General features: G+C 68.8%; 104 protein-coding genes, 1 tRNA gene and 1 pseudogene (1 of these 106 only partly in view). 48 read left to right on the top strand and 58 right to left on the bottom strand.

Translation table 11 applies throughout. The annotated features are described in order from the left end of the window. The 3 genes from LG391_RS00780 to LG391_RS00770 all read right to left on the bottom strand — a co-directional run. Positions 1-561 carry the 5' end (the start) of an NAD(P)H-hydrate dehydratase gene (locus tag LG391_RS00780; RefSeq protein WP_225764684.1) on the bottom strand. 906 nt of this gene lie to the left of the window's left edge, so the window shows 561 of its 1,467 coding nt (coding positions 1-561); its start codon is at positions 559-561; the stop codon falls past the left edge of the window. Beyond that, a complete protein-coding gene (locus LG391_RS00775) occupies positions 558-1,343 on the bottom strand; it encodes an HpcH/HpaI aldolase/citrate lyase family protein (RefSeq protein WP_225764682.1) in 786 nt (261 codons plus the stop codon). The genes LG391_RS00780 and LG391_RS00775 overlap by 4 nt, the downstream gene beginning before the upstream one ends. 58 nt (positions 1,344-1,401) lie before the next feature. After that, positions 1,402-1,477 (bottom strand) — tRNA-His (locus LG391_RS00770). 420 nt (positions 1,478-1,897) lie between these two features. Here LG391_RS00770 and LG391_RS00765 point away from each other — a divergent pair. From LG391_RS00765 to LG391_RS00710, 12 genes are all read left to right on the top strand, one after another. Next, positions 1,898-3,079, top strand: coding sequence for a pyridoxal phosphate-dependent aminotransferase (locus LG391_RS00765; RefSeq protein ID WP_225764678.1), 1,182 nt, complete (start codon positions 1,898-1,900; stop codon positions 3,077-3,079). 157 nt (positions 3,080-3,236) lie between these two features. After that, positions 3,237-3,575, top strand: a complete 339-nt coding sequence (locus tag LG391_RS00760) for a P-II family nitrogen regulator (RefSeq protein WP_034832554.1) — start codon at positions 3,237-3,239, stop codon at positions 3,573-3,575. Positions 3,576-3,654: 79 nt separating this feature from the next. Further along, entirely contained in the window at positions 3,655-5,067 is a 1,413-nt protein-coding gene (gene glnA, locus LG391_RS00755) for a type I glutamate--ammonia ligase (protein ID WP_225764677.1), read from the top strand. 239 nt (positions 5,068-5,306) lie between these two features. Further along, the gene (locus LG391_RS00750; protein WP_225764667.1) at positions 5,307-6,335 is read left to right on the top strand and encodes an ABC transporter ATP-binding protein; all 1,029 of its coding nucleotides are present in this window, start codon (positions 5,307-5,309) and stop codon (positions 6,333-6,335) included. A gap of 7 nt (positions 6,336-6,342) precedes the next feature. Next, positions 6,343-7,233, top strand: coding sequence for an ABC transporter permease (locus LG391_RS00745; protein WP_225764666.1), 891 nt, complete (start codon positions 6,343-6,345; stop codon positions 7,231-7,233). 264 nt (positions 7,234-7,497) lie between these two features. Continuing rightward, positions 7,498-8,280 (top strand): ABC transporter permease, encoded by a 783-nt coding sequence (locus LG391_RS00740; protein ID WP_225764657.1) that lies wholly within the window; start codon positions 7,498-7,500, stop codon positions 8,278-8,280. A 15-nt stretch (positions 8,281-8,295) separates the two neighbouring features. Beyond that, on the top strand, positions 8,296-9,339 hold the full coding sequence (locus LG391_RS00735) for an extracellular solute-binding protein (protein ID WP_308013032.1): 1,044 nt from the start codon (positions 8,296-8,298) through the stop codon (positions 9,337-9,339). A 71-nt stretch (positions 9,340-9,410) separates the two neighbouring features. Then, entirely contained in the window at positions 9,411-10,463 is a 1,053-nt protein-coding gene (locus tag LG391_RS00730) for an extracellular solute-binding protein (RefSeq protein ID WP_225764655.1), read from the top strand. A 117-nt stretch (positions 10,464-10,580) separates the two neighbouring features. Next, positions 10,581-11,216 carry an ATP-dependent Clp protease proteolytic subunit gene (locus LG391_RS00725; protein WP_225764643.1) on the top strand — a complete coding sequence of 212 codons (636 nt, stop codon included), beginning with the start codon at positions 10,581-10,583 and terminating at the stop codon, positions 11,214-11,216. Continuing rightward, entirely contained in the window at positions 11,206-11,769 is a 564-nt protein-coding gene (locus LG391_RS00720; RefSeq protein WP_225764641.1) for a DUF882 domain-containing protein, read from the top strand. The genes LG391_RS00725 and LG391_RS00720 overlap by 11 nt, the downstream gene beginning before the upstream one ends. A 116-nt stretch (positions 11,770-11,885) precedes the next feature. Continuing rightward, positions 11,886-12,500 carry an NAD(P)-dependent oxidoreductase gene (locus LG391_RS00715; protein WP_225764629.1) on the top strand — a complete coding sequence of 205 codons (615 nt, stop codon included), beginning with the start codon at positions 11,886-11,888 and terminating at the stop codon, positions 12,498-12,500. A 179-nt stretch (positions 12,501-12,679) separates the two neighbouring features. Then, positions 12,680-13,099: a DoxX family protein gene (locus LG391_RS00710; protein ID WP_374200699.1), complete on the top strand. Its 420-nt coding sequence runs from the start codon at positions 12,680-12,682 to the stop codon at positions 13,097-13,099. 169 nt (positions 13,100-13,268) lie between these two features. Here LG391_RS00710 and aguA read toward each other — a convergent pair whose 3' ends face one another. The 7 genes from aguA to LG391_RS00675 form a co-directional block, all read right to left on the bottom strand. After that, the gene (aguA, locus tag LG391_RS00705; RefSeq protein WP_225764627.1) at positions 13,269-14,288 is read right to left on the bottom strand and encodes an agmatine deiminase; all 1,020 of its coding nucleotides are present in this window, start codon (positions 14,286-14,288) and stop codon (positions 13,269-13,271) included. Positions 14,289-14,712: 424 nt separating this feature from the next. Beyond that, positions 14,713-15,549 carry an ABC transporter permease subunit gene (locus LG391_RS00700; RefSeq protein WP_225764625.1) on the bottom strand — a complete coding sequence of 279 codons (837 nt, stop codon included), beginning with the start codon at positions 15,547-15,549 and terminating at the stop codon, positions 14,713-14,715. After that, positions 15,546-16,514, bottom strand: a complete 969-nt coding sequence (locus LG391_RS00695; protein WP_225764623.1) for an ABC transporter permease subunit — start codon at positions 16,512-16,514, stop codon at positions 15,546-15,548. The genes LG391_RS00700 and LG391_RS00695 overlap by 4 nt, the downstream gene beginning before the upstream one ends. Next, complete coding sequence (locus LG391_RS00690; protein WP_225764621.1) at positions 16,511-17,656, bottom strand: ABC transporter ATP-binding protein; 1,146 nt, start codon at positions 17,654-17,656, stop codon at positions 16,511-16,513. Before LG391_RS00690 ends, LG391_RS00695 begins: the two co-directional genes overlap by 4 nt. 73 nt (positions 17,657-17,729) lie before the next feature. Further along, positions 17,730-18,827: a polyamine ABC transporter substrate-binding protein gene (locus LG391_RS00685; RefSeq protein WP_225764619.1), complete on the bottom strand. Its 1,098-nt coding sequence runs from the start codon at positions 18,825-18,827 to the stop codon at positions 17,730-17,732. 212 nt (positions 18,828-19,039) lie between these two features. Further along, positions 19,040-20,425 (bottom strand): aspartate aminotransferase family protein, encoded by a 1,386-nt coding sequence (locus LG391_RS00680; protein ID WP_225764617.1) that lies wholly within the window; start codon positions 20,423-20,425, stop codon positions 19,040-19,042. A gap of 220 nt (positions 20,426-20,645) precedes the next feature. Beyond that, positions 20,646-21,491 (bottom strand): phosphodiester glycosidase family protein, encoded by an 846-nt coding sequence (locus tag LG391_RS00675; protein ID WP_225764607.1) that lies wholly within the window; start codon positions 21,489-21,491, stop codon positions 20,646-20,648. 114 nt (positions 21,492-21,605) lie between these two features. Between LG391_RS00675 and LG391_RS00670 the strand changes: the two genes are divergently transcribed. Next, the gene (locus tag LG391_RS00670) at positions 21,606-22,463 is read left to right on the top strand and encodes a hypothetical protein (protein ID WP_225764604.1); all 858 of its coding nucleotides are present in this window, start codon (positions 21,606-21,608) and stop codon (positions 22,461-22,463) included. A 70-nt stretch (positions 22,464-22,533) separates the two neighbouring features. Here the strand turns inward: LG391_RS00670 and LG391_RS00665 are convergent, their stop codons facing one another. Further along, on the bottom strand, positions 22,534-22,857 hold the full coding sequence (locus LG391_RS00665; RefSeq protein WP_225764593.1) for a hypothetical protein: 324 nt from the start codon (positions 22,855-22,857) through the stop codon (positions 22,534-22,536). 310 nt (positions 22,858-23,167) lie between these two features. On the opposite strand from LG391_RS00665, the gene LG391_RS00660 reads away from it, so the two are divergent. From LG391_RS00660 to LG391_RS00650, 3 genes are read left to right on the top strand one after another with little or no spacing between them, the layout of a single operon-like run. After that, positions 23,168-24,358: an efflux RND transporter periplasmic adaptor subunit gene (locus LG391_RS00660; protein ID WP_225764591.1), complete on the top strand. Its 1,191-nt coding sequence runs from the start codon at positions 23,168-23,170 to the stop codon at positions 24,356-24,358. A gap of 2 nt (positions 24,359-24,360) precedes the next feature. Continuing rightward, positions 24,361-27,537 (top strand): efflux RND transporter permease subunit, encoded by a 3,177-nt coding sequence (locus LG391_RS00655; RefSeq protein ID WP_225764589.1) that lies wholly within the window; start codon positions 24,361-24,363, stop codon positions 27,535-27,537. Beyond that, positions 27,534-28,106 (top strand): cytochrome b, encoded by a 573-nt coding sequence (locus LG391_RS00650; protein ID WP_225764588.1) that lies wholly within the window; start codon positions 27,534-27,536, stop codon positions 28,104-28,106. The genes LG391_RS00655 and LG391_RS00650 overlap by 4 nt, the downstream gene beginning before the upstream one ends. A 9-nt stretch (positions 28,107-28,115) precedes the next feature. On the opposite strand, the gene LG391_RS00645 is transcribed toward LG391_RS00650, so the two are convergent. The 5 genes from LG391_RS00645 to LG391_RS00625 all read right to left on the bottom strand — a co-directional run bounded on the left by LG391_RS00645 (position 28,116) and on the right by LG391_RS00625 (position 33,333). After that, complete coding sequence (locus LG391_RS00645) at positions 28,116-29,369, bottom strand: Hsp70 family protein (RefSeq protein ID WP_225764586.1); 1,254 nt, start codon at positions 29,367-29,369, stop codon at positions 28,116-28,118. A 111-nt stretch (positions 29,370-29,480) separates the two neighbouring features. Then, positions 29,481-30,503, bottom strand: coding sequence for an LLM class flavin-dependent oxidoreductase (locus tag LG391_RS00640; RefSeq protein ID WP_225764584.1), 1,023 nt, complete (start codon positions 30,501-30,503; stop codon positions 29,481-29,483). A gap of 92 nt (positions 30,504-30,595) precedes the next feature. Further along, positions 30,596-30,928 (bottom strand): divalent-cation tolerance protein CutA, encoded by a 333-nt coding sequence (gene cutA, locus LG391_RS00635; RefSeq protein ID WP_225764582.1) that lies wholly within the window; start codon positions 30,926-30,928, stop codon positions 30,596-30,598. Positions 30,929-30,966: 38 nt separating this feature from the next. Continuing rightward, a complete protein-coding gene (gene speB, locus LG391_RS00630) occupies positions 30,967-31,938 on the bottom strand; it encodes an agmatinase (protein WP_374200698.1) in 972 nt (323 codons plus the stop codon). Positions 31,939-31,992: 54 nt separating this feature from the next. Continuing rightward, entirely contained in the window at positions 31,993-33,333 is a 1,341-nt protein-coding gene (locus LG391_RS00625) for a glutamine synthetase family protein (protein WP_225764571.1), read from the bottom strand. A gap of 185 nt (positions 33,334-33,518) precedes the next feature. Here LG391_RS00625 and LG391_RS00620 point away from each other — a divergent pair, with 185 nt between their 5' ends. Beyond that, a complete protein-coding gene (locus LG391_RS00620) occupies positions 33,519-34,889 on the top strand; it encodes a glutamine synthetase family protein (RefSeq protein WP_225764569.1) in 1,371 nt (456 codons plus the stop codon). Between the two features lie 16 nt (positions 34,890-34,905). Here LG391_RS00620 and LG391_RS00615 read toward each other — a convergent pair whose 3' ends face one another. Then, the gene (locus LG391_RS00615) at positions 34,906-35,481 is read right to left on the bottom strand and encodes an AP2/ERF family transcription factor (RefSeq protein ID WP_225764567.1); all 576 of its coding nucleotides are present in this window, start codon (positions 35,479-35,481) and stop codon (positions 34,906-34,908) included. 144 nt (positions 35,482-35,625) lie between these two features. Between LG391_RS00615 and LG391_RS00610 the strand changes: the two genes are divergently transcribed. From LG391_RS00610 to zigA, 3 genes are all read left to right on the top strand, one after another. Further along, on the top strand, positions 35,626-35,877 hold the full coding sequence (locus LG391_RS00610) for a DUF1272 domain-containing protein (protein ID WP_225764565.1): 252 nt from the start codon (positions 35,626-35,628) through the stop codon (positions 35,875-35,877). A 93-nt stretch (positions 35,878-35,970) separates the two neighbouring features. Next, positions 35,971-36,255, top strand: coding sequence for a hypothetical protein (locus LG391_RS00605; RefSeq protein ID WP_225764555.1), 285 nt, complete (start codon positions 35,971-35,973; stop codon positions 36,253-36,255). Positions 36,256-36,257: 2 nt separating this feature from the next. Beyond that, positions 36,258-37,466 carry a zinc metallochaperone GTPase ZigA gene (zigA, locus tag LG391_RS00600; RefSeq protein ID WP_225764546.1) on the top strand — a complete coding sequence of 403 codons (1,209 nt, stop codon included), beginning with the start codon at positions 36,258-36,260 and terminating at the stop codon, positions 37,464-37,466. A gap of 9 nt (positions 37,467-37,475) precedes the next feature. Here the strand turns inward: zigA and LG391_RS00595 are convergent, their stop codons facing one another. Then, positions 37,476-39,296, bottom strand: a complete 1,821-nt coding sequence (locus tag LG391_RS00595) for a diguanylate cyclase domain-containing protein (protein ID WP_225764544.1) — start codon at positions 39,294-39,296, stop codon at positions 37,476-37,478. Positions 39,297-39,466: 170 nt separating this feature from the next. On the opposite strand from LG391_RS00595, the gene LG391_RS00590 reads away from it, so the two are divergent. Next, positions 39,467-40,765: an FAD-binding oxidoreductase gene (locus LG391_RS00590; protein WP_225764532.1), complete on the top strand. Its 1,299-nt coding sequence runs from the start codon at positions 39,467-39,469 to the stop codon at positions 40,763-40,765. Between the two features lie 9 nt (positions 40,766-40,774). On the opposite strand, the pseudogene dacB reads toward LG391_RS00590, so the two are convergent. Further along, a pseudogene (gene dacB / locus LG391_RS00585) lies at positions 40,775-42,169 on the bottom strand (D-alanyl-D-alanine carboxypeptidase/D-alanyl-D-alanine-endopeptidase). Positions 42,170-42,332: 163 nt separating this feature from the next. Beyond that, entirely contained in the window at positions 42,333-42,917 is a 585-nt protein-coding gene (locus LG391_RS00580; RefSeq protein ID WP_225764521.1) for a sugar transferase, read from the bottom strand. 66 nt (positions 42,918-42,983) lie between these two features. Between LG391_RS00580 and LG391_RS00575 the strand changes: the two genes are divergently transcribed. Beyond that, complete coding sequence (locus LG391_RS00575) at positions 42,984-43,802, top strand: IS5 family transposase (RefSeq protein WP_225764519.1); 819 nt, start codon at positions 42,984-42,986, stop codon at positions 43,800-43,802. A gap of 428 nt (positions 43,803-44,230) precedes the next feature. Here LG391_RS00575 and choV read toward each other — a convergent pair whose 3' ends face one another. The 3 genes from choV to LG391_RS00560 form a co-directional block, all read right to left on the bottom strand. Then, positions 44,231-45,415: a choline ABC transporter ATP-binding protein gene (gene choV, locus LG391_RS00570; protein WP_225764517.1), complete on the bottom strand. Its 1,185-nt coding sequence runs from the start codon at positions 45,413-45,415 to the stop codon at positions 44,231-44,233. Beyond that, positions 45,415-46,272: a choline ABC transporter permease subunit gene (gene choW, locus LG391_RS00565; protein ID WP_225764515.1), complete on the bottom strand. Its 858-nt coding sequence runs from the start codon at positions 46,270-46,272 to the stop codon at positions 45,415-45,417. Before choW ends, choV begins: the two co-directional genes overlap by 1 nt. Before the next feature lie 69 nt (positions 46,273-46,341). Continuing rightward, positions 46,342-47,283, bottom strand: a complete 942-nt coding sequence (locus LG391_RS00560) for a choline ABC transporter substrate-binding protein (RefSeq protein ID WP_225764512.1) — start codon at positions 47,281-47,283, stop codon at positions 46,342-46,344. A gap of 215 nt (positions 47,284-47,498) precedes the next feature. Between LG391_RS00560 and betA the strand changes: the two genes are divergently transcribed. Together betA and betB are read left to right on the top strand one after the other, a co-directional pair. Next, positions 47,499-49,151 carry a choline dehydrogenase gene (gene betA, locus LG391_RS00555; protein WP_225764510.1) on the top strand — a complete coding sequence of 551 codons (1,653 nt, stop codon included), beginning with the start codon at positions 47,499-47,501 and terminating at the stop codon, positions 49,149-49,151. Positions 49,152-49,165: 14 nt separating this feature from the next. Further along, the gene (betB, locus tag LG391_RS00550) at positions 49,166-50,614 is read left to right on the top strand and encodes a betaine-aldehyde dehydrogenase (protein WP_225764508.1); all 1,449 of its coding nucleotides are present in this window, start codon (positions 49,166-49,168) and stop codon (positions 50,612-50,614) included. A gap of 198 nt (positions 50,615-50,812) precedes the next feature. Here the strand turns inward: betB and LG391_RS00545 are convergent, their stop codons facing one another. Further along, a complete protein-coding gene (locus tag LG391_RS00545; protein ID WP_225764506.1) occupies positions 50,813-51,910 on the bottom strand; it encodes a P63C domain-containing protein in 1,098 nt (365 codons plus the stop codon). A gap of 274 nt (positions 51,911-52,184) precedes the next feature. Between LG391_RS00545 and rodA the strand changes: the two genes are divergently transcribed. Beyond that, entirely contained in the window at positions 52,185-53,336 is a 1,152-nt protein-coding gene (rodA, locus tag LG391_RS00540; RefSeq protein WP_225764504.1) for a rod shape-determining protein RodA, read from the top strand. Between the two features lie 171 nt (positions 53,337-53,507). Here rodA and LG391_RS00535 read toward each other — a convergent pair whose 3' ends face one another. The 7 genes from LG391_RS00535 to LG391_RS00505 form a co-directional block, all read right to left on the bottom strand. Then, positions 53,508-54,032 (bottom strand): MerR family transcriptional regulator, encoded by a 525-nt coding sequence (locus tag LG391_RS00535; RefSeq protein WP_225764502.1) that lies wholly within the window; start codon positions 54,030-54,032, stop codon positions 53,508-53,510. 3 nt (positions 54,033-54,035) lie between these two features. Further along, a complete protein-coding gene (locus LG391_RS00530) occupies positions 54,036-54,350 on the bottom strand; it encodes an integration host factor subunit alpha (RefSeq protein WP_225764500.1) in 315 nt (104 codons plus the stop codon). Positions 54,351-54,481: 131 nt separating this feature from the next. Then, positions 54,482-55,459: a beta-ketoacyl-ACP synthase III gene (locus tag LG391_RS00525; protein ID WP_225764498.1), complete on the bottom strand. Its 978-nt coding sequence runs from the start codon at positions 55,457-55,459 to the stop codon at positions 54,482-54,484. Continuing rightward, the gene (gene plsX, locus LG391_RS00520; RefSeq protein WP_225764496.1) at positions 55,456-56,556 is read right to left on the bottom strand and encodes a phosphate acyltransferase PlsX; all 1,101 of its coding nucleotides are present in this window, start codon (positions 56,554-56,556) and stop codon (positions 55,456-55,458) included. Before plsX ends, LG391_RS00525 begins: the two co-directional genes overlap by 4 nt. A 21-nt stretch (positions 56,557-56,577) precedes the next feature. Continuing rightward, a complete protein-coding gene (rpmF, locus tag LG391_RS00515; RefSeq protein WP_034833247.1) occupies positions 56,578-56,766 on the bottom strand; it encodes a 50S ribosomal protein L32 in 189 nt (62 codons plus the stop codon). A 96-nt stretch (positions 56,767-56,862) separates the two neighbouring features. Further along, the gene (locus tag LG391_RS00510; protein WP_225764493.1) at positions 56,863-57,390 is read right to left on the bottom strand and encodes a DUF177 domain-containing protein; all 528 of its coding nucleotides are present in this window, start codon (positions 57,388-57,390) and stop codon (positions 56,863-56,865) included. Further along, a complete protein-coding gene (locus tag LG391_RS00505) occupies positions 57,390-57,941 on the bottom strand; it encodes a ubiquinol-cytochrome C chaperone family protein (RefSeq protein WP_225764491.1) in 552 nt (183 codons plus the stop codon). The genes LG391_RS00510 and LG391_RS00505 overlap by 1 nt, the downstream gene beginning before the upstream one ends. A gap of 109 nt (positions 57,942-58,050) precedes the next feature. Between LG391_RS00505 and LG391_RS00500 the strand changes: the two genes are divergently transcribed. Beyond that, a complete protein-coding gene (locus tag LG391_RS00500; protein ID WP_225764489.1) occupies positions 58,051-58,575 on the top strand; it encodes an outer membrane protein assembly factor BamE in 525 nt (174 codons plus the stop codon). Between the two features lie 71 nt (positions 58,576-58,646). Here the strand turns inward: LG391_RS00500 and LG391_RS00495 are convergent, their stop codons facing one another. The 9 genes from LG391_RS00495 to rpiB form a co-directional block, all read right to left on the bottom strand. Continuing rightward, positions 58,647-60,755, bottom strand: a complete 2,109-nt coding sequence (locus LG391_RS00495; protein ID WP_225767618.1) for a sodium-translocating pyrophosphatase — start codon at positions 60,753-60,755, stop codon at positions 58,647-58,649. Between the two features lie 195 nt (positions 60,756-60,950). Then, positions 60,951-61,925 carry a thiamine-phosphate kinase gene (gene thiL, locus LG391_RS00490; RefSeq protein WP_225764487.1) on the bottom strand — a complete coding sequence of 325 codons (975 nt, stop codon included), beginning with the start codon at positions 61,923-61,925 and terminating at the stop codon, positions 60,951-60,953. Positions 61,926-61,934: 9 nt separating this feature from the next. Further along, positions 61,935-62,411, bottom strand: coding sequence for a transcription antitermination factor NusB (nusB, locus tag LG391_RS00485; protein WP_225764485.1), 477 nt, complete (start codon positions 62,409-62,411; stop codon positions 61,935-61,937). Positions 62,412-62,414: 3 nt separating this feature from the next. Continuing rightward, positions 62,415-62,897: a 6,7-dimethyl-8-ribityllumazine synthase gene (locus LG391_RS00480; protein ID WP_225764484.1), complete on the bottom strand. Its 483-nt coding sequence runs from the start codon at positions 62,895-62,897 to the stop codon at positions 62,415-62,417. Position 62,898: 1 nt separating this feature from the next. After that, positions 62,899-64,032: a 3,4-dihydroxy-2-butanone-4-phosphate synthase gene (ribB, locus tag LG391_RS00475; protein WP_374200728.1), complete on the bottom strand. Its 1,134-nt coding sequence runs from the start codon at positions 64,030-64,032 to the stop codon at positions 62,899-62,901. Beyond that, positions 64,029-64,643: a riboflavin synthase gene (locus LG391_RS00470; RefSeq protein ID WP_225764480.1), complete on the bottom strand. Its 615-nt coding sequence runs from the start codon at positions 64,641-64,643 to the stop codon at positions 64,029-64,031. Before LG391_RS00470 ends, ribB begins: the two co-directional genes overlap by 4 nt. Before the next feature lie 114 nt (positions 64,644-64,757). Then, positions 64,758-65,216, bottom strand: a complete 459-nt coding sequence (nrdR, locus tag LG391_RS00465) for a transcriptional regulator NrdR (protein WP_026870463.1) — start codon at positions 65,214-65,216, stop codon at positions 64,758-64,760. A gap of 107 nt (positions 65,217-65,323) precedes the next feature. After that, the gene (glyA, locus tag LG391_RS00460) at positions 65,324-66,607 is read right to left on the bottom strand and encodes a serine hydroxymethyltransferase (protein WP_225767617.1); all 1,284 of its coding nucleotides are present in this window, start codon (positions 66,605-66,607) and stop codon (positions 65,324-65,326) included. Positions 66,608-66,650: 43 nt separating this feature from the next. Then, a complete protein-coding gene (gene rpiB / locus LG391_RS00455; RefSeq protein ID WP_225764477.1) occupies positions 66,651-67,103 on the bottom strand; it encodes a ribose 5-phosphate isomerase B in 453 nt (150 codons plus the stop codon). 216 nt (positions 67,104-67,319) lie between these two features. On the opposite strand from rpiB, the gene LG391_RS00450 reads away from it, so the two are divergent. Together LG391_RS00450 and LG391_RS00445 are read left to right on the top strand one after the other, a co-directional pair. Then, on the top strand, positions 67,320-67,769 hold the full coding sequence (locus tag LG391_RS00450; protein ID WP_225764474.1) for a MucR family transcriptional regulator: 450 nt from the start codon (positions 67,320-67,322) through the stop codon (positions 67,767-67,769). 100 nt (positions 67,770-67,869) lie between these two features. Further along, complete coding sequence (locus LG391_RS00445) at positions 67,870-69,087, top strand: acyl-CoA dehydrogenase (protein WP_225764472.1); 1,218 nt, start codon at positions 67,870-67,872, stop codon at positions 69,085-69,087. A 122-nt stretch (positions 69,088-69,209) separates the two neighbouring features. On the opposite strand, the gene LG391_RS00440 is transcribed toward LG391_RS00445, so the two are convergent. Then, entirely contained in the window at positions 69,210-69,686 is a 477-nt protein-coding gene (locus LG391_RS00440; protein ID WP_225764470.1) for a MarR family winged helix-turn-helix transcriptional regulator, read from the bottom strand. 335 nt (positions 69,687-70,021) lie between these two features. Between LG391_RS00440 and hemB the strand changes: the two genes are divergently transcribed. Then, positions 70,022-71,020: a porphobilinogen synthase gene (hemB, locus tag LG391_RS00435; RefSeq protein ID WP_225764468.1), complete on the top strand. Its 999-nt coding sequence runs from the start codon at positions 70,022-70,024 to the stop codon at positions 71,018-71,020. 95 nt (positions 71,021-71,115) lie between these two features. Here hemB and LG391_RS00430 read toward each other — a convergent pair whose 3' ends face one another. Together LG391_RS00430 and LG391_RS00425 are read right to left on the bottom strand one after the other, a co-directional pair. Continuing rightward, entirely contained in the window at positions 71,116-71,964 is an 849-nt protein-coding gene (locus LG391_RS00430) for an alpha/beta fold hydrolase (RefSeq protein ID WP_225764466.1), read from the bottom strand. Position 71,965: 1 nt separating this feature from the next. Next, positions 71,966-73,117 (bottom strand): type III PLP-dependent enzyme, encoded by a 1,152-nt coding sequence (locus tag LG391_RS00425; RefSeq protein ID WP_225764465.1) that lies wholly within the window; start codon positions 73,115-73,117, stop codon positions 71,966-71,968. A gap of 217 nt (positions 73,118-73,334) precedes the next feature. On the opposite strand from LG391_RS00425, the gene LG391_RS00420 reads away from it, so the two are divergent. Together LG391_RS00420 and LG391_RS00415 are read left to right on the top strand one after the other, a co-directional pair. Continuing rightward, on the top strand, positions 73,335-75,710 hold the full coding sequence (locus LG391_RS00420; RefSeq protein WP_225764462.1) for a penicillin acylase family protein: 2,376 nt from the start codon (positions 73,335-73,337) through the stop codon (positions 75,708-75,710). A 13-nt stretch (positions 75,711-75,723) separates the two neighbouring features. Then, positions 75,724-76,956: a threonine ammonia-lyase gene (locus LG391_RS00415; protein ID WP_225764461.1), complete on the top strand. Its 1,233-nt coding sequence runs from the start codon at positions 75,724-75,726 to the stop codon at positions 76,954-76,956. Positions 76,957-77,191: 235 nt separating this feature from the next. Here the strand turns inward: LG391_RS00415 and LG391_RS00410 are convergent, their stop codons facing one another. Continuing rightward, on the bottom strand, positions 77,192-77,800 hold the full coding sequence (locus LG391_RS00410; protein ID WP_225764452.1) for a hypothetical protein: 609 nt from the start codon (positions 77,798-77,800) through the stop codon (positions 77,192-77,194). Between the two features lie 67 nt (positions 77,801-77,867). On the opposite strand from LG391_RS00410, the gene LG391_RS00405 reads away from it, so the two are divergent. From LG391_RS00405 to LG391_RS00390, 4 genes are all read left to right on the top strand, one after another. Further along, on the top strand, positions 77,868-78,356 hold the full coding sequence (locus tag LG391_RS00405; protein ID WP_225764450.1) for an AAA family ATPase: 489 nt from the start codon (positions 77,868-77,870) through the stop codon (positions 78,354-78,356). A gap of 123 nt (positions 78,357-78,479) precedes the next feature. Further along, a complete protein-coding gene (locus LG391_RS00400) occupies positions 78,480-79,214 on the top strand; it encodes an arginyltransferase (RefSeq protein WP_225764448.1) in 735 nt (244 codons plus the stop codon). A gap of 165 nt (positions 79,215-79,379) precedes the next feature. Then, a complete protein-coding gene (locus tag LG391_RS00395) occupies positions 79,380-79,928 on the top strand; it encodes a TRAP transporter small permease subunit (RefSeq protein WP_225764446.1) in 549 nt (182 codons plus the stop codon). 32 nt (positions 79,929-79,960) lie between these two features. Further along, positions 79,961-81,535, top strand: coding sequence for a TRAP transporter large permease subunit (locus tag LG391_RS00390; RefSeq protein WP_225764444.1), 1,575 nt, complete (start codon positions 79,961-79,963; stop codon positions 81,533-81,535). A gap of 60 nt (positions 81,536-81,595) precedes the next feature. Here the strand turns inward: LG391_RS00390 and LG391_RS00385 are convergent, their stop codons facing one another. The 9 genes from LG391_RS00385 to rpoZ all read right to left on the bottom strand — a co-directional run bounded on the left by LG391_RS00385 (position 81,596) and on the right by rpoZ (position 91,842). After that, a complete protein-coding gene (locus tag LG391_RS00385; RefSeq protein ID WP_225764442.1) occupies positions 81,596-82,687 on the bottom strand; it encodes a TRAP transporter substrate-binding protein in 1,092 nt (363 codons plus the stop codon). A 134-nt stretch (positions 82,688-82,821) separates the two neighbouring features. Further along, positions 82,822-83,403, bottom strand: a complete 582-nt coding sequence (locus tag LG391_RS00380; RefSeq protein WP_225764440.1) for a biotin transporter BioY — start codon at positions 83,401-83,403, stop codon at positions 82,822-82,824. 157 nt (positions 83,404-83,560) lie between these two features. Next, positions 83,561-85,777: a DNA topoisomerase IV subunit A gene (gene parC / locus LG391_RS00375; RefSeq protein WP_225764438.1), complete on the bottom strand. Its 2,217-nt coding sequence runs from the start codon at positions 85,775-85,777 to the stop codon at positions 83,561-83,563. Positions 85,778-85,787: 10 nt separating this feature from the next. Continuing rightward, positions 85,788-86,522, bottom strand: coding sequence for a DNA repair protein RecO (gene recO, locus LG391_RS00370; protein WP_225764437.1), 735 nt, complete (start codon positions 86,520-86,522; stop codon positions 85,788-85,790). A 63-nt stretch (positions 86,523-86,585) separates the two neighbouring features. Further along, positions 86,586-87,491 (bottom strand): GTPase Era, encoded by a 906-nt coding sequence (era, locus tag LG391_RS00365; protein ID WP_225764435.1) that lies wholly within the window; start codon positions 87,489-87,491, stop codon positions 86,586-86,588. Further along, the gene (rnc, locus tag LG391_RS00360) at positions 87,488-88,231 is read right to left on the bottom strand and encodes a ribonuclease III (RefSeq protein ID WP_225764424.1); all 744 of its coding nucleotides are present in this window, start codon (positions 88,229-88,231) and stop codon (positions 87,488-87,490) included. Before rnc ends, era begins: the two co-directional genes overlap by 4 nt. After that, positions 88,183-88,950, bottom strand: coding sequence for a signal peptidase I (lepB, locus tag LG391_RS00355; protein ID WP_225764422.1), 768 nt, complete (start codon positions 88,948-88,950; stop codon positions 88,183-88,185). The genes rnc and lepB overlap by 49 nt, the downstream gene beginning before the upstream one ends. Positions 88,951-89,037: 87 nt before the next feature. Then, the gene (locus LG391_RS00350; protein ID WP_225767616.1) at positions 89,038-91,203 is read right to left on the bottom strand and encodes a bifunctional (p)ppGpp synthetase/guanosine-3',5'-bis(diphosphate) 3'-pyrophosphohydrolase; all 2,166 of its coding nucleotides are present in this window, start codon (positions 91,201-91,203) and stop codon (positions 89,038-89,040) included. Between the two features lie 192 nt (positions 91,204-91,395). Then, a complete protein-coding gene (gene rpoZ / locus LG391_RS00345) occupies positions 91,396-91,842 on the bottom strand; it encodes a DNA-directed RNA polymerase subunit omega (RefSeq protein ID WP_225764413.1) in 447 nt (148 codons plus the stop codon). A 213-nt stretch (positions 91,843-92,055) separates the two neighbouring features. Here rpoZ and LG391_RS00340 point away from each other — a divergent pair, with 213 nt between their 5' ends. Continuing rightward, a complete protein-coding gene (locus LG391_RS00340; protein WP_225764404.1) occupies positions 92,056-92,682 on the top strand; it encodes an NYN domain-containing protein in 627 nt (208 codons plus the stop codon). A gap of 48 nt (positions 92,683-92,730) precedes the next feature. Here LG391_RS00340 and smpB read toward each other — a convergent pair whose 3' ends face one another. Both smpB and dapA read right to left on the bottom strand, forming a co-directional pair. Further along, complete coding sequence (gene smpB, locus LG391_RS00335) at positions 92,731-93,201, bottom strand: SsrA-binding protein SmpB (protein WP_225764394.1); 471 nt, start codon at positions 93,199-93,201, stop codon at positions 92,731-92,733. Positions 93,202-93,220: 19 nt separating this feature from the next. Continuing rightward, positions 93,221-94,096: a 4-hydroxy-tetrahydrodipicolinate synthase gene (dapA, locus tag LG391_RS00330; protein WP_225764392.1), complete on the bottom strand. Its 876-nt coding sequence runs from the start codon at positions 94,094-94,096 to the stop codon at positions 93,221-93,223. Between the two features lie 51 nt (positions 94,097-94,147). Here dapA and LG391_RS00325 point away from each other — a divergent pair, with 51 nt between their 5' ends. From LG391_RS00325 to LG391_RS00270, 12 genes are all read left to right on the top strand, one after another. Beyond that, complete coding sequence (locus LG391_RS00325; RefSeq protein WP_225764359.1) at positions 94,148-96,097, top strand: transglycosylase SLT domain-containing protein; 1,950 nt, start codon at positions 94,148-94,150, stop codon at positions 96,095-96,097. 213 nt (positions 96,098-96,310) lie between these two features. Then, positions 96,311-97,285, top strand: coding sequence for a threonine/serine dehydratase (locus tag LG391_RS00320; protein ID WP_225764357.1), 975 nt, complete (start codon positions 96,311-96,313; stop codon positions 97,283-97,285). 4 nt (positions 97,286-97,289) lie between these two features. Then, a complete protein-coding gene (locus tag LG391_RS00315) occupies positions 97,290-97,685 on the top strand; it encodes a hypothetical protein (RefSeq protein ID WP_225764355.1) in 396 nt (131 codons plus the stop codon). A gap of 162 nt (positions 97,686-97,847) precedes the next feature. Further along, the gene (locus LG391_RS00310; protein ID WP_225764353.1) at positions 97,848-99,842 is read left to right on the top strand and encodes a PhoX family phosphatase; all 1,995 of its coding nucleotides are present in this window, start codon (positions 97,848-97,850) and stop codon (positions 99,840-99,842) included. A 262-nt stretch (positions 99,843-100,104) separates the two neighbouring features. Next, entirely contained in the window at positions 100,105-100,503 is a 399-nt protein-coding gene (locus tag LG391_RS00305; RefSeq protein ID WP_225764351.1) for a hypothetical protein, read from the top strand. Between the two features lie 487 nt (positions 100,504-100,990). Beyond that, positions 100,991-103,903: a phosphoenolpyruvate carboxylase gene (locus tag LG391_RS00300; RefSeq protein ID WP_225764342.1), complete on the top strand. Its 2,913-nt coding sequence runs from the start codon at positions 100,991-100,993 to the stop codon at positions 103,901-103,903. Between the two features lie 74 nt (positions 103,904-103,977). After that, positions 103,978-106,629, top strand: coding sequence for an aminopeptidase N (pepN, locus tag LG391_RS00295; RefSeq protein ID WP_225764340.1), 2,652 nt, complete (start codon positions 103,978-103,980; stop codon positions 106,627-106,629). 203 nt (positions 106,630-106,832) lie between these two features. After that, positions 106,833-108,560 carry a thiol reductant ABC exporter subunit CydD gene (gene cydD / locus LG391_RS00290; protein ID WP_225764338.1) on the top strand — a complete coding sequence of 576 codons (1,728 nt, stop codon included), beginning with the start codon at positions 106,833-106,835 and terminating at the stop codon, positions 108,558-108,560. Then, on the top strand, positions 108,560-110,308 hold the full coding sequence (gene cydC / locus LG391_RS00285) for a thiol reductant ABC exporter subunit CydC (protein WP_225764317.1): 1,749 nt from the start codon (positions 108,560-108,562) through the stop codon (positions 110,306-110,308). Before cydD ends, cydC begins: the two co-directional genes overlap by 1 nt. Further along, a complete protein-coding gene (locus LG391_RS00280; RefSeq protein WP_225764304.1) occupies positions 110,295-110,714 on the top strand; it encodes a YbaN family protein in 420 nt (139 codons plus the stop codon). Before cydC ends, LG391_RS00280 begins: the two co-directional genes overlap by 14 nt. A gap of 69 nt (positions 110,715-110,783) precedes the next feature. After that, entirely contained in the window at positions 110,784-111,464 is a 681-nt protein-coding gene (locus LG391_RS00275) for a response regulator transcription factor (RefSeq protein WP_225764302.1), read from the top strand. Next, positions 111,451-112,866, top strand: a complete 1,416-nt coding sequence (locus LG391_RS00270; protein WP_225764300.1) for a HAMP domain-containing sensor histidine kinase — start codon at positions 111,451-111,453, stop codon at positions 112,864-112,866. Before LG391_RS00275 ends, LG391_RS00270 begins: the two co-directional genes overlap by 14 nt. A 33-nt stretch (positions 112,867-112,899) precedes the next feature. Here the strand turns inward: LG391_RS00270 and LG391_RS00265 are convergent, their stop codons facing one another. The 3 genes from LG391_RS00265 to LG391_RS00255 form a co-directional block, all read right to left on the bottom strand. After that, a complete protein-coding gene (locus tag LG391_RS00265) occupies positions 112,900-113,181 on the bottom strand; it encodes a hypothetical protein (protein WP_225764297.1) in 282 nt (93 codons plus the stop codon). A 174-nt stretch (positions 113,182-113,355) separates the two neighbouring features. Next, the gene (locus LG391_RS00260) at positions 113,356-113,829 is read right to left on the bottom strand and encodes an SRPBCC family protein (protein ID WP_225764295.1); all 474 of its coding nucleotides are present in this window, start codon (positions 113,827-113,829) and stop codon (positions 113,356-113,358) included. Further along, positions 113,826-114,152 carry a helix-turn-helix transcriptional regulator gene (locus tag LG391_RS00255; RefSeq protein ID WP_225764292.1) on the bottom strand — a complete coding sequence of 109 codons (327 nt, stop codon included), beginning with the start codon at positions 114,150-114,152 and terminating at the stop codon, positions 113,826-113,828. Before LG391_RS00255 ends, LG391_RS00260 begins: the two co-directional genes overlap by 4 nt. Positions 114,153-114,333 lie beyond the last annotated feature (181 nt).

Genomic DNA, 114,333 nt, shown 5'->3' with positions numbered 1-114,333 from the left:
GCGGCGGAAGAAGGTGACGGTCAGCGCCGCCGGCGCCACCGGCCCGGGGGCGGAGCCGTCATCGCCGAACAGTCCGCTGGGCACGTCGACCGCGACCACCGGCAGGCCGGAGCGCGCCGCCGCTTCGATCAGCGCCGCGGCCTTGCCCTCCGGCGCCCGGTTCAGCCCGGCGCCGAACAGCGCGTCGACGACGAGGCCGGCGCCGTCCAGCACGGCAGGATCGGCGGCCTCGACCCTGCCCTGCCCCATCCTGCCCTGCCATCGGGCAGCCGCCTCGGCCGCGTCGCCGCGCAGGGACTTCACCGGGACCAGCGAGACCAGCCGCACCGGCCATCCCTGCCCCGCCAGCAGCCGGGCGACGACATAGCCGTCGCCACCATTGTTCCCGGGACCGCACAGCACCGCGACCGGGCGCGGCGACCAGCGGGCGCGGATCGCCCGTGCCACCGCCGCCCCCGCCCGCTCCATCAGCACGATGCCCGGGGTGCCGGCGGCGATGGTGCGGCTGTCGGCCGCCCCCATCTCCGCCGCGGTCAGGAGGGCGAGGTCGGAGAGCGTCACCGGCCCGCCTTTCCGACCGCCTCCTTGAAGGCGGCGAGGTCGGCGCGGGCGGCGTCGCGCAGCAGGGTGATCTCGGCCGGGCCGATCACGATCCTGCAGCCGTCCCGCACCATCTCGGCCGGCGAGCGGCCGAGCGAGGGCAGCGAGCCGAGCCATTTGCCGCTGTCCTGGATGGCGCGCTCGGCCCGGAGAATCGTGTCGCGCACCTCCGGATCGTCGAAGCGGCCGAGCTTGCCGAGGCTGCCGGACAGGTCCCAGGGGCCGATGAACAGCCCGTCGACGCCGTCGACCGCGGCGATGTCGGGAATCGCCTCCACCGCCTGCCGGGTCTCGATCTGGCACAGGATCAGCAGGTTGTCGGAGATGGTCTGCTGGTAGTCGGGCGCCAGGCCGAAATCGGCGCCGCGGGCGATGCCGTAGGCGACGCCGCGGATGCCGGCCGGCGGGTAGCGGCAGGCGGCGACGGCGGCCTCCGCCTCGGCCCTCGAATTGACCTGCGGCACCATCACGCCCTCGGCCCCGATGTCGAGGATGCGCTTGGCGTAGACCGGGTCGTTCCAGGGCATGCGGACGATGCCGGTGGCCGGGGTGCCGGCCAGGGCCTGCAGGCTGGGCACCGCATCGGCGACCGCGGCCGGCCCGTGCTCGTGGTCGAGGAGCACGATGTCGTAGCCGGCGAGGCCCAGCAGCTCCGAGATCAGCGAATGGCCGATGCCCTGCCAGCAGCCATAGACGGGCTCGCCCGCCCGCAGCTTCCGTTTCGCGGCGTTCGGTCGGTACAAGGCAGCCTCCTCCGATGCGGGTCGGAACAGGCGTATCAGACGATGGCGGGAAGGGAAATGGGGCGACCGATGGGACTCGAACCCACGACAACTCGGACCACAACCGAGGGCTCTACCAACTGAGCTACGGCCGCCACAGCATTTGCGGCGGCTCATATGCGGCATCGCCGCGACGGCGTCAAGCGTTAGCCTGCATCTCTCCCACTCCTTGTGCCCTGCGCCCTCGTCCCATGCCCGCAGGGCAGGAGAGCGGCGCAGCGCGATGCGGTGGCATCGGGCAAGCCGTTCGACGCACCCTGCGGGCATGGGACGAGGGCCCAAAGGGTCGCCTTGCGGCGGCCGCCTGCGGGCGCGGGCCGCTCGACCGTATGTCCCTATACGCTCTTCGCGGCCCGCGCCCTCATTCGACTCACCGCAAGGCGACGCAGGGCGCAAGGAGTGGGAGAGATGCAGGCTGGACGCATTCCCGCCCAACAGAGGCGTTGCCGGGCATGACCGCGGCCCTTCGGGACGGCATAGTCCGCCGCGACACATCTTCAGCAGGGGAAGGCACGATGCTGATCCAGGCGGCCGCCATGGCCAATCTCGGCACCGAGACCGCGTTCGACGTGCTGGCACGGGCCCAGGCGCTGGCGGCGCAGGGCCGCGACATCATCAATCTCGGCATCGGCCAGCCCGATTTCCGCACGCCGGACCACATCGTCGAGGCGGCGGTGAAGGCGCTGCGCGACGGTCATCACGGCTACACCCCGGCCGGCGGCATCCCCGCGCTGCGCCGGGCCGTGGCCGACGACCTTGAGGCCCGGCGCGGCGTCACGGTCGACCCGGACGACGTCGTGATCATGCCCGGCGGCAAGGTCACGATGTGGTTCGCCATCCTGATGTTCGGCGAGCCGGGGGCCGAGATCCTGTATCCGAATCCCGGATTCCCGATCTACGAATCCGCCATCCGCTTCACCGGGGCGACGCCGGTGCCGGTGCGGCTGCGCGAGGAGAACGGCTTCGCCTTCTCGGCCGAGGAGGTGCTGGCCCAGATCACGCCGCGCACGCGCCTCCTGATCATCAACAGCCCGGCCAACCCGACCGGCGGCGTGGTGCCGAAGGCCGAGCTGGACCGACTGGCCGCCGGGCTGGAGCGGCACCCGCATGTGGCGGTGCTGAGCGACGAGATCTACAGCCGCATCCTCTATGACGGGGCGCAGCACGGCTGCTTCCTCTCCTACCCTGCCCTGCGCGACCGGGTGATCCTCCTGGACGGCTGGTCGAAGACCTATGCCATGACCGGCTGGCGGCTGGGCTGGAGCGTGTGGCCCAAGGCGCTGCGCGAGGGCGCGACGCGGCTGGCCGTGAACTCGCACTCCTGCGTCAACGCCGCCGCCCAATATGCCGGCATCGCAGCGCTGCAGGGGCCGCAGGATGCGGTCGACACGATGTGCGCCGCCTTCGCCGAACGCCGCCGGGTCGTGGTCGACGCGCTGAACCGGCTGCCGGGCGTGCGCTGCGTCGAGCCGGGCGGTGCCTTCTACGCCTTCCCCAACATCACCGGCACCGGCCTCTCGGCCAAGGCGCTGCAGACGAAGCTGCTGGAGGAGTGCGGCGTCGCCACCATCGCCGGCACCAGCTTCGGCGCCATGGGCGAAGGCTTCCTGCGCCTGTCCTACGCCAACAGCGTCGACGCCATCCGGCAGGCCGTGGACCGCATGGCCGGCGCCCTGTCCGGCTTGATCGAAGCCTAAAGAAGCAGCACTATGCCTAAATTCTGAGCAAGCCCCTTTTCATCCCCGGTCGCCGGTGCGGAGTCGGCGACTGGCACGGGCCTTGCTTCACATCTCGGCGAGAGCGTTCCGCACCCGGCGGTGGCGCGCAAACGATCCAGGGAACGGTTCCGAACCCATGAAGAAAGTCGAAGCCATCATCAAGCCGTTCAAGCTCGACGAGGTGAAGGAGGCCCTTCACGAGGTCGGGATCAAGGGCATCACCGTGACCGAGGCGAAGGGGTTCGGCCGCCAGAAGGGCCATACCGAGCTCTACCGCGGCGCGGAGTACGTGGTCGACTTCCTGCCCAAGGTGAAGGTCGAAGTGGTCATGGAGGACGCCCTGGTCGAACGTGCGATCGAGGCCATCCAGCAGGCTGCCCAGACCGGCCGGATCGGCGACGGCAAGATCTTCGTCACCCCGGTGGAGGAGGTCATCCGCATCCGCACCGGTGAAAAGGGCGCCGACGCCATCTGAGCGTCGGTCGTCCGAGCCTGCCGCCCAAGAACGTCTCTCAAGAAACGCGAACACAGTTCAAACACAGGAAAAAAGCATCATGGCCGACGGTGTGACCAAGGTCCTCGATCTGATCAAAGAGAACGACGTCAAATACGTCGATTTCCGCTTCACCGACTTCCGCGGGAAGGTGCATCACGTCAGCCAGCACGTCTCGACGGTGGACGAGGACATGCTGACCGACGGCGTCATGTTCGACGGGTCCTCGATCGCCGGCTGGAAGGCGATCAACGAGTCCGACATGATCCTGAAGCCGGACGTCGACACCGCGGTCATGGACCCCTTCGCCGCCCAGGCGCAGCTGAACATCACCTGCGACATCCTGGAGCCGGCCACCGGCCAGCCCTACAGCCGCGACCCGCGCTCGATCGCCAAGGCGGCGGAGCGCTACATGGCGTCGCTGGGCGTCGGCGACACCGCCTATTTCGGCCCCGAGGCCGAGTTCTTCATCTTCGACGACGTGCGCTACCAGCAGAACACCACCTCGGCGTTCTACTACCTCGACAGCGAGGACGCGTCGGAGAACAGCGGCAAGGTCTATCCGGACGGCAACCGCGGCCACCGCGTGCAGCCGAAGGGCGGCTACTTCCCGGTGCCGCCGCTGGACGCCGCGCACGACCTGCGCGCCGAGATGCTGACGACCCTGGCCGAGATGGGCGTGACGGTCGAGAAGCACCACCACGAGGTCGCCGCCTCGCAGCATGAGCTGGGCATCAAGTTCGAGACCCTGATCAAGAGCGCCGACGCGCTGCAGGCGTTCAAATACGTCGTGCACAACGTCGCCGACGCCTACGGCAAGAGCGCGACCTTCATGCCGAAGCCGGTCAAGGGCGACAACGGCTCGGGCATGCATGTCCACCAGTCGATCTGGAAGGAAGGCAAGCCGACCTTCGCCGGCTCGGGCTATGCCGACCTGTCGGACACCGCGCTGTACTACATCGGCGGCATCATCAAGCACGCCAAGGCGCTGAACGCCCTGACCAACCCGTCGACCAACAGCTACAAGCGCCTGATCCCGGGCTTCGAGGCCCCGGTGCTGCTGGCCTATTCGGCCCGCAACCGCTCGGCCTCCTGCCGCATCCCCTACGTCGCCTCGCCGAAGGGCAAACGCGTCGAGGTGCGGTTCCCGGACCCGACCGCGAACCCCTATCTCGCCTTCTCGGCCATGCTGATGGCCGGCCTGGACGGCATCCAGAACAAGATCCATCCCGGCGAGGCGATGGACAAGAACCTGTACGACCTGCCGCCGGAGGAGCTGAAGAACGTCCCGACCGTCTGCGGCTCGCTGCGCGAGGCGCTGCTGGCGCTCGAGGCCGACCACGCCTTCCTGCTGAAGGGCGACGTGTTCAGCCGCGACATGATCGAGGCCTATCTCGAGCTGAAGTGGGAAGAGGTGTACGCCTTCGAGCACACCCCGCACCCGATCGAGTTCCAGATGTACTACTCGGTCTGATCGGACCGGTTTCCACCGAGAGAACCCCGCCGGAGACGGCGGGGTTTTTTCTTGCGTGAATGGCAGGCGAGATAGGCTTGCGGTTGCCCGCGGCACCTGCTGATATCGTTACCAGCAGCGCAGCGGCCGGAAGCGGGAGATCCATCGGATCCCGGCCGGCCAGGCGCGGTGCCGCCAGGGGTCCCCGACGGTCCGCCCCCGAGGCCTCGCGCCCTGCCGGAACAAGAAACGAGGCCATCTTGACAGGGACGGCAATCGACGTTGTCGACGTGACCAAGGTGTTCGGCAGCGACCAGAGCGGGGCGGTCCGGGCCCTGAACGGCGTATCGGTCCAGATCCGGGACAACGAATTCTTCACCCTTCTCGGCCCGTCCGGCTGCGGCAAGACCACGCTGCTGCGCATGATCGCCGGATTCGAGGAGCCGACCAGCGGCCACATCCTGCTTCACGGCAAGCCGATCGAGGGATTGCCGCCGCACAGGCGGCCGGTGAACACGGTGTTCCAGAGCTATGCCCTGTTCCCGCACATGACGGTGCGCGAGAACATCCGCTTCGGCCTGGAGATGAAGGGCGTCGAGCGCGCCCGGGCCGACGCCCGCGTCGCCGAGATGATCGCCCTGGTCAAGCTGGGCGGGATGGAGAACCGCAAGCCGGCACAACTGTCGGGTGGCCAGCAGCAGCGCGTCGCCCTGGCCCGGGCGCTGGCCAGCGAGCCGCAGGTGCTGCTGCTGGACGAGCCGCTCTCGGCCCTCGACCTCAAGCTGCGCAAGGAGATGCAGATCGAGCTGAAGCGGCTGCAGACCGAGACCGGCATCACCTTCATCTTCGTCACCCACGACCAGGAGGAGGCGCTGACCATGTCGGACCGGATCGCGGTCATGAGCCAGGGCGAGATCCTGCAGATCGGCGGCCCGCGCGACATCTACGACCGGCCCGAGCGGCGCTTCGTCGCCCATTTCATCGGCGAGACCAACCTGTTCGACGGCCCCCTCGCCGCCCGCCTCGGCTGCGCCGACGGCGCCACCCTGGCGGTGCGGCCGGAGCGCATCCTGCTGTCCGCCGAGCCCGGCCCGGACAGCCTGGCCGGGACGGTGGAGACGGTGGTCTATGTCGGCACCGACACCACCTACCATGTCCGCCTGGCCGAAGGCGGGGCGCTGGTCACCGCCCGGCTGCAGAACCGGACCGGAGCGCCGCAGAGCTTCCAGCCCGGCGACCGGGTCGGGATCGCCGTGCCGGCCGGCGCCGGCCACGCCCTGGCCGATTGAGGTCATGATGGCGCGCGGCAACTCGCTGAAGACCCTGAGCCTGATCGGGGTCCCGGTCGGCTTCATCCTGGTCTTCTTCATCATCCCGCTGGCGATCATGGCGGTCGTCTCGGTCGCCGAGCGCGGCCAGTTCGGCGGGGTGCAGTGGAACACCTTCTCCACCGACGCCTATATCCGCTTCCTCTACGAGCGCGACTTCGACGACAGCCTGATCTGGAACCCGGCCTATGCCCAGATCCTGCTGCGCTCGGTCTGGCTGTCGCTGTTCACCACGGTGCTGTGCGTGCTGATCGGCTTCCCGACCGCGCTGCACATGGCGATGCAGCCGCCGCCCCGGCGCAACCTGCTGATCTTCCTGGTCACCATCCCGTTCTGGACCAACCTGCTGGTCCGCAACTACGCCTGGATCCTGATGCTGCGCTCCGGCGGGCTGCTCGATTCGGCGCTGCAGGGGCTGGGACTGACCACCGGGTCGCTGAACCTGATGTACACCGAGACGGCGATCGCCATCGGCCTCACCTACTCCTTCCTGCCCTTCATGGTGCTGCCGATCTATTCCAGCCTGGAGAAGCTGGATTTCCGGCTGGTCGAGGCCGCCTACGACCTGGGCGCCGACAAGTGGCGGGCGTTGCGCCGGATCGTCATCCCGCTGGCCATGCCGGGAATCGCCGCCGGCGCCATCCTGGTCTTCATCCCCTGCCTCGGCGCCTATGTGACGCCGGACCTCTTGGGCGGGTCGAAATCGATGATGATCGGCAACCTGATCCAGAACCAGTTCGGGTCGTCCCGCAACTGGCCGTTCGGGGCCGCCCTGTCCTTCGCCCTGCTGGCCGTGGTGCTGCTGGCGATGATGCTGTACCTGATCCGCTTCCGCGGCGCGCCGCAGGTGGCGAAATGAGCGAAAGCCCGCATTTCCGGCATTCCCTGTGCCCTGCGCCGGTTCAACATGCCGACAGGGCAGGAGGGCGGCGCAGCGCGATGCAGCGCATCGCGCAAGCCGTTCGACGCACCATGTCGGCATGTTCAACCGGCCCGGAGGGTCGCCTTGCGGCGGCCGCCTGCGGGCGCGGGCCGCTCGACCGTATGGCCCGATACGCTCTTCGCGGCCCGCGCCCTCATTCGACTCACCGCAAGGCGACGCAGGGCACAGGGAGTGCCGGAAATGCGGGCTAACCTCCGCCGCTTCCCCGGTGTCCGCGCCGCCGCCTGGGCGTTCTTCGCCTATCTCTACATCCCGATCGTCGTCCTGCTGGTGCTGGCCTTCAACGCCGGCAGCACGGCGACGATCTGGGGCGGCTTCAGCATGCGCTGGTTCGGCGTGGTGCTGAACAACCCGGACATCCTGCGGGCGGCGCAGAACTCGCTGATCGTCGCCCTGGTGTCGTCCGTCGCCGCCACCGTCATGGCGATCCCGGCCGCGATCGGCATGGCCCGGCGGCGCTTCCGCGGCCAGGCCGCGGTCAGCGCCCTGATCGCCCTGCCGCTGGTGGTGCCGGAGGTGGTGACGGCGGTGGCGACGCTGCTGTTCTTCACCGCCATCGCCCTGCCGCTGGGCCTGTTCACCATCATCCTGGCCCATATCGTGTTCTGCATCCCCTTCGCCTACCTGCCGATCCGGGCACGGCTCGAGGGGATGGACGCCAGCCTGGGCGAGGCCGCGGCCGACCTCTACGCCACGCCCTGGCGGGCCTTCCGCCGGGTGACGCTGCCGCTGCTGTGGCCCGGCATCCTGTCGGGGCTGATGCTGGCCTTCATCATCTCGCTCGACGACTTCGTCATCACCTTCTTCGTCTCCGGCGCCGGGGCGACCACCCTGCCGATCTACATCTACGGCATGATCCGCATCGGCGTGACGCCGGAGGTCAACGCCATCTCCGCGCTGATGCTGCTGATCTCGATCGTCTTCGTCGCCCTGTCCTGGGTGGTCGGACGGGCGCGGAGCTAACCAGGGAGGCCCGAAATTCGGAACCGACGCATCTGCCTGGCCGCCGCCTTCGCCGCGGCCCTGCTGACCGCCCCCGCCGCCTGGGCGGCCGGCGACCTGTTCCTGTTCAACTGGACCAACTATACCCCGCCCGACCTCTTGAAGAAGTTCGAGGCCGAGACCGGGATCAAGGTCACGCTCGACGTCTATGATTCGAACGAGACCCTGCTGGCCAAGATGCAGGCCGGCGGTGCCAGCTACGACGTGGTGGTGCCGTCCGACTACATGGTCGACATCATGGTCAAGCAGGGCCTGCTGCAGGAGATCGACGCCGCAGCCATGCCCGGCTTCGGCGCCGTGATGGCTCCGCACGACAAGCCCTGGTACGACCCGGAGCGGACATACTCCGCCCCCTACATGTGGGGCACCACCGGGTTCACCTACGACAGCGCCAAGGTGCAGGGCCCGGTCGACGACAGCTGGTGGTCGATCTTCAACCCGGACGGCCCGTTCAAGGGCAGCCTGGCGATGATGAACGACTCGGTCGAGGTGTTCACCGCCGCCGCCTTCTATCTCGGCATCGACCGCTGCACCGAGAGCAGCGAGGACGCCGGCAGGATCTTCAAGCTGCTGGAGGCGCAGAAGCCGGCCGTCTCGCTCTACAACTCCGACGGCTCGGTCGACCGCATGGCCGCCGGCGAGGTCGTGGCCCACATGCAGTGGAACGGCGCCGCGCACCGCACCAAGCTGCAGCGGCCGAGCGCGGTCTTCGTCTATCCGAAGGAGGGGCTGAACCTCTGGGCCGACAACCTGGTGGTGCCGAAGGACGCGAAGAACCCGGAGAACGCGAAGACCTTCATCGCCTGGATGCTGAAGCCGGAGAACATCGGCGCCGCCAGCAACTTCACCACCTACATGAACGCGATCAAGGGCTCCGAGGCTTTCATGGACAAGGCCCTGAGCGAGGACCCGGCGATCAACATGCCGCCGGACTATGCCGGCCGGCTGCGGCCCGCCCAGAACTGCTCCCCCGCTGCGGTCGAGTTGCGCGACCGGGTCTGGACCCGCCTGAAATCCTGAGCGGCCAGGCCACCGTCCCGGGCGTCGGCGGGGCGCGACATCACAATCCGACGACAACAGAGAGGTTGAGAATGGGATCCGCAAGACAGCTTCTTCTCGCCGCCGTCGCGGCCGCCGGGGCGCTGACCGCGGCATCGGCCGCTCAGGCCGCCGGCGAGCTCTATTTCTACAACTGGTCGAACTACTACCCGCCGGAGCTGCTGAAGAAGTTCGAGGCGGAGACCGGGATCAAGGTCACGCTCGACGTCTATGATTCGAACGAGACCCTGCTGGCCAAGCTGCAGGCCGGCGCCGCCGGCTACGATGTGGTGGTACCGTCGGATTACATGGTCGCCATGATGGTCCAGCAGGGCCTGCTGCAGGAGATCGATGCCGGCCGGATGGCCGAGTTCAAGAATGTCGGCGCGCCGCACGACAAGCCCTGGTACGACCCGGAGCGGAAATACTCCGCCCCCTATATGTGGGGCACCACCGGCTTCAGCTACGACACCGCCAAGGTCGAGGGCGGCAAGGTCGATGACAGCTGGTGGTCGATCTTCAACCCAGACGGCCCGTTCAAGGGCCGGCTGGCGATGATGAACGACCCGGTCGAGGTCTATAAGGCCGCGGCGATGTATCTCGGCATCAACTTCTGCACCGAGAACAGCGAGGACGCCGGCAAGATCTTCAAGCTGCTGGAAGCGCAGAAGCCGAGCGTCGCCCTGTACAACTCCGACGGCACGATCGAGCGCATGATCGCCGGCGAGGTCGTGGCCCATATGCAATGGAACGGCGCCGCGCATCGGACCAAGGAAGGCAAACCGACCGTCACCTATGTCTATCCGAAGGAAGGCATCAACTTCTGGAACGACAATTTTGCCGTGCCCAAGGGCGCGCGGAATGTCGAGAACGCCAAGATCTTCATCGACTGGATGATGAAACCGGAGAACATCGCCGTCGCCACGAACTTCACCGGCTACAACAACGCCATCAAGGGGTCGCCGGAGTTCATGGACCCGAAGCTGCGCGACGACCCGGCGGTCAACACGCCGCAGGAGATGCTGAGCCGGCTGAACCCGAACCAGAACTGCTCCGCCGCGGCGGTCGAGCTGCGCGACCGGGTCTGGACCCGCCTCAAGTCGTAGCTCCGCCCGGCTCCAGCCCGCTTCGCAGCCGGTGCCGGAAGGCCCTGGTTGCGAAGCGGGGTCCGGCACGCTACCTCTTGCAGGTCAGACAGATCTCTCGAGTGAACAGGATCCCCCATGGTCGACCGCCCGTTCCCGCCGCGTCTCGACGACGAGGAGGAGGAAGAAGAGGAAGAGCGCCCCGAGAAGGAGAAGAAGGAGGAGCTCGGTCCGCAGATCGGCAACATCCTCTTCAAGAACCGGACGGTGCTGCTGTTCGGTGAAATCTCCATGAAGCTGGCGCAGGGGATCAGCGCGCAGCTGCTGGCGCTCGCCGCCGACGACGAGAAGAAGCCGATCCGGCTGGTGATCAATTCGCCGGGCGGCCATGTCGAGGCCGGCGACACCATCCACGACATGATCCGCTTCATCGGCGCGCCGGTGAAGGTGATCGGCACCGGCTGGGTGGCCAGCGCCGGCGCCCACATCTACCTGGCGGCGAAGAAGGAGAACCGCCTGTCGCTGCCGAACACGCGGTTCCTGCTGCACCAGCCGTCGGGCGGTGCGGGCGGCCGGGCGGTCGATATCGACATCGAGGCGCGCGAGATCATCAAGATGCGCCGCCGCCTGAACGAGATCATCTCCCGCGAGACCGGCCAGCCGCTGGACAAGGTCGAGCGCGACACCGACCGGAACTACTGGATGTCGGCCGAGGAGGCGAAGGATTACGGCCTCGTCGGCAAGATCATCGACAGCATCAAGGATGCCGGCTGACCCTGCCGGGTCACTGACACGGCGGCGGGCCCTGCTGGGGCTCGCCGCCCTTCCCTTCTGCGCCGCGGCCGCCCCCGCCCTCGATCAGCCGGGCGAACGGCGCTTCAAGCTCTACAACCCGCACACCGACGAACGCTTCGACGACGTCTACGCCGTCGACGGCGCGTATCTGGACGACGCCCGGAAGCGGCTGAACCGGCTGCTGCGCGACCACCATGTCGATGTGGCGACCGACATGGACCCGGGCGTCTTCGACCTGCTGTGGCTGATCTCCCGGCGCTACCAGGTCGCCAGGGGCCAGCGGGTGACGATCAACCTGCATTCTGGCTACCGCACCCCCGAGACCAACGAGAAGCTGCGCCCCGAAGGCGCCGCCCGGAACAGCCTGCACATGCAGGGCAAGGCGGTGGACCTGTCGGTGCAGGGCTACGGCATGGTGTTCCTGGCCAACCATGCCCGGGCCATCGCCAGCGGCGGCCTCGGCCTCTACTGGCGCTCCGACTTCGTCCATCTCGACACCGGGCCGAAGCGGGTCTGGTACAAGCGGTTCTGAACGCTGCCGGTCATCCCGCAGTCCCTCGGTTACTTTCAACACCCTTCTTGCGCGGATCGGCGGGAATCCCGAACTTGCCGCCGGTACCTATTCGTAACCAAGTTCGGAGAATCCCCATGGCGAAGCTCGCCCTGATCGGCGCCACCGGCAATGTCGGTTCCAAGATCCTGGCCGAAGCCCTGAATCGCGGCCACGAGGTCACCGGCATCGTCCGCAACCCGGAGAAGCTGCCGCAGCACCCGAATCTGACCGCCAAGCGCGGCGACGTGTTCGACGCCGACGGGCTGGCCGGGCTGCTGGCCGGGCATGACGCGGTGATCAGCTCGGTGCATTACACCGCCTCCGACCCCGCCCTGCTGCTGCAGGCGGTCAAGGCCTCGGGGGTCAAGCGCTACCTGGTGGTCGGCGGCGCCGGCAGCCTGGAGGTGGCGCCGGGCGTGCAGCTGGTCGACACGCCGGAGTTTCCGGCGATCTACAAGGAGGAGGCGTCCAAGGGCCGCGACTACCTCAACCTGCTGCGCGGCGAGACCGGGCTGGACTGGACCTTCCTGTCGCCCTCGGCGGTGATCGCGCCGGGCGAGCGCACCGGCACGTTTCGCCTGGGCGGCGACCAGCTCCTGGTCGGCGCGGACGGGCAGAGCCGGATCAGCCAGGAAGACTACGCCATCGCCCTGATCGACGAGTTGGAGAAGCCCGCCCATATCCGGCAGCGCTTCACCGTCGGCTACTGAGGCCGCTCGCCCATTGTTGTTCCCGGCGCGACGAATTGTTGTGCGATCGGCGGCTTGACCGCGGATCGCAAAAGCAACTCAATCGCAACGCCACCACCGGGCCCGGAACGGCGCCCCGCCGGGCCCGGCGGAGCGGGCTCAAGCCCCGCGGCATCCCCCCACCTGATCCGGAGACGATCATGGCCGACCTGAACGATCAGCTCGACCGCACCTGGGCGCCGCGCGTGCTCAGCATCCTGCGCATCGCCACTGCCCTGTTCTTCCTGCAGCACGGCCTGGCCAAGCTGTTCGGCTTCCCGCATGTGCCCTATTTCGATGGGCTGCAGCTGTTCTCGCTGGTCGGCCTGGCCGGCGTGCTGGAGATCGTCGGCGGCGTGCTGCTGCTGATCGGGCTGTTCACCCGCCCGGTCGCCTTCATCCTGTCCGGCGAGATGGCGGTGGCCTATTTCATGGCCCACGCGCCGCAGGGCTTCTTCCCGATCCTGAACCAGGGCGAGCTGGCGGCGCTGTACAGCTTCGTGTTCCTGTACTTCGCCGCCGCCGGCGGCGGGGCCTGGAGCCTGGACGCCGTCCGCAATCCGCGCCTGGCGACGGTCTGACCTTTCCGGCGCAGCCCGAGCGAATGCGAGATCGCTCGAGAACGCGTGCGGCGTGAGTCGGCTGGTGGTGGTTTCGAGAACCGGCGCGCAGCGGACGTTCAAGTCCGTGAGCACCGGAAGCGCAGAAACCGCCATCAGACGGCCGCGCCGCGCGTGTTCTCGGGCGATCTCAAGGCGCCGGCTGCTGCTGGGTGATGCAATGGATGCCGCCGCCGCCGAGGAAGATGTCGCGGGCGTGGACCTGGACCACGCGGCGGTTCGGGAAGGCGTCGCGGATGATGCGGAAGGCGCGCTCGTCCTCGGCCACGTCGAAGGCCGGCATCACCACGCCGCCATTGGCGATGTAGAAGTTGATGTAGGACAGGCTCAGCCGCTTGCCCTTGTGCTCCTGCCGGGCCGGCTGCGGCACCTCGATCACCTGCAGCGGCCGGCCCTTGGCGTCCTTGGCCGAGCGCAGGATGTCCAGGTTGGTCTGCAGCACGTCGAAATTGCCGTCGCTCTTGTCGTCGGTCGACAGCGCCAGCACCACGCCCGGCCGCACGAAGCAGGCGATCTCGTCGACATGGCCGTCGGTCTCGTCGTCCTCGAGCCCCTCGGGCAGCCAGATCACGGTGGAGACGCCGAGCCAGTCGCGCAGGTTCTGCTCGACCTGGGCCTTGGTGACGTCCGGGTTGCGGTTCGGGTTCAACAGGCACTGCTCGGTGGTCAGCACCGTGCCCTCGCCGTCGACATGGACGGCCCCGCCCTCGAGCACGAAAGGCGCGCGGAACCGCCGGGCGCCGACATGCTTCAGGATCCGCTTCGCCACCACCGCGTCGCGGCTGTAGGGCTGGTACTTCTGGCCCCAGGCGTTGAAGCGCCAATGCGCGCCGGCCAGATGGCCGTTGCGGTCGAGCAGGAAGGTCGGCCCCGAATCGCGCAGCCAGCTGTCGTCGATCTCCATCGACACCACGTCGATCGGCGTGCCGTTGCCGAGGGTCAGCGACGCCTCCGCCACATCCGCCGGGTTGCAGACCATGGTCACCGGCTCGAACTCGGCGATGGCCCGGGCCACGTCGGCATAGGCGGTGCGGGCGGCGTCCATCTGCTCGCCCCAGACCTCGTCGCGGCAGGGCCAGGCCATCCAGCAGCGGCTGTGGGGCTCCCATTCCGCGGGCATGACGTAGCCGAGGGATGCAGGGACGGTCACAATGGGGTTCCGCAGTGGTTCGGGCTCAAGCGCCAGAGGCTAGCGTCCGCCGCGTCCGGATGAAAGAGCCGGTTTTCAGACCCCAAAAATGGAACGGGCCCGACCAGCCGGCCAGGCCCGAGAAACCGATCGTCCCGAAGGACACTGATGACAGCGCGGCAATCAAATGCGGCGCCGAGAGATCGACTTTTCCCCCTTCGTCAAACGGCGGCCGAACGGCGCCAAACGAATGGTTCCAAAGATCGACAGAAACGACATGAGAAGCTCATGAATTGTTCTCGAACGCCGTAGATATAGTCGATCAGCCGCGGTTTTTGCTCCGGGGGCAAACGCCGAGGGTCACCTGCGCGCCGCGCATGACTAAGAGTCCTGCGCGGCACCACCCAAATGCCGCAACAAAGTGCCGTTCTTGCCCGGCCTGGCTTCAGGTTCCTGCGGCGAAGGCCAGTTGCTCGTCCCGCCGGCGCTTCTTCTCGTGCCGCACCAGCAGGCCCCCGGCGATGATCACGCCGGTGGTGACGATCACGACGATGATGGTGGCCAGCGCGTTGATCTCCGGCGTCACCCCGAGCTTCACCTTGGAGAAGATGTAGACCGGCAGGGTGGTCGAGCCGGGGCCGGAGACGAAGCTGGTGATCACCAGCGTGTCCAGCGACAGGGTGAAGGACAGGAGCCAGCCGGCGATCACCGCGGGCGAGATGATCGGCAGGGTGATCCAGAAGAACACCGTCAGCGGCCGGGCGCCGAGGTCCATCGCCGCCTCCTCGATTGATTCGTCGAGGCTGACCAGCCGCGACTGCACGATCACCGCGACATAGGCGAGGCAGAAGGTGATGTGGGCGATGGTGATCGTCACCATGCCGCGGCCCTGCGGGAAGCCGAACAGCCCTTCCATCGCCACGAACAGCAGCAGCATCGACAGGCCGGTGATCACCTCGGGCATCACCAGCGGCGCCGTGACCATGCCGGAGAACAGCGTGCGGCCGCGGAACCGGCCGAAGCGGGCCAGCACCAGCCCGGCCACGGTGCCCAGTACACAGGCCACGGTGGCGGCGATCGCGGCGATCTCCAGCGACCGCCGCGCCGCGTCCAGCATCTGCTCGTTCTCCAGCAGCGTGCCGTACCACCTGGTCGAGAAGCCGCCCCAGATCGTGACCAGCCGGCTCTCGTTGAAGGAGTAGATCATCAAGAGGATGATCGGCACGTAGAGGAAGGCGTAGCCGAACACCAGGGCGGTGAACAGGAACCAGGGCCGCCTCATCGCTCCGCCTCCTGCTGCTTCGCCTGGACGTACTGGAAGATCATGATCGGGATCACCAGCACCAGCAGCAGCACGATCGCGACCGCGGAGGCGACCGGCCAGTCGGTGTTCTGGAAGAACTCGTTCGACAGCACCTTGCCGATCATCAGCGTGTCGATGCCGCCCAGCAGCTCCGGGATCACGTATTCGCCGACCGCCGGGATGAACACCAGCAGCGACCCGGCGATGATGCCGGGCAGCGACAGCGGCAGGGTGATCAGCAGGAACGCCTTCCACGGCCGGCAGCCGAGGTCCTCCGCCGCCTCGAGCAGCGAGACGTCGAGCTTCTCCAGCGTCGCGTAGAGCGGCAGGATCATGAAGGGCAGGTAGGAATAGACGATGCCGATATAGACGGCGACGTCGGTGTGCAGGATCTCCAGAGGCTGGTCGATGAGGCCGAGCCAGATCAGCAGGTTGTTGAGCAGGCCCTGCTGCTGGAGGATGCCGATCCAGGCATAGACCCGGATCAGGAACGAGGTCCAGAACGGCAGGATCACCAGCATCAGCAGCGGCACCCGCCACTGCTGGCTCGACCGGGCGATGGCATAGGCCATCGGATAGCCGACCAGGAGGCTGAGCACGGTCGAGATCGCGGCGATCTTCACCGAGCTCAGATAGGCGCTGACATAGAGCGGATCGTCGAGCAGGAACTGGAAGTTGCCGATGCTGAGCGAGATCCCGATATGGGCCTCGTCGATCCAGTCCCACAGCGGCGTGTAGGGCGGCTGGCCGATCACCTTGTCGGCGAAGGCGATCTTCAGGACGATGACGAAGGGGATCAGGAAGAACAGGAACAGCCAGACATAGGGCAGCGCGATCACCAGGCTGCGCCCGAGCCTTCCGCCCAGCCGCCGCAGGATCGACGGTCCCGCCGCGACCCGCGGGGCCGCGCCGTCCGCCGTGTCGGTCGCCGTCACCGCGGTCATTGCGTCAGCACCACGCCGGCGAAGGGCTGCCAGGACAGCCAGACCTCGTCCTCCCAGGTGATCGGCATCTCGGTCAGGCGTGAGACGTTGGGCGCCGTCACCCGCACCGTCTTCCCGTTCGGCAGCGCGATCAGATAGATCGAGAGATTGCCGAGATAGGCGATCTCCTTGACCGTCCCCCGGGTGCAGTTGGTCTCGCCTTCGCCGGGCTGCTTCGAGATCGCGATCTTCTCCGGCCGCACCGCGACCCAGACCTGGGTCCCGACCGGCACCGGCAGGCCGTGGCTGATATGGAGCTGGCAGCCGGCTTCCGGGCTGTCGATGATGACATGCCCCGGGTGGTCCTCGGCCACCCTTCCCTCGAACAGGTTCACCGAGCCGATGAAGTCGGCGACGAACTTCGACTGCGGGTATTCGTAGATCTCGGCCGGGGTGCCGAGCTGCGAGATGTAGCCGGAGTTCATCACCGCGATGCGGCTGGACATGGTCATCGCCTCCTCCTGGTCGTGGGTCACGACCACGAAGGTGATGCCGACCTTCTCCTGGATGTTCACCAGCTCGAACTGGGTCTGCTCGCGCAGCTTCTTGTCGAGCGCGCCCAGCGGCTCGTCCAGCAGCAGCAGCTTCGGGCGCTTGACCAGGCTGCGGGCCAGGGCCACGCGCTGGCGCTGACCGCCCGACAGCTGGTGCGGCTTGCGCTTGGAGAAGCGGCCGAGTTGGACCAGGTCCAGCACCTCGGCGACGCGGGTCCTGATCTCGGCCGCCGGCACCCGGTCCTGGCGCAGGCCGAAAGCCACGTTCTGCTCCACCGTCATGTGCGGGAACAGGGCGTAGCTCTGGAACATCATGTTGACCGGCCGCTCATAGGGCGGCACGGCGGTCATGTCGACGCCGTCGATGAAGATCTTGCCTTCGGTCGGCCGCTCGAACCCCGCCATCATGCGCAGCAGCGTGGTCTTGCCGCAGCCCGACCCGCCGAGGAGGGCGAAGAACTCGCCGCGATAGATCGACAGGCTGACATCGTCGACGGCGGTGAAGTCGCCGAACTTCTTGGTCACCTTCTCGATCCGGACGTAAGGCTTCTCGTCCGGATTGCGCCACGGCTGCGGCGCCGTCTGCTGTTTCGGCTTGGCTTGGCCCATCCCCGTCTCCGGACCCTGTCCCCCGATGTGAAGCGGCCGCCGCATCCGGTCTGGGATGCGGCGGCCGTGCTGTCTACTGGCCGGTGCGGAACCGTGTCCAGGTCCGCGTCCGCAGGCGTTCGTAGCTGGACGACGCCTCGGTGATCGCGAACAGCCGCTTCATCACGTCCTCGGGCGGGAAGATGCGGGGATCGTTGGCGATCTCGGGATCCATGAGCTCACGCGAGCCGAGCACCGCGTTGCCGTAACCGACATAGTCGTCGATCCCGGCCATGACCTTCGGGTCGAGCAGGAAGTTGATGTAGGCGTAGGCCTCCTCCGGATGCGGCGCGTCCTTCGGAATCGCCGCCATGTCGAACCAGATCTGCGCCCCTTCCTTGGGGATGAAGTAGTCGATGGTGACGCCGTTCTTCGCCTCCTCGGCGCGGGTCTTGGCGATGTTGACGTCGCCGGACCAGCCGAGCGAGACGCAGACATTGCCGCCCGCCAGGTCGTTGATGTACTGCGACGAGTGCAGGTACTTCAGATAGGGCCGGATCTTCATCAAGGCGTCCTCGGCCTTCTTCAGATCCTCCGGCTTCTGGCTGTTGGGATCGAGGCCGAGATAGTTCAGCACCGAGGGCAGCACGTCGGTCGGGCTGTCCAGCATGGTGATGCCGCAATCCGCCAGCTTCTTGGCGTTCTCCGGGTCCAGCACCATGGCGATGCTGTCCGGCGGGGTGTCGCCCAGGCGCTTCTTCACCTGGTCGACATTGTAGCCGATGCCGACCGTACCCCACTGGTAGATGACCGCGTGCTTGTTGCCGGGGTCGGCGGTCTCGACCAGCTTCATCAGCGCCGGGTCGAGGTTCTTCCAGTTCGGGATCTTGGAGCGGTCGAGCTCGAGATAGACATTGGCTTTGATCTGGCGGGCCAGGAAGGGCTGCGCCGTCGGCACGACGACGTCATAGCCGGAATTGCCGGTCAGCAGCTTGGCTTCCAGCGCCTCGTTGCCGTCATAGGTGTCGTAGACGGTCTTGATGCCGGTGGCCTTGGTGAAGTCGGCCAGGGTGGTCTCGCCGATATAGTCCGACCAGTTGTAGATGTTGACCACCTTCTCCTGGGCCAGGGCCGGCGCCGCCACGGCGCACAGCGCGGCGGTCGCGAGAAGGCTTTGCACGAGACGCTTCATGTAACCGTTCCCTGTCTGTGATCTGTTCGAGACCCGTCGAGCCGGCTCTCCCTTCTGATTCAATGCAACTCGCCGCTGGGAAAACTGTCAATCGCGGCGACGGCGCAGTGCACCAGACGGGCTCGAACCGTCCTCCCTGTGCCCTGCGTTCGTGACATTTGCAACCCCGTCCTCGAACGAGAAGGGCGGCCGCTTCACGGCCGCCCTGCCCGTCACATCCTGCCGAGATCCCGCGCCGTGGCGTCGATCGCGATCCTGGCCCTGCGGATCAGCTCGTCGACCTCGTCGCGCGAGATCACCAGCGGCGGCGCCAGCACCATGGCGTCACGCACGCCGCGCATCACCAGGTCGTTGGCGAAGCAGTGGTTGCGGCACTGGGTGCCGACCGCCCCGTAGTTCGGGAAGCGGCGGCGGGTGGCCTTGTCCGCGACCAGCTCGATCGCCGCGATCAGGCCGACGCCGCGCACCTCGCCGACGATCGGATGGTCGGCGAAGGCCTCGCGCAGCCGGTCCTGGAAATACGGGCCGATATCGGTCCGGGTGCGGTCGACCAGCCCTTCCCGCTCCATGATCCGGATGTTGGCCAGCGCCACGGCGCAGGCCACCGGGTGACCGGAATAGGTGAAGCCGTGATAGAACTCGCCGCCCTGCTCGATCAGCGTCTCGGCCACCCGGTCGCCGACCATGACGGCGGAGAGCGGCAGGTAGCCCGAGGTGATGCCCTTGGCCAGCGTCATCAGGTCCGGCTGGATGCCGAACAGGTCCGAGCCGAACCACTCGCCGGTGCGGCCGAAGCCGCAGATCACCTCGTCGGCGATCAGCAGCACGTCGTGCTGGCGGCAGATGCGCTGCAGCTCCGGGAAATAGCTCTCCGGCGGGATGATGACGCCGCCGGCGCCCTGGATCGGCTCGGCGATCACCGCGGCGACGCTGTCGGGGCCCAGCTCCCAGATCCGGTCCTCGACCGCCTTGGCCGCGAGCTTGCCGAAGGCCTCGGGCTCCAGGTCGCCGCCGTTGTCGTACCAGTAGGGCGCCATGACGTGGTGGAAGCCCGGGAACGGCAGGTCCGCCTGGCGGTGCATCGCCCCCATGCCGCACAGCGACACCGCGGCCATGGTCGAGCCGTGATAGCCGTATTGCCGGCCGATGATCGCCTTCTTGCGGTGCTTGCCCTTCAGGTCCCAGTAGTGCCGGACCATGCGGACGATGGTGTCGTTCGCCTCCGACCCACTGTTGGCGTAGAAGACATGGTTCAGGCCGGCGGGCGTGATCTCCGCCAGCTTGGCCGACAGCTCGGCCGCGGCCGGCGTCGTGGTCTTGAAGAAGGTGTTGTAGAAGGGCAGTTCGAGCATCTGCTCATGGGCGACGTCGGCCAGTTCCTTGCGGCCGTAGCCGACATTGACGCACCACAGACCGGCCATGCCGTCGATCAGCTGGCGGCCTTCGGAATCCCACAGCCAGACGCCCTCGGCGCGGGTGATGATGCGGCTGCCCCCTTCGCTGGCGAGCGACTTGTAGTCGGTGAAGGGGTGCAGGTGATGGGCGGTATCGAGCGCCTTCCACTCGGCGGTGGAGCGGCTGGCGGCAAAGCTGTTCATGACGCGACCTCGCGTGAATCCGGACGGACAGGACGGAAACCAGCCGCCGCTGCGGCGGCCCTCGGTCAGGCGCGGGGCGGGTTGTAGCCGATGCGGGCGCACAGCAGCATCAGCTCCTGCTTGCGCGATCGGCGACTGCGATGGGGCCACGGCCGTGTCATGATCCCATAAAGATATCGTCAATGGCGCACGGCGTCACTAGCCGAGCGACTCGGTGCTCCTAGCTGACCGGCGCGTTGCGGTCGAAGGCGGCGAGGATCGGGCCGACCCGGATGCCCCAGCCGACCGACAGCCCGTCGGGCGCCGACAGGGCCGAGATCGAACCGTCGAGATAGAGCGCGTTGCGGCAGCCCAGCGCGTCGCGGAACAGCCGGGCGAAGCTGCCGAAGCTGACGCCGTCCCGGGATATGGCGAAGACCACGGTGTAGTCGTCGCGGATGCCGACGCCGTTGCGGATCTTGCGCGACGGGCCGTCGTCGCTGAACAGCGGGTGCAGGGCGCCGTCGATCACCAGCAGCGGGCCGGACTGGGTGGCGACCCCGGCGGCCGGGGCCCGGCGCAGATAGGTCCCGGTCTCCAGGATCCCCGCGCGCTCGCCCTCGACATAGAAGACGCCGTTCGGCTTCATGAAGAAGTTGCCGTCGCCGTCCCCCTCATTGGCCGGGTTGAGCTGACGGCCGCCGGAGACGAAGAGGCCGACCGGCGACAGGTCCTCGTGGTACATGCCGGCGTTCATCGACACCACCGGCGGATCGCCTGCCGCGGCCATCGCCCGCTTGAAGGCATAGAGCGAGCCGTAGGGCCGGCCGTCCCGGTCCTGCCAGAACAGCCCGACGCGGTAGCGGCGCAGGTCGAGCTCGCAGACGGTGTAGTCGGCCGCCTCGAAGGTCACCGCCCGGCACGGCTGGCCGACGGCCCCGCCCGTCGGCCCGGTGAAGGACGAGGATCCCGGCGCGGGCGTCAGCGGGGCCGCGGCGGGTGACGGCGGGGCCGGCTGGGCGACCTCGGCGGGCCTGGGGGTGCTGACGGCCGAACCGCAGGCGGCGGTCAGCAGCAGCGCGAACATGGAGAAAAGCCTCGCCAAGTGACGTCCGTCATGGGGCCGGTGACATATCAGCTTCATACAGACCGCCTAGCCTGCCGCGCGTTCGCATCATTCATGCCGGGGGATTCGCACCAAATGATGACATGGCTTCGCCTCGGGCTGATCGGCCTGCTGGTGTCCGCCGCCGGGACCGCGCAGGCCGCCGACCCGCTGACGGGCAAGGAATACAAGGTCCTGCTCGATCCGGCAAAGTTCCAGGCGCAGCCGGTCGCCACCGCCAACAGCTTCCTGTCCGAGCTGCGGACGAAGCTGACCGCCGCCGGCTTCGACCGCACGGTCGACGGCAGCTTCGCGGTCGATAAGATCCGCACCGTCCGCTACTACGATTCGCCGGGCACCTGCCGGCTGGACACTCTGGGCTACAGCTTCCGCGAGCGGGTCGAGGGCACCGAGCGCGAGATCAACCTGAAGTTCCGCTCGGACAGCCTGTCGACCGCCGCCGGCACGGATGTCAGCGGCAGCCACAGCGATGCCGAGACCAAGCTGGAGGCGGACATCACCCCGCCGTTCAAATGGGTCTACTCCCATTCGACCACCGAGCCGCTGTCGGCCACCAAGAACCTGAACATCCTCGACGACGTCGTGGACCTGTTCCCGCCGACCGAGGACCTGAACCTGCCGAGCCAGGAGACGCTGGCGGTCGTCGGCAACCTGTCGATCACCGAGCGCACCTATGACGGGCCGCAGAGCGACCTGGGCCAGCAGGATGCCGAGTTCGACCTGACGCTGTGGTATGCCAACGGGTCCTCGACCGTCGCCAGCGCCGAGGTGTCGTTCAAGGTCGAGGACAAGGACGGCGACTTCACCGCCAAGGTCGACCAGCGCTCCAAGCTGATCTTCGACACCATCCGCGGCATGACCGGCTGGGTGTCGGCCAACCCGACCACCAAGACCCAATGGGTCTACCAGTACCAGCCGAACTTCTGCAATTGACGAAATAGGATCGCGGATGGGGTTCGCATCGGCGCCCCATCCGCGATGCCGACCGGCGCCGGTCGGACGGTCAGTCCGTCCTGTGATATTGCTCGATGTCGTCGAGGACCGTGATGGTCACCATGACGTTCAATGGCGTTGGCCAGTCGACGTGGAGGAGGAACTCCACACCTCCGGAACCGCCCTCGGGGCCGTGGACCCCTATATTGGACACCCAGATATTCGCCGCGCCCAGGTGCGGACGAATGTCTTCAAGACCGCCGAGGCCGCCGGGCCAGAAGAATTCCGCAGCGGTAATGAGGACAGCTGATTTCTTGTTGATCGGGGTCCAATTGAAGTTCTTCCTCGATACACCCTGTTCGTTTGAGTAGAAGACGCGGATTGAACGTGCCATTTCCAAATAACCTCCACCCGTTGAAGCTAAATTTTCGATAATGGAGAGACGCGGCGATCGCCGCAGTCTTTAATGTGCCTGAAAGAAGCTATCGCCGCGTCGTACGAACAGATGATGACGAATGCACCAATAGCTCATGCCGCGCGAGGATCGAGTTGGGCTCGCTCAGGCAAGCCGGTCTGGAGATCCCTACCTCGATTGTGCGATGCAGCAACACTGACACATCTCGCGACAAACCCCGCTCCGCCCGGACAAAGTTCTGAGACAAGCGCCCCGCACTCTTCGCCCCAGGCCATAGGGAGCGGCAGGCATGGGACCCCCGGTGATTCGGACGTTGGCGGGAGTTGTGGCGCTGGCCCTGGTCGGCGGGCTGGCGGGGCTGGGATGGCAAGCGTCGCGGAGCACCGCGGCGACGATGGCCCAGGCGGCCGCGCGGCCGGCCCCCAGCGTCGTCGTGTCGCCGCCGCTGGTGCGGCGGGTGGTCGACCAGCGGGAATATGCCGGGCGGTTCGAGCCGACCGCGAGCGTGGAGATCCGCGCCCGGGTCTCCGGCTACCTGCAGTCGATCGGCTTCGAGGACGGCCAGATCGTGCAGGCCGGCCAGACCCTGTTCACCATCGACCCCCGCCCCTACCAGGCGGCGGTGGCTGAGGCTCGGGCGCAGCTGTCGAGCGCCCGGGCCCAGCGCGACCTGGCCGACCTGGAGCTGCGCCGGGCCGAGCAGCTGGTCGGCACCTCCGCCGTCTCGCGCTCCACGCTCGACCAGCGCCGGCAGCAGAAGCAGGCGGCCGACGCCGCCTTCGAGCTGGCCCAGGCCGGGCTGACCCGGGCGCAGCTGGACCTCGACTTCACCGAGATCAAGGCGCCGATCAGCGGCCGCGTGTCGAACCGGCGGGTCGATGCCGGCAGCCTGGTGTCCGATGCCGGCACGCTGCTGACCACCGTCGTCGCGCTGGACCCGATCTACTTCGTCTTCGACATGAGCGAGCGCGACTTCGTCGCCTATGGGCGGGCGGTGAAGTCGGGCGATCTGCGCTCGATCCGCGACCGCGACGTGCCGATCGAGGCGCGGCTGCAGGACGATGACGGCTGGCCCTACCAGGGCACGATGAGCTTCGTCGACAACCGGCTGGAAAGCGGCGCCGGCACCATCCGCGCCCGCGCCGTGCTGGCCAATTCGGATCTCTTCATCACCCCAGGCCAGTTCGGCCGGCTGCGCCTCGCCTCCTCCGGCGAGCACGACGCCCTGCTGGTGCCCGAGGCGGCGCTGCTGACCGACCAGGCCAGCCGCATCGTCCTGACCGTGGCCGAGGACGACACGCTGCGCGCCACGCCGGTGCGGCTGGGCGCCCGCCTGCCGGGGGGCCTGCGCGTGGTCGAGAGCGGGCTCAAGGCCGAGGACCGGGTGGTGATCAACGGCCTGCTGCGCGCCCGCGCCGGCCAGAAGGTGGTGCCGCAGCCCGGCGAGATCGCGCCGGCCGCCACCGCGATGGTCAACTGACCATGCGTCTGCCCCATCTCTGCATCGAGCGGCCGATCCTGGCGACGGTGCTGTCGGTCCTGATCGTCCTGATCGGCATCGCCGGCTATGTCACCCTGCCGCTGGCGCAGTATCCCGAGATCACGCCGCCCACCGTCATCGTCCGCGCCCAGTATCCCGGCGCCTCGGCGGAGGTGGTCAGCAGCACCGTGGCCGTGCCGATCGAGCAGGAGATCAACGGCGTCGAGAACATGCTCTACATGTCCTCGCAGGCCACCGGCGACGGCCAGCTCGGCATCACCGTCACCTTCGCCCTGGGCACCGACCTCGACGAGGCGCAGGTGCTGGTGCAGAACCGGGTGGCGGTGGCCGAGCCGCGGCTGCCGGAGGAGGTGCGCCGCCTGGGCGTGACGGTGCGGAAGTCGTCGCCGGATATCCTGATGGTGGTGCAGCTGTTCTCGCCGGACGGCTCGCGCTCGCCGCTGTACCTCTCCAACTACGCCACGCTGCGGATCCGCGACGCGCTGCTGCGGGTCGAGGGCGTCGGCGATGTCCGCATGCCCACGGCCCGCGACTACGCCATCCAGGTCTGGCTGGACCCGGACGCGGTCGCCGCCCGCAACCTCACGGCCGGCGAGGTGCTGGCGGCGCTGCGGGCCCAGAACGTGCAGGTCGCCGCCGGCGTGGTGAACCAGCCGCCGGTGCCGTCCGACGGCGCCTTCGAGCTGAATGTCGAGACGCTGGGGCGCCTGTCCGACCCCGCCGAGTTCGAGGACGTCATCGTCAGGACCGACGCCGACGGCCGCGTCACCCGGATCCGCGACGTCGCCCAGGTCGAGCTGACGGCGCAGAGCTTCCGCGGCGGCGCCCTGTTCGACGGGCGGATCTCGCAGCCGATCCAGGTCTTCCAGCAGCCCGGCTCGAACGCGCTGGAGACGGCCGACCGCGTGGTCGCGGCGATGGCGCAGCTGGGCCGCAGCCTGCCGGCGGGAATCGAATACGCCATCCCGTTCAACCCGACCCGGTTCATCGCCGAATCCGTCAGCGAGGTCTACACCGCGATCTTCGAGGCGGTCGCGCTGGTCGTGCTGGTGGTGATCCTGTTCCTGCACAGCTGGCGGGCGGCGGTCATCCCGATCCTGGCGATTCCGATCTCCCTGATCGGCACCTTCGCCGTGATGGCCGGGCTCGGCTATTCGCTGAACAACCTGTCGTTGCTCGGCCTGGTCCTGGCCATCGGCATCGTCGTCGACGACGCCATCGTGGTGGTCGAGAATGTCGAGCGGCACCTGCGCGCCGGCCTGTCGCCGAAGGAGGCGGCGCACAGATCGATGGAGGAGATCAGCGGCGCGCTGATCGCCATCGCCCTGGTGCTGTGCGCGGTCTTCGTCCCGGCGGCGATGATGTCCGGCATCTCCGGCCGGTTCTTCCGCCAGTTCGCCGTGACCATCGCCGCGGCGACCGCGATCTCCGCCTTCGTGTCGCTTACGCTAAGCCCGGCGCTGTGCGCCCTGCTGCTGCGGCCGCATGACGACCACGCGACCAAACCCCGCAACCTGCTGCTGCGCGGCTTGGCCGCCGGCGCCCGCGGCTTCAACGCCGGCTTCGACCGGCTGTCGCTCGGCTATGGCGGGCTGACCCGCCGGCTGCTGCGCGTCGGCCTCCTGGTCCTGGTCGCCTATGCCGGGCTGCTGGGCCTGACCGGCTGGCAGTTCGGCCGGGCGCCGACCGGCTTCATCCCGGTGATGGACCAGGGCTATTTCCTGACCGCGGTGCAGCTGCCGCCCGGCGCCGCCATGGCCCGCACCGACGTGGCGATGAAGGCCGTCTCCGACCGGCTGGACGCCACCCCCGGCGTGGCTCATACGGTCGCCATCGCCGGCCTCGACGGCGCCACCTTCACCAACGCGTCGAACAGCGGCGTCGTCTTCGCCATCCTCGATCCCTACGAGGCGCGGGCGGGGCGCGGCCAGACGGTCGACCGGATCATCGCCGACCTGACCGCGCGCCTGGCCGACGTGCCGGAGGCGCGGGTGGTGCCGATCAAGCCGCCCTCGGTCCGCGGCATGGGCAATACCGGCGGCTTCAAGCTGATGATCGAGGATTTGGCCGGCGGCACGCCGGAGGAGCTGGAAGCGGCGGTGCGCCAGGTCGTGGCCGCGGCCGGCCAGTCGCCCGAATTCGCCAATGTCTTCAGTCCCTTCAACACGGCGACGCCGAAGCTGTACGCCGATATCGACCGGGTGAAGGCGGAGATGCTGGGCGTTCCCGCATCCCGCGTGTTCGAGACGCTCGAGATCTATCTCGGCTCGGCCTATGTGAACGACTTCAACCTGCTGGGCCGCACCTTCCAGGTCCGGGCCCAGGCCGACGCCCGGTTCCGCCAGGACCCGGCGGCGCTGGAGGGGCTGAAGACCCGCAGCGAGTCCGGCGCCATGGTGCCGATCGGGTCGGTCGCGACCTTCGAGGAGCGGGCCGGCGCCTACCGCATTCCGCGCTACAACCTGTACCCCGCGGCCGAGGTGCAGGGCGCCGCCGCGGCCGACGTCTCCACCGGCACCGCGCTCGACCGTATGGAGCAAATCGCGGCCGAGACCCTGCCCGACGGCTACGGCTTCGAATGGACCGAGGTGGCGCTGCAGGAGCGGCTGGCCGACACCAGCGTCCTGTTGATCTTCGCGGCCTCGGCGGTGTTCGTCTTCCTGCTGCTGGCCGCGCTGTATGAGAGCTGGACGCTGCCGCTGTCGGTCATCCTGATCGTGCCGATGTGCCTGCTGGCGGCGCTGACCGGGCTCTTGGCCGCCGCCATGGACGTCAACATCCTGGCGCAGATCGGCTTCGTGGTGCTGATCGGCCTGGCCGCCAAGAACGCCATCCTGATCGTCGAGTTCGCGCGCCAGGCCGAGGCCGCGGGCGCCGACCGCACGGCGGCGGCGATCGAGGCGGCCCGGGTGCGGCTGCGGCCGATCGTGATGACCTCGCTGGCCTTCATCCTGGGCGTGGTGCCGCTGGTGCTGGCCACCGGCGCCGGGGCGGAGATGCGCCAGTCGCTGGGCGTGGTGGTGTTCTTCGGGATGATCGGCGTCACCGCCTTCGGCCTGATCTTCACCCCCGCCTTCTACGTCGCCTGCCGCGGGCTGGAGCAGGCGGCCCGGCGCCTCGCCGCGCCATCCCCGTCGCTGCAGAAAGGCCATGAATGACCACGGATGCGATGACCGCCGCCCTTCGCGAGACCACCGGGCGCTACACGGCCACGGCGCAATGGCTGCACTGGGTTTCGGCGGCGCTGATGCTCGTCGTCCTGGTCCTGGCGTGGGTGATGGAGAGCCTGCCGAACGGCGACGCCTCGCGCGGCACGATCGTCATGCTGCACAAATCGGTCGGGCTGACGATCCTGGCCCTGACCGCCGCGCGGCTGGTCTGGCGGGCGATCCATCCGCCGCCGCCGGCCCGTTGGGCGGCCTGGGAATCGGCAGCGGCCACGGCGAGCCACTGGCTGCTGTACCTCGTCCTGCTGGCGATGCCGCTCAGCGGCTACCTGATGTCCGCCGGCCGCGGCCGCGCCATCCCGTATTTCGGCCTGTTCGACGTGCCGCTGCTGACCCCGGCGACCGACGCGATCTGGCGGATCGGCAGCACCGTGCACGGGGTGGGGCAATGGGCGCTCTATGCCCTCGTCGCGCTCCACATCGCCGCGGCGGTCTGGCACGTCGCCGTCCGGCGCGACGGCACGCTGGACCGCATGCTGCCGGAGCAGACCGGCGGGTGACCCCGGTTCTCAGGGTCCGTAGCGGCGCTGCGCCTCGATCGCCAGGCCGATCCCGACCGCACCGAAGCTGTCCCCCTCCACCACCCGGGCGGCCGGCGCCTCGGCCAGCGCCGCTGCGCGGAAGGCCGGCAGCAAGGCCGAACCGCCGGTCAGGAACACGGCGTCCAGCCGGTCCGGGGTGAGGCCCGCCGCCTGGATGCAGCGCCGGATCAGCGCCGAGAGCCGCCCGACGGCGTCGCGGATCGCCGCATCCAGCACCGCCCGGCCGGCGCGCAGCCCCAGCTTGGGCTCGACCAGGCGCAGGTCGATCACGGTCGGGTCCTTGGCCCCGAGCGCGATCTTCGCCGCCTCGACCCGCAGCGCCAGGCTGTGGCCGAGATTGCCCTCCAGCACCCGCAGCAGCCGGTCGAATTTCTGCGGATCGCGCGATTCCCGGCGCACGTCGCGCACCTCCGCCACCACCTTGGGGGCGTAGAGCGCATTGATCCGGCTCCAGGTCGCCAGCATGTGGAAGTAGCGGCTGGGCGCCACCGCGCCCGGCCGCTTCATCTTCGTCCCCATGCCCAGCGCCGGCATCACCGTGGCCAGGCTGAACAGCCGGTCGACATCGGTGCCGCCCAGCCGGATGCCGTCATTGGCCAGGATGTCGGCGGCGCGGTCGGGCAAGGCCCTGCGCTGCGGCCCGAGCCGGACGATCGAGATGTCGGAGGTGCCGCCGCCGATGTCGACGATCAGCGCCACCTCCTCCCGGTCCAGCCCGGCCTCATAGGTGCGGGCGGCGGCGATCGGCTCGTATTCGAAGGACACTTCGGCGAAGCCGGCCTCGCGCGCGATCGCCTGCAGCGTGTCCTGGGCTTTGCCGTCGCCGGCCGGGTCGTCGTCGACGAAGTGCACCGGCCGGCCATGCACCACCCGCTCCAGGGCATGGCCGCAGGCGGCCTCGGCCCGCGCCTTCATCTCGGCCAGGAAGATCGCGATCACCTGCTTGAAGCCGATGCGCTCGCGCCCGACCCAGGTGTCCTCCTCGATCAGCGGCGTGCCGAGCACCGACTTGATCGAGCGCATCAGCCGCCCGTCCAGGCTCTCGACGTACGAATCAATGGCCGAGCGGCCGAAGCGCGGCGCGCCGCCGACCAGGTCGAACCAGATGGCGCTGGGCAGCGTGGTCGCCGCCCCCTCCAGGGGCAGAAGCCGCGCGCCTGCGGCATCGACGATGCCGAGGGTCGAGTTCGAGGTGCCGAAATCCAGGCCGCAGACCGCCATCTCCGCCTCCGCCGCGCAACGCCAAAAAGCCCCGGGTCCGGTCGGACGGGGCTGTGAAGGGGCGGCGCTTTTAGCGCATGTGTGGGCCGGAGGGAAGAGGCCGCGGCGAGTCTACGCCGTCGCAGCCCCCGGCAGCCCGAACGCCCCCGCCACCAGCTCGTAGCTGCGCAGCCGGGCGGCGTGGTCGTGGATCATGCTGGTGATCATCACCTCGCTGGCCACGGTCTCGCCGGCCAGCCGCTCGATCTCGGCCCTCACCGTTTCCGGCGTGCCGACGATCTGGTTGCGTCGGGCGCCCTCGGCCACGCGTTTCTCCTCCGGCGTGTAGGGGTAGGACAGCGCCTCCTCGGGGCTCGGCAGCAGGCCCGGCCGGTTGGTGCGCAGCCGCACCCAGGACAGCTGGTGCGGCGCCGCCAGCCGTTCGGCCTCAGCCGCGTCCTCGGCGCAGTAGACCGAGACGGTCAGGATCGAATGCGGCTCCCGCATCGCCGCCGAGGGGCGGAAGCTGGTCCGGTACAGATGCATCGCGGGCATCGTGTATTGCGGGCTGAAATGATGGGCGAAGGCAAAGCCGACGCCGAGATGGGCGGCGAAGCGGGCGCCGAAATCGCTGGAACCGAGCATCCAGACCGGCGGCAGCGGCACGTCCTCCGGCACCGCACGGACCGCGCGGAAGCCGTGATCCGGCGGGAAGGTTCCGTCGGCGAAGGCGCGCAGCTCGGCATATTGTTCGGTGAAGTCGTCGGAGACGACGGCGTCGCGCGACCGGCGCATCGCCAGCGCCGTCAGCTGGTCCGATCCCGGGGCGCGGCCGAGACCGAGGTCGATCCGGCCCGGATGCAGCGCCTCCAGCATCTTGAAGGCCTCGACCACCCGCAGCGGCGCGTGGTTCGGCAGCATCACCCCGCCGGAGCCGACGCGGATCCGCTGCGTCACCTGGGCGATATGACCGATCAGGATCTCCGGCGCGGTCGAGGCCACGCCGGGGATCGAATGATGCTCGGCCACCCAGTAGCGGGTGAAGCCCAGCCTGTCGGCCAGCCGGGCGAGATCGAGCGAGTTGCGGACGGCCTGGCCGGGCGGAGAGCCGGAGGCGATCGGCGCGAGGTCGAGGACCGAGAGCGGCAGAGTCATGATCTGAACTTTGGCGGTCGCGGCCGAGGTTCAAGGCACGAGGCGATCCGGCGCGGCTGCGGCGCGGGCATGGCCGGCATCCGCCGCGGACGTCATCCGGGGCTGGACAGGGCCAGAGACTCGTGCCGGATCCAGTCGAGATAGCCGGCGTCGCCGGCCTCGACCCGCAGCGCCGTGATGCAGGGCAGCTCATAGGGGTGCAGCGCGCGCACCCGGGCGGAGAGATCGGTGAAGCGGTCGGCGCGGGTCTTGGCGATCAGCACCGCCTCCGCCGCTTCCTCCACCCTGCCCTGCCAGCGGTAGATCGACCGCATGCCGGGCAGGATGTTGACGCAGGCGGCCAGCCGCTCCTCGACCAGGGCCCGGCCGATGCGGGCGGCCTCGGCCTCCGAGGGGGTGGTGACGTAGGCGAAGACGACGGCCATTGTCTCCTCCATGGGCATTCCGCGAGGGACGTTTCGCGTCAGGCGCCCGCCTGCGCGCTGCGACGCGCCGCCACGCCCGGCGCGACCGCGCAGAGCAGCTCGAACATCAGGGTCGCGCCGGTGACGGCGGTCAGGCCCGACGGGTCGAAGGGCGGCGCGACCTCGACCAGATCGGCGCCGATCAGGTCCAGCCCGGCCATGCGGCGCACCATCCGCTGCGCCTCGCGGGTGGTGATGCCGCCGATCTCGGGCGTGCCGGTGCCCGGCGCCATCGACGGGTCGAGGGCATCGATGTCGAAGGTCGCGTAGACGGGCCCGGATCCCAGGATCTCCAGCGCCTCGTCCATCACGTCGTCGGGGCCGCGGCGGTCGAACTCCTCGATGAAGATCATGCGGATGCCGCAGGCATTGGCGAAATCGTAGTTGCCGGCGTCGGAGATCGCCCCGCGCAGCCCGATCTGGACCATCCGCTTCGGGTCGACCAGCCCCTCCTCGATCGCCCGCCGGAACGGCGTGCCGTGGTTGTAGGGGTTGCCGAAGAAGCTGTCATAGGTGTCGGAATGGGCGTCGAACTGGATCAGCCCGACCGGACGGCCTGTGGCCAGGCCGCGCAGGATCGGCAGCGACACCAGGTGGTCGCCGCCGGCCGAGAGCGGCACCGCGCCGGCTTCGCGCAGATCCGCATAGAAGGCGCCGATCGACTCCAGCGACGTGGCCAGGCTGATCGGGTCGACCGGAGCGTCGCCGCAGTCCCCGACCCGCACCAGGTCATAGGGCGAGATGCCGGTGACGTGATGCACGCGGCGCATCAGGCTGGACTGGTTGCGCAGCTCGCGCGGGCCGTGCCGCGCCCCGGCGCGATTGGTCACGCCGCCATCGAAGGGCACGCCGACCAGGGCGATGTCGACCTCGGCCGGGGTCGCCAGCGGCAGGCGCATGAAGGTCGGGATGCCGGCGAAGCGCGGCACCTGCCCCGAATCCAGCGGCTCGAACTTGCCCGTCAAGGCCACCTCCCGATCATCCCCGCCCCGGCGAGCGCCCGGGCGGGGGGAGATTCAGCGGAATCAGACGTTCAGCAGCAGGTTCTCGCGCTCCCAGGAGCTGATGACGCGGTGATAGGCGTCGTACTCCTTGTTCTTCACCCACCACACCGCGTCGACCAGCTTCTCGCCCAGCACCTCTCGCAGCGGGCGCGAGGCGGAGAACTTGTTGAGGCTGTCATAGAGGTGCCGAGGCAGGGTGAAGGCCAGGCGCTTGGCCGAGCCCTCGACCGGGTTCGACGGCTGCATCTCGTTGACGATGCCGAGATAGCCGCAGGCCAGCGACGCCGCGAACATCAGATACGGATTGCAGTCGGCGCCGGCGACCCGGTTCTCGACCCGCTTCGCCTGCGGCTCGTCGATCGGCACGCGGAAGCCGACGGTGCGGTTGTCCATGCCCCAATGGACGTTGATCGGCGCGTCGCTCTCCGGATCGAGGCGGCGGTAGGAGTTCACGTTCGGCGCGAACAGCGGCATCGCCGCCGGCACGAATTTCTGCAGTCCGGCGATATAGGCCAGGAACAGCTCGCTGTTCTCGCCGTCCTTGGTGGCGAACAGGTTCCGGCCGGTCTTGGCGTCGTTCACGCTCTGGTGCAGATGCATGGCGCTGCCGGGCTCGTTCTGCAGCGGCTTGGCCATGAAGGTGGCGTAGACGTCGTGGCGCATCGCCGTCTCGCGCACCGTGCGCTTGAAGATCAGCACCTGGTCGGCGAGGTCGAGCGGATCGCCGTGGTTGAAGTTGATCTCGATCTGCGCCGCCCCGGCCTCATGGGCCAGGGGGTCGACGTCGAGGCCCATCGCCTCGCAATGGTCGTAGATCTCCTCGAAGATCGGGTCGAACTCGTTGACCGCGTCGATACCGTAGGACTGGCGCCCGGTCTCCGGCCGGCCGGACCGGCCGACCGGCGGCTCCAGCGGGTAGTCGGGATCGATGTTCTTCTTGACCAGGTAGAATTCGAGCTCCGGCGCCACCAGGGGCTTCCAGCCCTTCTCCTCGTACAGCTTCAGCACCCGCCGCAGCACGTGGCGGCAGGACAGCTCGCAGGGGCTGCCGTCGACATACTCCGCGTCGCAGATCACCTGCGCCGTCGGCTCCTCGTACCAGGGCACGATGCGGATGCTGTCCGGATCCGGCACCATGTAGATGTCGATATCGGCGGCGTTGGTGACGTCGTCGTCGGGGTATTCCCCGGTCACCGTCTGCATGAAGATCGATTCCGGGATCCGCATCCCGCGGGTCTTCAGGCCCTTGATGAACTTGTCGTCGGGCAGGATCTTGCCCCGGGCGATCCCGTTGATGTCCGGGACCAGGCACTCGACTTCGGTCACGCCGTTGTCGTGAATGAAGTCCACCAGCTTTTGCATAAAATCATGGTCAGCCCCTTTAGGCGGACCCCGCTTCTCGTTTCAGCCGGGCCACCATAGCCGAGCCCCCCGGGGGGGTGGGAAGGAGAAACCGGCGTCCGCATGGCCGCTCCGACTCGGCCCGGCTTGACACTGCCCGGACGGCTGCGAGGATGAAGGCCTCGTGGCAACAATTGCGTGACCAAATGCATGAACGCACATCGAACGACATCGTAAGGAATTTCCGCGCGCAATTTCCTGACATCACGCACATCGACGCCCTGGTCTGCGACATGTGCGGCGTCCTGCGCGGCAAGAAGGTCCCGATCGGCACGCTGGACAAGATCTTCCGCGACGGCCTGACCTTCCCCGGCTCCCTCTTCGCCACCGACATCACCGGCGAAACGGTCGAGGAGACCGGCCTCGGCTTCGCCGACGGCGACGCGGACCGCGACTGCTTCCCCGTCCCCCACACCCTCGACCCGGTCCCGTGGCTGTCGCGCCCGACCGGACAGGTGCTGCTGGCGATGCGGGACCTCGACGGATCCCCCTTCTTCGCCGATCCGCGCACCGTCCTGGCCAATGTCGTCCGGCGCCTGCGGGACGACGGGCTGCACCCGGTGGTGGCGGTGGAGCTGGAGTTCTATCTGGTCGACCGCAAGCGCGGCGAGGACGGCCGGCCGCGGCCGCCGATGTCGCCGATCAGCGGCAAGCGCCAGGATACCACCCAGGTCTACGGCATCGACGAGCTGTACGATTTCAACGACCTGCTTCACGAGATCTACGACACCTGCGTGGCGCAGGGCATCCCGGTCGACAGCCTGGTCTCGGAATACGCCCCCGGGCAGTACGAGATCAATCTGCGACACGTCGACGACCCGCTCGAGGCCTGCGACGACGCCGTGCTGTTCAAGCGGGTGGTCAAGTCGGTCGCGGCCAAGCACGGGGTCGAAGCCACCTTCATGGCCAAGCCCTACCCGGACCAGGCGGGCAGCGGCTTCCACATCCATATGAGCCTGCTGGATGCCGCCGGAGCGAACATCTTCGCCGCGGAGGACCCGCACGGCACCCCGGCGTTGCGCCAAGCCATCGGCGGCCTCGGCGCGACCATGGCCGAGGGCATGGCGGTGTTCGCCCAGAACCAGAACGCCTTCCGCCGGTTCCAGCCGAACTCCTACGTGCCGCACGCCCCGACCTGGGCCGCCAACAACCGCAGCGTGTCGCTGCGCATCCCGCCGGGCAAGCCGGAGGACCGCCGGGTCGAGCACCGGGTCGCCGGCGCCGACAGCAACCCCTATCTGGTGGTCGCCGCGGTGCTGGCCGGGGCGCATCACGGCATCAGGCGGCAGATCGATCCGGGCCCGCCGATCCAGGGCAGCGCCTATGACAAGATCGAGCCGACGCTGACCTCGTCCTGGATCGTGGCGCTGGAGCAGCTCGACGGCTCGGCCTTCTTCAACGAGTATTTCGGCCGCCGGTTCCTCGACGTCTACCTGGCCCTGAAATGGGCCGAGCGGGACAAGTTCTTCTCCCAGATCAGCCAGCTCGAATACGACTGGTACCTGAGCAAGGTCTGAGGACCGGAGCCGCGGGCTAGGCTCGTTTCCGGCGCTCCTCCGGGCCGGCCACGACGGTCGCCGGCCTGGGGGAATGCCGGGCCGGCACCTTCAGCGAGCGGACGCCGGACGCCTCGGGTGCCGGACGGCGCTGCTGGGCTGCGGCCCTGCGGTCGGGCGCGTGGATATCGAGCAGCTCGGTCAACCGTTCCTGGTTGTCGGCCGTCATCTCGGCACGGGTCGCGAAGGCCAGTTCCCGCGCCTCGCGCTCGCCGAGCAGGGCGATGGAGAACTTCTTCTGCCGGCGCACGCCGTCCTGCGTCCAATAGGCCGTCCAGAAGGCGGAGGTCCCGCCGGGGCGGACATAGCGCGCGACGCCCGGCACGCCATGCGGCGTGTTCTTGCGCGGCAGAAGCCGCGTCCGCAGCGACCGGATCTCGTGGTGCTCGTCGAGATGCTCCAGCGCGAATGCTTCGGCGGCGGCCTTCGCCTTGGCCGATGACCCATGAGCCAGGTCGGAGAAGAACTTGCGCGTGTGACGCCCGGCGACCGAGTACCGCACGAGCCAACCGAGCATTCGCTTTTCGGGATTGTCAATTCGGCTGACGCGCATCGAGATCTCCGTTCTGGTCAATGGATACTGGCATAGCGGGCAGCCCTTTTGCAGCGATTGTCGACACATTAAGCATTTGTATGATTCCGGTGGCCAGCCCTGACGGCCGGCGGGGTGCGGACAGTCCGCGTCGAGGAGGATCGAATGCTTGAGCTGCGCCCGAACTGCGAATGCTGCGACAAGGATTTGCCGCCCGAGTCGCATGACGCGGTGATCTGCAGCTTCGAATGCACCTTCTGCACGAGCTGCGCCGAGACGGTGCTGGGCGGCCGCTGCCCGAACTGCGGCGGCGGCTTCGCCCCCCGGCCGGTCAGGCCCGCGGCGGCGCTGGCCCGCCACCCCGCCTCGACCATCCGGGTGCTCAAGCCCGAGGGCTGTGGGCCCCGCTCCGGCTGAACCGCCGGCGTTGGAGACCGCAGGACGGCGATACGACGCTTGCGTTCGGAACTTAAATGTTATGATATAACATTAAATTATCGGACGAGAGCCATGCCGGACCAACCGCACCACACCGTCGAACAGATTGCCCCGGGCATCCATACCCCCGCGGGCTTCACCCGCGCGACCGACGAGATCCGCCGTGTCCTGGCCGAGCTGGAAGCCGTCGGCCTGTCCGCGGCCGCGCTGTCCTCGGCGCTGCTGACCGAGGCCATGCCCCGGCTGGTCGCGGTCCACGGCACGTCGCGCTGCGCCGGCCTTCTGGAGTCGCTGGCGCTCGGTCTGCGCCTGGACGAGGTCGCGGCCGATCCCGCCCCGCGCCGGCTGGTGTCGTGACCATGGACACCCGTCTCCCCGTCACCGTCCTGTCCGGCTTCCTCGGCGCCGGCAAGACGACGCTGCTCAACCACATCCTGCGCAACCGCGAGGGCCTTCGGGTCGCGGTGATCGTCAACGACATGAGCGAGGTGAACATCGACGCCGACCTGGTCCGCAGCGGCGATGCCGATTTCAGCCGCACCAGCGAGACCCTGGTGGAGATGACCAATGGCTGCATCTGCTGCACCCTGCGCGACGACCTGCTGCGCGAGGTCCGGCGCCTGGCCGAGCAGGGCCGCTTCGACTGCCTCGTGATCGAATCGACCGGCATCTCCGAGCCGCTGCCGGTCGCTGCGACCTTCGACTTCCGGGACGAGGACGGCGCTTCGCTGGGCGACGTCGCCCGCATCGACACCATGGTGACGGTGGTCGACGCCGCCAACCTGCTGGCCGATTTCAGCTCGACCGATTTCCTCCGCGACCGCGGCGAGACCGCCGGCGACGAGGATGGCCGCACCCTGGTCGACCTGCTGGTCGACCAGATCGAGTTCGCCGACGTGGTGGTGATCAACAAGATCGACGCGGCGACGCCGGAGCAGCGGCAGATGGTCCGCCGCGTCATCGCCGGGCTGAACCCGGAAGCGGCGATCGTCGAGGCGAATTTCGGCGCCGTCGCCCTGGATTCGATCCTCGGCACCGGCCGCTTCGACTTCGACCGGGCCCGCGAGCACCCGCTCTGGTTCAAGGAGCTGTATCAGTTCGCCGAGCACAGGCCGGAGACGCTGGAATACGGCGTCGAGAGCTTCGTCTACCGGGCCCGCCGCCCCTTTCACCCGGCCCGGCTGCATGCCGCCTTCCGGCAGCCCTGGCCCGGCGTGATCCGCTCCAAGGGCCATTTCTGGCTGGCGACGCGGCCCGGCTGGGTCGGCGAGATGAGCCAGGCCGGCGCCTTCCTGCGGCACGAGGCGATCGGCTTCTGGTGGGCAGCGGTCCCGCGGGACCGCTGGCCGCAGGATCCGGAGATGCGCCGGATGATCGAGGCCCGCTGGGACCCGGTGTTCGGCGACCGGCGGCAGGAGCTGGTGTTCATCGGCATCGGCATGGACCAGGCGGCGATCCGGCGCGACCTGGACGCCTGCCTGGTCGACCCGCGCGCCGCCGCGGGCTTCGACCCGGCGGGCTGGGCCGACCTGCCCGACCCCTTCCCGGCCTGGCGCCGCGCCGCCTAGCCCGCCGGGCTATGCCGAGGCGCGCGACGGTGGTTCCGCTGCCGCTCCGCGCCGGAGCCGCTGCTTCGCCGCATAGAGCCGGCTGTCGGCCACGGCCGACAGCCCGTGCTCATCCTCGGCATCGGCGGGCAGGAAGGCCCAGCCGATGCTGGCGCCGACCGAGACCGTCCCAGCCCCGACCGGGATCGGGACGGCCAAGGCCGATTCGATCCGTTCGGCCAGGGCGTCGACTTCCCCGGCGCTCAGCTCATCACCGATCAGGGCGAACTCGTCGCCGCCGATCCGCGCCGCCACCATCTCCCCCGGCAGGATCTCCTGCAGGCGCTGCGCCAGCGCGCGCAGCACGGCGTCGCCGGCCAGATGGCCGTGTCCGTCATTGACCGCCTTGAAGCCGTCGAGATCGATCACCATCAGCACGGCGCCAGCCGACCGGCTGCGCCAGGCCGCGATCCGGTCGCGCAGCGCCGCGTCCAGCGCATGCCGGTTCGCCAGCCCGGTCAGCGCGTCGTGGTTGGCCATGTATTCGATCTTCTGCTCCAGCGCCTTGCGGGCGGAGACATCCATGAAGGAACCGACGACGCGCAGGGGTCGGCCGTCGGCGTCGTGCTCGACCGCCCGCCCCCGCGCCAGCAGCCAGATCCAGCGGCCATCGGGTGCCGGCCAGCGATATTCGACGACGCAGCCCGCGGACCGGCCGGCCAGATGCTCCTCCAGCGCCGCTGTCGCCTGTTCCCGGTCCTCCGGATGGACCCGACGCAGCCAGTCGTCGAGCGGCCGGCTCTGCGCCTCCCCGCTCCGGGCGGTGAGTGAGCTGGCGTCGAGAATCGAGAGCTGGCGGGACGGCACCTCCAAATCCCAGATGCCGTCATTGGTGCCTTCGAAGGCCAGAGCCAGGCGATTCTCACTCTCGGCCAGCCGCAGCTCGATCCGCCGGCGCGTCGCCATGATGCTGGCGACCAGGACCGCGGCCAGAGAGATCAGCGCGACGGACAGGCGGACGGACAGCAGGATCCGCAGCGGGTCCTCGGCCAGGGTCTGCGACGGCAGCCGGTCGAGGCCGAGGCCGAGGGCCGCGAAGATCCACAGCCCGGCCAGCGCGGCCAGCACCGTGGTGGCGAAGATGCCGGCCCTCATCGCCGACCAGATCAGCGGCAGCAGCAGGTATCCGGTGGTCCCGATCCCGCCGGTGGCCACGCCCAGCGCCGCCATCAGGATCAGCAGAGCCAGAGGCCCCGCCAGCTCGGGCAGATCCAGGCGGATGGCGCGGGAGAGCCAGCCGGACGACCATGGTCGCGACGGCAGGGTCAGCGCCAGCGGAAGCACCGCCGCCAGGGCCGCGACCTCCGACATCCACCAGGTTCCGGTGTTCAGAAGGATCGCGGCGTCCCCGAGCAGGGCGAAGCCGAGCGCCGAGACGACGCCGCCGGCCAGGGCCGAGACGATGCAGGTGCCCCCCACGCGCAGCACCGCGGATGGATGGTCGAGCTCCCTGTCCTCCGGCCCGAGCGGCGCCAGGAGGAGCAGCCCGACGGCGATCTCGGCGAGGTTGGACAGCAGCAGCACCGCTGCCAGCAAGAGGCTGCGCCCGTAGCACAGATCCGCCGCGACGAAGGCGACGGCCACACCGGCCCAGCAGAGCGGGTGCCGGCGGGTGGGTCGGCGCAGGAACCAGGCGATCAGGGCGCCGTTCGCCGGCCAGAACAGGGCGAGCGGTTCCAGCCCTCGCGTGGCGATGCCGAGCACCGCCAGGACGAAGGTCAGGACCATCGCCTCGATCACCTCGCGAATCTGCATGTGCACGGGCAAGGGCACCCCAACGGGTCTCGGCATATGATCCTATTCTTGCCCGTCCGTCCGGCGTGGACAAGCGAACAGCCGTCCGGGCTGCCCTGGGCTCCCGTCATGCGGGCAGGACATGCCGGACCGGGCGTCCGCCCGGCTGGCCGGCGCGACCTCGCCCAGCTATTCAGGGCGCCATCCGAGGCCACAATCACCGTGTCATGCAATCAGTCCGCCTGGACGGCCATGTCCGCTCCTGGTACGCCGCCACCGCCAACCGCGACCTCCGCTTCCCCTCGCTGGACGGGGACCTGCGCTGCGACGTGCTGGTGGTGGGCGGCGGCTATACCGGCCTCAGCACCGCGATCGAACTGAGGGAGCGAGGCCTCGACGTCGTTCTGGTCGAGGCCCGGCGGGTCGGCTGGGGCGCGTCGGGCCGCAACGGCGGCCAGGCGGTGACCGGCTTCAACAAGGAGATCGGCACCATCGCCGGCTGGGTCGGCCAAGATGATGCCCGCAAGCTGTGGGACATGTCGGAGGAGGCCAAGGCGATCCTGCGGCAGCGCGTCGAGCAGCATGGCATCGAGTGCGACCTGCGTTGGGGCTATGTGCTGGGCGCGTTGAAGCGGCGGCACATGGAGGAGTTGGAGGCCCATCTGGCCGAATGGGAGCGGCTCGGCTATCACCAGGGCCGGATGCTGTCGCGGGCCGAGGTCCGGACGCTGGTCGATGCCCCCGGCTATGTCGGCGGCCTGCTCGACAGCGGCAGCGGCCAGATCCACCCGCTGAATTATGCGCTCGGCCTGGCCGAGGCGGCGCGGTCGCTCGGCGTGCGCATCTTCGAGGACACGCCGGTCACCCGGCTGGACCAGGGCCGGCCGGCGGCGGCGGAGACGCCGAAGGGGCGGGTCACCGCCGATTTCGTGGCGCTGTGCGGCAACGCCTATCTGCCGGCGCTGTCGGCCGAGGTCGACCGCACGATCCGGTCGCGGGGGATGCCGGTCGGCACCTACATCATCGCGACCGAGCCGCTGGGCGAGCCGCTGGCGCAGCAGACCATCCCCTCGGGCTTCGCCGTCGCCGACATCAACTTCGTGCTGAACTACTACCGGCTGGGACACGACACCCGGATGCTGTTCGGCGGCGGCGTCAGCTATTCCGGCTACGAGCCGCGGCGCCTGGCCGAGGCCATGCGGCGGACGATGGTGCGCACCCTGCCCCGCCTGGCCGGGAAGAAAGTCGAGTTCTGCTGGGGTGGCCATGTCGGCATCACCATGAACCGCACGCCGCATTTCGGCCGGGTGGCGCCCCATATCTTCTTCGCCCAAGGCTTCTCCGGCCACGGCGTGCTGCTGACCGGCATGGCCGGCCGGGTGATGGCCGAGGCGATCCGCGGCCAGGCCGACCGCTTCGACGTCTTCGCCCGTATCCCGCATCAGCCTTTTCCAGGCGGAAGGCTGCTGCGCATGCCGGCCCTGGTGCTTGCGATGGCCTGGTACCGGCTGCGCGACCTGCTGTAGCGATTCCTGTCAGTACGCTGCAGCCCACTGCCGCAGCAGCTCGCGCTCGGCCGCCCGCGCCCGGCCGAGCCAGCGCCGCGCCGGCTGCGACACGGCGAGAACATAGGGATCGGTCGCCGCGTCGGCCGCGGCGCGCTGCGCCTCGTCGACGATGAAGATGGCGAAGCCGAGCTGCCGGCCGCTGTTGGCCGTGAGATAGCCGGCCAGGCCGCGGACATAGCCCATGGTGCCGGTCTTCGCCCGCAACCGGCCGGGCGGGAGCGGCGGCGGCTCGCCGGAACCGGCCTCGGCCCCGCCGTCCGGCCGCTCCGGCATCAGCGCCGGCAGGCCGATGCGGTTGCCCTCGATCAGCACGGCGGCCATCTGCACCGGCGAGATCCGGGCGGCGGTGCTGAGGCCGGATCCCCCCGGGATCGACAGCCCGCTCCAGTCGACTTGCGGCAGCTTCTGCGCCCACCAGGCGGCCAGCGTGCGGCCCGCCTACCCCTGGCTGATGCTGCTGCGGCCCAGGGCCTGCCGCGCCGCCATCATGCCGATCATCTCGGCCGACAGGTTGTTGCTGTATTTCAGGACGCGGGCGACGATCGCCGGCAGCGGCTCGCTGTCGTGCCGGGCGATGATCGTGCCCTCGGCCGTGCGCGACCCGATCGCCGGGGCCGGCAGGGTGATGCCTGCGTCGCGCGCGAAGGACCGGAAGATCTCGGCCGCCGTGGCCGACGGATAGCGGATCGGCAGCAGGTCGGAGCCCTTGTCCGGCAGGCGCGACGACAGAATCCAGCCTTCGTGGCCGTCGACCGGACGATAGGGCGTGGCCGCGCCCTCGCTGACATCGACCCAGGGCAGCGTGACGTTGCGCCCATCCGCCACCGCGTCGGCCCGGGCATCCATGCGCCCTTGCCGCGTCTGCCAGCTCACCCGCAGGGCGTTGAAGTTGACGGCGAGGCCGGAGAGCCCGGGGTTGTAGGAGGCGGCCAGGGGCTGCAGCGGATCGAGATACGGCAGGGCCTGCAGCACCGTGTCGTCGACGACGAAACGGCCGGTCACCTTGGTGATGCCGGCCTGCCGGACCTGACCGACCAGATCGGCCAGGTCATTGATGTCCAAGGTGGGATCGCCCCCGCCGATCAGGGCCAGATCGCCGTTCAGCACGCCGCCCGAGACGGAGCCGCTGGCAGCGACGACGGTGGTGAAGCGATGGTCGGCGCCGAGGATCTCGATCGCCGCCAGCATGCTCGCGACCTTCATGGTCGAGGCCGGGATCATCGGTCGCGTCGGATGGGCGCTGTCGATCAGCTGGCCGCTCTGCGCGTCGAACACGATGTAGGCGATGTCGCCGGCCGGCAGGCCGCTGCGGTTCGCGGCCTGGGCGCGGGCCGCTTCGGCCGGCAGGCCGGCCGCCAGCACCAGCAGCAGGAACAGACGAAACACTTTGGGCACGGGCCGGCATCCTCCGCATCGGGTCGCGCCCTCCTATAGCTCCGGGCGCAGCGAGTCGGAAGCCGCCGTAAGCGGAAACGGGCACGGCCCCTTGCCGGGGCCGTATCGGTCCTTCGCTGGGCCGGACGGGCTAGTAGGCGCCGGCGCGGGGCAGGAAGACCTTCGGGGTCTTGAGCAGGATCACGATGTCCCGCCAGAGCGTCCAGTTCCGCACATATTCGACGTTGAGGCGGATCCTGGTCTCATAGCCGATGTCGCTGCGGCCCGAGATCTGCCAGACGCCGGTCATGCCGGGCCTGGTGCTGTAATAGTAGTGGATCGCCGATCCCCAGCGCTCCTGCTCCTCCTCGAACATCGGCCGCGGGCCGACCAGGCTCATATCGCCCTTGAGCACGTTGAACAGCTGCGGCAACTCGTCGAGGCTGGTCTTGCGCAGGAAGCGGCCGATCGCGGTCACGCGCGGATCTTTTTTCAGCTTGAAGCCGGCTTCCCATTCCCGCCGCAGTTCAGGATCTTTCTGAAGAAGATCCGCCAACAGCTTGTTTGCGTTGGGAACCATCGTCCTGAACTTATGGCAGTAGAAGATCTTGCCATCGCGCCCCACGCGGCGGTCGCTGTAGAAAATTCCCCGGCCGGAACGCCGGATCATGGCCGCGCAGACCAGAAACAACGGCGAAAACAGGATCAGAAAGACGATCGATAATACGATATCCATCAATCGCTTAGAGCCTGTTTGGAAACAGGGCTGGTGTTTTAAGCGAGCTCGTGATTCAAGCTGTGGATGTGGACAGCAACGAGCCGTGGCCGGATGGCCGAGATCGAGAAGAAGACGCGTCGCTATCCGACCGACCTGACGGATGAGGAATGGTCGCAAGTCGAGCCGCTGCTGCCGAAGCCGGCCAGGACAGGGCGTCGGCGAGAGATCGCGCTTCGCGAGGTGCTGAATGCGATCCGGTATCTGGCCCGGACCGGCTGTGGCTGGCGGATGCTTCCGGTGAACTTTCCGCCCTGGCAGACGGTGTACTGGTGGTTCCGGCGCTTCGTCCGGCTGTTCCTGTTCCGAACGATCCATGACATCGCGCTGATGATCGACCGGGAGCAGGCCGGGCGCGGTGCCAGCCCCTCCGGCGGCATCCTCGACAGCCAGACGATCAAGGCACCGGCGCCTGGTGCTGTTCGCAGCTTCGATGGCGCCAAGAAGGTGGTGGGCCGCAAGCGGCACGTCGCCGTCGACACCGATGGGCGCCTCTTGATGGTGAACCTCACCCCGGCCGGCATCTCCGACAGCGCCGGCGCCCAGACGATCCTGTCCGCGATCCGCAAGCGCTGGCCCTGGATCAAGCATCTGTTCGCCGACAGCGCCTATGACCGTGGCAAGCTCATGGACAAGGCCGCCTACCTCGACTTCGTGATCGAGGTTGTCCGCCGCATCGACGCCGGCTTCAAGGTCCTGCCGCGCCGCTGGGTCGTCGAGCGCACCTTCGGATGGATGACCCGATGGCGGCGCCTGGTCCGCGACTACGAAGCCCGCATCGACGTCTCCGAGGCCATGATCCATGTCGCCATGGGAAGCCTCCTCCTCCGACGCATCGCTCACTAAACTCCGTTTCCAAACGGACTCTTAGCCGCCATGCCGATCCGAGCCGTCCGAATCGGCGTCTCCGCGGAAATATCTACAGCGGCAGTATCGACGAGGCTGTCGGACTGCATATTCCTGTACCCCCAGAAAACAGAAATAAAGGAGCAGAACATGTCCCGCCGCCGCAATCGGCAGAACACCCCACATTGAATTTTTGTCTGACTCCCCGCCCCCTAGTCACTAGGGTCGCGCATGTCACAATTGCCTGGACCGTGGCAATTTTTAGTGTGACCTGACGGCCATTGAATGCGCTCTTTATGTATATCGAAAGCCGCCGGGGGAGACAATCCATTTATTGCCCTGTGTTGCCGCCACCAGCCTGGATAGATCAACGGCAGAGACAGGAAAATTAAACTAATGCGGCAATCACGTTAGTTAATCTCCTGTTTTTAAGCCTCTTTTCCTCGCAGCAAGCGAGCCACAAGCTCGCTTTCCCCGACCTTGCCGATCAGCCGGCCGTCATCGTCCAAAACGAGGATCGGCTGCCGTGTCGCTTCATGTGCGGCGATGAAGCGGCGCATCGAGGCATGGGCCGGCATGGTCGCGATCTGCCCCGGCACCACGCCGTTGATGATGCCGTCGGCGATCTCCAGCGGCCGGTCGGCCTGCAGCACCTCGATCGGCCGGCCGAGATCGTCGACCCGGCAGCGGCAGGTCTTCGCCTTGTCGACCAGGATCGAATCGCCGTCGCGCGGCAGCAGGTCGAGCGGCGTCATCAGCGCCTCGGCGCGGAGGACGTTGAGGGGGTTCACGTGGGCGACGAAGTTGGCGACGTAATCGTCCGCCGGGCGGGTGACGATCTCCTCCGGCGTGCCGACCTGGACGATGCGGCCGGATTCCATGATCACGATGCGGTTGCCGATCTTCAGCGCCTCGTCGAGGTCGTGGCTGACGAAGATGATGGTTTTCTTCAGCCGACGCTGCAGCTCCAGGAGCTCGTCCTGCAGATGGGTGCGGATCAAGGGGTCGAGCGCCGAGAACGGTTCGTCCATCAAGAGGATGTCGGCATCGGTGGCGAAGGCGCGGGCCAGGCCGACGCGCTGCTGCATGCCGCCCGACAGCTCGCGCGGGTATTTGCCGGCCCATTTGTCGAGATGGACCAGCGCCAGCTTCTCGTCGACCACCCGGTCGCGTTCGGCCTTCGGCACGCCGCGCAGCTCAAGCCCGAGGCCGACATTGTCGCGGATCGTGCGCCACGGCATCAGCGCGAATTGCTGGAACACCATCGACACCCAGTCGGCGCGGAGCCTGCGCAGGGTGGTCTCGTCGCAGCTGGCGACGTCGACCTCCTGGCCGTCGCAGCGCACGATCATCCGGCCGCGGGTGACCTTGTTGAGGCCGTTGACGCAGCGCAGCAGCGACGATTTGCCGGAGCCGGACAGGCCCATCAGCACGCACAGCTCGCCCGGCGGAACCGAGAGCTCGGCCCCGGCGACCGCCAGGGTGTCGCCGGTCTCGGCCAGGATCTCGGCCCGGCTTCGGCCCTGATCGAGCAACGCCAGCGCCCGCTTCGGCGTCGGCCCGAAGATCACGTCGACGGCGTTGAAATGGACGGCGGGAAGCATGTCGGACATCAATGCGCCCCTCCGACGGGCCGTTCGCTTTTCACCAGACGGTCGAGGATCACGGCCAGGATGACGATGCACAGGCCGGCTTCGAAGCCCATCGGGACGTTCACCGAGTTGAGGGCGCGCACCACCGGCTTGCCCAGGCCGTCGGCCCCGACCAGCGCGGCGATCACGACCATCGACAGCGACAGCATGATGCATTGGGTCAGCCCGGCCATGATCGTCGGCAGGGCGTGCGGCAGCTCGACCTTGAACAGCAGCTGCCGCCTGGTGGCGCCGAAGGCCTCGCCGGCCTCGAGCAGCGGCCCCGGCACGCCGTGGATGCCGAGATAGGTCAGGCGGATCGGCGCGGCCACGGCGAAGACCACCGTCGAGATCAGGCCCGGCGCGACGCCCAGCCCGAACAGGATCAGGGTCGGGATCAGGTAGACGAAGGTCGGCAGCGTCTGCATCAGGTCGAGGATCGGCCGGATCACGGCATAGACCAGCGGCCGGTGGGCGCAGAGGATGCCGATCGGGATGCCGATCAACAGCGACAGGAAGGTGGCGCAGATCACCAGCGCCAGGGTCTGCATGGTCTCGGTCCAGTAGCCGAGATTGAGGATCAGGAGGAACCCGATCACGACCAGGGCGACCAGCTGCCAGCGCCGGTGCAGCAGGTAGGCCAGGACGGCGACAATGGCTATGAAGACCAGCGGCGGCGGCCACAGGAACACGTCGATCAGCCATTCGATCGCGGTGCCGAGGCCGATCGAGATGGCATCGAAGACGCTGGCGAAATTGTCGGTCAGGAAATCCGTCAGGTGCTTGATCCATAGCCCGAGCGGGATCTTCTGGGACAACAGCGCGCTCAGTTCGTCCATGCGGCGTCCTTCTTGTTCCGGACGTTTGGACGACGCGCCGCCCGGGCGGCGGCGCGCCTGTCGGGTCGATTAGAGGCCGAGAGACGCCTTCACCGCGGCGAGGCCGTCCTTGCCGTCGAAGGTGGTCACGCCGGCGAGCCAGGGCGTCAGCACATCCGGGTTGGCCTTGAGATAGTCGGCCGCCGCCTGGTCGCCGCTCTTGCCCTCGTCGAGGATGCCGGCCATCACGGCGTTCTCGATGTCGAGCGAGAAGACCAGGTTGTCCAGCAGCTTGCCGACATTCGGGCAGTCCGTCCGATAGCCGGCGCGGACGTTGGTCAGCACCGTGGCGCCGCCGTAGTTCGGTCCGAAGAAGTCGTCGCCGCCCGACAGGTATTGCAGCGCAAAGTTCTTGTTCATGGGATGCGGCGCCCAGCCGAGGAACACTATCCATTCCTTGCGGCGGATCGCCCGGTCCACCTGGGACAGCATGCCCTGCTCGCTCGATTCGACCAGCTGCCAATCCTTCAGGCCGAAGGCATCCTTGTCGATCATCGACTGGATCTGCCGGTTGCCGTCGTTGCCGGGTTCGATGCCGTAGATCTTCTTGTCGAACTTGTCGCCGTTCTTCGCCAGATCGGCGAAGTCCTTCACCCCACCCTCGAAGACGTAGTCCGGCACCGCCAGGGTGTATTTCGCGCCCTCGAGGTTGACGCGCACGTTCTCGACCGACTTGTCGTCGAGATAGGGCTGGATGTCCGCCGCCTGGGTCGGCATCCAGTTGCCGAGGAAGATGTCGATGTTCTTGTTCTTCAGCGAGACATAGGTGACCGGGACCGACAGCACCTCGGCCGAGGGCTCGTAGCCCAGCCCTTTCAGCACGGTCGAGGCGATCCCGGTGGTCGCGGTGATGTCGGTCCAGCCGACATCGGAGAACCGCACCTTACGGCAGCTCGCCGGATCGGCCGCCTGGGCCGTCCCGGCGGCCAGGGCTAGGCCCAGCACCAGCCCGCTCAAACGCCACGACATCATGATGCGACTCTCCTGTTTTGCCCGCCTGTCTGACAATTTTCGTTCGTTGCAGGGCGGCGTCAGCCGCAGGACCAGCGGCCAAGCGCCTCCGCGCGAGTCTAACGACGGCCCGTGCGTCGCCGCTGGCCGATTTCCGGCATGGCGTGACGCAAACCGGCCTCATCGCCCGGCCCCGCCCCGCTAGCATGCGGCCGCGGCCCGGAGGAATGGAAGTGATGACGGCAGAATTCGACTACGTGATCGTCGGCGCCGGCTCGGCCGGCTGCGTCCTCGCCAACCGGCTGTCGGCCGAGCCCGGCAACCGCGTGCTGGTGCTGGAAGCCGGCCCCGAGGACCGGACCTGGAAGATCCACATGCCGGCGGCGCTAACCTACAATCTCGGCGACGACAAGTACAACTGGTACTACGAGACCGAGCCGCAGGCGGCGATGGACGGCCGCCGCATGTACTGGCCGCGCGGCCGGGTGCTGGGCGGGTCCTCGTCGCTCAACGCCATGGTCTATGTCCGCGGCCATGCCTATGACTACGACCGCTGGGCCGAGGAAGGCGCCGCCGGCTGGTCCTATGCCGAGGTGCTGCCCTATTTCCGCCGGGCCGAGACCCGGGCCAAGGGCGGCGACGACTATCGCGGCTCCGACGGGCCGCTCAGGGTTTCGACCGGCAGCCAGCCGAACCCGCTGTTCGACGCCTTCATCCAGGCCGGGCAGCAGGCCGGGTATCCGTTCACCGAGGATATGAACGGTTACCAGCAGGAAGGCTTCGGCAAGATGGACATGACGATCCATCAGGGCGAGCGCTGGTCGGCCGCCAAGGCCTATCTGAAGCCGGTCCGGACGCGGCCGAACCTGACCGTCGAGACCGGCGCGCTGAGCACCCGGATCCTGTTCGAGGGCACCCGCGCCGTCGGCGTCGAATACGCCCAGGCTGGGCAGGTCCGCGTTGCCCGCGCCGCCCGCGAGGTGATCCTGTGCGGCGGCGCCATCAACTCGCCGCAACTGCTGATGCTGTCCGGCGTCGGCCCGGCCGACCAGCTGCGCCGGCACGGCATCGCCGTGGTGCACGACCTGCCGGGCGTCGGCCGCAACCTGCAGGACCACCTGGAGCTGTACGTCCAGTACGAGTGCAAGCAGCCGATCACCCTCTACAGCGTCGAGAATCCGCTGTTCAAGGCGAAGGTCGGGGTCGAGTGGTTCATGTTCCGCAGCGGCCTCTGTACCTCGGCCCATCTCGAGGCCGGCGGCTTCATCCGCTCCCGCGCCGGCATCCGGCACCCGGACATCCAGTACCATTTCCTGCCGTCGGTGGTGAACGACCACGGCCGCAAGCCGGGCGACCGCCATGCGTTCCAGGCCCATGCGGGCACCATGCGCGCCACCTCGCGCGGCTGGGTCGAGCTGCGATCGGCCGACCCGCGGGCCAAGCCGATCCTGCAGCCGAACTACCTGACCACCGAGGACGACCGCGCCGACATGCGCGCCTGCGTCAAGCTGACCCGTGAGATCTTCGCCCAGAGCGCCTTCGACCCCTATCGCGGGCCGGAGATCGCGCCCGGCGCCCCGGTCCGTACCGATGACGAGATCGACGCCTTCATCCGGGCCAAGGCCGACAGCGCCTATCACCCCTCCTGCACCTGCAAGATGGGTGTCGACGAGATGGCGGTGGTCGACCCGGAAACGCGGGTGCGCGGGCTGGAGGGGCTGCGCGTGGTCGACGCCTCGATCATGCCCTCGATCGTCAGCGGCAACCTGAACGCGCCGACCATCATGATCGGCGAGAAGGCGGCCGACATCATCCTGGGCCGGCCCCCCTTGCCGCCCTCCAACGCCCCGGTCTACGAGGCACCCAACTGGCAGACGGCGCAGCGCTGAAACAGGAGAGAGCCATGACCATCGGTCTGCACATCGGCGGGCGCACGGTCGACGGAAGCGGCACGCCCTTCGACACGATCAACCCGGCGACCGGGCAGGTCATCGGCCGGGTCGCCGCCGCCTCCCCCGCCGATGTCGATCGCGCCGTGGCCGCGGCCAAGGCCGCCTTCGACGGCTGGGCCGGGATGACCGGCACCCAGCGCGGCCGCATCCTGCGCGAGGCGGTGCGCCTCCTGCGCGCCAACCGCGACCGGCTGGCGCGGATGGAGGTCGAGGACACCGGCAAGCCGATCGCCGAGGCGCTAGCGGTCGACATCGATTCCGGCGCCGACGCGATCGAGTATTTCGCCGGGCTGGCGCCGTCGCTGCACGGCACCCATCACGATTTCGGCCGCGCCTTCGCCTATACAAGGCGCGAGCCACTGGGCGTGGTCGCCGGCATCGGCGCCTGGAACTACCCGATCCAGATCGCCTGCTGGAAGTCCGGCCCGGCGCTGGCCTGCGGCAACACCATGGTGTTCAAGCCGTCCGAGCTGACGCCGATGACCGCGGTGGCGCTGGCCGGGATCTTCGCCGAGGCCGGCCTGCCGCCGGGCGTGTTCAACGTGGTCCAGGGCAAGGGCGATGTCGGCCAGGCGCTGATCAGCCATCCCGACGTCGCCAAGGTGTCGCTGACAGGGTCGGTGCCGACCGGGCGCAAGGTCGCCGCGGCCGCCGCCGGGGCGATGAAGCACGTGACCATGGAGCTCGGCGGCAAGTCGCCGCTGATCGTCTTCGCCGACGCCGATGTCGAGAACGCGGTGAAGGCGGCGATGATGGCGAACTTCTACACCCAGGGCGAGATCTGCTCGAACGGCACGCGGGTGTTCGTCGAGGCGTCGCTGCACAACCGCTTCATGGATGCCCTCGTGGCCCGCACCCAAAAGATGCGGATCGGCGACCCGATGGATCCGGCAACCCAGGTCGGCGCCCTGATCTCGGCCGAGCACCGGGCCAAGGTGCTGGGCTATGTCGAGGCCGGGGTGAAGGCCGGCGCCCGCCTGGTCTGCGGCGGCCGCGCCCCGGCCGACCCGGCGCTGGCCGGCGGCTATTTCGTCGAGCCGGCGATCTTCGACGCCTGCCACGACGACATGTCGATCGTGCGGGAGGAGATCTTCGGCCCGGTGATGACGGTGCTGACCTTCACCGACGAGGACGAGGCGGTGCGCCGCGCCAACGCCACCGAATACGGGCTGGCGGCCGGCGTCTTCACCCGCGACCTGGCCCGCGGCCACCGCGTCGTCGCCCGGCTGCAGGCCGGCACCTGCTGGATCAACAACTACAACATCACCCCGGTGGAGATCCCGTTCGGCGGATACAAGCAGTCCGGCCTCGGCCGCGAGAACGGCCTCGCCGCGCTCGAGCACTACACCCAGCTGAAGAGCGTCTATGTCGAGACCGGCGACGTCGACTGCCCGTATTGACGTTCGATCACAACTCCCTCGTTTGTTTGACTTCTCCTGCGCAGCGAGCTCTTCTCAGAACGAAGGGTTCGTGGTTCGTTTGGGAAACGAAAGGACGCCGGCGGTCGAGGATGGCACGGTGCGAGTCTCGTCGGTGGAGTTTAGCGGATATCGCCCAGGCTCTCAGTACGAGCAGCGGCAACGCCCGCGCACGATGCCTTAGGTTTTAGGAGTGTCGATCGGTCGCGCAAAAAGCGGAAGACTCTCGATCGAAAGGGTTGGAGTAGCGAGTGGTTGGCTTATCGGCGGCTCGAGCATAAGCGGCATCTGCGCTGTATCCTTCCGCACGGGGTGAGCTTGATCAAGCAGCTGCTTGAACTGGTCCCAATTCTGCGAAACGCGCATGAGAGTGATCACGGCGTATAGGTGTTGCGCGAGTGCAGGATGCCCAACATCTTCGGTTAGCCATTGATGATGGCGTGCTTTGCGGTTACCTCGCTCTATCGGATTTCGCTTCTCAAGTTCATCTATAATTCCAGGAGCAAGTCGCGCATATACTATATCCTTCGTATAAAACGCGACGATCTGTGGGCGACTAGTTGGGTTGTCGTTCTTCTTTGTCCAATTACGAAGCCTGAATATTTGCTGATAGAATTCATCGGGAAATCTCTTGGCCCATGCCGCCAGCTCTTTACGAAGGTAAGCATTAAGTATTTCCTGAAGAGCAGCGCGGTCGCGTACATCTTGATATCCTGTTGCTTCATCAACAAGTGCAACGATTCCAACTTCTGCAAGACCGCGCATTATTATTTCAGCACGTTGCGCCACGGCTAGCTGCGCATCGTTGAGCTTCCCTTCTTCGCGCGCCTTAAGCCAGACGTTACAAACTTGGGGCAATGCCGTGGCCACCAGCCCCATTGCCACGCCCCCGCCCTTCCCATGCCGGTAGAGTGCGGGCTTCGCCAGCAGCTCCATCAAGTCACTGGGAATAAAAGGCTTTAGTATGCCAACATTTAAGTAGAAGGGTAGACCTCCAGCACTACCATCATCTGATCTTTTCCAGCTTTGTCCACCAAAGCTGCGCCCAAGAGCGCGGCCGACACCGCGTTGGGACAAGACCCGCGTTCCGTCAGGGAGCACGGCGCATGGAATAACCAGTTCACCAATATGCAGATCGCCAGTGTGCTCCGCCTTAGGCGGCGCATCGGCAGACCATCTGCCTTGGGCCGCCTTTCGAGCGATATCACTTCGCGTTTCCGGAGAGAGTTTTTTTGCTCGGGCGACACCGCCCTTAGCCCGGCCGATCACCTCTGCCATCATCGCTCCTTCATCTGATGCTTGCATTGTGGACGGTTGTCGACGTAATGCAAGCATTTTCGCACATTATGCATGCATCGTCTTCACCTCGCAGCACGCGCAATTTGTGCGACCTCTTCGCCAGATGGTCACGAGGCGCGCTCGGAAGCTGTCGAGAGGATACAGGCTCGAATTTCGAACTGAGACACCCCCTCGCAGCTCGCAATCTTGCCCCTCCAGGCTCTCCGGCGCATAGTCCGGCCGCCGTCACGGCGACGGCGGATTGTCCTGGTTCATGAGCAGCTTCCGGATTCGCGACGACGCCCCGCACTACACCCTGCTGACCAAGCTGCAGCTGATGAGCTGGGGCCTGGTGGTGCTGGTCTGCGCCATCGCCGCGGTCGGGGTGATGCTGCTGTACTCCGCCGGCGGCGGCTCCTGGGAGCCCTGGGCCAGCCGGCAGCTAACCCGCTTCGCCACCGGCTTCATCGTCATGCTGCTGCTGGCGCTGGTCGACATCCGGGTGTGGATGAAGATCGCCTACCCGGTCTACGCCATCGTCTTCGCCCTTCTGATCGTGGTCGAGATGATGGGCCATGTCGGCATGGGCGCCGAGCGCTGGATCAACCTGGGGCCCCTGGTGATCCAGCCCTCGGAGCTGATGAAGATCGCGCTGGTCCTCGCCCTCGCCCGCTACTTCCACGGCTTCTCCCTGGTCGAGGTGCGCAACCCGCTGGTGCTGATCGTGCCGCTGCTGCTGATCCTGGCGCCGGTCGGGCTGGTGCTGATGCAGCCCAATCTCGGCACCGCCATGCTGCTGATCCTGACCGGCGGCGCGGTGCTGTTCGCCACCGGGGTGCGGCTGTGGAAGTTCGCCGTCGCCATCGTGCTGGGCCTGTCCGCCATCCCGATCGGCTGGGAGTTCCTGCACGACTACCAGAAGAACCGCGTCTACACCTTCCTGGAGCCGGAGCGCGACCCGCTGGGCGCCGGCTACAACATCATGCAGTCGAAGATCGCGCTCGGCTCCGGCGCGCTGTTCGGCAAGGGCTTCACCGCCGGCACGCAGAGCCAGCTGATGTTCCTGCCGGAGAAGCACACCGACTTCATCTTCGTGGTGCTGGCCGAGGAGTTCGGCATGGTCGGCGCCCTGATCCTGCTGTTCCTCTACACCATGCTGTTCGTCTACGGGCTGATGATCGCGCTCAGCGCCCGCAGCCATTTCGCCCGGCTGGTCGGGATCGGCCTGACCACGACCTTCTTCCTCTACGTCTTCGTCAATGTCGCGATGGTCACCGGACTGATTCCGGTCGTCGGCATCCCGCTGCCCCTGGTGTCCTATGGCGGCACGGCGATGCTGACCCTGCTGATGGGCTGCGGCATCCTGCTCAGCGTCTGGATCCACCGCGAGGTGCGGATCCCGCGCAGCGGCATCACGGACTACTGAGTCCGGACCTGACATTTCGATCAGCGTGGATGCGGTATGAGAAAGCCCTCACCGGGCTATCGGCGGCCTGGGGCCGACTCTCCCGGTAAGCGGACTGGGGAATGTCTCGGGGCGGTCGCAGCCCTGACTTTGATCCGCCGCGACGCCCTGGAACGGAAGGTTGATTAGGCCTCAGGCGTCGCCGCGCAGGGCCGCTTGCAGGCGCTTCAGCTCCGCCAGCAGCACGGTCAGCTCGTCACGCAGCTCGGTCGAGATGCCCTGGGCGCGGCCTTCGCGCCCGGCGCCGGCCAGGAGCGAGAGCTGCATCTCGTCACGCGGCTTGCCCGGCTTGGTCCGGGTGACCGGGAGGGGATGGGCGGGACCGGCGGCCGGAGACGCCTCCTTCGGCGCCGCAGCCGGCGCATCGGCCTCGGCCGCCTTGCCTTCCTTTAGCAGGCGCTGCACGCCTTTGATGGTGTAGCCCTCCTCGTAAAGGAGGCGCTGGATCCGGCGCAGCAGTTGGACATCCTCGGGGCGATAGTACCGGCGGCCGCCGCCGCGCTTGAGCGGGCGGACCTGCGAGAACTTGGTCTCCCAGAACCGCAGCACGTGCTGCGGCACGGCGAGGTCGTCGGACACTTCGCTGATCGTGCGATAGGCCGTCGCCGACTTGCGCAGCGGCGTGGGCTTCGCTTCCGATCCTCCCATTCCGGCCATGGCTTACTCGTCGTCGTCCAAGGGAGGATTGGTGCCGTTGATGCGCCCCTTCAGCACATGCGAGGCGCGGAACACCAGCACCCGGCGCGGCAGGATCGGCACTTCCTGCCCGGTCTTCGGGTTGCGCCCGATTCGCTGCCCCTTCTGGCGCACCCCGAAGGTGCCGAAGGACGAGATCTTCACCGTTTCGCCACGTTCCAGTGCGCCGGAGATTTCTTCAAGTACTGTCTCAACAAGATCGGCAGACTCGTTACGAGACAAGCCGATTTCTTGATAGAGCGATTCACTGAGCTGGGCTCGTGTCACCGTTTCCGCCATGCCGCCTCCCCCTGACGGGCAATTGCGAAGGAAGACCGTCCAGCGACGGTACCCTCCGCAAAATAATCCGTCAATTCCAAAGCGTTGGGCGGATTTCCTCACGAGCCTCGAAGGCGAGGCCCGCTAACTGCTTACCAGCGCACCAGGGCAGCGCCCCAGGTCAGCCCGCCGCCCATGGCCTCGAGCAGGACGAGGTCACCGGGCTTGATGCGGCCGTCGGACACGGCCTCCGCCAGCGCCAGCGGAATCGAGGCAGCGGAGGTGTTGGCGTGCTTCTGCACCGTCAGCACCACCTTCTCCGGCGGCAGGTCGAGCTTGCGGGCGGTGGCGTCGATGATGCGCTTGTTCGCCTGGTGCGGCACCAGCCAGTCGATGTCGGACGGCGACAGGCCGTTGGCGGCCAGCGCCTCCTCCACCACCTCGGCGAGGTTGATGACCGCGTGCTTGAACACCTCGCGGCCTTCCATCCGGACATGGCCGACGGTGCCGGTCGAGGACGGCCCGCCATCGACGAACAGCTTGTCCTCGTGGCGGCCGTCGGAATGCAGATGGGTCGACAGGATGCCGGGATCGTCGGTCGTGCCGCCGCCCTCGACCGCGCGCAGAACCACGGCGCCGGCGCCGTCGCCGAACAGCACGCAGGTGGAACGGTCGTTCCAGTCGAGCAGGCGCGAGAAGGTCTCGGCGCCGATCACCAGTGCCGTGCGCGCCTGGCCGAGCCGGATCATGTTGTCCGCGATCGAAAGGGCATAGACGAAGCCCGAGCAGACAGCCTGGACGTCGAAGGCGGCGCCGCGGGTCATGCCGAGCGCGGCCTGGACCCGCACCGCGGTGGCCGGAAAGGTCTGGTCCGGCGTGGTCGTGGCCAGAACGACCAGGTCGAGGTCGCTGCCCTCGACCTTGGCCATGGCCAGCGCCTTGCGGGCCGCGGCCAGCGCCAGGTCCGAGGTCTTCTCGTCCGGCGCGGCGATGTGGCGGACGCTGATGCCGGTGCGCTGGACGATCCACTCGTCCGAGGTGTCGACCGTGCGGGCCAGGTCGGCGTTGGTGACGACGCGGTCAGGCAGGGCAGAACCGCATCCGATGATGCGCGCGCGGCGGACTGTCATTGCGGTTGTTCGATCCCGATCGGAGCAGTCGGTGAAGCCGTCGAAGCAGCGTCGTCGCCGTTCCGGTTGCCCTCGAAACGGCTGAACTCCTGCTTAACCTTATCATTGAAACCGTGAATGACCAGATCGACGCCGACATCGATGGCATGGGCGAAGCCCTCGCCGTCGGTGCCGCCATGGCTCTTCACGCAGATGCCGTTGAGGCCGAGGAACAGCGCGCCGTTGTACTGGCGTGGGTCGGTCCGGTGCCGCAGCCGGCGGAAGGCGCCGCGCGCCAGCAGATAGCCGAGCGAGGCGAGCCAGGAGGAGCGGAAGGTGTGGCGCAGCCAGGTGGCGTACAGCTTGGCCGTGCCCTCGGCGGTCTTGAGCGCGATGTTGCCGGAAAAGCCGTCGGTCACGACCACGTCGACCTTCCCGGCCGGGATGTCGTCGCCCTCGACGAAGCCCTCGAACCGGCCGGGGAATTCCAGCTCACGCAGGCGCGCGGCGGCATCCCGCACCGCGTCCGGTCCCTTCAGCGCCTCGGATCCGACATTGAGCAGGCCGACCGTCGGGTCGACCAGGCCCAGCACCGCCTTGGCGAAGACCGAGCCCATGATCGCGAACTGGACCAGGTTCTCGGCATCGCATTCGATGTTGGCGCCGAGGTCGAGCATGACGCTCTCGCCGCGCAGCGTCGGGAAAAACGACGCGATCGCCGGCCGGTCGATGCCCGGCAGCGTCTTGAACACGATCTTTGCCGTCGCCATCAGCGCGCCGGTGTTGCCGGCGGAGACGACGCATTGCGCCTCGCCCGCGGCCACGGCATCGATGGCCAGCCGCATGCTGGAGTTGCGCCCGCTGCGCAGCGCGGCGGAGGGCTTGTCCTCGTTGGTGACGACATCGGCGGTGTGCCGAATCGTGGACACCGCGGCCAGCGCCGGCCGCTTCGCCAGAAGCGGCGCGATCCGCGCCTCGTCACCGACGATCAGGAAGTGCACATCCGGATGATGCGTGCGGGCAATCTCGGCCCCTTCGAGCACCATCTCCGGCGCCCGATCGCCCCCCATGGCGTCGAGCGCAATCGTCACTGGGCCAGAGGCCGCCGGGTCGGACATTCCCTATGCGGGCGCAGTCGATCAGGCGGTCGCCGTCGTCTCGCTGACCACCTCACGGCCGTGGTAATGGCCGCAGGAGTCGCAGACATGGTGCGGACGAGCCAGCTCACCGCAATTCGCGCACTCGACATAGGTCGAGCCGGCCAGAGCGTGGTGCGAACGCCGCATGTCGCGCCGCGACTTCGACGTCTTCTTCTTCGGAACAGCCATTTGCTTGAACTCTCGATACGAAAAGGCGGCACCAGGGGGGCCGCCTCGGACGGGCGTTACTTAATGGAAAAGGCCCGACGGGGCAAGGAAAAGCGATCACTCCCCTGCCTTGTCATCGCCGCCCCCCTTGAGCACGGCGAAGGGCCGGCGCGTCTCCGGCTCGCCCTCCGGCGGCTCGGCCGCGGGCTCCGGCGCGTCGGGCGACCGCGGATAGGGGTCGAGGGCCAGCGACAGGTGCTGCGCCGCGAGCTCGCCCAGATCGATGCGGCCGTCGACCAGCGGCTCGACCTCGGCCGCCAGCGGATCGACCTCGACCTCCGCCTCGTCCCGCCCCGCCGCATCGGCGAAGACGGCCTCGATCTCGTCCTCGACCGCGGCAGGCACGGGATCTAGCGTCACCACGCAGCGCTGCACCACCGCCGCGGCCAGCGACCCGGCCACCACCACCGTGTCGCCGCGCCCCGGAGTCAGGGTGAATCGCGCCCGAAACTCGTCCAGCGCCAGCAGGTCGAAGCGCCGGGCCAGCGCCGCCCGCTCGGTCTCGTCGGCCTCGATGGCGATGGTCCGGCCACCGCGCGGCAGGGTGTTGATGCCGACCACGCGGCTGAATTCGGGGGTCGTCATCAGGCTGCCTCCACCATCTCGGGCGCCGGGCCGAACCGGACCTCACCGGCCAGCAGCGCCGCCACCGGCTGCGCCGCCAGGCCGGCCACCTCGCCGCGCAGATAGGCGGCGACCGCCCTCACCTGTCCCGGCGCCGGCTCGACCGTGCCGTAGAGGTTACGGCGCAGCGCCGCTTCCAGTTCCTCCGGATCGGCGGCGGCCAGGCCGCGGTCATAGCCGACGATGCGGCCGTAGAAGCCGCGCCCCATCGCCTTGACCTTCTTGCCGATGCTGAAATCGGTGACGCCGATCTCGCGCAGGCTGAGATCCATGTCGCTGAACATGTGGTCGAACAGGGCCTGGGCGAAGTCCGGCGCCGGTGCCGCCTCGCCCTTCAGCCGATGGAACAGCAGGAAGGCATGCAGGGCCAGCGCCTCGAACCGGCCGTCCAGCGTGTCGGGCACGCCGCAGGCGGTGTAGAAGGCCGGGCTGCGCGCCTGCTCGACCAGCTTGACGTAAAGCTCGGCGGCGACGCGTTCGCGGCGGTGGCGGGCAAACAGCTTGGACAGCACGGGACCGATCGGATTTGCGCAAAGGACGGCGATATTGGTCGAACTGGAGGTGGTGTGCTAGAGGGAAGCCTTCAATTGGGAGCCCCATGGGGCGTGGAGACATGAGTCGATGACGGAAAGAGCAAGGGTCGTCCGGACCATCGCGGCCGGCCTGCTCGTGGCGGCGGCGCTGACGGCCTGCACGCCGCGGGTCGCGACGCGCGGCAACCTCGTCGAGGATTACCGGCTCGAGCAGGTCCACACCGGCACCAGCACCAAGTCGGATGTGGCGACGATCCTGGGGACCCCGACCACGGTGTCCACCTTCGACGACAACACCTGGTACTACATCGGCCAGCGGGTCGAGACGGTGGCCTTCTTCGCCCCCGAAGTGACGAAGCGCCGGGTCCTGCGCATGCAGTTCGACCCGGCCACCAGCACGCTGACCGACATGAAGGAGCTGAACCTGGAGGACGGCGAGCAGGTGGCGCTGGTGTCGCGCGAGACCCCGACGCTGGGCCGCCGCATCGGCATCCTGGAGCAGTTCCTGGGCAATATCGGCCGCTTCAACAATGAGGGAACCACCCCCTCCGCGCCGAATCGCTCGGTCGGCACCGGCGGCGTCGCCAGCTCGGTCGCCGGCGGCAACTACTAGCCGCGACTACAGGGCATGAGAAACCCCGGCGCCGTTGACCGGCGTCGGGGTTTTCGTCGTTGGTGCGGCGATCAGTGGGCGAGGATCGCCAGCAGCAGCAGCGCCACGATGTTGGTGATCTTGATCATCGGGTTGACCGCCGGGCCGGCGGTGTCCTTGTAGGGATCGCCGACGGTGTCGCCGGTGACGGCCGCCTTGTGCGCGTCCGACCCCTTGCCGCCGTGGTTGCCCTCTTCGATGTACTTCTTGGCGTTGTCCCAGGCGCCGCCGCCCGAGGTCATCGAGATGGCGACGAACAGGCCGGTGACGATGACGCCGAGCAGCATCGCCCCGAGCGCCGAGAAGGCGGCGGAGCGGCCGGCGATCGCCTCGATCACGAAATACAGCACCACCGGCGCCAGCACCGGCAGCAGCGACGGCACGATCATCTCGCGGATCGCCGCCCGGGTCAGCATGTCGACCGCGCGCTTGTAGTCCGGGCGGCTGGTGCCCGCCATGATGCCGGCATTCTCGCGGAACTGGCGACGCACCTCCTCCACCACCGATCCCGCGGCGCGGCCGACCGCTGTCATGCCGAGGGCGCCGAACAGGTAGGGCAGCAGGCCGCCGATCAGCAGGCCGACGACGACATAGGGGTTGGCCAGGGAGAAATCGAGCGTCAGGCCCTGGAAATAGGGGTGCGCGCCCGGATTGCCGATGAAGAAGTTCAGGTCCGAGGTGTAGGCCGAGAACAGCACCAGCGCGCCGAGGCCGGCCGAGCCGATGGCGTAGCCCTTGGTCACCGCCTTGGTGGTGTTGCCGACGGCATCCAGCGCGTCGGTGGTGACCCGGACCTCCGCCGGCAGGTCGGACATCTCGGCGATGCCGCCGGCATTGTCGGTGACCGGGCCATAGGCGTCGAGCGCCACGACCATGCCGGCCAGAGCCAGCATGCTGGTCACCGCGATGGCGATGCCGAACAGGCCGGCCAGCAGGTAGGTGACGATGATGGCGACGCAGATGATCAGCGCGGGGATCGCGGTTGATTCCATCGAGATCGCGAGGCCCTGGATCACGTTGGTGCCGTGGCCGGTGGTCGAGGCCTGGGCGACCGACTGCACCGGCCGGAAGGTCGTGCCCGTGTAGTACTCGGTGACCCAGATCAGGAGGCCGGTGACGACCAAGCCGCTGACGCCGCAGAGGAACAGCGAGAGGCCGCTGAAGCTGCCGCCGCCGACGGCGTAGCTGCCGCCGAAGCCGATCACCGCCCAGGTGACCAGGAGGATGCCGACCAGCGACAGCACCGCCGACACCACGAAGCCGCGGTACAGCGCGCCCATGATGTTGTTGTTGGCGCCGAGCTTGACGAAAAAGGTGCCGGCGATCGAGGCCAGGATGCAGACCGCGCCGATGGCGAGCGGATAGACCATCATCGACGCCATCTCGGCGGCCCCGGCGAAGAAGATCGAGGCCAGCACCATGGTGGCGACGGTGGTGACGGCATAGGTCTCGAACAGGTCGGCGGCCATGCCGGCGCAATCGCCGACATTGTCGCCGACATTGTCCGCGATCACCGCGGGGTTGCGCGGGTCGTCCTCGGGGATGCCGGCCTCGACCTTGCCGACCAGATCGGCGCCGACATCGGCGCCCTTGGTGAAGATGCCGCCGCCGAGGCGGGCGAAGATCGAGATCAGCGAGGCGCCGAAGCCGAGTGCGACCAGCGGGTCGATCAGGCCGCGGCCGGTGGCGCCGGAGGCGAGAAGGATGGTGTAGTAGCCGGCGACGGCGATCAGCGCCAGACCGGCCACCAGCATGCCGGTGACGGCACCGGAGCGGAAGGCGATGGCAAGGCCGGCGGCCAAGCCCTGGCGGGACGCCTCGGCGGTGCGGACATTGGCGCGCACCGAGATGTTCATGCCGATGTAGCCGGCGGCGCCGGAGAGCACGGCGCCGATGATGAAGCCGATGCCGACGGAGATGCCGAGAAGCAGCGAGACGATGATGGCGATGACCACGCCGACCACGCCGATGGTGAGGTATTGCCGGTTCAGATAGGCGCCGGCGCCTTCCTGAATCGCGGCGGCGATTGCCTGCATTCGGGCATCGCCCGGACTGGCCGACAACACGCTCCGTGAAGCCCACACGCCATAGGCACACGCACCGAGGCCGCAGGCCAGCACGAAGACAAGGACCGCTGACATCATTCTTGAGTCCCTCGCCCCTGTTGATGACGCACCGGCCCGGTTCAGGCCGGTTCCGCTTCTTTTGCGCGGAAACGATGCCAGAGCAGGAAGGTCAGGGCAATCAGCGTGAAATTTCTTTGCTTTGTGGCGGCGAGAAGGGCTTTCGAGGCAGCGATTCGGGCCGTTTCGTGGCAACCGGCGCCGGCGCCGCGGTCAGAAATGCCGCCAGCCCGTCAGCGACTCGACGGGACGGCCCTGCGGATCGAGCAGCCGCGCCCCCTGCCCCGCCGCGATCCGTCCGATCCGGGTGATCGCGGTTCCCGCCGCCGCGGCGGCCGTCTCGATCGCAGCCCTGGCCGAGACCGGAGCGCTGAACAGCAGCTCGTAGTCCTCGCCGCCACCCCAGGCGATGTCCTGCAGGGCCGGATCGAGAAGGATGGCGGCGCGGGCGGCGTCGGACAGCGGCAGCCGCGACAGCTCGACCTCCGCCGCCACGCCGGAGGCGTCGCAGAGATGCGGCAGGTCGCCCGGCAGCCCGTCCGATACATCCATCGCCGCATGGGCGAGGCCGACCAGAGCACGGCCAAGGGCCATCCGCGGCTCCGGTACGCGGTGGCGCTGCGCCAGCGCCGCGGCGGCGTCCGGCGCCAGCCCCGGCAGCTGGCCGAGGATCGCGCGCAGGCCCAGCGCGGCATCGCCCAGCGTGCCGCTGACATAGAGATCGTCGCCTGGCTGGGCGCCGGAGCGGCGCAGCATTGCGCCCTGCGGCACCGTGCCGAAGGCGGTGACCGACAGCACCGCGGTCCCCGGCGTCCGCACCGAATCGCCTCCGAGCAGCCCGATGCCGTACAGAGCCTGGTCGGTCCCCAGCCCCTCGACGAAGCGCTCGATCCAGCTCTCGTCCGGCTGCGCCGGCAGCGCCAGCGTCAGGGTGTAGGCCAGGGGCGCGGCCCCCTTGGCCGCCAAGTCCGACAGGTTGGAACGCAGGAGCTTCTGCGCCACCCGAACGGGGTCCTCGTCCGGCAGGTAGTGGACGGTCTCGACCATCGCGTCGGTGGTGACCACCAGTTCGCGGCCTTCTCCGGGATCGAGCAGCGCCGCGTCGTCGGCCAGGCCGAGCGCGCCCTTCGTGCCGCGGGCCAGCGGCCGGAAATAGCGGTCGATGCGCTCGAACTCGCCGAGCCCCATGGGCGGTTCCTAGCCGGCGCGCGGTTCGTCGGGCCGCCGCTCGCGGGCGATGCGGTCGAGCACCGCGTTCACCATCGCCGGCTCCTTGCCGCCGAAGAAGGCCCGGGTGACGTTGACGTATTCCGAGATCACGATCGGCGCCGGCACGTGCAGGTTGGCCAGCAGCTCCCAGGCGCCGGCCTGCATCACGCAGCGCAGCAACAGGTCGAGCCGCGACAGCGAGAACTGCGCATCGAGCGCGCCGGACACCAGGGCGTCGACCTCCTCACTGCGCACCCGGGTGCCTCGCACGATATCGCCGAACAGCGGCGCGTCGGGCTCCACCATCGCCTCGCCCTCGACTGGCTCGCCGAAGCGGTGGTGGACGAACTCGGCGATCACCTTGTCGAGCGGCGTGCCCGACTGCTCGAGCTGGTACAGCGCCTGGACGGCGGCGAGGCGGGCGGCGCTGCGGCGGGCCTTGGCGGACGGCTTCTGCGTGGTCATCGGTCAGGCCGTCAACTGCTTGAAGTGCCGCTTCAGCTCGATCATCGCCAGCGCGGCCCGGGCGGCGCCGCCGCCCTTGTCCATCTCCGCGACCTTGGCGCGGGCCCAGGCCTGAGCCTCGTTCTCGACGGTCAGGATGCCGTTGCCGATGGCGAGGCCGTGGCGCAGGGCGAGATCCTGCAGGCCGCGGGCGCTCTCGTTGCACACCGTGTCGTAATGCGAGGTCTCGCCGCGGATGACGCAGCCGAGCGCGACATAGCCGTCGAAGCGGCGGGCCGAGGTCGAGGCGATCTGCACCGCGGCCGGGATCTCCAAAGCGCCCGGCACGGCGAAGCGCTCATAGGTGGCGCCGATCTCCTCCAGCACCGCGATGGCGCCGCGCGCCAGCTCGTCGGTGATGTCCTCGTAGAACCGGGCCTCGACGATCATGATGTGCGGCGCCGGGCCGGTGAAGGACACGGGCCGCTGTTCGGTCTTGGCGACCATCTCAGTCCTCCTGGATGCCGGCGATGGCGCGCTGCTCGATCACGGTCAGGCCGTAGCCGTCGATGCCGACGATGGTGCGGGGGTGGTTGGACAGCACGATCAGCTTGCGCACGCCGAGGTCGAGCAGGATCTGGGCGCCGACGCCGTAGTCGCGCAGCTCGTGCCCGCTCTCCTTCGACGGCATGCCTTCGAGCCGCCGCTGCAGCCGCTCGCTCAAGCTGTCGGGCTGCGGCTCGCGGATCAGCACCACGACGCCCCGGCCCTCGCGGCCGATCGCCGCCATGGCGCCGTGCAGGATGCCGGCATTGCCGCCATGGACGTCGCCGAGCACGTCGTCCAGCACGTTCAGCGCATGCATCCGCACCAGCACCGGCTCGTCGCCGGAGATGTCGCCCTTCACCAGCACGACATGCTCGGCGTAGCGCGCCTTGTTGACATAGACCAGCATCCGCCAGTCGCCGCCCCAGCGGCTCTCGATCGTGGTCTCGAGCTTGCGCTCGACGAGCGATTCCTGGCAGCGGCGATAGGCGATCAGGTCGGCGATGGTGCCGATCTTGAGGTTGTGGAACTGGGCGAACTTCACCAGGTCCGGCAGCCGGGCCATGGTGCCGTCGTCGTTCATGATCTCGCAGATCACACCGGCCGGGTACAGCCCGGCCAGGCGCGAGATGTCGACCGCCGCCTCGGTGTGGCCGGTGCGCTCCAGCACGCCGCCGTCGCGCGCCACCAGCGGGAAGATGTGCCCGGGAGTCGCAATGTCGGCCGGGCCGCAGGCCGGGTCGATCGCGACCGCGATGGTGCGGGCCCGGTCGGCCGCCGAGATGCCGGTGGTCACGCCCTCGCGCGCCTCGATCGAGACGGTGAAGGCGGTCTGGTGGCGCGAGGCGTTGCTGCGGGTCATGAGCTGCAGGCCGAGCTCCTCGATCCGCTTGTGCTCCATCGCCAGGCAGATCAGGCCGCGGCCGTAGCGGGCCATGAAGTTGACCGCCTCGGCATCCGCCATCTGCGCCGGGATCACCAGGTCGCCCTCGTTCTCCCGGTCCTCGTCGTCGACCAGGATGAACATGCGGCCCTGGCGCGCCTCCTCGATGATCTCGGAGATCGGCGAGAGGAGCGCCTGGTCCTCGGGGCTCAGCCGGCGGTCTTGCGATCCCGCAGCAGGCGCGCCGTGTACCGCGCCAGCATGTCGATCTCCAAGTTCACGCGGCGATCCGTGCTTAAGCTTCGAAAGGTCGTGCATGACTGCGTGTGCGGAATGATGTTGACGCCGAAGCGGCAGGCACCGGACGGGGTATCGGCGACCTCGTTGACGGTCAGCGACACGCCTTCGATCGCGACCGAGCCCTTGGAGGCGATGTAGTCCGCCAGCTCGGCCGGGGCCTCGATGGTGAAGCGGACGCTGTCGCCCTCGGGCCGGCGGTCGACGATGCTGCCGACCCCGTCGACATGGCCGTAGACCAGATGACCGCCGATCTCGTCGCCGAGCCTGAGCGAGCGCTCGAGGTTGACCTCGGTGCCGACCGCCCAGTCGCCCAGGGTGCTGCGCGACAGGGTCTCGGCCGAAGCCTCGACCGCGAAGCGGCCGGGCCAGGTCTCGACCACGGTCAGGCAGACGCCGTTATGGGCGACCGAGGCGCCGATCTCGATCGTCGCCGTGTCGAAGGCCGTCTCGATGATGTAGCGGGTGTCGCCTCGCCGCTCGATCGCCGCGACGCGCCCCACATCGGTGATGATGCCGCTGAACATGGCGGGCACCCTATGCCGAGTGCCGTGTGGTTTCCAGCGAAACTACATTGCGCCCAACGCAGCCCCTCCCTGCCGGAGGCCGTCTTGAAACCCGCGGCGGGGCCGGACGCGCCCTCAGGGGCGCTCGCCGCGCAGCTGGTCGACGAAGTCGCTGAAGGCGCCGGGTTCCTGGAAGTCGCGGTAGACCGAGGCGTAGCGGATATAGGCGACCTTGTCGACGCCGCTCAGCGCCTTCATCACCATCTCGCCGATCGCCTTGGACGGGATCTCGCTCTCGCCCGAGCTTTCGAGCTGGCGGACCAGCGAGTTGACGATCCGCTCCAGCCGCTCGATGTCGATGTCGCGCTTGCGCAGGGCGATGCGCATCGAGCGCAGCAGCTTCTCTCGGTCGAAGGGCTCGCGCTGGCCGGTCGACTTGATCACCGTCAGCTCGCGCAGCTGGATCCGCTCGAAGGTGGTAAAGCGGGCGCCGCAGGCCGGGCAGAAGCGCCGTCGCCGGATCGCCGAATTGTCCTCCGTCGGCCGCGAATCCTTCACCTGGGTGTCGTCGTGGCCGCAGAATGGACAGCGCATCGGTGCCCCCGGAAATGGTTTCGCCCACAGCGAATGGATACCATCCGTTGTGGGCGAACCACAATCTATCGAGTGTCGGGCTGGATGGATTCCAGTCCTGGACCGTCTCAGAGGTCCGGATAGATCGGGAAGCGGGCGCAGAGCGCCTCGACCCGGGCCCGCACCGCCTGCTCGACCTTCGAGTTGTCCTCGGGGTTGGCGGCCAGGCCGTCCAGCACCTCGACCGCCATCTCGCCGATCTGGCGGAATTCGGCCAGGCCGAAGCCGCGCGAGGTCGCGGCCGGGCTGCCCAGGCGGACGCCGGAGGTGATGGTCGGCTTCTCCGGGTCGAACGGCACGCCGTTCTTGTTGCAGGTCATGCCGGCATGCTCGAGGCTGGCCTCGGCCGCCTTGCCGGTCAGCTTCTTCGGCCGCAGGTCGACCAGCATCAGATGCGTGTCGGTGCCGCCGGAGACGATGTCGAGCCCGCCGGCGCGCACGGTCTCGGCCAGAAGCTTGGCGTTCTCGACCACCGCCTTGGCGTACAGCTTGAACTCCGGCCGCAGCGCCTCGCCGAAGGCCACCGCCTTGGCGGCGATGACGTGCATCAGCGGGCCGCCCTGCAGGCCCGGGAAGACCGAGGAGTTGATCTTCTTGCCAAGCTCCGGGTCGTTCGACAGCACCATGCCGCCGCGCGGGCCGCGCAGCGTCTTGTGGGTGGTGGTGGTGACGACATGGGCGTGCGGCAGCGGGCTCGGATGCACGCCGCCGGCGACCAGGCCGGCGAAATGCGCCATGTCGACCATCAGATAGGCGCCGACCGAATCCGCGATCTGGCGGAAGCGGGCGAAGTCGATGATCCGCGGATAGGCCGAGCCGCCGGCGATGATCAGCTTCGGCTTGTGCTCGTCGGCCAGGCGCTGCAGCTCGTCATAGTCGATCCGGGCGTCGTCGCGGCGGACGCCGTATTGCACCGCGTTGAACCACTTGCCCGACTGGTTCGGAGCGGCGCCGTGGGTCAGGTGGCCGCCGGCCGCCAGCGACATGCCGAGCACGGTGTCGCCCGGTTGCAGCAGGGCGAAGAACACCGCCTGGTTGGCCTGGGCGCCCGAATGCGGCTGGACATTGGCGTAGGCGCAGTCGAACAGCTTGCAGGCGCGCTCGATCGCCAGGGATTCCGCCACGTCGACATATTCGCAGCCGCCGTAGTAGCGGCGGTTGGGATAGCCCTCGGCGTATTTGTTGGTCAGGACCGAGCCCTGCGCCTCGAGCACGGCGCGGGAGACGATGTTCTCGCTGGCGATCAGCTCGATCTGCGTCTGCTGGCGCTTCAGCTCGTCCCGAATCCCGCGCAGCACGGCCGGGTCGGTGTCTTCCAGACGGGCGGTGAACAGGGAGCTGGCGGCGGTCATCTGGGCGGCGGTGTCGGGGGAGCTCATGGGCAAGTCATCCTGATCAGGCGGTAGGCACGTCGAGCTTGGCGATGCGGTCGCCGTGCCGACCGCCTTCGTAGTCGGTGGACAGGAACACGGCAAGGCAATCCCGGGCGGTCTCGAAGCCGATGATTCGGGCGCCGAGCGCGAGCACGTTCGCGTCGTTGTGCTGGCGGCACAGCCGGGCGGTGGTGACGTCGTGGCAAAGCGCCGCACGGACGCCGCGGTGGCGGTTGGCCGCGATCGAGATGCCGATGCCGCTGCCGCAGACCACCACGCCGCGCATCGCCCGGCCGTCCAGGATCGCGCGCGCCACGGCGCGGCCGTAATCCGGATAGTCGACCCGGTCCGGACCGTTGGTGCCGAGGTCCAGCACCGCGAGCCCCTGCTCCTCGATCACGGCCCGGAGCTGATCCTTCAGGGCATAGCCGGCATGGTCGGCGGCAATGGCGACAGTCTTGGTGGCGTCGGTCATGATGGTCCGGTCGGATGGGAGTTCGGGCGACCTTCGCATATTTTGCGTTGGAGGGTGAGCCGGAACGTGGCTCAATTCCTTGGCGCGAGCCGGCCGGGTCCGGCCGCAGCTTGCGGTTGCAGAATAGTCAGTAGTTTTCCCATTACCGTTGACATGCGCGATATCAAATGCGACCTCGTTGTCGCTGTTGACGACACAAAGAAAAGGAATTGAACAATGGAGGATGAAGCAAGCACCAGCGGACGCAGCAATGACGATCTGGTGCAGATGACCACCCAGATCGTGACGTCCTATATTTCCCGCAACACGGTCCCGACCGATCAGCTCGGGACGGTGATCCAGGCGATTCATGACGCGCTGAGGGGCATCGGCTCCGCGCCGGCGGCCGAGCCGGCCCCGGCGCCGGCCAAGCCGGCGGTGCCCATCCGGCGCTCGGTCCAGCCGGACTACATCGTCTGCCTGGAAGACGGCAAGAAGCTGAAGATGCTGAAACGGCACCTGCGGACGACCTACAACCTGTCGCCCGAAGAGTACCGGGCGAAGTGGGGCCTGCCGGCCGACTATCCGATGGTCGCGCCGAACTATGCGGAACAGCGCTCCGCCTTCGCCAAGAAGATCGGCCTGGGCAAGGCGCGCGACGGCGCGGCCAAGGCCCGGCGCGGCTGATCTCGCCACCACGGGGGCCGGTACGCCGCAGCGCAAGGCTGGCGGCGTACCGGCCCCTGTGCTGTTATGCGCCCCCTTTTTTCGACAGTCGGAGTTCGTCATGACTTCCTCCTCCGCCGCGGTTGCGCCCGCCAAGCCGGCGCAGACCGGTCGCGCCGCCTTCCACTGGGAGGATCCGCTCCTGCTCGAGGACCTGCTGACCGAGGAGGAGCGCATGGTGCGCGACGCGGCGCGCGCCTATTGCCAGGAGAAGCTGCTGCCGCGCGTGCTCGAAGCCAACCGGCACGAGATCTTCCATCGCGAGATCATGAACGAGATGGGCGAACTCGGCTTCCTCGGCTCGACCATCGACGGCTATGGCTGCGCCGGCGTGAACTATGTCTGTTACGGCCTGATCGCACGCGAGGTCGAGCGCGTCGACAGCGGCTATCGCTCGGCGATGTCGGTGCAGTCGAGCCTGGTGATGCACCCGATCCATGCCTACGGCACCGAGGAGCAGCGCCAGAAGTACCTGCCGCGCCTGGCCACCGGGGAGATCGTCGGCTGCTTCGGCCTGACCGAGCCCGACGCCGGCTCCGACCCCGGCTCGATGAAGACGCGGGCGCGCAGCGTCCCCGGCGGCTACAGCCTGTCCGGCGCGAAGATGTGGATCACCAATTCGCCGATCGCCGACGTGTTCGTGGTCTGGGCCAAGGACGACAGCGGCGAGATCCGCGGCTTCGTGCTGGAGCGCGGCATGAAGGGCCTGTCGTCGCCGAAGATCGAGGGCAAGTTCTCGCTGCGCGCCTCGACCACCGGCGAGATCGTGATGGACGAGGTGTTCGTCCCGGAAGAGAACCTGCTGCCCAACGTCAAGGGGCTGAAGGGTCCGTTCGGCTGCCTCAACAACGCCCGCTACGGCATTTCCTGGGGCGCCCTCGGCGCGGCCGAGTTCTGCTGGCACACCGCCCGGCAGTACACGCTGGACCGCAAGATGTTCGGCCGCCCCCTCGCCGCCAACCAGCTGATCCAGAAGAAGCTGGCCGACATGCAGACCGAGATCACCCTCGGCCTGATCTCGGCGCATCGCCTGGGCCAGCTCAAGGACGAGGGCAAGGCGGCGCCGGAGGCGATCAGCCTGCTGAAGCGCAACAACTGCGGCAAGTCCTTGGACATCGCCCGCCAGGCCCGCGACATGCTCGGCGGCAACGGCATCGCCGACGAGTTCCACGTCATCCGTCATGTGATGAACCTGGAAGCGGTCAACACCTATGAGGGCACGCATGACGTGCACGCCCTGATCCTCGGCCGGGCACAGACCGGCTTGGCCGCCTTCTGAGAGACCGCTTCGGAAAACGCCGGCGCATTTCCGAAGCGGTCCCTGAGCGGCCCGGACCGCAGGCAAGCAAAAAGGCGCGTCCCCGCGGACGCGCCTTTTTCGTGGCTGGACGGCGGGCGGCCTCAGGCCGCGCTGGTCACCGGCTGGTCGGCGCTATAGGCGAGATTGCCGGACCAGAAGCCCTCGAGCCGCCGCAGCGTCGCGTTCAGGGTCTCGACGTCGCCGACGCGCAGCCCCGTCCCCTCCAGCGCATCCGCCTGGCGGTTGAACATGGTCTCGAGCTTGGACCGCAGCGCCTGGCCCTTCGTGGTCAATCGGACCCGCGTGGACCGCCGGTCGTGTTGCGACCGCTCCTGCGCCAAATATCCATTCTCGACCATCTTCTTGACGTTGTACGAGACATTCGAGCCCAGATAGTAACCTCGGGCGGTCAACTCGCCGGTGGTCAGCTCGTCCATGCCGATGTTGTACAGAATCAGGCTTTGAACGTTGTTGATGTCTTGGACGCCAAAACGGTCCAACTCCACCTTTACCACATCCAGAAAGCAGCGATGGAGCCGCTCAATGAGCGCGGTCATGCGGTAATAGGGATGATGCATTCAGACCTCCGACCCACTGGCGCTTTGTACTAGCTTGACCGTCGTTCTACCACCGGCAAAGCCACTTTAGACAAAATCATCCAAAACGAAAGTGTTGTGAGCAGGACAGGTGTTCATTGCATTTGCACTGCATTCGGGACGAATTCGCGCTAGATCGATGCTTTCGGTTGTCACAAAGGACATTTTTGACCCTCTCGCCCGCAGTTATCAACACCTTCGTATGCAACGACCGCTCCTTCGGCGGGCAAGGATGCGTGGCGGGCCGCCGCACCGTGTTGTTTCCCGGCGAAACTCCGTCCTAGAGTGCGCCTGCATTCCCGTCGCCGAGTGAACCGATGTCCCGCCTGCCCTTTCCCGGTGCCTACCCGACCACCCGGATGCGCCGCCTGCGCACCGACGGCTGGATCCGCGAGCTGGTGGCCGAGACCCGGCTCGGCCCGTCCGACCTGATCTGGCCGCTGTTCGTGGTCGAAGGCGACCGGCCGCAGCCGGTCGAATCGCTGCCCGGCGTCACCCGCTTCGACCTGGCCAGCGCCGTCGAGGCCTGCCGCCGCGCCCGCGACCTCGGCATCCCGGCGGTGGCGCTGTTCCCGATGATCGACCGCGCCCTGCGCAGCGAGGACGGCGCCGAGGCCTGCCGGGCCGGCAACCTGGTGTGCCGGGCCATCGCCGCGATCAAGGCCGCGGTGCCGGATCTGGGCATCGTCGTCGACGTCGCCCTCGACCCCTTCACCAGCCACGGCCATGACGGGCTGATCCGCGACGGCCGGATCCTGAACGACGAGACGATCGAGGTCCTGGTCCGCCAGGCCCTGGTCCAGGCCGAGGCCGGGGCCGACATCGTGGCGCCGTCGGATATGATGGACGGCCGCATCGGCGCGATCCGCGCGGCGCTGGACGGCGCCGGGCGGCAGGACGTCAAGATCATGGCCTATTCGGCGAAATACGCCTCGGCCTTCTACGGCCCGTTCCGCGACGCGGTCGGGTCGACCGGCGTGCTGATCGGCGACAAGAAGACCTACCAGATGAACCCGGCCAACACCGACGAGGCGCTGCGCGAGGTCGAGCTCGACCTGCGCGAGGGCGCCGACATGGTGATGGTCAAGCCGGGCCTGCCCTATCTCGACATCATCCGCCGGGTGCATGAGGGCTTCGGCGTGCCGGTCTGCGCCTATCAGGTCAGCGGCGAGTACGCGATGATGAAGGCGGCGGCGCGGAACGGCTGGCTGGACTACGACAAGGCGCTGATCGAGGTGCTGACCGCCTTCAAGCGCGCCGGAACGTCCGGCGTCCTGACCTATGGCGCGATCGAGGCGGCGGAGCTGCTGGGCTGACTCCCGCGACGGCGGGATCCTGGCAACGGCACTGGCCATGCCGAATTAGAACAAAGAGAGAACAAACAGTCAAGCAGAACCGCGACGGTGCTGCCTCAGCCGGCCGCCAGCCAGTCGCGGATCGGGCCGGTCTGGTCCGGCGCCATCAGCGCCGGGGCGTGGCCGCAGCCCGGGATGGTAAGCAGCGTGGTGCCGGGCCGCGCGGCCATGCGCTCGGCCGTCGCCGCGGTCAGCAGGTCGGACTCGGCGCCGCGAACCACCAGCACCGGGCAGCGGATCTGGTCCCAGACCATCCACAGGTCGACATCGGCGATTGGTCCGGCGAAGGCGGCGGCGATGCCGGGATCATAGGCCAGGCCGAGCGTGCCGTCCTGCCGCCGCCGGGCGCTGTGTTCGGCCAAGTGCCGCCACTGCCCGTCGGTCAGCGGTCCGAAGGGCGCGTGCACCCGCCGCAGATAGGCCTCGAGCTCGCCGAGATCGGCGAAGGCCGGATCCTGCCCGACATAGGACCCGATTCGCAGCAGCGCCGCCTGCGGGATGAAGGGACCGACATCGTTCAGGACCAGCCGCCGGATCGGCGTGTTCGGCTGGGCGGCCAGCATCATGCCGATCAGCCCGCCCATCGAGGTGCCGACCCAGTCGACCTCCGCCGCATCGAGCCGGGCGATCAGCGCCGCCGCGTCGGCGAGGTATTGCGGATAGCCGTAGAGGGCCGGGTTGGCGAGCCAGCCGCTGCGGCCGCGGCCGACCACGTCCGGACAGACCACGCTGCGGCCGGACCAGGCCAGGTCGGCCGCGAGCATGTCGAAGTCGCGGCCGTTGCGGGTCAGCCCGTGCACGCATAGCACCGGCGGGCGCGACCGGTCCGAGCCCCAGGAGACATAGGTCAGGCGATGGAAGCCGCCGAGGCCGAGCCCGAGGAACCGATGTTCGACCGCCTCCATCTCAAGCCGCCCGGGCGCTGGCGGGACGCAGCGCGCCGTCCTCGACCTGGACGAAGCGCCGGGCCTCGAAGCCGTTGAACCGGGTCTGCAGCACGTTGGAATAGGCGCCGATCTGGCCGAACTCGATCCAGTCGCCCTCGCGCACATCCTCGGGCAGCGGCGAGGTTCCGGGCAGGCTGTCGTAACTGTCGCAGGTCGGGCCGAACAGGGCGAAGCTGGCCAGCCGGCCGCCGGCGCCGCCCGGCCGCAGCAGGCGGACCGGATAGACGGTGCGGAACAGCTTCATGTCGGCCAGGCTGCCATAGGCGCCGTCGTTCAGGTACAGGCGGTGGCCGCGCCGGAACTCGACCTTCACCACCAGCGAGCAGGCCTCCGCCACCAGCGCCCTCCCCGGCTCGCAGAACACGGCGCGGCCGGGGTCAGCTGGCAGCCGGGCCAGGCCGGCGCGGATCGCGGCGACGAAGGCGGAGAGCGGCGGCGCCTCGGTGCCGACATAGGCGGCGGGGAAGCCGCCGCCGACATCGATCACCGGCACGGCCACCCCGGCCCGGGCGAGGATGCCGGCGCAGATCGTCAGCGCGCTCTCATAGGCGCCCGGGTCGAGGCATTGCGAGCCGACATGGAAGGTCAGCCCGGCACGGTTGCCGGTGGCGGCGATGCGGCGCAGCAGCTCCGGCGCGGCCTCGACCTCGGTGCCGAACTTGCCGCTGAGGTCGCAGACCGAATCGAAGCGGGGCATGTCGACCCGCAGCACCAGGGTCAGGTCGCGTGCGCCGCCGGTGGCCGCGAGGATCTTGTCCAGCTCCTCCTCATGGTCGAGGCAGAAGGTGCGGATGCCGTAGCGGCGATAGGCCAGCTCGACCGCCTGGCGGTTCTTCACCGGATGCATGTAGTGCGACACCGTCTCCGGCAGCGCCGCCGCGGCCTCGATCTCGCTGAGCGAGGCGACGTCGAAATGGCGCAGGCCGCCGGCGTGCAGCCCGGCCAGCACCGCCGGATGGTCGTTGCACTTGACAGCGTACATCACCGTGCCGGGGAACTGGCGCCGGAACTCGGCCGCCGTCTCCCGCAGCACCCGGGGCCGCAGGCAATAGACCGGTTCCTCCGGGCGGAGGGCGGTGACCATGGCAAGGGCGTCGGCGAAGGACTCCATCGAAGCTCCGCTCCTGCTGGGCCGCCGCCGGACGCGCGGCACGTCTGCATCATCTGGTGAGCGACGGCCGCTTGGCTAGCCCCCCGCGAAAATAGATCGAAGCGCACCGGGTACCGCGGGTCGCCCCTGCGCCCCCATGGCGCCTCGCATCGAATCGGACAGATTATTATAACACGGCACCGCCGCGACCGATCCGGGCGGCACGGAGACACGACCGATGAAATGGCTTCGCCGCGGCGCGATCGCGCTGGCCTGCCTCCTGCTGCTGCTCGTGGTGCTGGCCGGCGCCGGCCTGTGGTGGCTGCGCACCGGGGTGCCCGCCGAATCGGGCACGGTCGCGCTCGACGGCCTCTCGGCCCCGGTCCGGATCTACCGCGACAGCCACGGCGTGCCGACGATCTTCGCACAGAGCGACGGCGACGCCTATTTCGCCCTCGGCTGGCTGCATGCGCAGGACCGGCTGTGGCAGATGGAGCTGCAGCGCCGGGTCGGCGCCGGCCGGCTGGCCGAGTTGGTCGGCGAGGCCGGGCTGAGGATGGACAAGTTCATGCGGACGCTGGGCATCTACCGCCTGGCCGAAGCCGATCTCGCCGCCCTGTCGCCGGAGACGCGGTCGGCCCTCGACCGCTACGCCGACGGGGTCAATGCCTGGATCGACGGCCACCCCGGCGCGCTGCCGCCCGAGTTCACCCTGCTGCGCACCCGGCCGGAGCCGTGGCGGCCGGCCGACACGCTGGTCTGGAGCAAGCTGATGGCGCTGCAGCTGTCGGCCAACTACCGCGACGAGATCCTGCGCGCCCAGGTGATCGCGCGGCTGGGGCCGGAGCGCGCCCGCACGCTGTTCCCGGATATGGGCGCGCTGCCGCCGGCCACCTTGTCCGCCCTCGACCGGGCCACACCGATGCTGGCGGCGCTGGCCGGGGCGCTGCCGCCGCCGCTGGGCCCCCGCACCGCGTCGAACGAATGGGCGGTCGGGCCCAGCCGCACCGACACCGGCGCCCCGATCCTGGCCAACGACCCGCATCTGGGGCTGAGCGCGCCGATCCTGTGGTACCTGGCGCGGATCGAGACGCCGACCCTGTCGGTCGCCGGCGCCACCGTGCCCGGCGTGCCGCTGACCCTGCTGGGCCAGAACCGGCGGATCGCCTGGGGCTTCACCACCACCGGCGCGGATGTGCAGGACCTGTTCCTGGAGACGGTCGACCCGGCCGACCCGGGCCGCTACCGGACGCCGGAGGGCAGCGCCGCCTTCGAGACCCGGACCGAGACCATCGCCGTGTCCGGCGGCGACCCGGTGACGCTGACCATCCGCAGCACCCGGCACGGCCCGGTGCTGTCCGACCTCGATCCCGGAATGGCCAAGCTGGCCGGCGACGGCAAGGTCGCCGCCCTCGCCTTCACCGCCCTCGCCCCCGGCGACACCTCGGCCCAGGCGATCTATCAGCTGAACCGGGCCGGCAACTGGCAGGAGTTCCTGGCGGCGATGCGGCTGTACCGCACCCCGATCCAGAACGTCGCCTATGCCGATGCCGACGGCGATATCGGCTTCCTGGTCCCGGGGGCCATTCCGGTCCGCCGCTCCGGCCGCGGCGAGCTGCCGGCGGACGGCGCCTCGGGCGCCCAGGACTGGACCGGCACCATCCCGTTCGAGGCCCTGCCCCGCGCCCTGAACCCGCCCGGCGGCGCCATCGCCAACGCCAACAACGCCCCGGTCGGGCCGGGCTATCCCCATTACCTCGGCGACGGCTACGACGAACCCTACCGCGCCCGCCGGATCGCCGAGCTGCTGAATGCCGACGGGCCGAACACGGTCGAGCGCAGCCTGGCGATGCAGGCCGATACGCTGACCACCGAGGCGCGGGAGCTGCTGCCGCTGATGACCGCCATCGATCCGGCGGACGACCGCATGGCCAAGGCCCTGGCGCTGCTGCGCGGCTGGGACCTGCGGATGGACCGCGACCGGCCGGAGCCGCTGGTCTACATGGAATGGCTGCGGCGCTTCGCCCATGCCGTGTTCGACCCGCCGCTGGGGCCGTTGGCCGAGGACTATTTCGGGCTGCATCCGTCGATCCTGGCCACCATCCTGACCCGCGACCCGTCCTGGTGCGGCGACGCCGAGGCCCCACCGGCCGACTGCAAGGCGCTGCTGCACCAGACGCTGGGCGAGGCGCTGGACGCGCTGGCGCATCGCCACGGCGCCGACATGACGACGTGGCACTGGGGCGCCGAGCACATCGCGCCGCTGAGCGCCCAGGTGCTGTCGCGCGTGCCGGTGATCGGCGGCCTGATCTCGCTGGCGGTCCAGACCGACGGCGGCCCCTACACCCTGAACCGCGGCGCCACCACGATCACCGATCCGGAAGCGCCCTATGCCGACCTGCATGGCGCCGGCTACCGGGCCGTCTACGACCTGGCCGACCGCAGCCGCTCGCGCTTCATGATCGCCACCGGCCAGTCCGGCAATCCGCTGTCGCCGCATTGGGGGGACCTGGTCGCGGATTGGCGAGACGGAAGATACTTGACGTTGTCCGGTGGCGAGGCTGATCTCGCCGCCGCCGGGGCGTCCCTGACGACCCTGCAGCCGCGCCCATAACCGGACCATCCAGATGAGCTCTGCCCCGCTGCCGGTCACCATCGACGACATCCGCGCCGCCGCCGAGGCCCTGGAGGGCCAGGTGGCCCGGACGCCGATCATCCCGGCCCCCCAGCTGTCCGGCATCCTCGGCTGCGAGCTGTTCCTGAAGCTGGAGACGCTGCAGCGCACCGGGTCGTTCAAGGACCGCGGCGCCTACAACAAGCTGCGCTCGCTCGGCAAGGCGGAGCGCAAGCGCGGCGTGGTCGCCATGTCGGCCGGCAACCACGCCCAGGGCGTCGCCTATCACGCCACCCGCCTCGGCATCCCCTCGACCATCGTGATGCCGACCTTCACCCCCTTCACCAAGGTGGCGAAGACCGAGGGCTACGGCGCCAAGGTGGTGCTGGTGGGCCAGACCCTCGACGACAGCATGGGCCATGCCCGCAAGCTGGTGGATTCCGAGGGGCTGACCCTGATCCACCCCTATGACGACCCGCACATCATCGCCGGCCAGGGCACGGCCGGGCTGGAGATCCTGGCCGACGTGCCGGAGCTGGACGACCTGGTGGTGCCGATCGGCGGCGGCGGGCTGATCTCCGGCATCGCCATCGCCGCCCGGGCGATCAACCCGTCGATCCGGATCACCGGCGTCGAGGCCGCGCTCTACGCCTCGATGAGCGATGCCGTCGCCGGCCGCACCGGCGTCTATGGCGGCGCCACCATCGCCGAGGGCATCGCGGTGAAGAGCCCCGGCGTGCTGACCCGGCAGATCATCGCCGACCTCGTCGACGACATCGTCACGGTCGAGGAGACGGTGCTGGAGCAGGGCGTGCACCAGCTGATGACGCAGCAGAAGCTGGTGGCCGAAGGCGCCGGCGCCGCCGGCATCGCCGGCATCCTGGCGAATCCGGAGCGCTTCGCCGGGCGCAAGGTGGGCGTCGTCGTCTGCGGCGGCAACATCGACCCGCGCATCCTGGCCTCGATCCTGATGCGCGGCCTGGTGCGCAACGGCCAGATCGCCCGGCTGCGCATCGAGATCGAGGACGTGCCGGGCGTGCTGAGCACCATCGCCGGCATCATCGGCGCCACCGGCGGCAACATCATCGAGACCTATCATCAGCGCCTGTTCTTCCAGATCCCGGTGAAGCGGGCCGACATCGACGTGGTGGTCGAGACCCGTGACCGCTCCCATGTCGACGTCATCATCGGCAAGCTGATGGAATCCGGCTACCCGGCCACGCTGCTGAGCGACGTCGGGGCGTGAAGGGGCTGCACGAATCCCGGTAAGGACAGCTCCCGGCCTCGACGAAACTCCCCTCACCCGGAGGCGCAAGCGCCTTCGACCTCTCCCGTAAGCGAGAGAGGCAAAGAAGCGTGGCTCAGCCCAAAGACCGTCATTGCGGGCGCAGCGAAGCATCCAGGGCTGCGCGGCGTGGCCTCCGAATTGCTTCGTCGGCTTCGTCTCCGCGCAATGACGGTTCCTTCGGAGGAGAAGATTGTCACCCCGTGTCCGGTGGCCTGCGGCGGCGGGCGTCGGGACGCTTGCCGGGCGGCATCCCGAGCAGGTCCTCCGGCGGGGGCTCCTCGTCCTCCAGCAGGTTGTCGGCGTCGTCCAGCCAGCGCTCCACCTTCGGCGGCAGCCCGAACATCCGGCACAGCCGCGCCACCACGATCTCCGCCGGCCAGCGGTCGATCATCTCCGCCAGCTCCGGCTGCTCCAGCCGCTCCAGCGTCTCGGCGCAGCGGCGGTGGGTCTCCTCCGAGGTCCCGGTTTCCTCCCGGATCGCCGCGGCCACGGCCAGCTTCACCCGGTGGCGGTGCCAATCCTTGACCGACAGCCTCGCCAGCCGCGCCTCCGCCTCGGCATCCGGCCGGGACAGCTTCTCCTCCAGTAGCACGGTCAGCCGCACCGCGCGGGCGACGACGGCGAATCTCTGGCAGTAGTCGACGCCGGGCTGCGGCGCCTCGACCGCTTCGGTGCGGGTGGCCTCGGCGATCTCCAGGCCGATCTCGACCAGCCGGTCGAGCACGCGCAAACGCCGCGCCGCCCGCTCCTCCTGGGGAGTGGGCGGGCCCTCCGGCTTCCGATCGGTCTGCGCCTTGTCCATGGAACATACCGTGAACGAGATCGCATGGTAATACTACAGGGACGAATCGATTCGGGATGGAGAGGGCATGAAACGCGTGCTGATCACCGGCATGTCCGGGACCGGGAAATCCGCCGTGATCCGCGAGCTGGCGGCGCGGGGGCATGACGCCCGCGACCTCGACACGCCGGAATGGTCGGAATGGGTCGATGCGGATCCCGCCGACACCTTGACCCCGGGCGAAGGGAAGGACTGGGTCTGGCGGGAGGATCGCGTCCGCGCCCTGCTGACCGCGCCGCGCGACAGGCCGCTGTTCGTCAGCGGCACCTGCGAGACCCAGGGCCGGTTCCAGCCCCTGATCGACGTCGTGATCCTGCTCTCCGCCCCCGTCGCGACGCTGCTGGAACGGCTCGCGGCCCGCGGCCCGGACGGCTACGGCCACACCGCGGAGGAGCGGCGCAGGGTGGTCGAGCTGGTGGCGACGGTCGAGCCGCTGCTGCGCGACTCCGCCCATCACGAGATCGACACCCGCCGGCCGGTCGCCGCGACCGTGGACGAAATCCTGCGACTGACATGACGCCGCGGTGGATTCCGCCCGCATAGCCTGCTGGGGCAGCCGCTATCCGAGTCGCTTGCCGACCGTCCGGCACTGTGGTGCAGTATGGGGCATGAGGTTGGCGCCCCGACCCAGGAGCCCTTGATGTCCGTCATCGACGGCACGCTTGGTCGTCTGCAGCATTTCTACAGGTCGGGCCCCCTGCCCTGTCCCTACATCTCCGGCCGTGTCGAACGCAAGCTGTTCACCCGGCTGAACGGCGGCGACGCCAAGGCGCTGAACACCACCCTGTCGCAGGCCGGGTTCCGGCGCAGCCACGACATCGTCTACCGGCCGGTCTGCCCCGGCTGCCGCGCCTGCGTGCCGGTGCGCATCCCGGTGGCGCGCTTCGCCCCCGGCCGCAGCATGCGCCGGGCCTGGGCCGCCAATCTCGACCTCAGCCGCCGGCCGGTGCTGCCGGTCGGAACCGACGAGCAGTTCGCCCTGTTCCTGCGCTACCAGCGGCACCGGCACGGCGACAGCGACATGGCGCGGATGTCGCGGGCCGATTACGGCAGCATGATCGAGGAAGGCAGCGGCAGCGCCACGGTGATCGAGTTCCGCGACCCGGCCGGCACCCTGCGCGGGGCGGCCCTGGTCGACGTGCTGGAGGACGGGCTGTCCGCCGTCTACAGCTTCTACGATCCCGACGTGCCGCAGCGCAGCCTCGGCACCTATGTGATCCTGGCGCTGATCGAGCAGGCGCGCGAGAACGGCCTCGACCACGTCTATCTCGGCTACTGGATCGCGCAGAGCCACAAGATGGCCTACAAGGCCCGCTTCCGGCCGCTGGAGGCCCTCACCGACAACGGCTGGACCACGCTCGATCCGGCCGGGTGAACCACCGCCGTCCCCGCGACGCAGCAAAAGCCGCTGTCGATCCCGCCTGAGGCGCTTTCGACGCCAATCGCCGGTTGGTATCGCTCGCGAAAGCTGATATTTCGCAGCAGCGAATTGCATCGATCCAATCAACGGCGCTGAAGCGACCAGGAACGGGGAGGTCAGATGGGGGCTTTGCTGGGTGCCAGCCGCGTCATCGACGCTGTCAACGGCTGGGTCGGACGAACCGTATCCTGGCTCGTCCTGGTCGCGATCCTGGTCAGCGCCGGCAACGCCATCCTGCGGAAGGCCTTCTCGCTCAGCTCCAACGCCTGGCTGGAGCTGCAATGGTACCTGTTCTCCGCCGTCTTCCTGCTGGCGGCGGGCTACACCCTGCTGCGGGGCGAGCACGTCAAGGTCGACATCATCTACGGCCGCTGCTCGCGCCGCACCCAGATCTGGATCGAGATCTTCGGCACCCTGTTCTTCCTGCTGCCCTTCTGCATCGTCGCCATCCTGTATTCCTGGCCGATCGTGGTGGACAAATTCGCCAGCGGCGAGATGTCCGGCAACGCCAACGGCCTGATCCGCTGGCCGGTCTGGGCCCTGATCCCGGCCGGCTTCATCCTGCTGGCGCTCCAGGGACTGTCGGAGCTGATCAAGCGGATCGCCATCCTGTCGGGCCGGATGCCCGATATCGTCCAAGCGCACGGCCACGAAGCCGACCCGCTTTGAGCAGCCCCACCAGCCCCTGAAGGTCGGTCTTCATGACGCAGTTCCTGATCGAGAACATGGCGCCGGTCATGTTCGCCGCGCTGGTGGTCGTGCTGCTGCTCGGCTACTCGGTCGCCTTCTCCCTCGCCGCTGTCGGCTTCGTCTTCTACCTGATCGGGGTCGAGCTCGGCATCCTGCAGTTCAACCTGCTCGGGGCGATCCCGGACCGGTTCTACCAGCAGATGGAGAACGAGACGCTTCTGGCGATTCCGTTCTTCACCTTCATGGGGCTGATCCTCGAACGCAGCGGCATGGCGGAGGACCTGCTGGACACGATCGGCCAGCTGTTCGGGCCGATCCGCGGCGGCCTGGCCTATGCGGTGATCTTCGTCGGGGCCCTGCTCGCCGCCACCACCGGCGTCGTCGCCGCCTCGGTGATCTCGATGGGCCTGATCTCGCTGCCGATCATGCTGCGCTACGGCTATGACCGGTCGCTGGCCTCGGGCGTCATCGCCGCCTCGGGCACGCTGGCCCAGATCATCCCGCCCAGCCTGGTGCTGATCATCATGGCCGACCAGCTCGGCCGCTCGGTCGGCGACATGTACAAGGGCGCGCTGCTGCCCGGGCTGGTGCTGACCGGCCTGTATGCCGGTTACATCCTGATCATGACGATCATCCGGCCGAACAGCGCCCCGGCCCTGCCGTTGGAAGCGCGCACGCTGCGCGGCCTGGCGCTGGCCGGCAAGGTCGTCACCTCGCTGATCCCGCCGCTGGTGCTGATCTTCCTGGTGCTGGGCACGATCTTCCTCGGCATCGCCACCCCGACCGAAGGCGGCGCCATGGGCGCGGTCGGTTCGCTGGTGCTGGCGGCGGTCAACCGGCGCCTGAACATGACGATGATCCGCCAGGCGCTGGACACCACGGCCAAGCTGTCCGCCTTCGTGCTGTTCATCCTGCTCGGCGCCCGCGTCTTCTCGCTGACCTTCTACGGCGTCGGCGGCAATCTCTGGGTCGAGCACCTGATGACCTCGGTGCCGGGCGGCGTCATCGGCTTCCTGATCGTCGCCAACCTCCTGGTCTTCGTGCTGGCCTTCTTCCTCGACTATTTCGAGCTGGCCTTCATCATCGTGCCGCTGCTGGGGGCTGCGGCCGCGAGCCTGGGCATCGATCTGATCTGGTTCGGCGTGCTGCTGGCGGTCAACATGCAGACCTCCTTCATGCACCCGCCCTTCGGCTTCTCGCTGTTCTACCTGCGCTCGGTGGCGCCGACGCGGGCCTATCGCGACAAGGTCACCGGCCGCACCATCGCGCCGGTGACGACGGGGCAGATCTACATGGGGGCGATCCCCTTCGTCGCGATCCAGATCCTGATGGTCGCGATCGTCATCGCCTTCCCGGAGCTGGTGACCCACTACAAGTCGGGGCAGGTCGAGGCCGATCCCGCCTCGATCAACATCAATGTGCCGATGCCCGGTGCCGACGGCGCCAACCCGTTCGGTGCCCCGGCCGCGCCCGATTTCGGCACGCCGCCGCCGCCGGATTTCGGAACCCCGCCGGCCCCGGGCGGCCAGCCCGCTCCGGCCCCGGCGCAGCCCGGCGACCCGCTGCCCCCACCGGATTTCAAATAGGCAAGAGAAAGGGCCGGTCCCGCGAAGGACCGGCCCCGATCGGTTCAGCGGAGGGCCGACTTATTTGCCGGCCGCCTGCTGGGCGTAGACGTAGCTGTCATAGGTGTATTCCGCCACGCGGAACCACTGATAGGCCTCGCCGCGGAACTTCTTCCACGGCTCGTAGATCGCCTTCCAGTTGGCGTTCGAGGCGGACAGCTCGTCATAGAGCTTGAAGGATTCGGTGTAGGCGGCGTCGAGCACGTCGCGCGGCAGCGGCCGCAGTTGCACGCCCTTGCCGACGAGGCTGCGGATCGCCGCGATGTTCTTCACGTCGTACAGCGCCAGCATGTTGAAGTTGGCGTATTCCGTGGCCACGGCCAGGGCCTTCTTGTAGCCCTCCGGCAGCGCCTCGTACTTCTCCTTGTTGAACAGGAAATGCACGGTCGGGCCGCCTTCCCAGAAGGCCGGATAGTAGTAGAACTTGGCCACCTGGTAGAAGCCGAGCTTCTCATCGTCATAGGGGCCGACCCATTCGGTGGCGTCGATCGTGCCCCGCTCCAGCGCCGGGTAGATGTCGCCGCCGGCGATCTGCTGCGGCACCACGCCGATGCGCTCGACCACCCGGCCGGCGAGGCCGGCGATGCGCATCTTCAGGCCCTTGAGGTCGGCCAGCGACTTGACCTCGTTGCGGAACCAGCCGCCCATCTGCACCCCGGTGTTGCCGCCGGGGAAGCCGACCACGCCGTAATTGGCGAAGAAGGTGTTCAGCAGATCGTTGCCGCCGCCGTGATACAGCCAGGCGTTCTGCTGGCGGGCGTTGAGGCCGAACGGGATCGACGAGCCGATGGCGAAGGTCGGGTCCTTGCCGACATAGTAGTAGGCGACGGTGTGCGCCGCCTCGACCGTGCCGTTCTGGGTGGCGTCCAGCGCCTGCAGGCCGGGCACCAGCTCTCCCGAGGGGAAGACCTGGATCTGGAGCCTGCCGTCGGTCAGGTCGGACAGCGCCTTCGACAGCACCTCGGCGCCGCCATAGATGGTGTCGAGCGACTTCGGGAAGCTCGACGCCAGGCGCCATTTGACCTCGAGCCTGTCCTGCGCGATCGCCGGCGCCGCCAGCGGCGCGGCCGCCAGGCCCACCCCCGCGGTCGCAATGAAATTCCGCCGCTTCATCTCTTGGGCTCTCCCCCCTGTTCGAGCGTGGTTTCCGCATGGCGCCGCGGTCGTCCGCCGCGGCGCTGCCGCCATCTAATGAAACTCGGAGATGGGACGCAACGCCGCTTCTGCGTCGTCGCGTCCTTTTGCTCTCAGGCGTCGCGGCGCCGGGCCAGGCCGTCGATCCTGGCCAGCAGCAGGCCGGCCAGGGCGCCCTTGAGGATCGCCGCCGGGATGAACGGCACCAGGCCTGCGGTGCCCGCAGCCGCCGGGCCGACCAGCACCGCGAGCCAGGCCACGCCGGTGACGAAGGGGACCAGCGAGGCGACGGTGATGGCCGCGGCCATGCCGGCGAGGCTGCGGGTCCAGCCGCGCTCGACCGCCAGGCCCATCAGCGCGGCCGAGGCCACGAAGCCGACCAGGTAGCCCGCGGTCGGGCCGGCGAAATAGGCCGGGCCGGCGGCCAGGCCGGCGAAGACCGGCAGGCCGACGAAGCCTTCGGCCAGATAGGCCAGCATGGTCAGGCCGCCCAGGCGCCAGCCATAGGCGCCGCCGATCAGCAGCACCACGGCGGTCTGCATCGTCATCGGCACCGGGAAGAACGGCACCTGGATCTTCGCCGACAGCGTCATCAGCGCCGTGCCCAGCACCACCAGCACGGCGGAGCGCAGCAGGCCCAACTGGCCGTCGGCGCGCCACAGCGAGAGCATCGGGGGAAGGGTGCGGGTGGTCATGTCAGGACTCCATTGGCTCGCTTGCCGGTCGTCGCCGGCCGGTTCCGTCCCCTTAATGTCATTGCCGGGCTCGACCCGGCAATCCAGAAGATGTCGAGACCCTCTGGATGCCCGGGTCAGGCCCGGGCATGACAGGCGGGGAGCAGGCCGGCCGTCGTCACGAGAACTTGTTGTTCTGCGGGAAGCCGCGCGGCGGCAGGTTGCCGGTGCGGCCGCGGGCCATGACGGGTATGCCCGGCTCGGTACGGGTGCGGCCGCCGCCCATCTGCCAGACCAGCCCCTCCTCGCGCTTGAAGGTGGTCAGGTCCGACAGCTGGGCGCCGTGGTACTTCTGCAGCATCACGCCCTTGCCCCGGCTCATCTCCGGCAGCTCGTCGAGCGGGAAGCACAGCAGCCGGCGATGGGTGCCGATCACCGCCACCGTGTCGCCGGCGACCGGGCGGCACACCGCCGCCTTGGCGCCGTCGTTCAGGTTCAGCACCTGCTTGCCGGCCCGGGTCTGGGCCAGCACGTCGCTCTCCGGCACCACGAAGCCGCGGCCGTCGGTCGAGGCCAGCACCAGCTTGCGGCCGGGCACATGGGCCAGGAGGGCGACGATGTCGGCGTCGTTGGCGAGGTCGACCATCATCCGGACCGGCTCGCCGAAGCCGCGGCCGCGCGGCAGCTTGTCGGCGCCGAGGGTGTAGAAGCGGCCGTCGCTGCCGAACAGCAGGATCTTGTCGGTGGTCTCGGCCTGCAGCACGAAGCCTTCGGCATCGCCGTCCTTGTACTTGATCTCGGCCGGGTCCAGGCCGTGGCCGCGCAGGGCGCGGATCCAGCCCTTCTCCGACAGGAAGACGGTGATCGGCTCGCGCTCGATCTGCGGCTCGATCGAGACCACCACGGCCGAGGGCGGCTCACCGATCCTGGTGCGGCGGCGGCCGAGCTCCGTGTCCGGCCCGAAGCGCTTCTTGATCTGCGCGATCTCGGCCGAGATCGCCTTCCAGCGCTTGCCCTCGTCGGCCAGCAGCGCCTGAATTTCGTCGCGCTCCGCCGACAGGCCGTCGAACTCGCGCCGGATCTCCATCTCCTCGAGCTTGCGCAAGCTGCGCAGCCGCATGTCGAGGATGGCGTCGGCCTGCAGCTCGGTCAGGCTAAAGCGCGCCATCAGCGCCGTCTTCGGCTCGTCCTCCTCGCGGATGATGCGGATCACCTCGTCGAGATCGAGGAAGACGATCAGATAGCCGCCGAGGATCTCCAGCCGCCGCTCGATCTTGGCCAGGCGGTGGCGCGACCGCCGCTCCAGCACCTCGTGCCGGTGGTCGAGGAAGGCGCGGCAGACATCCTTCAGCCCCATGACCCGCGGGACGTTGTGGGCGTCCAGCACGTTCATGTTCAGGCTGAAGCGGCTCTCCAGCTCGGTCAGCCGGAACAGCTGCTCCATCAGCATGTCGGCTTCGACGTTGCGGCTCTTCGGCACCAGGACGATGCGGATGTCCTCGGCCGATTCGTCGCGCACATCCTCCAGCGTCGACAGCTTCTTGGCGGTGACGATCTCGGCCAGCTTCTCGATCAGCCGCGACTTCTGCACCTGGTACGGGATCTCGGTGACCACGATCTGGTACAGGCCGAGCGGCAGCTTCTCGATCTCCCAGCGCGCCCGCACGCGGAAGGCGCCGCGGCCGGTGGCATAGGCCTCGCGGATCGCCGCGGCGGATTCGACCAGCTCGCCGCCGGTCGGGAAGTCCGGCCCCTGGACCACGGTCAGCAGGTCGTCGACCGTGGCCGCGGGCCGCTTGACCAGCATCTGCAGCGCGTCGCAGATCTCGCCGACATTGTGCGGCGGGATCGAGGTGGCCATGCCGACCGCGATGCCCTGGCTGCCATTGGCCAGCAGGTTCGGGAAGGCGGCCGGCAGCACCACCGGCTCCCGCCCCTCGCCGTCATAGGTCTCGCGGAAATCGACCGCGTCGTCGTCGATGCCTTCCAAGAGGGTCTCGGCGACGGCGGTCAGCCGGGCCTCGGTGTACCGCATCGCCGCGGCGTTATCGCCGTCGATGTTGCCGAAATTGCCCTGGCCGTCGACCAGCGGATAGCGCTGGGCGAAGTCCTGCGCCATGCGCACCAGCGCGTCGTAGATCGAGGCATCGCCATGCGGGTGGTACTGACCGATGACGTCGCCGACCACGCGGGCCGATTTCTTCGGCGGCGTGGTCGAGGCCAGGCGCAGCTGCCGCATCGCGTAGAGCAGCCGGCGATGCACCGGCTTGAGCCCGTCGCGGACATCGGGCAGCGAGCGCGAGGTGATGGTCGAGAGCGCGTAGTTGAGATAACGGGTGCTCAGCGCGTCGTGCAGCGGCACCGGCAGGATCGACTCGGAAGGCGTGCTGGTCATGGCTCGAAGTCTAGCGTAATGGCGCCGCAGGCCGAAGCGCGCTTCGGCGATAGGCGTCGACAAAGCGGGTCCGCGCCTCGGGCTGGGGACGGCCGGCCTGGGCGAAGAGGTGGCGGTCGACGAAATGGCCGGTCAGTCCCAGCCCCCGGGCCACCGCCGCAGGGACCGCCGGCTCGCGCCCGATCAGGAAGCCGGGCAGCGGCAGCAGTCGGTCGCGATACGGCCCGGCGGCGGAAAGCGAGACCGCCCTGCCCGTCTTCGGGCTGATGAAGGCGAGATGGTCGTTGCTGCCGGTGACCGCGCAGCGCGAGACGTCGAGGCCGAAGCCGAGCACGCCGAGCAGCCCGATCTCCCACTGCACATAGGCGGCGTCCCAATGCGGGGTGGTCAGGGTGTCGAGGAAGGCCAGCGTGCCGTCATAGACGGCCGGCAGCGGCTGCCGCTCGGCCAGGGCGGCGTCGAGCACGGCGCAGGCCGAGACCAGGGCCAGGAGGCGCAGCGGCTCGTCCATGATCGCGGCGGCCGGGGTGCGGTCGACCTCGAGCGTCCAGGTGCCGAGATGGTCGGCCAGCCGGCCGCGCCACTGCGCCGAGACCAGCGTGCCGGGCGGCAGCTGCGCCCGCCGGCGCTGGCCGTGGACGATGCCGAGATGGCGGCCGTGCTCGCGCGTCAGCACGCCGGTGATCAGCGCCGCCTCGCCATGCGGGCGGACGGTCAGGACGATGCCGTCGTCGCGCCAGTCCACATCATGCCCCGTCCAAGGTCATCCCGACCGTATAGCACGAAACGGGAACAAGCGAGACTCCGACTATGCGTCGTAGTCCAGCCCCCAGACCGAGTAGCGGGCGGGGTCGTCGAGCCAGTTCTCGCGCACCTTGACGAAGAGCGAGAGATGCACGCGCTGCTCGGTGATCTCCTCCAGCTCCAGCCGGGCGGCGGTGCCGACCGCCTTGATCATCTGGCCGCCGCGGCCGAGCACGATCGCCTTCTGGCCTTCGCGCTGGACATAGATCACCTGGGAGATGCGGACGCTGCCGTCCTTCTGCTCCTCCCAGCTCTCGGTCTCCACCGCGACCGCGTAGGGCAGCTCCTGCTGAAGCCGCAGGAACAGCTTCTCGCGCGTGATCTCGGCGGCAAGAAGCCGCATCGGCATGTCGGAGACCTGGTCCTCCGGGAACAGCCAGGGTCCCTCCGGCAGATGCGCGGCGAGGTGGCGGCGCAGGTCGTCGACGCCGTCGCCGGTCAGGGCCGAGATCATGAAGGTGTCGGTGAACACGCCCGACGCGTTCAGGTCGGCCGCCAGGGCCAGCAGCACCTCCGGCCGCACGGCGTCGGTCTTGTTCAGGATCAGGATCGCCTGGCGCCTGGTCTCCGCCAGCTTCTCGACGATGCCGCGGGTCTCCTCGCGCACGCCCTTCAGCGACGCGTCGACCAGCAGCAGCACCAGGTCGGCCTCGGCCGCCCCGCCCCAGGCCGCCGCGACCATGGCGCGGTCGAGCCGCCGCCGCGGCTTGAAGATGCCGGGCGTGTCGACGAACACGATCTGGGTCGCACCCTCGGTGAGGATGCCGAGCACCCGGCTGCGCGTGGTCTGCACCTTCGGCGTGACGATCGCGACCTTGGTGCCGACCAGGGTGTTGAGCAGGGTCGACTTGCCGGCGTTGGGGGCGCCGATCAGGGCGACGAATCCGCAGCGCGTCGCGACTTCGGTCATGAGGAGAGCCTTTGCAGAAGGGCGGCGGCGGCATCGCGCTCGGCCACCCGTTTCGACGGGCCGCTGGCGGTGGCGGCCGGCTGGCCTTCGATCTCGACCCGGATCTCGAAGACCGGCAGGTGGTCGCTGCCGCCGCGCGACACCTCGACATAGCGCGGCAGCTTCAGGCCGCGGGCGAGCGCCCATTGCTGCAGCGCCGATTTCGGGTCCTGGGGCGGCGCCGCCTGGCGGTCGATGAAGCCGGCCCAGGCCCGGCGGATGAAGCCGGACGCTGCGGCGAGCCCGCCGTCGCGGTAGAGCGCGCCGATCACCGCCTCGCAGGCATCGGCCAGGATGGTCGGGTTCTCGCGGCCGACCACCTCCTCGCCCGGCGACAGCACGAGATGGCGGCCGAGGCCGATCGCCCGGGCCACGTCGACCAGCGCCTCGCGCCGCACCAGGGCGACATGGCGCTTGGCGATGGCGCCCTCGGCCTCCTTCGGGAAGCGCTCCAGCAGCCATTCGGCGATGACCAGGCCGAGTACCCGGTCGCCCAGGAACTCCAGCCGCTCATAGCCGTGCTTGGCGATGCGCCGCTTCTGGCCGCTGACGCTCGGGTGCGTCAGCGCCTCGACCAGCAGCATCGGCTCGCGGAAGGCGTGGCCGAGCCGCCGGGCGAACGCGTCGAGGCCCTCGTCTTCGGTTCCGGCGCTCAGTGGATCCCCGTGAACATGCGGCTGAAGCGAAGCGCGAACGGCCATTTCCAGACCTGCCAGAAGCTGGCGTCGTCGAGGCTGAACCACAGGAACTCGGCCCGGCCGACGAAGTTCTCGACCGGTACGTAGCCGACATCGGCCCGGCTATCCAGGCTGTTGTCGCGGTTGTCGCCCATCATGAAATAGTGGCCCGGCGGCACCTCGTATTCCGGGGTGTCGTCGTAGCGCTGATTGTCGTCGATCTCGAGGATCCGGTGATCGACCGGCGCGCCGCCATCCGCGCCCGGCAGCGTCTCGATGTACTGGTGATAGAGGATGCGCTGCCCGTACTGCGTCATCACGAAGGGCTCGATCTCGCGGCGCTCGACCATCTGGCCGTTGATGTAGAGCCGCCCGCCGGTGATCTTCACCCGGTCGCCCGGCAGGCCGATGACGCGCTTGACGTAGTCGACCGAGGTGTCCTTCGGCAGGCGGAACACCGCGACGTCGCCGCGGGCCGGCGGGCTGCCGAGGATGCGGCCGTCGAACAGCGGCAGGCCGAAGGCGATCGTCTGGTTGCTGTAGCCGTAGGAGAATTTCGAGACGAACAGGTAGTCGCCCACCAGCAGCGTCGGGATCATCGAGCCGGACGGGATGTTGAACGGCTCGAAGGCGACCGTGCGGATGCCGAAGGCGATCGCGATCGCATAGACCACGGTCAGGATGGTTTCGACCCATCCGCCCTTCTTCTTCGACATGTCGATCGACTTCTGGTGCTGGCTCATGGCGCCCCTGTATGGTCCGGCGGCGGAGGGAAATCAATCGCCGGTGAGGGCGACATGGGTCGCAGCCCGGTCGCGCCGGGACGGCGGTCAGCGGCTGCGGGCACGGTCCACCGCGCTGATCACCGGCATGGCCCGCAGGGCCGCGATGATGTTGGTCAGGTGCTTGACGTCCTTGACGTCGATGTCGATCAGGATCTCGAAGAAGTCGACCGAGCGGCTGGTGATCTTGAGATTGGTGATGTTGCCGCCGTTCTTGCCGATCACCGTGGTCAGCGTGCCCAGGCTTCCGGGCTCGTTGCTGATCGTCACCTGGATCCGGCCGACATGGTCCTCGACCGCGTCGACGCCGGCGTCCCAGCTGACGTCCAGCCAGCGCTCCGGCGCGTTGTAGAAGCTCTCCAGCGTGTCGCAGTCGATGGTGTGGATGGTCACGCCCTTGCCGGTGGTGACGATGCCGACGATGCGGTCGCCCGGGATCGGGTGGCAGCAGCGGGCATAGTGGACCGCGAGGTTCGGGATCAGACCGCGGATCGGGATCGCGCCCGGGCCGCCGCCCGAGGCGGCCTTGCGCGCCCGGGTGAGCGGCACGACCTTGCCCGAGCGCTCCTTCTCCTGCTGCACCTGGGCGCGGTGGCCCGGGAACACGGCGTGGAACACGTCGCGCGCGCCCAGCACCCCGGCCCCGACATTGGCCAGGATGTCGTCGGGCTCGCCGGCCTTGAAGATCTTGAGCACGCCTTCCAGCGCCTTGTCGGAGAACTCGTAGCCCTCCTGCCGGAACACGCCCTGCAGCATCGAGCGGCCGAGCTTGGCGTGCTCGTCGTGCTGCTGGGCGCGGATGAAGCGCCGGATGCAGGCCCGCGCCTTGCCGGTGGCGACGAAGCGCTCCCATTCCGGCGACGGCGTTGAGGTCTTCGAGGTGATGATCTCGACCTGGTCGCCGTTCTGCAGCAGGTGGCGCAGAGTCACCATCCGGCCGTTGACCCGGGCGCCGACGCAGGTGTTGCCGATCTCGCTGTGCACGGCATAGGCGAAGTCGACCGGCGTCGCGCCCTGCGGCAGGGCGATCACCGCGCCCTTCGGGGTGAAGCAGAACACCTGGTCCTGGAACAGGGCCAGCTTGGTGTGCTCCAGGAACTCCTCGGGCTTCTGCGCCTGGTCGACGATGTCGAGCAGGTCGCGCAGCCAGCGGTACTGGGTGCCGTCCTGGTTCCGTTCGCCCTGCTTGTAGGCCCAGTGCGCGGCGACGCCGAGCTCCGCGATCTCCTGCATGTCGCGGGTGCGGATCTGGACCTCGATGCGCTGCCGCATCGGCCCGATCACGGCAGTGTGCAGCGACCGGTAGCCGTTCGGCTTCGGCGTCGAGATGTAGTCCTTGAAGCGGCCGGGCAGCGAGGCGTAGCGGCCATGGATCAGGCCGAGTGCGTGGTAGCACTCGCCCTCGGTCTCGACCACGATCCGGAACGCCATGATGTCGGTCAGCTGCTCGAACGCCATGTTCTTGCGCTGCATCTTGCGCCAGATTGAGTACGGGCGCTTCTCTCGGCCGAGGACGGCGGCCGTAAGCCCCCCCTCCTCCAGCACCCGCTGCAGCTCGGCGATGATCCTGGAGACGACGTCCTGGCCTTCTTCGCGCAGCTGGGCCAGACGGCGGACGATGCTCTCGCGCGCATCGGGGTGGAGCTGGGCGAAGGCCAGATCCTCCAGCTCCTCCTGCATGCCGTGCATGCCGATGCGCTCGGCCAGCGGGGCGTAGATCTCCAGCGTCTCGCGGGCGATCCGGCGACGCTTCTCCTCGTTGTTGAAGGCGCCGAGGGTGCGCATGTTGTGCAGCCGGTCCGCCAGCTTGACCAGCAGCACCCGGATGTCCTTGGACATCGCCAGCACCAGCTTGCGGAAGTTCTCCGCCTGCTTGGACTGGTCGCTCTGCAGCTCCAGCTTCGACAGCTTGGTGACGCCGTCGACCAGCTGCGCCGTCTCGCGCCCGAACAGGGATTCGAGCTCGCTGAGCGTCGCGCCGGTGTCTTCCACCGTGTCGTGCAGAAGGCCGGTGACGATCGAGCCGGTGTCGAGCTTCATGCCGGCGAGGATGCCGGCGACCTCGATCGGATGGACGAAATAGGGGTCGCCGGAGGCGCGCTTCTGCGACCCGTGCGCCTTCATCGAATAGACGTAGGCGCGGTTGATCAGATCCTCGTCCGCCGACGGGTCGTAAGCCTTGACACGCTCGACCAGCTCGTATTGGCGGATCATGCCGCGCGCCACCGATCCATAAGCCATTCTCCCGGACGGACGGCCCGACATCCGTCCGGATAATATGTTGAACCACAATCCGTTGCGTTGTGGATCAAATTCGGCAGGCGCGCGGCAGCCATGCCTTCGCCAAGCCGCATCATCGATCTCCCGGCAGACGGCCCGACACCATGCCGGGCGGCTCCGCTCGGATCAGATGTCGTCGTCGGAGGAGCCGATTTCCAGGTCGCCGCGGCCGTCCTCTTCGTCCTCGGCCTCGTCTTCCGCATCCTCGTCGGCGGATTCGATGCCGAAGGTGGACTCCTCGTCCGAGCCGACCGCACCGGCCGGGCTCTGCGGCGCCACGCCGGCCTTGAGCCACTCCTCCTCGCCGGCCATCAGCTCGATGATCTCCTCATCGGCCTCGTCGATCTCGGCCAGCTTCTGGTGGCCCTTGACCAGGGATTCCCGCAGGCCGTCGAGCGGGATCGTCTCGTCGGCGATCTCGCGCAGCGCCACCACCGGGTTCTTGTCGTCGTCGCGGTCGATGGTCAGCGAAGCGCCGGACGAAATGTCGCGGGCGCGCTGGGCGGCCATCAGCACGAGATCGAACCGGTTGGGGATCTTGAGGACGCAATCCTCGACGGTGACGCGAGCCATGGGCTACCGCTCCTGCACGAAAAGAGCCACGACGATAGAATCGTGACAAGATGGATGCAACGCAACGGCCGCATCTTTGTTATACCGAAGGGGCGGACCACGTAGCGCAGATGCGGCGGATGCGCAAGCCTCGTCGCGAACCGTTGACCGCTCCTTGCAAAGTGGGTAGCGAACCCAATCTGTCAACCTGTCCCCTGCCGCGAAGGAACGCACATGATATTCTATAAGGAAGAACGTCTCGCAATATTCATTGATGGTGCCAATCTCTATGGCGCGGCCCGTTCGCTTGGTTTCGATATCGATTATCGCCGGCTGCTCGACCTGTTCGCCAAGAAGGGTCGCCTGATCCGCGCCTTCTATTATACGACGCTGATCGAGGATCAGGAATATTCACCTATCCGGCCGCTGATCGACTGGCTCGACTACAACGGCTACACCATGGTGACCAAGCCGCTGCGCGAGTACACCGACAGCCAGGGCCGGCGCCGGGTGAAGGGCAATGTCGACATCGACCTGGCGATCGATGCGCTGGAGATGGCCGACCGCGCCGACCACATCCTGCTGTTCTCGGGCGACGGCGACTTCAAGCGGCTGGTCGAGGCGATCCAGCGCAAGGGCGTCCGCGTCACCGTGGTCTCGACCATCAAGTCGAGCCCGCCGATGGTGTCGGACGAGTTGCGCCGCCAGGCCGACAACTTCGTCGAGCTGATGGAGCTGGCACCGCACATACAGCGCATGAACGCGCCGAACCGGACCGTGGTCGCCCCGCCGGCCGAGGGTGAGGACGACGCCGCCGAGGAACCGACGCAGCAGGCCGGCGCCTACGCCCGCTCGGCCTGATCCGGCCCAGGCCGGCTTCGTGGGGAAGCCGGCCGGCCGATAGGCGGATCAGCCACGGTCGCGCAGGACGCGCGCCTTTTCGCGCTGCCAGTCCCGCGCCTTGATGGTCTCGCGCTTGTCATGCGCCTTCTTGCCGCGGGCCAGGCCGAGATCGACCTTGGCGAAGCCGCGGGCATTGAAGTAGATCGACAGCGGGATCAGGGTCATGCCCTCCCGCTTCACCTTTCCCAACAGCTTGTCCCGTTCCCGCTTGCGCACCAGCAGCTTGCGCGGCCGCTTCAGCTCGTGGTTGAAGCGCTGCGCCGGCCCGTATTCCGGGATATGGGCGTTGAACAGGTACAGCTCGCCCTGCATCTCGCCGGCATAGGCGTCCTGCAGATTGCCGCGGCCCTCGCGCAGCGCCTTCACCTCGGTCCCGACCAGGACGATGCCGGCCTCGACATTCTCGTCGATGAAGTAGTCGTGCCGCGCCCGCCGGTTCTGCGCGACGACGCGGCCGGGGGTCTTCGGCTGTGCCATGATCCTGAGGTCGCTCCGGTCAGTTGATCAGGCCGGCGAAGGCCATCGCCTCGCGCACCGCCGCCCGCGTCGCCTCGCCCGGCGGCACCAGCGGCAGCCGGACATGGTCGCTGCCGAGGCCGAGCAGCTTGGCGCCGTACTTCACCGGGCCCGGGCTGGTCTCCAGGAACAGCGCCCGGTGCAGCGGCATCAGCCGGTCGCGCACCGCCTCCATCCGCTTCAGGTCGCCCTCGGCCCAGGCCTTGTGCATCTCGGCGCAGAGCCGCGGCGCGAGGTTGGCGGTGACCGAGATGCAGCCGTGACCGCCCTGCGCCAAAAACGCCGTGGCAGTGGCGTCCTCGCCCGAAAGCTGGCAGAACTCCGGACCGATCCGAAGCCGCGTCGCCAGCGGCCGCACCAGATCGGCGGTCGCGTCCTTGACCCCGACGATGCGCGGCAGCTCGGCCAGGCGGGCCATGGTGTCGATCGACATGTCGATCACGCTGCGGCCCGGGATGTTGTAGATCACGATCGGCAGATCGACCGCGTCATGGATGGCCCTGTAATGCTGGTAGAGACCTTCCTGCGTCGGCTTGTTGTAGTAGGGCGTGACGATCAGCGCGGCGTCCGCGCCGGCCTTCTGCGCGTGCCGGGTCAGGGAGATCGCCTCCTCCGTCGAGTTCGAGCCGGTGCCGGCGATCACCGGGACCCGGCCCTTCGCCACCTCGACGCAGAGCTCGACCACCCGCTCGTGCTCGGGGTGGCTCAGCGTCGGGGACTCGCCGGTGGTGCCGCAAGGCACGACGCCCTGGGTGCCCTCGCGGATCTGCCAGTCGACGAAGCTCTGGAAGGCTTTCTCGTCCACCCCGCTCTCGGTGAAAGGCGTGACCAGGGCAACGATGGATCCCTTGAACATGGAAGCTTCCGTGGGCGTTGGAATTGTAAACGCAGTGTCATAGCCGCTGTGGTGCGGGCCGGCAAGCGCACGGCGCTGGCTGGCGCCGCCGCGCTGGCGCTGGGCACCGCCGCCCCGGCCTTCGCCCAGCCGGCCACGCCGGCCGAGATCAAGGCGGCGCAGGCGCTGTTCTTCGCCGTCGACCGTAACGCCTGGGACGTGGTGCGGACGGTCGAGACCCAGATGGCGAACACCCTGGTCGGCCGGCTGGCGACCTGGGCCGACCTGTCGCGCCCGGACAGCACCGCCGGCTTCGAGGATCTCGCCGCCTTCGTCGTCCGCAACCCGGACTGGCCGAACGTCCAGGCCCTGCGCCGGCGGGCCGAGCGGACGATGCCCGAGGGGCTGCCGGCCGACGCGGTGGTCGCCTGGTTCGACGCCTTCGCCCCGCTGACCGCCGAGGGCGCGCTGCATTTCGGCACGGCGCTGCAGACGACCGACCCGATCCGCGCCCGGATCTGGGCCCGCGACACCTGGCGCGGGATCGCCCTGACCGGAGCGCAGGAAACCGAGTTCCTGGGACGCTTCGGCAGCCTGCTGAGCGCCGATGACCACTGGGCGCGGCTCGATGCCCTGCTGTGGGCCGAGCGCACCGAAGAGGCTCGCCGCATGCTGGTCCGCGTCGCCGGCGACCGGCGCCTGGTGGCCGATGCCCGGCTGAAGCTGATGCTGCGCACGCCGGACGCCTCGGCCGCGGTGCGGGCCCTGCCGGCGAAGCTGCTGCAGGACGAGGGCATCCTGTATGAGCGCGCCCGCTGGCGCCGCCGCAACGACGACGAGGCCGGCGCCATCGAGATGCTGGACCAGCAGCCCAGGACCTCGGCCCATGCCAAGGCCTGGTGGCTGGAGCGGCACATCATCGCCCGCCGCCTGTTCGACGAGCAGTCCTATCGCAAGGCCTATCAGCTGGTCACCGCGCGCGAGCAGAGCGATGCGGTGGACCGGGCCGAGAAGGACTTCCTCGCCGGCTGGCTGGCGCTGCGCTTCCTCGACCGGCCGGACGACGCGATCGAGCATTTCGAGAAGCTGTACGCCGACGTCTCGATGCCGATCAGCCTGGCCCGCGGCGCCTACTGGGCCGGCCGGGCGCACGAGGCGGCCGGGCACAAGCAGAAGGCGGCGGACTGGTACCGGACGGCGGCGAAGCAGCCGCTGACCTTCTACGGCCAGCTGGCGGCCGACAAGCTCGGCCAGCCCAGCATCGCCGCCCTGCCCGTCTCGGCGACGCCGAGCCCTCAGGCGCTGGACTCCTATGGTGGCGACCTGGCCCGCGCCGCCCGGCTGCTCGACGCCGTCGGGCAACGCGACCGGGCCGACCTGTTCCTGCGCAAGCTGATGGTCGACGCCGACACGCCGGAGAAGAACCGGCTGCTCGCGACGCTGGCGACATCGATGAAATACCCCTTCGTCGCCGTCCGCGCCGCCAAGGCCGCGGCGCGCGACGGCCTGACGGTGATCGACGCCGCCTACCCGCTGGTGCCGCTGCCGGACGATCTGAGCGGCCTGCCGCCGGCCCTGGTGCTGGGCCTGGCGCGGCAGGAGAGCGAGTTCAACAGCACCGCCGTCTCCAGCGCCGGGGCGATCGGGCTGATGCAGCTGCGGCCGGGCACCGCCCGCGATGTCGCCCAGTCGCTCGGCATCGACCACACCACCGGCATGCTCAGCGGCGACCCGGTGCACAACCTCCGCCTCGGCAGCCGCTACCTGGCCGACCTGATCCGGCGCTACGACGGCAACTGGCCGCGGGCGATCGCCGCCTACAACGCCGGCTTCGGCAAGGTCGACGGCTGGGCGCCGACGCCGTCGAGATCGCCGGAGCAGGTGGTGGACTGGATCGAATCCATCCCGCTGCCGGAGACGCGCAGCTACGTCCAGCGCGTGCTGGAGAACACCCAGGCCTACCGCCTGCGCCTGGGCGAGACACCGAAGGCCGGGGCGCTGGAGGCGGACCTGCTGCGGTGAGAAATGCCTGTCACCCCCAGTTCACTCCAGTCACGTCCCGGCTCTCTGGCCCGCTCCCTCGTCATGGCGAGGCGCGAAGCGCCGCGGCCATCCAGGGGGCGGTGCCGCTGGATGGCCACGCCCCTGCGGGGTTCGCCATGACAGATCAATATGTTGGACCATCAGCGTCTCATATAGGATTAAGAAACTTTCCCATATGACTGAGAAAGAACGATGATCGTCTCCATCACCGATATCGAGGCCGCCGCCGGGCGGCTGCGCGGCCAGGCCGTGCGCACGCCGCTGCTGCGCTCGCCGCTGCTCGACGCCCGGGCCGGACGCGAGGTGCTGGTCAAGGCCGAGCCGCTGCAGCGCACCGGCTCCTTCAAGTTCCGCGGCGCCTACAACCGGATCGCCATGATCCCGGAGGCCGACCGGGCCCGCGGCGTGGTCGCCTTCTCCAGTGGCAACCACGCCCAAGGCGTGGCGGCCGCGGCCAGGCTGTTCGGCATCAAGGCGACGATCGTGATGCCGGCGGACGCCCCGGCGATCAAGCGGCGCAACACCGAAGCGTATGGCGCCGCCGTGGTCGCCTATGACCGCTTCGGCGAGGACCGCGAGGCGGTGGCGGCGAAGATCCGGGCCGAGACGGGCGCCACGCTGGTGAAGCCCTATGACGACCCCGGCATCATCGCCGGCCAGGGCACGATCGGCCTGGAGATCGCCGAGCAATGCGCCGAGCTGGGCGTGCGCCCGGACGCGGTGCTGGTCAGCTGCAGCGGCGGCGGCCTGGTCTCCGGCATCTCGGTGGCGGTGAAGGCGCGGCTGCCGGGCACCCGGATCTATTCGGCCGAGCCGGAGGCGCTGGACGACATGCGGCGGTCGCTGGCGGCCGGCGAGCGCGTGACGAACGATCCATCGGCGCGGTCGATCTGCGATGCGCTGCAGTCCCCCACCCCGGGCGAGATCACCTTCTCGATCGCGCGCGAGACGCTGTCGGGCGGCGTCACCGCGCCGGACGACGCGGTGCTGCGGGCCATGGGTGTGGCCTTCGACACGCTGAAGCTGGTGGTCGAGCCGGGCGGCGCGGTCGGCCTGGCGGCGACGCTGGAGAGGCGGATCCCGGACGACATCCGCACCGTCGTCATCGTCTGCTCCGGCGGCAATGTGGACGCGGCCACCTTCCGCGATGCCCTCGCGACGCTGTAAGCCCATGACCGGCCGCCCCGCCTTCTTCGACCGGCTGCAGGGCTGGTGGGACGACCGCGCCGAGGGCGGGCGGCCGCCGCATCGCGATGCGTTGAGCCCGGCCGAGATCATGCCGATGCTGCCGCATCTGCTGATGCTCGACCTGTCCGGCCCCACGCCCCGCGTGCTGTGGGCCGGCACCGCGGTGAAGGAGGCGCTGGGCGGCAATCCGGGCGACCAGCCGCTGGACCGGACACCGCTGGGCGGGCCGGAGGCCGTGACGGCGATCGCCCGGATGATCGCCGAAGCCCGGCCGATCGAGGCCCGGCTGGGCGGCCGGCCGGCGCTGCTGTGCCCGCTGGCGGACGACAGCGGCACGATCGGCGCCGCCCTAGCGGGGCTGGCGCCGGCAGAAAGCTGATCTGCTGCTCGGGGCTCTGGTTCGTCTCGCCCTGCCCCGCCCCGTCTCGCCGGGGTTCATCGAACCGTCATTGATCTGAAACAAATCCAACATTACCGATCGGTAAGGTCCGCCCCGGATTCAAAGCCCGCCGCCACGGCAGCCAGCCCAGAGGGGATCAAGATGGACCAGGATTCCAGCCTGTCGCGCGTTCAGCGCTACGAGCAGCAGGACGACCGCAGCAGCAACCCCTCCGACAACCCGACCATGGGCGACATGATCAACGCCCGCTTCGGCCGGCGCGACATGCTGCGCGGCGCCCTGGCGGTCTCGGCGATCAGCGCGGTGGCAGGGCCGGCGGCGTTCCTGTCCAGCCGCCCGGCGCAGGCGACCGCCCCCTCGCGCTATGTCTTCGAGGAGTTGGAGGCCGGCGTCGACGCCAAGCACCATGTGGCCAAGGGCTATGACGCCGACATCCTGATCCGCTGGGGCGACCCGGTGGTCAAGGGCGCGCCGGCCTTCGACGTGCAGAACCAGACCGCCGCGGCGCAGGAGAAGCAGTTCGGCTACAACAACGACTACATCGGCTACGTGCCGCTGCCGCTCGGCTCGAATTCGAGCGACCACGGCCTGCTGGTGGTGAACCACGAATACACCGACGCCAACCTGATGTTCCCCGGCCTCGCCGACGAGAAGGGCGAGTTCGAGCTGTCGAAGCTGACCAAGGAGCAGGTCGACATCGAGATGGCCGCGCACGGCCAGTCGGTGATCGAGGTCAAGCGCGGCGCCGACGGCAAATGGGCGGTGGTGGCGGACAGCCCCTACAACCGCCGCATCACCGCGCTGTCGACCGAGTTCCTGGTGACCGGCCCGGCGGCCGGCCACGACCGCCTCAAGACCAAGGCCGACCCGACCGGCACCAAGGTGATCGGCACGATCAACAACTGCGCCGGCGGCACCACCCCCTGGGGCACCACGGTGCACGCCGAGGAGAACTTCAACGGCTATTTCGGCGGCGACCTGAAGGACGACCATCCGGAGGCCCGCAACTACAAGCGCTACGGCATGGGCGAGGCGGAATACGCCTGGAGCCTGCACCATGACCGCTTCGACGTGACCAAGGAGCCGAACGAGGCCAACCGCTTCGGCTGGGTGGTCGAGATCGACCCGACCGACCCGAACTCGGTGCCGAAGAAGCGCACCGCGCTGGGCCGCTTCAAGCACGAAGGCGCCGAGAGCATCGTCAACAAGGACGGCCGGGTCGTCTTCTACGCCGGCGACGACCAGCGCTTCGACTACCTGTACAAGTTCGTCACCGCCGGCAAGTTCGATCCGAACAACCGGGCGGCGAACATGGACCTGCTGGACGAAGGCACGCTGTACGTCGCCAAGTTCGATGCCGACGGCAAGGTCGCCTGGATGCCGGTGGTGTTCGGCCAGGGCCCGCTGACCGAGGCCAACGGCTTCAAGAGCCAGGCCGACGTGCTGATCGAGACCCGCCGCGCCGCCGACCTCCTGGGCGCCACCAAGATGGACCGGCCGGAGGACGTGCAGCCGAACCCGGTGAACGGCAAGGTCTACGTCATGCTGACCAACAACGACCGGCGCAAGGCCGAGCAGGTCGACGCCGCCAACCCACGGCCGGAGAACAAGTTCGGCCACATCGTCGAGATCACCCCGGCCGACGGCGACCACGCCGCCACCACGGGCACCTGGGACCTGCTGGTGAAGTGCGGCGACCCCAGCGTCGCCGAGGTCGGCGCCACCTTCCATCCCTCGACCACCAAGAACGGCTGGTTCGGGTCGCCCGATAATTGCGAGATCGATGCCGACGGCCGGCTGTGGATCTCGACCGACGGCAACAACTACAAATACAGCGGCCGCGCCGACGGCATCTGGGGTCTGGAGACCGAGGGCGAGGCCCGCGGCACCGGCAAGCTGTTCTTCCGCGTCCCGGTCGGCGCCGAGATGTGCGGCCCGAAGATCACCCCGGACATGACCGCCTTCTTCGTCGCGGTGCAGCATCCGGGCGAAGGCGGCAAGGAGTGGCCGGAATTCGGTCGCGCCAGCACCTTCGCCGACCCGTCGACCCGCTGGCCCGACTTCCAGGACGGCATGCCGCCGCGCCCCTCGGTGGTGGTGATCACCAAGCAGGGCGGCGGGAAGATCGGCGCGTAGGGTTTAAGAAATGAATGTAACTGCTTGATAATTTTATAAGCCGTCATTGCGAGCGTAGCGAAGCAATCCAGGGCCGTTCGGCGTGGCCCCTGGATTGCTTCGTCGGCTTCGCCTCCTCGCAATGACGACGAAGGCTTTTAGAGGCCGGAACCTCCCTTCGCGGGAAGGTCTTTTTGTCGCCGGCCTGCGCTGCGTCTTGCGGCCGGGCGAAGCCATATCGATAGTGGCGCGGGTTTCGCGAGACGATCGGACCATACGGATCATGAGACGCCTGAACGCGGCCGCCGCGGCCGCCATCATCGCCCTGCTCGGGCTGGTCAGCGCCGCCCGGGCGCAGACCAACGACCTGTATGCTCTGGGCATCGCCCTGTTCGTCGCCTGCATCGGCATCGTCATGCTGCTGATCAAGCAGCATTTCGATGCCCGGGAGGAGCGGCCGAGCCGCGCCTTCCTGCCGAGCGAGCCGGACTCCTGCTTCGCGGTGACCTTCCTGCTGGGCCTTCTGGCCGTGGTCGGGCTGGTCGCGGCGACCGCGCCCGAGCTGTACCGGGTCGGGCTCGGCGTCTTCATCATCAGCGTCATCGGCGCCGGCGCGGCGCTGAAACGGGGCTATGACCTGATCGATCAGAACCATTCCAGCGGCCATGCGGACGCGCATTGAAGCCATGCGTTGCGACGGCCCGTCGCAGCGCCCAAGCCGGCCTCTGGTTGCTTGACAATTTCGAATTCGCCCCCAAATCCATACTGCGGCCGGCGATGGTTCGTCCCCCCAGCCATCGCCAAGATCCTCCGATGGGATCGAATTAGCCGTCAGCCGGGCCGGACGCTCCCTCCCCTCCGAGCGGACCGGACCCAGGCGAAGAACGGCCCCGGCGCTTCCCCCCGCGCCGGGGCCACTTCTTTTTCTGCTTCAAGATTCGGGCACAATATACTGATCCCGAAGGATTTATCGAGAGAAGCGATGCGGTCGCCTTGCCGGGCCGCTTTCGTTTCTGTCGCCGATCGGCCGGTTTCCTTCGCCAAAGCGATTGACAACCCCTTCGCAGCGCAACATGGATGCGTCACGCAGTTGCAGCATCGCGGCTGCCGCACGGGGAGGCACCATGCCGGATACGCGCCAAGCCACGCCTCGGCCGGAGGATCGGACGATGCCCCTCGCCCGCGAGCTGACGCAGCTGCTGAAACGCTACGAGAAGTCCCAGCGCGAGGATCCTTTCGCCAACCCGATCCAGCACCTGGCGCTGGAGCTGTCGCGCCGCCTGGCCGACGGCAAGCTCGACTACCGCGACATCGAGGCGCTGATCGGCCATCTGACGATCGAGGGCTTCGGCCACCGCGCCGCCCGGCTGGGCCGCTATGTCGGCGAGACCGTGCCCGAGGCCAATGACGCGACGCTGCGCGCGCTGTTCCACCGGCTGGCACGGGACGAGGCCGGCAACGCCGTGCCCTTTGCCGCCTTCCGCCGGCGGGTCGAGAGCGAGGCTTTCGGCGCCGTCTTCACCGCCCATCCGACCTTCAACCTGTCCGGCGCGCTGATGGCCGACCTGGCGGCGCTGGCGGTCGGCCGCAACGCCGACGGCACGCCGCTGACCGAGGAGGCGAAGTCTGCCCTGCTGGCCCGCGCCGCCGCGGTCGAGCACCGGCCGGACGAGGATCTGAGCCTGGCGCGCGAGCACGCCCTGTCGCTCGACGCCATCGCCAATGCCCGCGCCGCGCTGATCCGGGCCTGGGGCATCCTGCTGGACGTCGCCCGCGACGCCTATCCCGAGGACTGGCGCAGCCTGACGCCGCGGCTGGTCACCCTGGCCTCCTGGGTCGGCTACGACCTGGACGGCCGTTCGGACATCCGCTGGACCGACACGCTGCACAAGCGCCTGCTGGTGCAGGCGGCGCAGCTGGACCACTACCTGTCCGAGGTGCGGGCGATCCGGTCCGCGGTGCCGCGCGGCGCCGCCGACCTGCTGGAGACGTTGGACCTGCTGGAGAGCCGGGTGGCGCTGGCCATCGCCCAGATCCGGGACGAGGTCGCCGCCTTCGCCGTGGCCGATCCCGGCTCCGCCGCCGGGCGCGAGCAGATCCGCGTCATCAGCCAGCGCATCCATGCCGGCCAGGCGCTGCGCCTGACCGAATCCGCCAGCCTGATCGCGATCGTCGACCGGGCGCTGGAGCGGACCGACGACCCCGACCTGTCGCGCCGCTTCTGCCTCTTGCGGGCCGAGCTGGCGACGCACGGCCTGGGCGCCGCCCACACCCATGTGCGGATCAACGCCACCCAGGTGCACAACGCCATCCGCAAGGCGGTCGGCATGGTGTCCGACCCGAACGATCCGCGCTACCGCCAATCCTATCTCGACCGGCTGAACGGGCTGCTCGACGCGGTCGAGCCGGTGACGGTGAATTTCGGCTCGCTGCTGGCGGAACGCACCTCGGTCAAGCGCCTGTTCATGCTGCTGGCGCAGATGCTGAAGTACAACGACCGCTCGGCGCCGATCCGCTTCCTGATCGCCGAAAGCGAGAGCGCCTTCACCTGCCTGACGGCCCTGTACTACGCCCGGCTGTTCGGGGTGGACGGGATGGTCGACATCTCGCCGCTGTTCGAGACCGAGAAGGCGCTGGAGAACGGCAGCCGGATCATCGAGCAGCTGCTGGAGAACCCGCACTACCGCGCCTATGTGCAGCGGCGTGGCCGGGTCTGCGTCCAGACGGGATATTCCGACGCCGGGCGCTATCTCGGCCAGACCCCGGCCGGCGCCTCGATCGAGCGGCTGCGCCTCCGGCTGATCCGGGTGATGGCCAAGGCCGGGCTGCCGGACGTGCAGCTCCTGATCTTCGACACCCATGGCGAGTCGATCGGCCGCGGCTGCCATCCGGGCGGCATCGCCGACCGGCTGTCCTATGTCGACCCGCCGGCGACCCGGGCCTTCATGGCCGGCCAGGGCGTCGGCTTCAAGCAGGAGGTCAGCTTCCAGGGTGGCGACGGGTACCTGTACTTCGCCCATCCCGACATGGCGTATGCCGTGGTCACCCGCATCCTCGAGCACATCCTGGCCGAGGTCGACGGGGCCCGGGATGGCAAGCTGGCGGACGACCCGTTCTACGACGAGGCCGCCTATATCCGCGAGTTCTTCACCACGGTGAAGGAGTTCCAGGTCCGGCTGATGCAGAGCCGCGACTACGGCGTGCTGCTGCAGGCGCTGGGCCCGAACCTGCTGTTTCCCTCCGGCAGCCGCGCCACCAAGCGGCAGCACGAGGACCCGAGCGAGCTGGACCACGCGATGCCGTCGCAGCTGCGGGCGATCCCGCACAACGCGATCCTGATGCAGCTCGGCCTGATGGCCAACAGCGTCGGCGGCGCCGGCGCCGCCATCGCCAAGGACCCGGAGCGGTTCCGCGAGCTCCACGCCGCCTCGCCGCGGTTCCGGCAGTTGCTCGGGATCATCACTTACGGGGCCTCGGCCAGCAACCCGGCGGCGATGAAGTCCTATATCGACGCGCTCGACCCCGGCGCCTGGATCACCCGCGCCGCCGCCACCGCCGACCGCGAGCAGGCGGACCGGATGGTGGCGCTGTCCGGCCATCTCGAGCCGATGCCGGTGTGGGAGCGGCAGAGCCGGGTGTTCCGCGCCCTGCACAAAGATTTCATCCTGCTGCGCGAGGGGCTGGAGAGCATGGCCGGCGAGGCGCCGCATGTCGACGCCGCCAGCCGCGACGCGCTGGCCGTGCTGCACGCGGTGCGCCTGGCGCTGATCCAGGAGATCTTCCTGCTGGCGATGCGGATCCCGGAATTCTCCAGCCGGCACAACCTGACGCTGAAACAGGTGATCGCCCGCATCCTGCATCTCGACGTGCTGTCGGCGGTGCAGTCGCTGGAGGAGATCTTCCCGCTGACCGAGGACACCATCGCGGTGGCCGATTTCGGCGAGGCCGCGACCTACCGCTCGGACGAGAGCCAGAACTACCAGTTCGAGAACGAGCGGATCTTCCGCCCGATGCGCCAGCTCTACGGCCTGGTGCGCCGGGTCTCGGCCGCGGTGGTGCACCGCACGGGGTTCTTCGGATAACGACCCGGGGCTTTGCCCCGCCGGCCGCGCTGGTCTAGACAGGAGACAACAGATCCTCCAGCGGCCGAGATCCGATGACCGATTCCACCAGCGCCCCGCGCACCGTCCGCCTCGCCGACTACCGCCTGCCCGACTTCCTGATCGACGCGGTCGACCTGCATTTCGACCTGCGCGAGGACGGGGCGACGGTGCGGTCGCGCCTGACCATGCGGCGCAACCCGGCGACCCCCGACCCCGCGGCGCCGCTGGTGCTGGACGGTCAGGGCCTGACGCTGACCGCGATCGCCCTCGACGGCGAGGCGCTGGGCGACAACCGCTATTCGGTCGATGCCGAGCACCTGACCCTGCCCGGCCTGCCCCAGTCCTTCACCCTCGAGATCACCACCGAGATCGAGCCGCAGAAGAACACCTCGCTGCAGGGGCTCTATACCTCCGGCGGCAACTTCTGCACCCAGTGCGAGGCCGAGGGCTTCCGCCACATCACCTACTATCTCGACCGGCCGGACGTGCTGGCCCGCTACACCACCACCATCGTCGCCGACAAGGCCAAGGTCCCGGTGCTGCTGTCGAACGGCAACCCGGTCGGCGCCGGCGAGGCCGAAGGCGGCCGGCACTGGGCGAAGTGGGAGGATCCCTTCCCCAAGCCGTCCTATCTGTTCGCGCTGGTGGCCGGCGACCTGGTGGCGGTCGAGGACAGCTTCACCACCCGGTCCGGCCGCCAAGTCGCCCTCAAGATCTTCACCCGCCGGGGCGACGAGACCAAGGTCGGCCACGCCATGCAGTCGCTGAAGGCGTCGATGGCCTGGGACGAGCGGGTCTACGGCTTCGAATACGACCTCGACCTGTTCATGATCGTCGCCGTCTCCGACTTCAACATGGGGGCGATGGAGAACAAGGGCCTGAACATCTTCAACACGGCCCTGGTCCTGGCCAGCCGCGAGACCGCGACGGACGGCGACTTCCAGCGCGTCGAATCCGTGGTGGCGCATGAGTATTTCCACAACTGGACCGGCAACCGCATCACCTGCCGCGACTGGTTCCAGCTGTCGCTGAAGGAAGGGCTGACCGTCTTCCGCGACCAGGAGTTCTCGGCCGACCTGAACAGCCGGCCGGTGCAGCGCATCGCCGACGTCCGCCGCCTGCGCGCCATCCAGTTCCCGGAGGATGCCGGCCCGATCGCCCATCCGATCCGGCCCGAGAGCTATATCGAGATCAACAACTTCTACACGCCGACGGTGTACGAGAAGGGGGCGGAGGTCATCCGCATGATCCACACCCTGCTCGGGCCGGAGCGCTACCGGAAGGGCATCGACCTGTATGTCGAGCGCCATGACGGCCAGGCCGCGACCTGCGAGAACTTCGTCGCGGCGATGGAGGATGCGAGCGGCGTCGACCTGAAATTGTTCCGCCGCTGGTACTCCCAGGCCGGCACGCCGGAGATCGCGGTCGAGGAGGAATGGGACCAGGCCGCCGGCCGCTACAGCCTGACCCTCAGCCAGTCGACCGCGCCGACGCCGGGCCAGCCGGACAAGCAGCCGCTGCACATCCCGGTCGCGCTCGGGCTGCTCGACGCCCAGGGCCGCGACCTGCCGGTGCGCCTCGCCGGCGAGGCCGAGGCGAAGCCCGGCACCCGGGTGCTGTCGCTGACCGAGGCACGACAGACCTTCGCCTTCGAGGGCCTGTCCGAGCGGCCGGTGCCGTCGCTGTTCCGCGGCTTCTCCGCCCCGGTCAAGCTGGCGCCGCAGCCGCGCGAGCGGCTGGCCTTCCTGTTCGCCCATGACAGCGACCCGTTCAACCGCTGGGAGGCCGGCCAGCAGCTGGCGGTCCAGCTGCTGCTGGAGGGCGTCGCCGCCCGCAAGGCTGGGCGCGACTGGCGGCTGGACGCGGATTTCGTCGCCGCCGCCGGCCGGCTGCTGGACGACCCGGCGCTCGACGCCGCCTTCGTCGCAGAGGCGATGGCGCTGCCGAGCGAATCCTTCCTCGCCGACCAGATGGCGGTGATCGACGTCGAGGGCATCCATGCGGTGCGCGAGGCGGCGCGGCTGGCGATCGCCACGGCGCTGCGCGACCGGCTGCTGGCTGTGTACAAGGGCAATGACGACCAGGGGCCGTTCGACGTCTCCGCCGCCGCCGTCGGCCGGCGGGCGCTGAAGAACGCCTGCCTCGGCTATCTCGGCCTGCTCGAGAGCGACGCCGAGGCGACCGGGCTGGTCCTGGCCCAGGCGCGGACCGGCAGCACCATGACCGACGTGCTGGCGGCGCTGACCGTGCTGCGCGACCGCGACATCCCGGAGCGGACCCGGGCGCTGGAGGCGTTCTACGCGAAGTGGCAGGACGAGCCGCTGGTGGTCGACAAGTGGTTCGCGCTGCAGGCGACCTCCGCCTTGCCCGGCACGCTCGACGCGATCAAGGCGCTGACCCGGCACCCGGCCTTCACCCTGCGCAACCCGAACCGGGCGCGGGCGCTGATCTCCAGCCTGGCCATGAGCAACCCGCTGCATTTCCATGCCGCGGACGGCTCCGGCTACGCCTTCCTGGCCGACCAGGTGCTGGCGCTGAACGGGCCGAACCCGCAGCTGGCGGCCCGCATCCTGGTGCCGCTGGGCCGCTGGCAGCGCCACGAGCCCGGCCGGCAGGCGGCGATGAAGGCCGAGCTGGACCGGATCCTCGCCGCGCCCGACCTGTCGCGCGACGTCTACGAGATCGCGGCGAAAAGCCGGGCGTGAGTGTCCTGGGCAGGGTTCGCGAGGGCGAACCCTACCTATGTCCGGGACCATCAAACCAAGGAACAGGGGGAGGACGATCGGGATGACGCTATGGTCTGAGGGCCGTTCCGCCGGCCCGGTGCGAAACAGCTGCTTCATTTCGTGCCGTTGACCGGACCGGGCCGGCGCCCTACCTCGCCTGCAGTCACTGGAGCACCGATCCCTTGGCCCCCACCCCGCCCCGATCGCCCTCGTCCGGCCAGATCGACGACCGCGCCGCCGGCCGCTGGCTGAAGCGGCAGGCCGGGCTGGCGCGCCGGCCGATCGGCCTGACTGCGGCGGCCGGGATCGCCCAGGGCCTGTGCGGCGTCGCCCAGGCCGGGCTGATCGCCTGGATCCTGCAGCGCGCGGTGATGGAAGGCGCCGGGCTGTCCGACCTCTGGCCGCTCTTCGCCGGCCTGTTGATCGCGGCGCTGCTGCGCGCCGGCGCCGCCTGCGCCTGGGAGGCGCTGGGCGCGGTGGCGGCGACGCAGGTGAAGACCCGGCTGCGGCGGCAGATCCTGGACCGCGTCCACGCCCTGGGCCCCGCCTGGCGGGCGGAGCGGCAGACCGGCGACCTGGCGGTCACGCTGATCGAGCGGATCGAGGCGCTGGACGGCTACTACGCCCGCTTCCTGCCGCAGAGCCGGGTGGCGTCGATCCTGCCGCTGCTGATCCTGGCCGCGGTCTACCCGGTCGACTGGGTGTCCGGCGTGATCCTGACCGTCGCCGGGCCGTTCGTGCCGCTGATGATGGCGCTGATCGGGATGAAGGCGGCCGACGAGAGCCGCAAGCAGTTCCGCACCCTGGCGCGGATGAGCGCCTATTTCCTCGACCGGCTGCAGGGCCTCGCGACGCTGCGGCTGTTCGGCCGGGCCGAGGCGGAGGTCGAGGGCATCGCCCTGGCCGCCGACGCCTTCCGCGACCGCACCATGCGGGTGCTGCGCATCGCCTTCCTGTCATCGGCCAGCCTGGAGTTCTTCGCCTCGGTCGCGGTCGCCGTCGTCGCCACCTATGTCGGGCTCGGCCTGCTCGGCTTCATCGGCTGGGGCACGGCGCCCAGGCTGACGCTGTTCAGTGGCCTGTTCGTGCTGCTGATGGCGCCCGACTTCTTCCAGCCGCTGCGGATGCTGGCCGCCTATTACCACGACCGGGTGGCCGCGATCGGTGCCGCCGAGGGCCTGGCCGAGGTGCTGGACGGGCCGGCCGAGGCCCCCGCCGGCGGCCGCCCGATGCCGGAGGGCGAGCTCGACATCGTGTTCGAGACCGTCTCGGTCGCCTTCGACGGCGGCACCCGCAGCGCCGTGCGCGGGGTGAGCCTGCGGATCGCACCGGGCGACCACATCGCCCTGGTCGGGATGAGCGGCGCCGGCAAGTCGACGCTGCTGTCGCTGCTGCTGGGCTTCCGCCGGCCGGACGCCGGTCGGGTGCTGGTCAACGGCGTCGACCTGACCGAGATCGACCCGGAGGAGCTGCGCCGCCGCATCGCCTGGATCGGCCAGGCGCCGGTGCTGTTCCACGGCACGCTGCGCGACAACATCCGGCTGGGCCGGCCCGATGCCGACGACGCGGCGGTCGAGCGCGCCGCGGCCGAGGCGCGGGTGACGGAGTTCGCGGCGGCGCTGCCGCAGGGCCTGGACACGCCGGTCGGCGAGCGCGGCGTCGGCCTGTCCGGCGGCCAGGCCCAGCGCGTGGCCCTGGCCCGCGCCTTCCTGAAGGACGCGCCGCTGGTGCTGCTGGACGAGCCGACCGCGTCGCTGGACCGCGACACCGAGGCCGAGATCCTGGAGTCGATCCGCCGCCTGGCCCGCGGCCGCACCGTGGTGGTGGCGACGCACAGCCCGGCGGCCATGGCGATCGCCGACCGCCGGATCCTGCTCGATCAAGGCCGGGTGCAGGCGGAGGCCGCGTGATGGACCGTCGCGACCGCCCCCTCCTCGCCATCCTTCGCCTGGCGCGGCCGCAGCGGCGGAAGATGGCGTTCGGGCTGCTGCTGGCCGTGGTCACCGCCCTGTCGGGGCTGGGGCTGCTGGTGCTGTCCGGCTGGTTCATCGCCGCCTCGGCCGTCGCCGGCGCGGCGGCCGCGTCCGCCGTCGCCTTCAACTTCGCCAGCCCCTCGGCCGGCATCCGCGGCCTGGCCGTGCTGCGCACCGGGTCGCGCTATGCCGAGCGGCTGGTGACGCATGACGCCACCTTCCGCTTCCTGGCCGGACTGCGGGTCTGGCTGTTCCGCGCCGCCATCCCGCTGGCCCCGGCGCGGCTGGAGGAGCAGCGCGGCGGCGACCTGCTGAACCGCATGACTGCCGACGTCGATTCCCTCGACGCCGTCTACCTCCGCGTGATCGTGCCCGCTGTCGTCGCCGTGCTGGCGGTGCTGCTGGTCGGCGGCGTGCTGCTGTGGCTGGATCCGGCCGCGGCGGCGATCGTGGTGGCGCTGGCGCTGCTGGTCGGCATCGCTTTGCCCTGGGCGATGCAGCGGATCGGTGCCCCGGCCGGCAAGGCAATCGCGCTGGCCACGGCGCGGCTGCGCACCCGCATCGTCGAGGGCGTGCAGGGCCTGGCCGAGCTGAAGGTCTACCAGGCCGATAGCCGCCACGCCGAGGCGGTGCTGGCCGAGAACGAGGAGCTGATGGCGGCGCAGCGGCGCATGGCGCGGCTGTCCGGCGTCTCCACCGCCCTGTCCGGCCTGGCCGGGCAGCTGGCGGCGCTGGCGATCCTGGCGCTGGGCGTGGCCGGCGTCGCCGCCGGGATGCTGCCGGGGCCGGCGGTGGCGCTGGTGATGCTGGGGGCGCTGGCGCTGTTCGATGCGCTGGTGCCGCTGCCCCTGGCCTTCCAGAATCTCGGCCGCACCCGCGCCGCCGCCCGCCGGCTGCTCGACTTCGCCAGGCTGGCGCCGCTGGTGCGCGACCCGGAGGCGCCCGCCCCGGCGCCGGCCGGGAACTCCCTCGTCCTGTCCGGCGTGTCCTACCGCTACCGGCCGGGCGACCGGCCGGCGGTACAGGACATCGACCTGGAGCTGCCGGAGGGCCAGCGGATCGCGCTGGTCGGCCCGAGCGGCAGCGGCAAGAGCACGCTGACCGCCCTGATCCTGCGCTTCCGCGATACGGACGCGGGCACCGTCACCTTGGGCGGCGTCGACATCCGCCGGCTGCCGCAGGCCGAGATCTGGCGCCGCGTCGCCTATCTGTCGCAGCGCAGCCAGATCTTCGCCGGGACGATCCGCGACAACCTGCTGATCGGCGATCCGGAGGCCTGCCCCGACCGGCTGGCCGCCGCTGTTGAGGCTGCCGGCCTTTCTGCCTGGGTCACCGCCCTGCCGCGCGGCCTCGACACCTGGGTCGGCGAGGCCGGGGTCCAGGTCTCCGGCGGCCAGGCGCGGCGCATCGCGCTGGCCCGCTGCATCCTGAAGGACGCGCCGATCCTGGTGCTGGACGAGCCGACCGAGGGATTGGACGGCGAGACCGAGGCGCAGGTGATCGAGGCGCTGGAACGGCTGACTGCCGGCCGCACCACGCTGGTGATCACCCACCGCCCGGCGCTGCTGCGCCTCGCCGACAGCGCCGTGCTGATGTCCGAGGGCCGGATCGCGGTGCAGGGCGTGCCGGCGGAGATCCTCGACGCCGCCCTGCCGGGGCGGGCGAAACGCCATGCCGCGGTTTGACCTGAGACGGATCGGGGTCCTGGGCCCGACTACGCTGCGGCTGGTGCTGCAGCTGTTCGGCACGCTCTGCGTCGTCGCCGGCGTCATCGGGCTGTTCGTGCCGCTGTGGCCGACCACGATCTTCATGATCCTGGCGCTGTGGGCCTTCGCCCGCTCCTCGCCGCGGCTGCACAACTGGCTGCTGACCCATCCCCGCTTCGGCCCGACGCTGCAGGCCTGGGAACGGCACGGCGCCATCCCGGCCTGGGCCAAGCTGCTGGCGGTGGCCAGCCTCGGCGCCAGCCTGGCGCTGGTGGTGGTCGCGGTGCATTCGCGGGTGGTGATCGGGATCGTCGCCGCGTTCTTCGCGATCCTGATCCTCTATATCCTGACCCGGCCGAACGCTGCGCCCGACAACAAAATCTAACCGGAGGATGGGCCGGCCATGACATGCTTGTCATTTCCGAACCGCCCCGCCTCGTCGTAAGGTCAGATCATGCGAATTCTCGTGATCGAAGACGACGCCCAGGCCGCGCAGTACCTGACCAAGGGTCTGCGCGAGAGCGGATTCGTCGTGGACCATGCGCCGGACGGGCCGCAGGGACTGTTCCTGGCGACCAGCGAGACCTACGACGCGATGATCGTCGACCGCATGCTGCCCGGCATGGACGGCCTCTTGATTGTCGAGACCATCCGGCGCAACGGCAACCAGACGCCGGTGCTGTTCCTGAGCGCCATGGGCCAGGTCGACGACCGCGTCCGCGGCCTGCGCGCCGGCGGCGACGACTACCTGACCAAGCCCTATGCCTTCACCGAGCTCCTGGCCCGGCTGGAGGCGCTGCTGCGCCGGGGCGCCGCGCCCGCGGCAGCGCAGACCGAGCTGCAGATCGGCGACCTGAAGATGGACCTGCTGTCGCGCAGCGTCACCCGCTCCGGCCGCAAGATCGACCTGCAGCAGCGCGAGTTCCAGATCCTGGAGTACCTGATGCGCCATTCCGGCCAGGTGGTCACCCGGACCATGCTGCTGGAGAATGTCTGGAACTATCACTTCGATCCGCAGACCAACGTGATCGACGTCCATATCAGCCGGCTGCGGCAGAAGATCGACCGGGACTTCGACACGCCGCTGCTGCAGACCGTGCGCGGCGCCGGATACTGCCTCCGTGCATCTGATTAGGGTCCTTCGCAGCTCGACCTTCCGCTACGCGATCATCTACATGCTGGTGTTCGGGATCTCCGTCGCCGGCGTCCTGGGCTTCGTGTACTGGCAGACGGTGCGGGTGATCGCCTCGCAGACCGACGACACCATCCAGGCCGAGATCACGGGCCTGGCCGAGCAGTACCGCCAGTTCGGCCTGCTGGGCCTTGTGCGCATCATCCGCGAACGCAGCCAGGCCGCCCCGGGCCGGCGCGGCCTGTACCTGCTGGCCGACCGCAACTACAACCGGATCGAGGGCAACCTGTCGTCCTGGCCGCCGATCGCCCGGAGCGCCGTCGACAGCACGGTCGATTTCCTTGTGGCGACCGATGCCGGCGGGGATTCCAAGCCCCAGGTGGCGCGGGCCCGCACCTTCGCCCTGGCCGGGGGCTTCTACCTGCTGGTCGGGCGCGACATGACCGAGCGCACCGACTTCACCAAGCTGATGACCGATGCGCTGATCGGCGGTCTGATCCTGACCGCCGTGCTGGGCATCGCCGGCGGCATCCTGATGAGCCGCAGCCTCCTGGCCCGGATCGAAGGCATCAATCGCGGCACCGAGGGCATCCTGCAGGGCGACCTGACCCGGCGCATGCCGGTGCGCGGCAACCGCGACGAGTTCGACCGCCTGGCCACCAGCCTGAACGCCATGCTTGACCAGATCGACGGGCTGATGACCGGCATGCGCGGCGTCGCCGACAACATCGCGCACGACCTGCGCAGCCCGATCTCGCGGCTGCGCAGCCGGCTGGAGGTCACGCTGATGAGCGAGACCGACGCCGACGGCTTCCGCCGGGCGATGGAAGACGCGATCCGCGAGGCCGACGGCATCCTCGCCACCTTCAACGCGCTGCTCGAGATCGCGCTGGCCGAGGCCGGGGCGGTGCGCGACCGGTTCAGCCCGATCGAGCTGTCGGCGCTGGCCGCCGATGCCGGCGAGCTGTACGGCCCGGTGGCCGAGGACAAGGGCCAGAGCCTGGCGACCGCGATCGAGCCCGGCGTGACCGTGCCCGGCAACAGCCACCTGCTGGCCCAGGCCGTGGCCAACCTGCTGGACAACGCCATCAAATACACGCCGGAGGGCGGCCGGATCTCGCTCGACGTCCGGCGCGACGGCGACGGCGCCGTGCTCGACATCCGCGACAGTGGTCCGGGCATCCCGGAGGAGGCGCGAGGCCGGGTGCTGGACCGCTTCGTCCGCCTCGACGCCAGCCGCAGCGCCCCGGGCGCCGGGCTGGGCCTGTCGCTGGTCTCGGCCGTGGCGCGGCTGCACCGGGCGACGCTGACCCTGGCCGACAACGCGCCCGGTTTGCGCGTCACGATGCGCTTCCCGCATGTGGCGCCGGCCAATCATCGGGACGGACATCAGGACCCGGCGTAATATTCAGACCTGACTGCGGGCTGGATGCCGCGGCTACTCCGGGTGCTCGTGTGTGCACTCCAGGCCATTCTCGCCATTCGTGCACTCCCAGATGGTAGAGGGGCCGGAGATGCCCGCCATCGGTCCGTCGCCGATATCCGCGAGAGAAAACCGGTCGGCGAGATTGCCGTACTTCACCTTCAGCGCCCGGAAAGCCTCGACAAACTCCTTCTGCTCCGCATTCAGCGGTGCCATCTTCTTCTGCTTCGTATCGGCTGTCGCCGAGCCTGCAAACATCGCGGCAGCAGCCACAAGCACGGGAATGAATTTCATCATCGACGGTCTCCAATATCGATTGGGACGCAGCCGGGCTTCTGGACGAGGTGGAGCACACCGGCCCCGTCTTCCGATGGAACCTTGAAGTTCGACACCGACTCATCCCATCACAATCGGGATTGTCGCGCGTCATATGAATGAATGATGCGACCTGCGCAGCCGAAGGCCACGCAGCTATAATCCGCCGGCGAGATCCCGCCGCATCACCTCGACCAGCCCGTCGAACACATCCTCGGTGCCGCCGATACGCTGGCGGCGGGCGCCCTCGCCGCCGGCCAGGAACGCCGCCTGTTCGGTGAACTTCATCCGGGTCCGGCTGCCGGCCGGCAGCAGCTCGATCGTCGCCAGCGAGGCCGAGACCCGCTGGCCGCCGAAGGTCATCTCATAGGCGTAGAGGATCCGCTGGCCGGGTACGATGTCGAGGTAATGGGCCCGGAACGTCATCTCCTGCCCGTCGGGCATCCGCCAGTGCTTGGCCTCGATGCCGCCGATGCGGAAATCGAACAGGTCCTCCAGCACCGTCCACTCCGGATGGCAGTCGGTCCAGCGCCGCTTCAGCGCCGGCTCCGCCCAGAAGCGGAAGGCATGCGCCGGGCTGCCGGGCAGGTCGCGCTCGACGACGAAAGTGGTGTGGTCGACGGTGCTCACGGCGTCTCCTCGGGGATCTCATGCATCAAGGCCTCCAGCCGGTCGAAGGCGGCGTTGAGGGCGGCTTCGCGGTCGCGGACCCAGTCGGCGATCACGGTCAGGGCGGCGGGCTGCAGGCTGTAGGTGCGGGCGCGACCCGCCTTGCGCGACATGACGATGCCGCTGTCCTCCAGGATCTTGAGGTGCTTCACCGCTGAGGGCAGGCGCATCCCTGCCGGCTCGGCCAGTTGCTTGACCGTGGCCGGGCCGCGGCTCAGGCGTTCGGCCATGCCCCGGCGGTTCGGGTCCGACAGGGCGATGAAGATGCGGTCGAGGGGCTGCATGCCTCAATCCAACAGTTTCCTTATATGGAAACTATCAGAGATCAGCCGTGAGGGCAACAACAGTTTCCATTCTCGGAAACCGTCCAGCCAGCCCTCATTGGACTCTTTATCATCTCGTCATGGCGAGCCCCAAAGGGGCGCGGCCATCCAGCGGCACCGGCCACTGGATGGCCACGGCGCT

The organism is Inquilinus sp. Marseille-Q2685, assembly GCF_916619195.1.
GTDB lineage: Bacteria > Pseudomonadota > Alphaproteobacteria > DSM-16000 > Inquilinaceae > Inquilinus.
Note: the sequence above shows the minus strand (reverse complement) of the source record. Positions and strands in the feature narration are given on the sequence as shown.

Coding starts and splice junctions, on each gene's coding strand:
- choV (WP_225764517.1), bottom strand. CDS start 45,415: ATGTCCGACATGCTTCCCGCCGTCCATTTCAACGCCGTCGACGTGATC.
- LG391_RS00410 (WP_225764452.1), bottom strand. CDS start 77,800: ATGGACAAGGCGCAGACCGATCGGAAGCCGGAGGGCCCGCCCACTCCC.
- rpiB (WP_225764477.1), bottom strand. CDS start 67,103: ATGACCGACGCCACCAAGACTGTCGCCATTGCCGCCGACCATGCCGGC.
- LG391_RS00395 (WP_225764446.1), top strand. CDS start 79,380: ATGGGGGCTTTGCTGGGTGCCAGCCGCGTCATCGACGCTGTCAACGGC.
- LG391_RS00380 (WP_225764440.1), bottom strand. CDS start 83,403: ATGACCACCCGCACCCTTCCCCCGATGCTCTCGCTGTGGCGCGCCGAC.
- era (WP_225764435.1), bottom strand. CDS start 87,491: ATGACCGAAGTCGCGACGCGCTGCGGATTCGTCGCCCTGATCGGCGCC.
- LG391_RS00625 (WP_225764571.1), bottom strand. CDS start 33,333: ATGCAAAAGCTGGTGGACTTCATTCACGACAACGGCGTGACCGAAGTC.
- LG391_RS00255 (WP_225764292.1), bottom strand. CDS start 114,152: ATGCAGCCCCTCGACCGCATCTTCATCGCCCTGTCGGACCCGAACCGC.
- nrdR (WP_026870463.1), bottom strand. CDS start 65,216: ATGCGCTGTCCATTCTGCGGCCACGACGACACCCAGGTGAAGGATTCG.
- LG391_RS00655 (WP_225764589.1), top strand. CDS start 24,361: ATGCGTCTGCCCCATCTCTGCATCGAGCGGCCGATCCTGGCGACGGTG.
- cutA (WP_225764582.1), bottom strand. CDS start 30,928: ATGGCCGTCGTCTTCGCCTACGTCACCACCCCCTCGGAGGCCGAGGCC.
- LG391_RS00400 (WP_225764448.1), top strand. CDS start 78,480: ATGTCCGTCATCGACGGCACGCTTGGTCGTCTGCAGCATTTCTACAGG.
- LG391_RS00470 (WP_225764480.1), bottom strand. CDS start 64,643: ATGTTCAGCGGCATCATCACCGATGTGGGGCGCGTCGCGGCGATCGAG.
- LG391_RS00715 (WP_225764629.1), top strand. CDS start 11,886: ATGGCGAAGCTCGCCCTGATCGGCGCCACCGGCAATGTCGGTTCCAAG.
- LG391_RS00530 (WP_225764500.1), bottom strand. CDS start 54,350: ATGGCGGAAACGGTGACACGAGCCCAGCTCAGTGAATCGCTCTATCAA.
- LG391_RS00695 (WP_225764623.1), bottom strand. CDS start 16,514: ATGACCGCGGTGACGGCGACCGACACGGCGGACGGCGCGGCCCCGCGG.
- LG391_RS00710 (WP_374200699.1), top strand. CDS start 12,680: ATGGCCGACCTGAACGATCAGCTCGACCGCACCTGGGCGCCGCGCGTG.
- LG391_RS00720 (WP_225764641.1), top strand. CDS start 11,206: ATGCCGGCTGACCCTGCCGGGTCACTGACACGGCGGCGGGCCCTGCTG.
- LG391_RS00590 (WP_225764532.1), top strand. CDS start 39,467: ATGCAATCAGTCCGCCTGGACGGCCATGTCCGCTCCTGGTACGCCGCC.
- LG391_RS00390 (WP_225764444.1), top strand. CDS start 79,961: ATGACGCAGTTCCTGATCGAGAACATGGCGCCGGTCATGTTCGCCGCG.
- betA (WP_225764510.1), top strand. CDS start 47,499: ATGACGGCAGAATTCGACTACGTGATCGTCGGCGCCGGCTCGGCCGGC.
- LG391_RS00595 (WP_225764544.1), bottom strand. CDS start 39,296: ATGCCGAGACCCGTTGGGGTGCCCTTGCCCGTGCACATGCAGATTCGC.
- LG391_RS00340 (WP_225764404.1), top strand. CDS start 92,056: ATGATATTCTATAAGGAAGAACGTCTCGCAATATTCATTGATGGTGCC.
- LG391_RS00480 (WP_225764484.1), bottom strand. CDS start 62,897: ATGGTCGCCAAGACCGAACAGCGGCCCGTGTCCTTCACCGGCCCGGCG.
- LG391_RS00670 (WP_225764604.1), top strand. CDS start 21,606: ATGATGACATGGCTTCGCCTCGGGCTGATCGGCCTGCTGGTGTCCGCC.
- LG391_RS00280 (WP_225764304.1), top strand. CDS start 110,295: ATGCCGCGGTTTGACCTGAGACGGATCGGGGTCCTGGGCCCGACTACG.
- LG391_RS00615 (WP_225764567.1), bottom strand. CDS start 35,481: ATGCGCGTCAGCCGAATTGACAATCCCGAAAAGCGAATGCTCGGTTGG.
- LG391_RS00675 (WP_225764607.1), bottom strand. CDS start 21,491: ATGTTCGCGCTGCTGCTGACCGCCGCCTGCGGTTCGGCCGTCAGCACC.
- LG391_RS00300 (WP_225764342.1), top strand. CDS start 100,991: ATGCCCCTCGCCCGCGAGCTGACGCAGCTGCTGAAACGCTACGAGAAG.
- LG391_RS00580 (WP_225764521.1), bottom strand. CDS start 42,917: ATGGATATCGTATTATCGATCGTCTTTCTGATCCTGTTTTCGCCGTTG.
- rpmF (WP_034833247.1), bottom strand. CDS start 56,766: ATGGCTGTTCCGAAGAAGAAGACGTCGAAGTCGCGGCGCGACATGCGG.
- LG391_RS00320 (WP_225764357.1), top strand. CDS start 96,311: ATGATCGTCTCCATCACCGATATCGAGGCCGCCGCCGGGCGGCTGCGC.
- LG391_RS00495 (WP_225767618.1), bottom strand. CDS start 60,755: ATGTCAGCGGTCCTTGTCTTCGTGCTGGCCTGCGGCCTCGGTGCGTGT.
- rnc (WP_225764424.1), bottom strand. CDS start 88,231: ATGGCCGTTCGCGCTTCGCTTCAGCCGCATGTTCACGGGGATCCACTG.
- LG391_RS00765 (WP_225764678.1), top strand. CDS start 1,898: ATGCTGATCCAGGCGGCCGCCATGGCCAATCTCGGCACCGAGACCGCG.
- LG391_RS00620 (WP_225764569.1), top strand. CDS start 33,519: ATGCATGAACGCACATCGAACGACATCGTAAGGAATTTCCGCGCGCAA.
- LG391_RS00575 (WP_225764519.1), top strand. CDS start 42,984: ATGTGGACAGCAACGAGCCGTGGCCGGATGGCCGAGATCGAGAAGAAG.
- LG391_RS00605 (WP_225764555.1), top strand. CDS start 35,971: ATGCCGGACCAACCGCACCACACCGTCGAACAGATTGCCCCGGGCATC.
- LG391_RS00310 (WP_225764353.1), top strand. CDS start 97,848: ATGGACCAGGATTCCAGCCTGTCGCGCGTTCAGCGCTACGAGCAGCAG.
- LG391_RS00385 (WP_225764442.1), bottom strand. CDS start 82,687: ATGAAGCGGCGGAATTTCATTGCGACCGCGGGGGTGGGCCTGGCGGCC.
- LG391_RS00350 (WP_225767616.1), bottom strand. CDS start 91,203: ATGATCCGCCAATACGAGCTGGTCGAGCGTGTCAAGGCTTACGACCCG.
- LG391_RS00275 (WP_225764302.1), top strand. CDS start 110,784: ATGCGAATTCTCGTGATCGAAGACGACGCCCAGGCCGCGCAGTACCTG.
- LG391_RS00760 (WP_034832554.1), top strand. CDS start 3,237: ATGAAGAAAGTCGAAGCCATCATCAAGCCGTTCAAGCTCGACGAGGTG.
- LG391_RS00690 (WP_225764621.1), bottom strand. CDS start 17,656: ATGGGCCAAGCCAAGCCGAAACAGCAGACGGCGCCGCAGCCGTGGCGC.
- betB (WP_225764508.1), top strand. CDS start 49,166: ATGACCATCGGTCTGCACATCGGCGGGCGCACGGTCGACGGAAGCGGC.
- LG391_RS00535 (WP_225764502.1), bottom strand. CDS start 54,032: ATGGCCGGAATGGGAGGATCGGAAGCGAAGCCCACGCCGCTGCGCAAG.
- LG391_RS00650 (WP_225764588.1), top strand. CDS start 27,534: ATGACCACGGATGCGATGACCGCCGCCCTTCGCGAGACCACCGGGCGC.
- LG391_RS00265 (WP_225764297.1), bottom strand. CDS start 113,181: ATGATGAAATTCATTCCCGTGCTTGTGGCTGCTGCCGCGATGTTTGCA.
- LG391_RS00305 (WP_225764351.1), top strand. CDS start 100,105: ATGAGACGCCTGAACGCGGCCGCCGCGGCCGCCATCATCGCCCTGCTC.
- LG391_RS00315 (WP_225764355.1), top strand. CDS start 97,290: ATGACCGGCCGCCCCGCCTTCTTCGACCGGCTGCAGGGCTGGTGGGAC.
- LG391_RS00725 (WP_225764643.1), top strand. CDS start 10,581: ATGGTCGACCGCCCGTTCCCGCCGCGTCTCGACGACGAGGAGGAGGAA.
- LG391_RS00560 (WP_225764512.1), bottom strand. CDS start 47,283: ATGATGTCGTGGCGTTTGAGCGGGCTGGTGCTGGGCCTAGCCCTGGCC.
- LG391_RS00610 (WP_225764565.1), top strand. CDS start 35,626: ATGCTTGAGCTGCGCCCGAACTGCGAATGCTGCGACAAGGATTTGCCG.
- dapA (WP_225764392.1), bottom strand. CDS start 94,096: ATGTTCAAGGGATCCATCGTTGCCCTGGTCACGCCTTTCACCGAGAGC.
- parC (WP_225764438.1), bottom strand. CDS start 85,777: ATGACCAGCACGCCTTCCGAGTCGATCCTGCCGGTGCCGCTGCACGAC.
- rodA (WP_225764504.1), top strand. CDS start 52,185: ATGAGCAGCTTCCGGATTCGCGACGACGCCCCGCACTACACCCTGCTG.
- LG391_RS00500 (WP_225764489.1), top strand. CDS start 58,051: ATGACGGAAAGAGCAAGGGTCGTCCGGACCATCGCGGCCGGCCTGCTC.
- LG391_RS00660 (WP_225764591.1), top strand. CDS start 23,168: ATGGGACCCCCGGTGATTCGGACGTTGGCGGGAGTTGTGGCGCTGGCC.
- glyA (WP_225767617.1), bottom strand. CDS start 66,607: ATGACCGCCGCCAGCTCCCTGTTCACCGCCCGTCTGGAAGACACCGAC.
- nusB (WP_225764485.1), bottom strand. CDS start 62,411: ATGACCACGCAGAAGCCGTCCGCCAAGGCCCGCCGCAGCGCCGCCCGC.
- LG391_RS00740 (WP_225764657.1), top strand. CDS start 7,498: ATGCGGGCTAACCTCCGCCGCTTCCCCGGTGTCCGCGCCGCCGCCTGG.
- glnA (WP_225764677.1), top strand. CDS start 3,655: ATGGCCGACGGTGTGACCAAGGTCCTCGATCTGATCAAAGAGAACGAC.
- LG391_RS00645 (WP_225764586.1), bottom strand. CDS start 29,369: ATGGCGGTCTGCGGCCTGGATTTCGGCACCTCGAACTCGACCCTCGGC.
- choW (WP_225764515.1), bottom strand. CDS start 46,272: ATGGACGAACTGAGCGCGCTGTTGTCCCAGAAGATCCCGCTCGGGCTA.
- LG391_RS00510 (WP_225764493.1), bottom strand. CDS start 57,390: ATGACGACCCCCGAATTCAGCCGCGTGGTCGGCATCAACACCCTGCCG.
- LG391_RS00685 (WP_225764619.1), bottom strand. CDS start 18,827: ATGAAGCGTCTCGTGCAAAGCCTTCTCGCGACCGCCGCGCTGTGCGCC.
- cydC (WP_225764317.1), top strand. CDS start 108,560: ATGGACCGTCGCGACCGCCCCCTCCTCGCCATCCTTCGCCTGGCGCGG.
- LG391_RS00425 (WP_225764465.1), bottom strand. CDS start 73,117: ATGGAGTCCTTCGCCGACGCCCTTGCCATGGTCACCGCCCTCCGCCCG.
- LG391_RS00545 (WP_225764506.1), bottom strand. CDS start 51,910: ATGGCAGAGGTGATCGGCCGGGCTAAGGGCGGTGTCGCCCGAGCAAAA.
- LG391_RS00430 (WP_225764466.1), bottom strand. CDS start 71,964: ATGGAGGCGGTCGAACATCGGTTCCTCGGGCTCGGCCTCGGCGGCTTC.
- smpB (WP_225764394.1), bottom strand. CDS start 93,201: ATGGCACAGCCGAAGACCCCCGGCCGCGTCGTCGCGCAGAACCGGCGG.
- LG391_RS00640 (WP_225764584.1), bottom strand. CDS start 30,503: ATGACTCTGCCGCTCTCGGTCCTCGACCTCGCGCCGATCGCCTCCGGC.
- zigA (WP_225764546.1), top strand. CDS start 36,258: ATGGACACCCGTCTCCCCGTCACCGTCCTGTCCGGCTTCCTCGGCGCC.
- LG391_RS00730 (WP_225764655.1), top strand. CDS start 9,411: ATGGGATCCGCAAGACAGCTTCTTCTCGCCGCCGTCGCGGCCGCCGGG.
- lepB (WP_225764422.1), bottom strand. CDS start 88,950: ATGAGCCAGCACCAGAAGTCGATCGACATGTCGAAGAAGAAGGGCGGA.
- pepN (WP_225764340.1), top strand. CDS start 103,978: ATGACCGATTCCACCAGCGCCCCGCGCACCGTCCGCCTCGCCGACTAC.
- rpoZ (WP_225764413.1), bottom strand. CDS start 91,842: ATGGCTCGCGTCACCGTCGAGGATTGCGTCCTCAAGATCCCCAACCGG.
- LG391_RS00405 (WP_225764450.1), top strand. CDS start 77,868: ATGAAACGCGTGCTGATCACCGGCATGTCCGGGACCGGGAAATCCGCC.
- hemB (WP_225764468.1), top strand. CDS start 70,022: ATGTCCCGCCTGCCCTTTCCCGGTGCCTACCCGACCACCCGGATGCGC.
- plsX (WP_225764496.1), bottom strand. CDS start 56,556: ATGTCCGACCCGGCGGCCTCTGGCCCAGTGACGATTGCGCTCGACGCC.
- LG391_RS00450 (WP_225764474.1), top strand. CDS start 67,320: ATGGAGGATGAAGCAAGCACCAGCGGACGCAGCAATGACGATCTGGTG.
- LG391_RS00700 (WP_225764625.1), bottom strand. CDS start 15,549: ATGAGGCGGCCCTGGTTCCTGTTCACCGCCCTGGTGTTCGGCTACGCC.
- LG391_RS00525 (WP_225764498.1), bottom strand. CDS start 55,459: ATGACAGTCCGCCGCGCGCGCATCATCGGATGCGGTTCTGCCCTGCCT.
- LG391_RS00420 (WP_225764462.1), top strand. CDS start 73,335: ATGAAATGGCTTCGCCGCGGCGCGATCGCGCTGGCCTGCCTCCTGCTG.
- LG391_RS00665 (WP_225764593.1), bottom strand. CDS start 22,857: ATGGCACGTTCAATCCGCGTCTTCTACTCAAACGAACAGGGTGTATCG.
- LG391_RS00680 (WP_225764617.1), bottom strand. CDS start 20,425: ATGAACAGCTTTGCCGCCAGCCGCTCCACCGCCGAGTGGAAGGCGCTC.
- LG391_RS00440 (WP_225764470.1), bottom strand. CDS start 69,686: ATGCATCATCCCTATTACCGCATGACCGCGCTCATTGAGCGGCTCCAT.
- LG391_RS00745 (WP_225764666.1), top strand. CDS start 6,343: ATGGCGCGCGGCAACTCGCTGAAGACCCTGAGCCTGATCGGGGTCCCG.
- LG391_RS00445 (WP_225764472.1), top strand. CDS start 67,870: ATGACTTCCTCCTCCGCCGCGGTTGCGCCCGCCAAGCCGGCGCAGACC.
- thiL (WP_225764487.1), bottom strand. CDS start 61,925: ATGGGGCTCGGCGAGTTCGAGCGCATCGACCGCTATTTCCGGCCGCTG.
- LG391_RS00415 (WP_225764461.1), top strand. CDS start 75,724: ATGAGCTCTGCCCCGCTGCCGGTCACCATCGACGACATCCGCGCCGCC.